Consider the following 115,343-nt stretch of genomic DNA (forward strand, 5'->3'; position numbering starts at 1 on the left):
ATCGTGATCGCTGCCGTCAGCGTCGTCTTGCCATGGTCAACATGGCCGATCGTGCCGATGTTTACGTGCGGCTTGTTTCGCGCAAACTTCTCTTTGGCCATCGGGCCTCTCCTTCATTTCCAACGTCAGTCAGTTATATGAAAGCCCCGCGCAGCGACCGTAAAACGGGAAGCTGCGCGGAGCGGTAGCTTATTAGCCTGCGAGATCCTGAACGATCTTCTGAGCTTCTGCCTTCGGCACTTCTGCGTAGTGGTCGAACACCATGGTGAACTGGGCACGGCCCTGTGACATACCGCGAAGGTTGCCGACATAACCGAACATGTTCACCAGCGGCACGAACGCCCCGATAGCAACTGCGTTACCGCGCGGGTTGGAACCCTGGATCTGACCGCGGCGGGAGTTCAGGTCACCGATAATGTCGCCCATATATTCTTCAGGCGTCACAACCTCGACCTTCATCATTGGCTCCATCAGCTTCGGATCGGCCTTGGTACGCAGCTCACGGAAAGCAGCGCGGGAGGCGATTTCGAAAGCAAGGACGGAGGAGTCAACGTCGTGGTACTTGCCGTCGACGAGAACAGCCTTGAAGTCCGTGACTGGATAACCGGCCAGAAGACCGTTTTCCTTGGCCTGGTTAAGGCCTTTCTCGACGCCAGGAATGTATTCCTTGGGCACGGAACCACCGACGATCGCGCTCTCAAAGATGAAGCCGGAACCCGCTTCGAGGGGTTCGAACTGGATCTTGACCTCAGCGAACTGACCGGAACCGCCAGACTGTTTCTTGTGCGTGTAGTTGATCTCGGTCGGGCGACCGATTGCTTCACGGTAAGCCACCTGCGGCTGACCGATGTTGGCTTCAACCTTGAACTCACGCTTCAGGCGATCGACAAGAATGTCGAGGTGAAGCTCACCCATGCCTTTCATGATCGTCTGGCCCGACTCGATGTCGGTTTCGACGCGGAAAGATGGGTCCTCAGCAGCGAGACGCTGCAGGCCGATGGACATCTTCTCCTGGTCGGCCTTCGATTTCGGCTCAACCGCAATCTCGATCACCGGATCCGGGAAGGTCATCGTCTCGAGGACAACCGGGTCGGACTTGTCGCAAAGCGTATCGCCCGTCGTCGTTTCCTTGAGGCCTGCAAGCGCGATGATGTCGCCAGCATATGCTTCTTCGATCTCTTCACGGTTGTTCGAGTGCATCATCATCATACGACCGACGCGCTCTTGCTTGCCCTTGGTGGAGTTCATCACTGAACCACCCTTATTGAGCTGGCCGGAATAGATGCGAACGAACGTCAGCGAACCAACGAACGGGTCGTTCATGATCTTGAAAGCAAGACCGGAGAACGGCTCATCATCGTCAGCATGACGTGCGATGTTACGAACTTCTTCCTCGTCGCCCGGCTTGAAGCCCATATAGGCTGGAACGTCGAGCGGACCTGGAAGATAGTCGATCACAGCGTTCAGCATGGGCTGCACGCCTTTGTTCTTGAACGCGGAACCGGCAAGCACAGGCACGAACGACATGGAGAGCGTGCCCTTACGGATAAGAACGCGGAGCTCGGCCTCGGTCGGCTCGGTGCCTTCGAGGTAGGCTTCCATCGCAGCTTCGTCTTGCTCGACAGCAAGCTCGACGAGCTCTGCGCGCATCTCTTCGGCTTTCGCCTTCAGTTCGTCGCGGATGTCGCGGACAACCCATGACGCACCAAGGTCTTCACCTTCCCAGACCCATTCCTGCATGGTGATCAGGTCGACGATACCCTCGAGCTCGTTCTCTGCACCAATCGGGAACTGGATCGGAGCCGGCTGCGCACCGGTGCGATCCTTGATCATGTGAACGCAGTTGAAGAAGTCTGCGCCGGTCTTGTCCATCTTGTTGACGAACACGATGCGCGGAACCTTGTAGCGGTCAGCTTGGCGCCAGACGGTTTCGGTCTGCGGCTCAACACCAGCGTTGGCATCGAGCACACAGACTGCGCCGTCGAGCACAGCCAGCGAACGCTCAACTTCGATGGTGAAGTCAACGTGGCCGGGCGTGTCGATGATGTTGAAGCGGAATTTCGCTTCATCAGGCGTGTCACCGTAAATGCCGGTTGGGTTTTTTCCGTCTTCGGTGCGGAACCAGAACGTGGTGGTCGCAGCGGACGTAATCGTGATGCCGCGCTCCTGCTCCTGCTCCATCCAGTCCATCGTGGCCGCGCCATCGTGGACTTCGCCGATCTTGTGCGAACGGCCGGTATAGAAAAGGATACGCTCGGTCGTCGTCGTCTTGCCGGCATCAATGTGGGCCATGATGCCGAAGTTGCGATAGCGCTCCAACGAGTATTCGCGGGCCATGGGATTACCTTTTTGTCTAGTTCCGGGAGGAACGTGTCGAACGTGTTACCAGCGGTAGTGAGAGAAGGCGCGGTTAGCTTCGGCCATGCGGTGGGTATCTTCCCGCTTCTTCACAGCCGTGCCGCGACCTTGCGATGCATCGAGCAGTTCACCTGCAAGGCGCTCACGCATGGTGTTTTCGTTACGCGAGCTGGCTGCAGATGCGAGCCAGCGGATGGCGAGAGCCTGACGGCGCTCAGGACGAACTTCGACCGGCACCTGATAGGTCGCACCACCAACACGGCGCGAGCGAACTTCGACAGCTGGCGAAATAGCTTCAAGCGCAGCGTGGAAAACCTCAACAGGGTCCTTTTTCGCTTTGGTCTCGACCAGATCGAAAGCACCGTAAACGATGCGCTCGGCGGTAGATTTCTTACCGTCCTGCATGATCTGGTTCATGAACTTCGAGATAACGATGTCCTTGAACTTCGGATCAGGAAGAACCTGGCGTTTTTCGGCGCGGTGACGACGTGACATGCTCTATGACCCTTATTTCGGTTTCTTGACGCCGTAATGCGAGCGGCGTTGCTTACGGTTCTTGACGCCCTGCGTATCGAGGACACCGCGGAGAATGTGGTAGCGCACACCCGGAAGGTCTTTGACGCGACCGCCACGGATCAGGACGACAGAGTGCTCCTGCAGATTGTGACCTTCACCCGGGATGTAGCAAAGCGATTCAAAACCCGTGGTAAGACGGACCTTGGCGACCTTACGAAGCGCCGAGTTCGGCTTCTTCGGCGTCGTCGTATACACGCGCGTACAAACGCCGCGACGCTGTGGGTTGCCCTTGAGGGCCGGTGTCTTTGAACGCGCAGGCTTTGGCTTGCGCGGATTGCGGATCAGTTGCTGAATCGTGGGCATGAGGGCCTTTTTGATTACTTTCTAACTTGGCCCCATCGGACCAGTCCAAACCAAGATAGCCCGGCTGGGCCAAAACTGGCCCACCGGACAATCAATTCCGTACTATGCCGACCTGACAGCGCCCTTACGGGCCGCTGGAGGCAATAAAAGCTATTGCCTCAGCCAGCGTTCGGCGCGTGTTAAGACCCTGCAGGCGTCCCGTCAAGTGTTTGGGACGGGACGCGCTGCGATAGGGTCTGTTTCAGCTGCAACTACTCTGCAGCGTCTGGTGCCGGCAGGGCCGCTGCAGCCTGTTCGGCTGCCTGACGGCGCTTCGCCTTGAGCTTCTGGTCACGCTGCCCGGCAATACGACGGAAGTTGCGCATGCCGCCACCCGTACCAGCCGGAATCAAGCGGCCGACGATGACGTTTTCCTTCAGGCCTTCGAGCGTATCGACCTTGCCCTGGAGGGCGGCTTCGGTCAGCACGCGCGTCGTTTCCTGGAAGGATGCCGCCGAGATGAAGCTGCGGGTCTGCAGCGACGCCTTGGTAATACCGAGGAGAACAGGAACACCCGATGCTTCGCGCTGGTCCTGCTTGCGCGACCGGCGAACCGACGCGTTTGCCTCTTCCAGTTCGAGCAGGTCGACATGTTCGCCCTTGAGCAGCGTGGTCGTGCCCGGATCAGTGATCTCGATCTTCTGCAGCATCTGGCGAACGATCACCTCGATGTGCTTGTCGTTAATCGGCACGCCTTGCAGGCGATAGACCTTCTGGACTTCGTCGACGAGGTAGTCAGCCAGAGCAGCAATACCGAGCGAGCCGAGGATATCCTGCGGTGCAGGATTACCATCGACCAGGTATTCACCGCGGCGGATGAAGTCACCGTCCTGGAAGGAGATACGCTTGTTCTTCGGAACGAGGTACTCAACAGGCTCCACGCCCTCTTCTTCAGGGATAATGCCGATCTTGCGCTTGTTCTTGTAGTCACGCAGGTATGACACACGGCCGTCGATATCGGCGATCACCGCATTGTCCTTCGGACGACGTGCCTCGAAAAGTTCGGCAACACGCGGCAGACCACCGGTGATGTCCTTGGTCTTCGCGCCGCCGGTGGAGGTACGTGCAAGGCTGTCGCCGGAACCGACTTCGTCACCGTCATTCACCGAAAGGATCGCGCCTGGCGAAAGCAGGTAGCGGGCCTCGGTGCCATTTGGCAGCGTCTTGGCTTCGCCGTTCGCATCAGTGATGAGGACGGACGGACGAAGCTCATTGCCCTTGCTGCCGCGATAGTCGACGATCACGCGCGACGAGATGCCGGTTGCTTCGTCAGTCTCTTCGCGGGCCGACATGCCGTCGACAACGTCGACAAGCTTGGCGACACCTGAGATTTCCGAAATCAGTGGCTGCGCGAATGGATCCCAATCAGCGAGCTTGTCGCCTGGTTTCACCTTCGCACCGTCCTTGGTGTAGACGCGCGTACCGTAGCCAGGCTTGAAGGTCTGGCGGGTACGACCGTCGCCATCGATGATGGAGACTGACATCTGACGACCGACCACCACGAGGGTCTTGTCGGAACGGGTGACGGTTTCCGCTTCCTCGAAGCTGATCGTGCCTTCAAACGAAGCTTCAACCGAGCTCTCTTCAGCAACCGAAGCAGCGCCGCCGATGTGGAAGGTCCGCATGGTCAGCTGGGTACCCGGCTCGCCAATCGACTGGGCAGCGATAACACCGATGGCCTCACCGCGATTGACGATCGTACCGCGAGCGAGGTCACGGCCGTAACAGGCCACACAGACGCCCGTCTTGGTCTCACAGGTCAGCGGAGAGCGGACCTTGATCTCGTCGACGCCAGCCGCCTCGATGGTCGCAGCGAGCGCTTCGTCCACATAGGTGTTGGCCGGACAGATAAGCTCGCCCGTCTTCGGATTGTTTACATCCCAGCCGGTAGTTCGGCCGAGAATACGCTCCGAGATCGAGACAGTGATGTCTGCGCCTTCCATTACCGGCGCGAGCATGATGCCCTTGTCGGTACCGCAATCATCTTCGTTAACAATGCAATCCTGAGCGACGTCGACCAGACGGCGAGTGAGGTAACCGGAATTGGCGGTCTTCAGCGCTGTATCAGCCAGACCCTTACGGGCACCATGGGTCGAGTTGAAGTATTCAAGGACGGTCAGGCCTTCCTTGAAGTTCGACACGATCGGCGTCTCGATGATTTCACCAGATGGCTTGGCCATCAGACCGCGCATACCAGCCAGCTGCTTCATCTGGTTCTTGGAACCACGTGCGCCGGAATGAGCCATCATGAAGACCGAGTTGGTCTCTTCCTGACGGCCGGTTTCGGCGTTGATCTCAGCTTCACCTGCGGCGTCCATCATCGCGTCAGCGACTTTGTCAGTACAGGTCGACCAGGCATCGACCACCTTGTTGTACTTCTCACCGCGGGTGATGAGGCCTTCAGCGTACTGGCGCTCATACTCCGACACTTGCGCGCGGGTGTCTTCGACCAGCTTGGCCTTGGCAGCCGGAATCTTCATGTCGTCCTTGCCGAACGAGATACCGGCCTTGCAGGCCTCTCGGAAGCCGAGCTCCATGAGCTTGTCACAGAAGATGACCGTCGCCTTCTGACCGCAGTTCCGGTAAACCTCGTCGATCAGTTTGGAGATCGCCTTCTTGGTCATCAGATCGTTGACCAGCTCGGCACGCATACCTTTCATCTTCGGCAACAGGGACGCAATCATGTAGCGGCCCGGCGTGGTGTCGATAATGCGGACTTCTTCTTCGCCCTCTTCATCAACACCTTCGAAGCGTGCCTTGATCTTCGCGTGAAGCGAAAGCTTGCCCGCGTGCAGGGCGTGCTCAATTTCCGCCATATCGGAATAGATGCCCTGAACCGGACGCCCTTCCTTGTCGGTCTTGAACGAACCTGGCTCGTCTTCCTTGTCGAGCGACAGGTAGTAGAGACCAAGAATGATGTCCTGTGAAGGGACGATGATTGGCTTGCCGTTTGCTGGCGACAGAATGTTATTCGTCGACATCATCAGCACACGGCACTCAAGCTGGGCTTCCAGCGAAAGTGGGACGTGAACAGCCATCTGGTCGCCGTCAAAGTCAGCGTTGAACGCCGCGCAGACCAGCGGGTGGAGCTGGATCGCCTTACCTTCGATCAGTTTAGGTTCGAACGCCTGGATACCGAGGCGGTGAAGCGTCGGGGCGCGGTTGAGCATGACCGGGTGCTCACGAATAACCTCTTCGAGGATATCCCAGACTTCCGGCTTTTCTTTCTCAACGAGCTTCTTGGCAGCCTTGACGGTACCAGCGAGGCCCTTTGCGTCGAGGCGTGCATAGATGAACGGCTTGAACAGCTCCAGCGCCATCTTCTTCGGCAGGCCGCATTCATGAAGCTTCATGTTCGGACCAACCACGATGACCGAACGGCCGGAATAGTCGACGCGCTTACCAAGAAGGTTCTGACGGAAGCGACCGTGCTTGCCCTTCAGCATATCGGAGAGCGACTTCAGCGGGCGCTTGTTGGTGCCCGTGATGACACGGCCACGACGACCATTGTCGAACAGCGCATCAACAGATTCCTGAAGCATACGCTTCTCGTTCCGGATGATGATGTCAGGCGCACGAAGCTCCATGAGGCGCTTCAGACGGTTGTTACGGTTGATCACGCGGCGATAGAGATCGTTCAGGTCCGACGTCGCAAAACGGCCACCGTCCAGCGGGACGAGCGGACGCAGATCCGGCGGGATAACCGGCACAATCGTCATGATCATCCATTCCGGCTTCGCACCAGATGCCAGGAATGATTCTACGACCTTCAGACGCTTCGAGTATTTCTTCGTTTTAAGCTCGCTGGTCGACTCTGCGAGGTCGTCGCGCAGCTGGTCGGCAAGAGAGTCCAGATCGAGCGCACGCAGAAGCTCACGAACAGCCTCAGCGCCGATCATGGCCGTGAAGGCATCTTCGCCGTGCTCGTCCTGAGCGTCCATATACTCTTCTTCGGTGAGCAGCTGGTTCGGCTCAAGCGGGGTGAGACCCGGCTCAATGACGACATAGCTCTCGAAGTACAGAACGCGCTCGACGTCTTTCAGCGCCATGTCCAGCAGTGTGGAGATGCGCGAAGGGAGCGACTTCAGAAACCAGATATGCGCGACTGGTGCAGCGAGCTCAATGTGGCCCATGCGCTCGCGGCGAACCTTGGCGAGGGTAACTTCGACGCCACACTTCTCACAGACGATGCCGCGATACTTGATGCGCTTATACTTGCCGCAAAGGCACTCATAGTCCTTGATTGGACCGAAGATACGGGCACAGAACAGGCCTTCGCGCTCTGGCTTGAAGGTCCGGTAGTTGATGGTTTCCGGCTTCTTGATCTCACCGGACGACCAGGACCGGATCTTCTCCGGGCTGGCGATAGAGATCTTGATCGCCTCAAAACTCGGGGCTGGGGCGTTCGCGTTATTGAAGGGGTTTGTAACGTCTTGGCGCATTTAATTCCGCTCCTCGGGAGGGGGGCGGCCAGACCTGATGTCTGGCCTTTAGAAAAACCTAGTCTCTAATCGACACGATTACCATGTGGCGGCCTATTCGGCCGCCACCGGTGAGTCATCATCGTCCTCATTGGCTTCAATCAGTTCGACGTTGAGGCCAAGCGAGCGCATTTCCTTGATGAGAACGTTGAACGATTCCGGGATACCGGCCTCGAATGTGTCATCACCGCGGACGATCGCTTCATACACCTTGGCACGACCCGCCGTGTCATCGGACTTGACGGTGAGCATCTCCTGCAGCGTGTAGGCAGCGCCATACGCTTCCAGGGCCCAGACCTCCATCTCGCCGAAGCGCTGGCCACCGAACTGCGCCTTGCCGCCCAACGGTTGCTGGGTAACGAGCGAGTAAGGGCCGGTCGAACGGGCGTGGATCTTCTCGTCGACCAGATGGTGAAGCTTCAGGAGGTACTTGTAGCCAACCGTGACCTTGCGCTTGAACGCTTCGCCTGTACGGCCGTCGAACAAAGTGACCTGACCGGACGCGTCCAGCCCTGCCCGCTCCAGCATCTTGACGATATCCGCTTCACGCGCACCGTCAAAAACAGGCGTCGCGATTGGAACACCATTGCCGAGGTTCGAAGCCAGCTCGACGATCTCGTTGTCTGACTCGGGCAGTTCCTGCTCTTCGCCATAAACGTGCTGGATCGTCTCGCGCAGCGCCTTGTTATCCTTGTTCTCATTCCACTCATCGAGCGCATTCTGGACAAGGCGGCCAAGACCATTCGAGGCCCAGCCCATATGGGTTTCCAGAATTTGCCCAACGTTCATCCGCGACGGCACGCCGAGCGGGTTGAGAACGATGTCGACAGGCGTGCCATCTTCAGTGAACGGCATGTCTTCGGCCGGGTTGATCTTGGAGATCACACCCTTGTTGCCGTGACGGCCGGCCATCTTGTCGCCTGGCTGCAGCTTGCGCTTCACGGCCAGAAAGACCTTGACGACTTTCATCACGCCCGGAGGCAGGTCGTCGCCCGACTGGACCTTGTCGACCTTGTCGTTGAAGCGGGCTTCCAGTTCACGCAGGGAGTCGTTGAAACGACCCTGAAGGAAGTCGAGCTCACCTTGTGCCTTTTCAGACTTCAGTGCGATTTCCCACCACTGGCTCTCGCGAAGTTCGTCGAGCGCCTCATCGGTGATCTTGCCAGTTTTGAAGCCTTTAGGACCCGCAGCGGCCTCACTTCCGACGAGCAGCTCACGCAGGCGCGCATAGGTGTTGCGCTCCAGGATGTTCTGTTCGTCTTCCTTGTCTTCCTGCAGTTGCTCGATCTGTTCACGCTCAATCTGGAGCGCGCGCTGATCCTTGTCGATACCGTGACGGTTGAAGACGCGGACCTCAACGACCGTGCCCGAGCCGCCCGGAGGCACGCGCAGGGAGGTGTCGCGAACGTCAGATGCCTTCTCACCGAAGATGGCGCGCAGAAGCTTTTCTTCCGGCGTCATCGGGCTTTCGCCCTTTGGCGTGACCTTACCGACGAGGATGTCCCCGGCTTTCACTTCAGCACCAACAGCAACGATACCGGCTTCGTCCAGGTTACGCAGGGCTTCCTCACCGACGTTCGGAATGTCGCGCGTAATCTCTTCCGGGCCAAGCTTGGTATCGCGTGCAGCGATCTCATACTCTTCCAGGTGGATCGAGGTGAAGACGTCGTCTTTCACGATCCGCTCGGAGATCAGGATGGAGTCCTCGAAGTTGTAGCCATTCCACGGCATGAACGCGACGAGCACGTTGCGGCCGAGCGCCAGCTCACCAAGGTCGGTGGATGGGCCATCTGCAATGATGTCGCCAGAACGGACTTCGTCACCCACGCGCACAATCGGGCGCTGGTTGATACAGGAGTTCTGGTTCGAACGGCGGAACTTGGCCAGACGGTAGATGTCGACGCCGGACTTCGCCGAGTCGATGTCTTCGGTCGCGCGCACAACGATACGCGTGCCGTCCACCTGCTCGATCACGCCGGCGCGGCGGGCAACGACGGCTGCGCGACTGTCGCGGGCAACGACTGATTCCATACCGGTACCGACAAACGGAGCTTCCGATTTGACGAGCGGCACAGCCTGACGCTGCATGTTCGAGCCCATCAAGGCGCGGTTGGCGTCGTCGTTTTCGAGGAACGGGATGAGAGCTGCGGCAACCGAAACGACCTGTTTCGGCGACACGTCCATATACTCTACTTCCTCGCGCGGAACGAGCGTTGCTTCGCCGTTGACGCGGGCGTTGACGAACTCATTGTCGAGCTCACCCTTGTCATTCACGGTCGCGTTCGCCTGGGCAATCGCGAAGCGATGCTCTTCCATGGCGGAGAGATAAACGACTTCGGTGGTCAGCTTGCCATTCTCGACCTTGCGGTACGGGCTTTCGATAAAGCCGTACTTGTTGACGCGCGCATGGGTCGCCAGCGAGTTGATCAGACCGATGTTCGGACCTTCTGGGGTCTCAATCGGACAGATACGACCATAGTGGGTCGGGTGAACGTCGCGAACTTCGAAGCCTGCGCGCTCACGAGTGAGACCACCTGGGCCAAGCGCCGAGAGACGGCGCTTGTGGGTGATTTCGGATAGCGGGTTGGTCTGGTCCATGAACTGCGACAGCTGCGAAGAGCCAAAGAATTCACGCACCGAAGCGACAACCGGCTTCGCATTGATAAGGTCGTGCGGCATGACCGTGTCGATATCGACCGAGGACATGCGCTCCTTGATGGCGCGCTCCATGCGGACAAGACCAATGCGGTAGTTGTTTTCCATCAGCTCGCCGACTGAACGGACACGGCGGTTACCGAGATTGTCGATATCGTCGACTTCGCCCTTGCCGTCCTTCAGGTCGAGAATGACCTTCATGACGCCCACAATGTCTTCCCTGCGAAGCGTACGCATGCTGTCTTCAGCCAGCTCGTAATCGTCGAGGGCCATATTGAGGCGCATATTCATCTTCACGCGGCCAACCGCGGAAAGGTCATAGCGCTCGCCATCGAAGAAGAGCTGGTTGAACAGCGCGTCTGCCGCTTCCTGGGTCGGTGGCTCACCAGGGCGCATCACGCGATAGATGTCGGAGAGCGCCTCGAAGCGCGTCTCGTTCTTGTCAGCCTTAAGCGTGTTGCGCAGCCATGGGCCACGGTCAGCGCCGTCAATGTTGAGGATCTCAACTGACTTCTGCCCAAGTTCGCGAAGCTCCGCGACGAGCTCTTCGGTCAGGACGTCGCCGGCCTCACCAAAGATTTCACCAGTTTCCCGGTTGACTATATCGCGGCCAAGGAACTTACCTTCCAGCGCCGTCGATGGGACGAGAAGCTCGTCCGTGCCGCCCTCAACAATCCGTTTGGCAGCCAGTGCCGTAATCTTGCGATCCGCAGGCGCAACAACCTTGCCGGTCTTCGCGTCGACAAGATCGTAGCTTGGCTTCTGTCCCTTCCAGGCCTCCGGGCGGAAGCCCATGATCCAGCCGCTCTTGTCCAGCCGGTAAACCGAACGCGTGTAGAAGAGGTCGATGATTTCGTCTGTGTCGTAGCCTAGCGCATACAGCATCGTGGTCGCCGGCAGCTTGCGCTTGCGGTCGATACGAATGTTCAGAATGTCCTTGGCGTCAAACTCGAAGTCGAGCCAGGAACCGCGATACGGAATGATGCGCGCTGCAAACAGAAGCTTGCCCGACGAATGAGTCTTGCCCCGGTCATGGTCGAAGAACACGCCAGGCGAACGGTGCATCTGCGAGACGATCACGCGCTCGGTACCGTTCACAATGAACGTACCCTTGTCCGTCATCAGCGGGATGTCGCCGAGATAGACTTCCTGCTCCTTGACCTCTTTGATTGATTTAGCGCCTGTGTCCTCGTCAATGTCGAAGACGACCAGCTGCAGCCGCACTTTAAGCGGCGCTGCGTAGGTCATGTCGCGCTGCATGCACTCCTGCATGTCGAACTTCGGCGGCTCGAATTCGTATGAAACGTATTCAAGCGTCGCGCGCTCATTGAAGTCGATGATTGGGAAAACGCTTTTAAAGACACCACCAAGACCGTCATCGGTGCGCTCGGCGAGCGCGGTATGCATCTGCAGGAACTGCTCATATGAGGAGCGCTGCACTTCGATGAGGTTGGGCATGTCGATGGCTTCGGGAATACGACCGAAGGATTTGCGGATACGTTTTTTTTCCGTGAAAGAAAGAGCCATCTTTAGTTCCGTTTCTTGCCGGCCACTCCGTCCTGCAGCATGCAGGTCCGGCGGCGGCTTGCCACCTGAAACGCGAGCACGCGGCGGAACCCGCAAGGGGCTCCGCCGCGCTATTTACTCTACAGAGATAATGCCTCGCGCAGACACCACCCCTTAATTGTAAGCCGCAGCCAGCTTACTTGATTTCAACCTTGGCACCAGCTTCTTCGAACTTCTTCTTGAGCTCTTCTGCTTCGTCCTTGGAAACGCCTTCCTTGATCGGCTTCGGAGCGCCTTCGACGAGCTCCTTGGCTTCTTTCAGGCCAAGACCGGACACGACTTCGCGCACGACCTTAATGACGTTGATTTTCTTGTCGCCGCCATCGGTCAGGATGACGTCAAATTCGGTTTTCTCTTCAGCTGCTGCTGCGTCGCCGCCGCCAGCTGCTGGACCGGCCATAGCAACAGCTGCTGCTGCTTTGATGCCGCGCTCTTCGAGATAGTCGTTGAGCTCTTTTGCTTCGAGGATGGTGAGGCCGAGAAGTTCGTCACCAAGTTTTGCAATATCTGCCATTTGTCTGATCGACTTTCTTGTTCAAATTTAGAGGTGTTCTGGTTTTGCGTTGTCTTAGCTGACGCTATGCCGCTGCCTGCTCGCCGATGACCTTGATCGCTCCAGCAAGACCTTGGCCCGGCGCATTGACGCGCTGGACAATCTGGCTGGCCTGACCTGTCAGGCGGGCAACAATGGTTGCAATCATCTCTTCGCGCGATGGCATCTTGGCGAGGGCTTCGACACCCGCACCGTCCATCACTTCGGCGCCCATGACGCCTCCGACGAGTTTCAGCTTATCATTGTTTTTGGCAAAATCAGCGGTTGCTTTGGCAGGGACCGTTGGGTCTTCTGCGTAGGCAATCGCCACCTGGCCAGTGAAGAGGCCCTGAGCCACATCGCCGCCTTTGCCCTTGAGGGCAATCTTGGCAATCCGGTTCTTGACCACTTTAAGCCGCCCACCCTGCTCTCTGAGCGAGGTACGCAGCTTCGTCAGTTCCGCAACGCTCAAACCGGTATAATGCGTGACAACAACTGCACCGGAATTCTCGAAAACCTCTTCGAGTTCCGCGAGCGCCGCCTGCTTTCCAGCTTTATCCATTACGGTTCTCCAGTTAAGGCGTCCGGCCCATCCGGGCGCCCGGGAATTCGCCTTCAACGGATCACTCCGCATCCAGCGCCTGCCCAGGGCCTGGCGATACCAGACTGGCCGAAACGTGAATTCCGACAGCCTCTAATACTCGCCTCACCCCGTCTATCATGGGATTTCTGAACCCGGAGGGCACGACCCATGGTCTTGGACAGGAAAACGGGAGGCCCCCGATTTAGGTCGGTGGTCTCCCGTCAAGAGGGGTCTGTTAACGTGTAAACATTTCTGCCGCAACCCCCCGCCCGCACAAAAACTCACAACGGTCAAGTAACCGGTATGAGATGAATCTTTGTGGTTCCAGGCAACGAAAAAACGCCCGGACAGCAAAGCCCGGGCGTCTATCTGATTTGCTGCTCTGTCAGGCCTTAGCCGGCAGCGATAGCTTCTGCCGTATCGACACTGACACCCGGGCCCATCGTCGAGGAAAGGGCGATTTTCCGGACATAGGTACCCTTGGCACCCGACGGACGCGCTTTGACCAGTGCATCAACGAAAGCCTTGAAGTTCGTCTCGAGATCGGATTCGGAGAAGCTTGCCTTGCCGATGCCGGCATGAATGATGCCCTGCTTCTCGACGCGGAACTCAACCGAGCCACCCTTTGCGTCAGCAACAGCTTTCGCAACGTTCGGGGTGACCGTGCCAACTTTTGGGTTCGGCATCAGGCCGCGCGGGCCCAGCACCTTACCGAGACGACCAACAACAGCCATCATATCAGGCGTTGCGATGACGCGATCGAAGTCCATCATGCCGCCCTGGATCTGTTCCATCAGATCTTCAGCGCCAACGAAATCCGCACCGGCTTCCTTGGCTTCTTCAGCCTTGGCGTCGCGAGCAAAAACGGCCACGCGAACGTCTTTACCTGTACCGGCAGGCATGGAGACCATGCCCCGGACCATCTGGTCTGCATATTTCGGGTCAACACCCAGATTGACGGCGACTTCGATGGTTTCGTCGAACTTGGAGGTCGCATTGGACTTCACAAGGGAGATGGCTTCAGAAACGCCATACACTTTCTCGATGTCGACTGTGCCGTGAGCGGCGCGATATCTTTTTCCGTGCTTAGCCATGTTCTTATTCCACCACGTTCAGGCCCATCGAGCGCGCAGAGCCTTTGATGATCTCTGTAGCGGCGTCGAGGTCCGTTGCATTGAGATCAACCATTTTGGCTTCGGCGATCTCGCGGCACTGGGCGACCGTCACCTTACCGGCGACGTCTTTGCCCGGCTGTTTGGCACCTGAGTTCGGCTTGCCGATCTTCAGGCCTGCAGCCTTCTTCAGAAGAACGCTCGCAGGCGGCGTCTTCGTGGTGAAGGTAAAGGACTTGTCCTGATAATAGTCGATCACGACCGGGATCGGCAGGCCCTTTTCCATGCTTTCGGTCTTCGCGTTGAAGGCCTTGCAGAACTCCATGATGTTGATGCCGCGCTGACCGAGCGCTGGACCAACTGGTGGAGATGGGTTGGCCGAACCGGCCGGGATCTGGAGCTTGAGCTGCCCCAGCAATTTCTTAGCCATGTCATCCTCTCTGGCTTGTAAAGTGACCGGTGGTCTTTCGATCCGGCCGCCTGGTTTGAGGCCCCGTGGTAACAAGCCCGGTAATGGTCTTTCCCACCGGCACTTCCCACAGGTATTTCGCCCTTTGGCGAGCGAAGCGCGCGGTACACACGAAAAGACCCGGCAGGTCAAGCCCGCCGGGTCAGCTCCACGTTCCGCTTAGAGGGGCTAGTAGCCCTTCTGCTGGATATAGTCACGGATGCGTTGCTGGCGGACATCCGGGTTGGGGTGGGTCGACAGGAAGTCTGCGGTACGGGTGTTATTTGCCTGCTGCATCACTTCCCACAGGCGGATTGCCGCGCGCGGGTCGTATCCGGCCCGCACCATGTAATCGACACCGGCGAGGTCGGCTTCCAGTTCAGCATTACGGCTATACGGCAAGACGACGCCCAAGTTGGCCGCGACGCTGCCCAGCGCGTTCACCTGGTTCGGGTCTACGCCCAAGCCGCTGCTGCCGACTGCCGCAGCACCAATCTGGACCGCTGTCGAAGCTGCCGCCGCACGAGTCGCGCGCTGATTGGCATGCCGGTAGATTGCGTGCGCGACTTCGTGACCGAGAACGGCTGCGAGCTGGTCGTCATTCTCCACCAGATTCAGAAGCCCTGTGTACACTCCAACGCGATTGCCGGGCATAACGAAAGCATTCACTTCTTCAGAGTTGAATACCTGAACATCCCACTGCTCACCCGCCTTTGGCGACGCGGCCGCAATACGGCGCCAGACACTCTGGACCCTGTTGTATTGAGAACCGGAGCTTAGCGTTGGCGTTTGGGCCTGCAATTGCTGCCAGGCCTGAGCGGAGGCTTGCGAGAGCTGCGCATCATCATAGGCCGCAAATTGCTGCTCGCCCGTATACGGGTTCACGCTACAGGCAGCGGCAGCAAGGGTCAGAGACCCGGCAAGCGCCACAAAGAGCTTCCTGTGAAGCTTGTCCTGCGTGCGCGTTCCGCGCGGGTTGGCCTCAGCCTTGGTGTTTACTGCCATCCGGTGTCTCCCATTTGCGTAGATACTAGCCTGAATGGCTAAACTCGCCAATCACCGGTTCGTTCATGCGCCAAGATTATCAGGCCGAAGCGATCAACTGCCTTGCTTGGCTGACCCATCCTTCGCGCCTGGCCTGTCCGTCCAGGCCAAAGCTGCGGTCGACCCATTCAAGATGCTGGTCAGTCCAGCTGGCGATCTGGGCATAATGCCAGATCCCGATTTCGTTGAGTTTAAGTTCTATGGAAGAACTCAGCCCCGAGATTCGCGTGAGGTCATCAGCTTGCCCGTCGGCCGTTTGCTTGGCGGGGGGCTTGATCGGCGTGGGGCGGCTCGGCGGGACAGCCACAGCGGGCGCCTGCTTTCTTGGCTGCGCGGAGTTTGCGAGCGCCGAAAACGGGCTGGTAAAACGAGGGCCACGCGAGGCAAGCCGGTCGGGAGAGCTTTCAGCAAGGCGAGGCGCGGTGGGCTGAACCGGCCGCGCAGGCGCTGAATTTGGTGCAGGTGTCGGCTTCGCAGTTGCCGCGCCTCGCTCTCCAGCAGTCGCGGCAGGTGACGAGGGTGCTGCCGGCCGTGATGAAGGCTGCCCGAGATATGCGAGCCGGCTTTCCAGATACCGGTTGCGCCAACGAAGCCGCGCCATTTCCTCGTCGCGCTCCTCACTGGATTCAATCTGCGCAGAAGTCGCCTTCGCCTCAACGACTGCCCCGCCCCTGCCAGGCGCAGAGAGCGCATCCTGCAGCTTGGCCTGAAGCGCGTCGGCGCGAATGCCGAGATAGTTCGCAAGCCAGGCCTCTTTCGAGGTGCTGTCCGCGCTGGCGTCTTTTGCTTTCGCCGCCGCGAGCTCTTTCGCCAAGTAATGCAGGTGCAGCTCTACATCGTGAATACGTTCTTCGAGGTATTCATTACGGGCGATCAACGCATTACGCATTGACACCTCTTCCTTGGACCTCGCCTGCGGAGCCTGCTCAGCTGGAATCTCCGCCACCTCCGGCGCAGGGGCGCTTAGCGCCCCAACTGGGGGCACCGCTTCAGCCTGCGCTCTTGGTGCAGCTTCCAGCCCGGCCTTAGCTGCGGCCAGCTCAGCCTGAAGCTTTTCAACCTGTGCCTTGAGCGCCGGGTCGGCCCCGGCATCGGCGGTAGCCTTGGCTTCAGCTTTGAACTTTCGTTGGGCCGCAAAAAGACTGTCGAGTTCATCCTTCGTCTGCTGCAACTCGAGCAACGCGATATCGCGATCGACGATGGCTCGCTGTTCAGCCGGAGATTTCTTTAGCCCGCGCAGGATCCAGGCCAGCACGAAACCAAAGACGAGAGCGCCAGCCAGGATAAACCAGACATACTCGTGTACCAAAGCCATCTCGTGGGCTCCCCATGCTCGCAGTGATATTACCACATCGCCAGCTTGCTAATGACGCGTCGCCGCGATGGCCAGAAAGACTGGCTTCACAGGCGGATCGGCATTCCTGTCTTGATTCTGCTACCAGACCGAACCCTGACGCTTGCGTCAATTGTCTTCCACCGCCTGTCACGCTACACGCCGCGAATGTCATCGCTTCCTGAGATCATTTCGAGCACTTCGAACCCGCTCATCAAGACTTTACGAAGCCTTGAGCGAAAGAAGGGCCGCGCCGAGACGGGGCTTTTTCTCGCCGAGGGCGCTCGTCTTGTCGAACAGGGGCTATCTGCTGGATGGGAGCTCGATAGCCTTGTTGTTTCGGCCTCCAGTGCAGAACGTTCCTTCGTACGCGATCTTGTCGCCCGCGCCTCAAAATCCGGCACACGCACCGTACAGGTCACCGACCGTCTTGCTGGTCAGATTGCCCGCAAGGACAATCCGCAAGCGGTCATTGGCGCGTTCAAACAAACCGCTCCAAAGCTTGGCGATCTCAGCGTTCCGAAATCCTCACTCTGGGTGGCCCTGTATGAAGTGCGTGACCCGGGCAATCTCGGCACCATTCTGAGAACGGCTGACTGTGCCGGCATTTCTGGTGTCTTGCTTATCGGCCAATGCTGCGACCCATACAGTGTAGAGGCAGTCAGGGCCTCAATGGGGTCGATCTTCGATATCCCATTTGCACGTAGCAGCTTTGAGGACTTCAACACTTGGCGCACTGGCAAAGGCCTCTCAATGTTTGCCGCCAGCGTGAACGGAACGGTCCGTCACACAGAAGCCGATATGACAGGCCCGAGCATCATCCTGATGGGTAATGAGCAGGCCGGCCTTCCCGATGACGCTGAAGCAAAGTGCGATACGCTCTGCCTCATCCCGATGCGCGGCGGCGCTGACAGTCTCAATCTCGCCCAGGCAACCGCCATCATGACCTATGAAGCCTGGCGCCAGCGGGGGTTTGCATGAAATACGAACAGACGCTCTTCCTCGCAGATAACTGGAAGGACTACGCCCTCCTCGACAGCGGTGACGGCATGAAGCTGGAGCGCTTCGCCAGCCAAACCGTTATCCGCCCGGACCCGCAAGCCTTCTGGCGCCCCAACAAACCCGTCAAAAGCTGGAAGGCTGATGCCTGGTTTGATGCCAAGGCTGGCGACGATGAACGCGGCGAATGGCGACGCCTCAATCCCAAAGCCCCTGACACATGGCCGATGGAGTGGAACGGTATCCGCTTCGAAGCACGCCGTACCCCATTCCGCCACATGGGCGTCTTTCAGGAACACGCCGTCCACTGGGCCTTCGCGCAGGAACAACTCAAGAAGTCTGGCCACCCGGCAAACGTTCTCAACCTGTTTGGCTATACGGGTCTGATGTCTCTCGCCTGCGCGCAGGCGGGCGCTGAGGTCGTCCATCTTGATGCCAGCCCGAAATCGAACGGCTTCGGTAAGGACGCGCAGTCGCTCTCTGATCTTGATGACCGCACGATCCGCTGGATCGCCGACGACGCCATGAAGTTTGTCGCCCGCGAACAGCGGCGTGGCAACCAGTACGACGCGATCATTCTCGACCCACCGAAATTCGGCCGTGGCACGAAGAACGAAACCTGGCGTTTCGAGGAAGACCTGCCCGGCTTGCTGGACGGTGTGGCGAGCCTTCTGGTGAAGAAGCCACTTTTCGTCATCCTCACCGCCTATGCAGTTCGCCTGTCGCATATTGCGTTGGCGCAAGCGCTGGGCGACCGGATGGAGAGTTTGGGCGGGCGGATCGAGATGGGCGAAATGGCTCTACCGGAAGAAAAAACCGGCCGTATGCTGCCGACTTCTATCTGCGCCCGCTGGCGCGCTGACTAGCCTCTACGCGGCTTCGCGTTCCTTGCGCACGCCCAGTTGCTGCTTCACCTTTTCAGCAAGCTGGCGGACATTGAATGGCTTTGCGAGGAAAGTGATTTCCCGGTCGTCGAGCTGTTTGGCAATATTCGGGTCGGCATAGCCGGACACGAAGATTACGCGCGCATCGCCAAGATACTGCTGGGCTTCGCGAATAAGCGTCGGCCCATCCATACCCGGCATGACAACGTCTGAAATGACAAGATCGAAGGCGCCCGGCTCATCTTCAAGGATTTCCAGCGCCTCTTCGCCGTCGCCAGCAGACTCAACCTCATAGCCGCGCGAGATAAGGTGCATGACGGCGATATCGCGCAGACCCTTCTCGTCCTCGACCAGAAGGATGCGGCCACGGCCAGAGATGTCCATCGGGCGCGGCTCTTCGGCCGTCTCCATAGGCGTATCCTCTGCAGGCTGCGGAATATCCTCTTCCTTCAGCGCTGGCAGGTAGATCTGGAAGGTCGTGCCCTCCCCAACCTTGGAGATCGGGCAGATATAGCCTTCCGACTGCTTGATGATGCCGTAAACAGTTGCCAGTCCAAGTCCGGTGCCGACGCCGACATCCTTGGTGGTAAAGAAAGGCTGGAAGATCTTGTTCAGGATGTCCGTCGGAATACCGCATCCTGTATCCGCCACTTCAATCAGCAGGTAGTCGCCATCATCGACATAGGTGAAGCCCTTTTCATGGGCATCTGCGCCGGTCGCCGCAGACGTCCGGATCGTCAGTGAGCCGCCGGAGCGACCGGATAGCAACATAGCGTCACGCGCATTGGTAACCAGATTGATGATCGCCGTTTCAAGCTGGTTTATGTCCGCCTTGATGTAAGGCAGGTTGCGGCCATGGACGGTCTTGAAGTCGATCCGCTCATCGAGGATCTGCTGGAGCAAACGCGAAAACTCCGTCAGGAAGTCGGTTGCGTTGACGATCTCACGCTTGAAGGTTTGCTGGCGCGCATAGGCAAGCAGCATGCGGACGAGGTCCTTCGCCCGAACCGAGAATTCGTAGATGCTTTTGATGTTTTCATACGACGGATCGCCGACAGGGTGCCGGGTCATCAGCTCATCATTATTGAGCATGATGCCGGTCAGAACATTGTTGAAATCATGCGCGACACCGCCAGCGAGCTGGCCAATAGCCTGCATCTTCTCGCCTTGCGCCAGACGGATTTCGAGGTCTTTCTGTTCGGTAATGTCGATGATGTAGGCAACAGACGGGCGGCCTGACGTATCAAGCGAAACGAACACGTTCACGTTTCGCGGCGGCTCTCCCGGAAGCTTCAATCCCACAGGCTTGTCGACGGCTTCAGCGAGCTTGGAAGCAATCTCATCGCCGCCGTCATCAGTTTCTTTCAGAAAGATATCTGCGAATGACGCGCCAGCAACTGACGTATCACTCAGCTCACGAAGAGCCCGGTTGGCATCTACGATCTGCGCACTCTCGACACTGGCGCCTGCCAGCCTGGCAACGCCGAAGGGCGCCTCATTGAAAAGCGGATCAGGTTCAGCAGATGGCGGGCGCACAGCGACAGGCGCGCTAAAGCGACCTTCCCGCTCTGCAGGCGCAAGCTGCGCCGACGTCAGAATCGTGCGTCCCTGCGCGTTAACGCCCTTGCCCGACCAAGAAGTCAGGGCCTGCATGGGCAGCTCGACCCCGTCCCGGCCCCGGATCATGATGCGGGTCTGCGCCGGCATCTTGCTCTTGCGGTCCCGGCCGAGCATGCGAACGAATTCCGGTCGCATGATATCGTCGAGCCGCACATTGCGGGCAGTTTCTGGCAGGCCGATCAGGTCACGCAGCCACTTGTTTGCATAGCTGATGCGGCCATCAGGACGCGCCGCAAAGAAACCCACAGGCGCATCTTCCACATAGAGAGACTTTCCATCCGTCGCGGCAACGTTTAGCGGCGCGGCGCTCACTTCGCGCAGGCGCCACATCACGCGCCCGCGTGGTAGTGGAGCCACCATCGCTTCATACTGCACCGTTTCGGCTTCCTGTCCGACGGCCATGGCCGGCAGGGTCTCGGCGAGCGGCTCACTGGCACGCGCAGCCCGCGACAGACGGAAGACCGGTGCAGCCAGTCCCGGCATTGAGGAAAACAGACGATCAAAGGATACTGGCGCTGCGGTATCCTTGAGGTTGGACAGGATCTTGCGCGATAGCTCGCGATAATGTTCGTTCGCGGCAATCGGCGCGCCGCCTGCATCGGCGATCAATACAGCCTCGTCCAGCGCCTCGACCCAGCCAAAACGCGGTCCAGCTGCCTCCACGGCTTCAGCTGCGGCGCCCCGCTGCGGAAACAGGCCTAGCTTGCGCCCTGCCCCTTTCAGTATCCAGAGAAGAAAAACGATAAAGCCCGCCGCCATGGAGATAAGCAGCATGGGCCCAATCCCACCGACAGCCTCCGGCCATGCGATCGCAACGGATGCGGCAGCGACAGCCGCCAGAAGGCAGCCCCAGAACAGAAGTTGCAACAAATCTACCTGGACACCCTTGGGGCCCGAATCTGCGTCTTGAAACGGCTGTTCAATGCGGTCGTTGTTTGCGGACATAGGGGCATACTCCGGGCGCGCGGAAAACGCGCGCTGATTCGAATCATCGCATGATAGCGTCAAACGCCCACAGTGCACGTAATGTGGGGCGGCAGCTTCATAGGCGCACGCTGCCACGCGAATGGTTAATGTTTTAAAAAGCGACGTTAATCGAAGGTCAGTCTGGGCGCTTAATTGGTGCCCCGACACGCAGAAACAGCGCTTTGGTTCCAGTGATCTGCACCAAACTTTCTCGGGAACGCTCTCTCTACTGCCTCCGTTGGATTGGCAATAGTCACAGCGACATAGGACCCGAAAATGAAACCGCTTTTCCTCTCAGTTATCCTTGCTTCGGCATCGCCAGTCGCGCTTGCACAGGTCGGCGGAGACGGAGCGGCAATCCGCGCCGCGAGCGCTACAGAACAAGCAGCCATGCCCGGTGCCGCCGTTTCGGCGCCGCTGCCAAACGCGATTGAAACCGCTGTGATGAACGATTGGCTCGAGGCTGAACTTGACCAGGACCTGCACAAGAGCGTCAGCGAAGTCGCCCGCCGCGCTTACATTCAGCGTATGTTTCAGCCAGTGTGGACCGAGCAAGGCGCAGAAGGACTGCAGGACGTCACCGACGATCTGTTCAAGCACGGCCTGGCTAGCGATGAAGTTCTCGCATCCGACCTGCAGCGACTGGTCGATCAACGATTTTCGGCAAGTAACGTATCTGAACAGGCGGAAGCAGACCTCGCCCTGACCGCTGCCTGGCTCAGGATTGCGTCCGCAATCAGTGGCGGTCTTGGTGATGAAGGCGAAGCTGTTAAATCGGGTTCGGATTCCGCTCGCATGGCCCTCATTTCCAAGAAGCTACTAGAGGCTGGACAAGGTCATGCGCTGAGCTTTCAGGATTTTGAGTCGGGCTATCCGCAATATGCTGCACTGAAAGGTGCACTCGCCCAGTATCGTGAGATTCGCGATGCAGGTGGATGGCTCGCAATTCCAGAGGGCGAGAGCCTGCAATCTGGCGACAGCGACCCACGCATTCCAGCGATCCGGGAACGCCTCAGCGTAGAAGGTTACATCGACGCATCAGAAGACGATACGGAAAGCATGCTTCTCGCTGACGCGGGCCGCCCAGAAACGGTTTCTCATCTTGATCGCAATTCCGAGGCTGGCGGCGATCGTCGCACCAATCTTTTCCGGAATGCTACAGCAACTAAAAAAGCTGCTGATCCAAGGCTGTACAGCGATGAACTAGCCGAAGCCGTCAAAACTTTCCAGCAGCGCCACGGCATTGAGGTGGACGGAGTTATCGGCCCAAAGACGCTGGCAGCGATGAATGAAAGCGTCGAGTCGAAGATCGCCCGCATCTCCGGCTCCATGGAGCGCTGGCGCGCCCAAGGGACGCCAGAAAAGCGCTATATCTGGGCCAACATTCCGTCTTATACGGTAGAAGGCTGGAATGGCGACACGCGTGAGATCTCCATGAAGTCGGTTGTTGGCATGGCGAGCCGGGCGACACCAACCTTCAACGACGAGGTCGAATATACCGTTGCAAACCCGCGCTGGTACGCCCCCGTCAGCATTGTGGCGAAAGACAAGCTTCCAAAACTACGCCGCGATCCTACCTACGCACAGCGCGCCAACTTCAAGATCTATGACCGCTCTAGCGGCGCCGAGGTCAGTGCCTATTCAGTTGACTGGAGTGACCCATCCTCGGCCCGCAACTATCGCCTGGTACAACAACCCGGGAGCGGCAACGCTCTCGGTGAGTTGAAAATTATCTTTCCGAACCAGTACTCGATTTATCTTCACGGGACGCCAAGCACCCACCTCTTTGACCGGGCAGAGCGGGCATTCAGCTCAGGTTGCATACGCCTTGAGCAGCCCGAAAAGATGGCAAAATGGGTTGCCAGCTATGATAGCGATGACAGCCTTGAACACGTTCGCGATGCCCTCTCGACCACCCGGAACACGCGCATCGACTTTCAGAGCCGAATGCCCATCCATATTACCTATATGACGGTGACCGTGAATGATGATGGCACCGTAAATTTCTGGCGCGATATCTATGACCGCACAGAAGGAATCCGCCAGGTTGAGCGGATGTCCTCGATTGGCCAGACTGCGAACGCGCTAACAAGTACAGCAACAGAGAGGGGCTAGTTCGCATGGTGAACACCTTGCTCGGCACGACAATTCTCAAGGCGATAGCTTTCACCGGTGCGGTTTCGACCGTGCCGGTGTCGCTTGATGGAAAGAATATTCCCCACCCGGTCTGGCATTACATGGCAATGCCATCCGAAACGGTCTCTATGACGGTGCCTGTCGGCATGGCAGCATATCTCGATGGTGATCGGATCGAAGCGGCTGACGCCTTCACGGCACCCGAGGTGCCTGGCACCTATTCCCTGGAATTCCGGAACCTGGATGGTGAAGAGGAATACGAGGTCGCGCTTTTCGTGCTTGAGCCGTCAGACAGAGTTAATGCGGACGGGCGTCTCAATGGTTTTCGACTGGGCGCTTACCCTGAGAAAACGCCTCGAGGCTTCATTCGGCTGGACAAGGGCTACGGCGATATCAACGTCTCGCCCAGTTTTCAGATCGGTCAGTTCCTCTGCCACCAGCAGCCAGGCCATTGGCCAAAATACCTCCTGATTTCAAGTGATAATCTGGAACGGCTTGAAGTACTTCTCGACGCGCTCAACCGCGATGGCATTACCGATTCGGACACCCTCTTTGTGATGAGCGCCTTCAGGTCGCCATTCTACAACACCGCAATTGGTTCGGCGCGGCTGTCACGACATATGTATGGAGACGCAACGGACGTCTATATCGATGTCGCGCCCAGAGATGGTTTGATGGATGACCTCAACCGCGATGGAGCGATCAACAAGGCCGACGCCGACTTTCTCTATGATTACGCGCAGGACCTATTTGCCGACACAAAGGATGTCCCCCGTGGCGGGCTTGGCAGCTATAAAGCAAACGCGGTGCACGGCCCGTTCGTCCATATTGACGGTCGCGGACGTCCGGCCCGGTGGGGACGATGAACCTGATCGGGTTTACGGCGACCTGGCTGTGTCAGGCACACTGCCGGATACGGACAGCAATACTGTTACCTTTACGACCAAGGTCGCCCTCATATGCGACACGACCGTTGCGCCCGCCAGAGAGCAGTTCGACAGGTTGATCTGCAGGCACGCCCAGCAGCAGCGTGTCGCCCTCTTTCAGGGAAGCAAGACGGCTGACCGGCACGCTCAAGCTTGCCATCCGCGCGGTCAGCAGTGCGGTCGCACTCTGAACATCACGAGATGGTTCAGCCGGAACGTTTGCGGCGCGCTCGGCGTCATCAGTGTCTACGGTCCAGAGCGACAGCGCACTCCGCTGCCCCACTGCATCGACATTGAAAGTGAAACGAACGCCTGCATCTCCCGCCATGAGAGACGAGACGTAAGCTGGATTGGTCTCGATACCGACAAGCGACAGGCCCGAACCCAGTAATTGCGCAAATGGCGACATGAATTGCCGGATAAGAGCGCAATCGATGACGCTCAGCTGGCGTGCCGGGGCCGCCGATCCTGCGAGGGAAAGCGCCCCACAAGCATTGGCGATGAGCTGGTCGTTCAGCTGCCCGCTGAGACAGATAATGTGCGTCGCATCGCCATCTTCATTGGCGAACACAGCAAAAGCGTTCGTACCTGTCCGCTCTGCCTGCGCGCCCAGTTTGCCAGCATCTTCGAATGGCGCCGTGTGAGCGAGCGTGACAGCAGCTTTCAGGCCGGCATACTCTCCGAACGCACGCGACAGACGGGCAGCTACCTTGCGGCCTTCGCGCGCCGCCTCATCCGCGTCTTCGCGCGCGTCGAGGTCTCGGGCAAAAGGCTGTGAACTTTCGCCAGCATCGTTGATTTTCGGCAGATCCGGGCGAAGCAGCGCCTGGATTTCTTCTTTGGAGAGGATACCGCGTGCCGTTGGAAGCTTAAAATCATCCGCGGCCGGCAAGATGGGCGGTGGGCTCACATTAGGCACATCGCGCATGACAGCACGTTCACGTCTTTCTGACATGGACCAGTCCTCTTCGGTACGTTCTGTATCGCGCATGGGAACCCCAACTCTCCGGTCTCTCAGACTGGGCCGCGCCGGTTAATGAAGCGTTAGTATTTTCGAGTCCGCCTGCATTGGAATCGACTTCAAGAGCAGTTTTTCGGCCCCAAAGGTTAATTTCCGCAGGCTCGATCATTAACGAACTCCACCCGAAATTAATCTGCCTGAAATGTTGCGGTAATTTTTGATTCGGATTCCCGTGTCATTTTCATTCCTGACGGACCGGCACCGAAAACAAACCGCCGGGCGTTGGGTGATAAAAAACGGCAGGGCCTCAACTGGCCCTGCCGTTTTCAATTCTGAAGTCTGGAAAAGCTCTCAGTCGTCGCGGACCGTCCGCTCCTTGCGCTCATGACGCTCCTGCGCCTCAAGGCTCAGCGTCGCGGTTGGACGCGCTTCGAGGCGGCGCAGGCTGATCGGCTCGCCTGTCTCGTCGCAATAACCGTAGGTGCCTTCGTCAATACGGCGCAGTGCGGCATCGATCTTGGAAATCAGTTTGCGTTGACGGTCACGGGTGCGAAGCTCCAGTGCCTTGTCGCTTTCTGAAGATGCGCGGTCGACAATGTCGGGAAGATTGCTTGAGTCTTCCTGCAGATTGTTGATCGTGGACTTTGTGCCATTCAAAATGTCGGTCTTCCACTGCTCCAGGCGCATACGGAAGAATGCCTGCTGACGAGGGTTCATGAACTCCTCATCGTCGGACGGGATATAGTCATTCAGCTTCGTATCAGCCATGGTCTCATACCTCCCACTGGCGCGGCCTATATAGCGTGTTGCCCCTCTGCGCAATTAGCCATTACATGAGGTTTAAATTACACGCCCACACATGAACACGCCCTGAATTCTGCAAGCCTTGGGCCAGTCTCCTGATTAGCTGCAGGCACTTGCGGACACGGCGAGGGCTGTGCCCTATAGCTTCGGCGCGGTCATGTAGCGGCCGCAACCGAACCAGATTGAACATCAGGTCTTGTATATGGCCCGCTATCACCGGCGCAGGGAATTGGAAGAAAAAGGCAACTGGCGTCATGCGCTGGTATTCAACAGCCTGCTTCTCATTCTCGCCGTTCTTTCAGTCCGCGTTCTGGTGAATGCCTATTCGACGCAAAGCCTTGATGGCAGCCTGGACGCGGAAGCACGCGAGGAAACCCGGCGTGAGATTGATCAGGCCTTCGAGACGATCGTTCCTGACGGCGTTCCTTCGCGCGCCTACTGGGCAGAGCAAATCGCAAACGAACTGGCGCTGCGCGATTTTTCTGCCGCACGCGGCTACCTGTTGGCAGCGCCCGCCATGCTCAGCCGCAATGACCGACGCGCCCTTCTTGCTGCGGTGAACGCGGAGGAGTCAGGCACTGAAGATGAACGCCTGACACGCGCGGGCCTCCTCTTCCTTCCAAATGAGGTACGCGCTGATTATCAGCGCGCCGTGGAACGCCCCGGAATGCTCTACTCGGAACAGGATGAGTCTTCATCACGAACAACCGGGTTCCCCAATCCGGCAACCGGCCAGTCACCGACCGACCTCGCCACCGAAGGTCCCAGCGAAGGGAGGACTGAACAGGTCGAGCCCGAGCCTTCGCTAGACGCCCCCTCTGCTGGCTTTTCCATGATTGGCAGCCGCGCAGACCTCGTCCGACGCTCACAGCAATGGGTGAACGGCGAGACGACCGATACCCTGCAGTTGCGGCTCAGCGCCATCGGCCTCATCGAAGTTGCCAACGGCGAAGCGGAGCCCGCGCTCCTGACGGCCATCTCCGTGCTTCGCGCAGCAGGTCGGGCCGGTCGTCTGGACGACGCCTACACGGTCTATCTGGATGAGCGGGTGGATCTTGCCCTGCCTGAAGAAGAACTACTTGATCAACTTGCGGGTGTTGTGAGCGCCGTCGTGCCGTCCAGCGTCCGGCAGAGCCAGGTGCTCGGTGCCTATGAGGATGCGCTCAACGCCGAAGGTCTGTTGCGCCTCCGCCGCGACCTCGCATCGATCGCACATATCGCTGCAGAAACAACGCCTGCAGGCGCGGTCACGCTCATCGAGCTCGCCAGATCGCCCGAGGATGTCCGCAAGCTGGAAGTCGTTGCGCAGTCCGGCAGCGACCGCGCAGTGGCCCTCGCCAAGGCTATCGGCCCTCGTGTGACCGAACTTGCGCAAATCGGGGTTCGCTGGTCCACATCGCTCGTGCTTCAGATCCTGGGACTTGTCGCCATCTTCGCGGCACTCATCTGGTCGATCGCTGCGGCTTTTCACCGGATGCAAAGTTCCCGCTGGCAGTGACAGTCGCTGGCCGTCGGCGAACGAATGTCAGACTGTGGCGAACGCGCCTTGCAGACCGTCGATTAGCAGCTGAACCGAAAGGGCCGCGAGTATAACGCCGAAGATCCGTGTGATCGCACCAGCCACGCTGTCCCCCATAGCGCGCACCAGAGGGCTCGCAATCAGGAACACGATCAGGCAGAGCAACATGTTAAGGCCGATCGCGGCGAGCACGACAGCCTGCGTCATCCAGTTCGCCGCTTCGGACATGAACAGCATCGCGGTCGCGATCGAACCGGGCCCGGCCAGCATCGGAATGCCGATCGGAAACACGGAGACATCGTCCAGTTTTTCATGCTCTTCGAGATATTCGTCAGCGCGCGATTCGCGCCGCTCGGTCCGCTTCTCGAACACCATATCCAGCGCGATCAGGAACAGAAGCGCACCGCCAGCGGCCCGGAACGCATCAATGGTGATGTGAAGCTGGCGCAGCAGCCAGGCACCAAAGAAAGCAAAACCGAATATGATCAGCGTCGCCACCAGGATGGAACGCCATGCCATGCTGCGACGATAGCGTGCATCGCCCTTCGCTGTCAGAGACGCAAAAACGGGCGCAACGCCCAGTGCATCAATCAGAACGAAAAACGTCACGAAGGACGCGGTGAATACGGAGATAAGATCGCCAGTCATGAGGCGCGCCTTAATCCTCCTATTTCAGTGCGTCCAGTATGTCCTTGACCCGTGCGTGCACGGCAGGCCTGTCATGACGCATGCTTGAAGGCCGTTCAACCGGCTCTCCCGCTGCTATCATCATGATGAGCCGTAGCCCGCGCGCCCGCTGCAACAGCCCGTCAATTTCATCGTCTTCCGCCGCTTCAAGGACGACATTGTTCGCGAGCTGGATTGACACAGGCGCAGACACGGCGCCGCGTTCGAGCGCTTCGATAGCTTCGGCAAGCTCCGTCAGGACAGTGGGTTCGTTGCTGGTCTCGGTCATGATTGCTCGGTTCTCAGGCATATTCGGCCTCATTGAGGTCCGATTTCAGCAGTTTGCGGCAATTGCCAAGCGCCTTGTAGAGATTGCCGGCGGCAACGAGTTGAGCAATGCGCAGAATTTCGTCCCGCTCAGCCTGCGACCGGCTCTGATCCATCCAGTCTGCCAGCGTCGAAACGGCACTATCATAGAGTTTTCCGCTCGTTTCGCCGACGATGTACATCTGCATCAGGCAGAAATAGGTCGCGTCCTGAGGCGTGGAGATATCATCAGGAAACATCACGTCCCGCTCGCGCAGTATCCGTGCTTTCGTTTCAAGCAACATGGTACCGCGGCGCTCTCCATTTCGGATAACAGCCTCGTTGACGACGACAGCCTCGCCCGGTTTCAATGACAGTTTTAGCGGCATTGTGCGCGCGCTCCCCCGAATCCTTACTGGGATATTGCAATTTCTATACAAGTTGTAAGGTTAACACCGACTAAAACGCGATCCCCGGGTGAAAATGCCGCGATTGACGCCAAGATAGGCGCGCTCAACAGGTTGCCCTTCAGAGCGGCGCCCTTATCATCAGCCGGGACAAGTTTTGGGAGAACAGCATGCGTTTTGAAGGCACTGAGAATTACGTCGCAACCGAAGACCTACGCGTCGCAGTGAATGCAGCCATTGCGCTCCAGCGTCCTCTTCTGGTCAAAGGTGAACCCGGTACGGGCAAGACCGTTCTTGCGATCGAAGTTGCCAAGGCGCTCGGCGTGCCGCTCATCGAGTGGCACATCAAATCATCCACCAAGGCCCAGCAAGGCCTGTATGAATACGACGCGGTTTCACGCCTGCGCGACGGCCAGATGGGCGAAGAGCGCGCAAAGGACATCTCAAACTACATCAAGAAGGGTAAGCTCTGGGAGGCTTTCACTTCAGACGAGCGCCCAATCCTGCTGATCGACGAGATCGACAAGGCTGACATCGAATTCCCGAACGATCTCCTGCAGGAACTCGATCGCATGGAGTTCTATGTCTACGAAACCGATGAGACGGTGAAGGCAAAGCAACGCCCACTCGTCATCATCACGTCGAACAATGAGAAAGAGCTTCCGGACGCCTTCCTGCGCCGCTGTTTCTTCCACTTCATCAAATTCCCGGATGAGCAGACGATGAAAGAGATCATCGACGTCCACTATCCTGGCATCAAGCAGAAGCTGGTCGCTGAAGCGCTCACCACCTTCTACTCAATGCGCGAAGTACCGGGCATGAAGAAGAAGCCATCGACCAGCGAACTGCTCGACTGGCTGAAGCTTCTGATGAATGAGGACATCGACCTTGAAACCCTCAAGGAACAGGACCCGGACAAGCTGACACCTCCACTGCACGGCGCTCTCCTCAAGAATGAGCAGGACGTCGCCTTGTTCGAGCGCCTCGCCTTCCTGTCCCGCCGCGAAAGCGGCGGCCGACGCGGCCCTGCAGGCTAGGCTTTCACAGCATGAATAAGGCGTTCGGCATTGCCGTCGCCGCCACGGATCGGGCTGTCAGTCTTTGCGCTGACAGCCCATTTCATATCCGACAGCCAGTCGCAGAATGCTGCCTCGGCGCGCTTAACTGCTGCACCATCGGTGACCAGCCCGCCCTTGCCGACGAACTCACGCCCCACCTCGAATTGCGGCTTGAACAGTGTCACCAGTTCAGCGCCCTGCCCTGCTAGCGAAAGCGATGCCTCAAGCAATTTGGCCAGTGAAATGAAACTTGCATCGCAGACGACGAGAGACGGCGCCTCGCCAACCATGGCCGACGTCAATGACCGTGCATCGGTCGCCTCATAGGAGGTAACACGTGGGTCGCACGCGATCCTCTCGTGCAGCTGGCCGCGCCCCACGTCGACGGCCACCACATGCGCGGCCCCGCGTTGGAGTAGCACGTCTGTAAAGCCCCCTGTCGATGCTCCTACGTCCAGGCAATGGCGGCCTGCTGGATCAACGCCGAAAACGTCCAGCGCATGGGCAAGCTTCAACCCGCCGCGAGACACATATGGATGCGCAGGTTCAGCCTCCAGCCGGTCAGACGGCCCAATCATCTGAGACGTTTTGTTGGCAGGCCGGCCGTTCACCAACACAGTCCCCGCAGCGACAGCGGCCTGCGCCGCTGACCGGCTATCAAAATAGCCCTGGGTCACGAGGGCCTTGTCCAGTCTTTCTGTCGTCATTCTCCGGCCTGCGAAAATGTCTCGGAACGCTCGCACGTGCGGCTCGTTCGCCTAGCGTAATCCAGAATGGAAAGTGAGACTAGAATGTCGAGATTTGAAGGTAAGCGTATTCTTATTACAGGCGGCACGAGCGGCATTGGCCTCGCCACGGCGCTTCGCATTGTTGAAGAAGGCGGCGAAGTCGGCGTAACAGGTCGCAGCCAGGAGCACCTTGATGAGGCAGGAAAGAAGCTTCCCTCCGGCTCGCTCGTTCTACGCAATGATGCATCCAGCGCCGAGGAAGCAAAACAACTCGCTGAAGCGGTTGGCGAAAAGATGGGCAAGCTCGACGGCCTCTATCTGAATGCTGGGTATGGCGCCTTCAAGGAGATCGGGCAGCACGATACCGACTTCTTTGATCAGATGATGAACACAAATGTTCGCGGTCCCTTGCTGCACATGGACCTCCTAAAGGATGATATAAGCGACGGCGGATCGGTTCTGCTGACATCCTCTGTAGCCGCATATCTCGGACAGGCGCCCGGCGCCGTCTACGGTGCGTCAAAGGCATCAATGGCCGTATTCGCCCGGTCGTTCTCCTCAGCACTTGCGCCTCGCCAGATCCGTGTAAATTCGATTGCCCCGGGGCCGATCGAAACCAACTTTTTCGACACCGCTGTCGACGACGAAGCGCAGAAGAAGGAGATGACTGAGCAGATAAAGTCACAGGTCCCGCTCGGCCGGTTCGGCAAGGCCGAAGAAGTTGCCGCTGTTGCGTGTTTCCTTCTTTCCGACGATGCGTCTTACGTCACAGGTTCAGAATATGTCGTCGATGGCGGCATGACAAAGCGCTGATCAAACTATGTTAGGTTCTGCCCACAAAGGAGAATACTCATGAGCCGCTTCCTACCCCTGTCAGCCGCAGCTGCGTCCATTGCGATTGTGTTCGCTTGCACTCAACAAACCTCTGACGCGCAGCAGGACAATGCTTCCACTGATCGCGCCGCAGACACCCAATCCGACATGCCGCCATCCGAGATGGATACCGGTGGAAACGAGTCCCTGCCCTCCATGATGCGCGCCACTGGCGACCTCATGGGCAATGAAGGTAACACAATAGGCAACGTGAACATGATCGAGGGTCCGAATGGCATCGTCATGGAAGTTTCCATTGATCAAGGCGGACTGACGCCGGGCTGGCACGCCATTCATATTCACCAAACTGGTGATTGCAGTGACACAGGTGAGTACACCGCTTCAGGCGGCCACGTCGGAAAGATCGACGGCGGCCACGGCCTGCTGAACCCGGGTGGCCCTGAACCAGGCGACCTGCCAAACCTTTATGCTTTCGAGGATGGTTCCGTGAACTTCGAGACCTTCACCGATCTCGTTACGCTATCGGATGTCATGGACGATGATGGCGGCGCAATCATCATTCATGAGGGCCGCGACGACCATATGAGCCAGCCGATCGGCGGCGCCGGCGGACGCATCGCGTGTGCAGTCGTTCAGTAAGCCAGAGGCCTTACTCACTATCACCAACGCCGCCTCGTTTCGGGGCGGCGTTTTCTTTTGCACCGGAAGGCGCGCCGTTTAGGGGGCGACCTTGCCGCGCAGGGCTTTCTTTTCGCCCGTTTCCTTCTTGGCCTTGATCCGCCGCTCGACCGATCCGCGCGTTGGCCTTGTCGGAATGCGGCGTTTCCGCTTCTTCGCTGCCTTACGGATCATGGAAGTGAGCCGGTCGCGCGCCGCATCCCTGTTTAGCGCCTGAGAGCGGTGTTCGCTCGCATCGACGATGACATCGCCTTCCTTGGTTATCCTGTTCTTCCAGATCTGCCGGAAGCGCGTCTTGATGCGTGCGGGCACTGAAGATGAATCGACATTCCACCGCAGCTGAACAGCGCTCGACACCTTGTTCACATTCTGACCACCCGGCCCGGATGATCGCGTGAACGTTTCCACCAGCTCCCAGTGGGGAACGGTCAGTGCGGCATCGATCTGGAGGTCTTCTTGGCGGGCCATGATGAAGGACTTGTTCAGCTAAGGTTCAAGCTCGGAACCTCATAATTGGTTAACACTTGTATTCAGACCAGAAACAATTTCGGGCAAGGGCCCGGTGAGCGAACTTGCATAAGGAGGCTCCTCATGGCGTTCAGAAAACTACTACTCCACATCGGTGCTGCAGGAGCCCTTGCGCTCGCGGCGTTCACGCCAGTGGCTGTTGCCGACCAGCGCGGTGACCGTGGCCACTATGATCGTGGTGATCGCGGTGATCGCGGTGACCGCTATCATGGCGACCGTCATCGCGGCAATCGTGACTACCATCGTGGCGATCGGCGCGGTGACTATAAACACCGCCGGGATAATCGGCGCGACTATCGTCGTGGACGCGACTATCACCGCAACAATCACAGATACCACAATCGCGGCCGCGTCGTGACGCGCAACTATTATAGTGCGCCGACCTATCACCGCACGCGCCCCCGTGTCGTGTATCACTACAACCGCGGCTACCATCACCCACGCTACACGATCGGTAACCGCTACCACTACGGCTCGAACTCGGTCATTATTCGAGATTATGGCCGCTATGGGCTCTACAGCCCGCCGCGCGGCCATCAGTGGGTTCACCACCGCGGTAGCAATGATGCAGTCCTGACGTCCGTTGCGACGGGCGCCATTGTGGGCCTCGCGATTGGCATCCTCAGCCATTAGGCTGCGTAACAACCGAACGTACAGAGAAAGCCGGCTGCGGGTCGCAGCCGGCTTTTTTCGTGTCCACCCTTTAATTTGTCGCAAATCATGGTCTATTTGGGAGACCGGGCGCGCTCAGCGGTCGGTGTTCTGTATCAACAGCTGAAAGGAGGTGATCCAATGTCGAGTGAGAAACCAGGAACGGCAATTGGGTCCGTCTGTGCTGGTGGCCTTGGAGAGCAGCCTCTCTCTGTGCGCTAGCACTGACCTCGGGTAGGCTTCGCCCTACCAGGATTCATGGGCCAATCCGGCTCACGAAGGCCACCCCTCGAGGGGTGGCCTTTTCGTTTCAGGGTTAGCGCTAGTATCGGCCGCGATTGAGGTCTTCAGTCAGACGAATATCGACAGCCTCTCCAGCAATCCGCTGGCGGTATACCTGTGTATTTTCCAAAACGCGCTGAACATAATTGCGGGTTTCGGAAAAAGGGATGAACTCCACCCAGTCGATCGGGTCGATCTCTCCCCGGCGAGGGTCGCCATAATCCTGCATCCAGCGACGCGGACGCGACGCCCCGGCATTGTAGGCTGCCGCCGTCATGATATAGCTGCCGTTGAATTGGCCAAGCAGCGTATCAAGGTGCGATCCACCCAGCGTCATGTTGTAACCCGGGTCATCGGTCAGCCATGACGTACGGAATGGAAGCCCAATGCGCCGGGCTTCCTCACGGGCAGTCGCTGGCAGGAACTGCATAAGCCCACGCGCATTGGCGTGGGAAACCGCAGACGGGTTCATTTCACTTTCCTGACGCGCCAGCGCATAGATCATCGCGCGCTCGACATTCGGTTCCCGTTGAAGCGGGAAGTTCGGAATCGGAAAGACCGCTTGCGGCGCAATCACGTTCTTGGCGAGCCCTGCCTTGGCGCCGCGAACGCCAACCTCGGGATAGAGATAGTCATTCGCCACTTCGGACAGCAGAACATAATCAGCTTCTGTCTCGAGCGTGTCGTCGATATTGTAAGAGAAACGACGGAAGTCCATTTCCTGTCCGTTTTCAGCGAGCAGGATTGCAGCCTTCACCTGCGGCCGGCTCATGAACGCATTGCGCTCTGCATCCGTTACATCGGCTTCGGTCTTTAGATAGATGCGTTGCAGGCCTGCCTTCTCGGCAGCCAGCTGCCCGTAATAGACATACGGATATTGTGCTGCTCGCTGATAGGCAGCCGCAGCCTCCGGCTGATTACCGAGCGCCTCATAGGTCCGCCCCTGCCAGTACAGCGCCCTCGCCTGGCTGATCGGTGTAGACGTTCCAGCCTCCAACGCCTTGAAATGCGGAAGCGCCATCGAAGGCTGGCTCAGGTGACGGAGCGCCGTCCAGCCCGACACCCAGGCGGCTTCAGCGAAATTAGCGCCCGACTCCATGCCGTGACGCGATCCAAGATCATAGGCGAGCTGGAAATTCCGCTCCTGTAGCGCTTCTCGTATCGGCCAGTGGCGAAGGTTCCAGAGAGCATTCTGCCCGGCCTCTGGCACCTTGGTACCGTCTATTTCCGCAAGCAGCGGCACCCAGTTCTCATCGCGCTGTCCCGCACGTTTACGCCAGTTGGCGCGGTCGAACATCAAACCCGGATGGTTCTGCAGCGACGAAGGCACCGCGTTCACGGCTGCGTCGACACCTGCCGCTCTTGCCTGCAGCCTGATACGCGCTTCGATAAGCAAAGCCCAGTCACCGCCGACTTTCGATTTCAACTGAGAAGCTGCCGTGCGCTGATTGGTCCAGAGCAGGAAGTCCGCGCGCTTGCGATGGTCGTCCTGTGAAAGCTCGCCGCCATACTGGCTGAGGACGCGTTGCGTCAAAGCGCTGTCCAGCGTGTTACCGTGCCAGGCTTCGCGGACGAGACTGATCGCCTTGTCCCTTTGGCCGCTGCGGCGGTACGCTTCCGCAAGGGCGATGCGGCCTTCTCCCGAAGCAGGTCCGCCCATTTCCTCAAACCAGGCGATCTTCTGCAGATCATCGAGAGCCGAATCATTGATGATGCCCTCAGCGCGCACCTGAAGTGTCGTCATGAAAGGCCAATCACTGCGTTGGCGCAGCAGGACGCTCATCTCATCGAAAGACATGCTCTGGTCAGATCGGCCCCGGAACCAGGCGAGAAGATCGCGTACGACAGCATCGCCCGATCTTGCCTGCAGACTGCGAACTGTAGACCAGTCGCCCCGGTCCATTGCTGCAACCGCATCACGGAACAGTCTCGCCTCCGCAGTCGTTACCACACTCGACGCGGGCACCAGGTCTGGCTTAACACTCGGAGAAGATGAGGGAATCGCCACTGCAATCGGTGATGCAGTCGCCAGCATTAGTGCTGCTGTAATCGCTCGGTATGTGGTAACGCCCATTAGGCCCTGCCTGTTTTCTTTTGGCTGTTGAGATGTCAGACACTTTATCGTCCAACTCAGCATATGTGTAACATAAACTTCGCGGCAAAATCACGATGTTCAATGGTTCAATTCCGGCACTAGTCACTCCGTTCCGAAATGGGGAGGTCGACCGGAAAGCGTTTGCCGATCTTGTAGAGCGCCAGATCGAAAATGGCGCAGGCGGACTCGTCCCCTGTGGCACCACTGGCGAATCCGCCACGCTTAGCCACGCGGAGCACCGTGAGGTCGTCAGTCTCTGCATAGAGGTGACTGCGGGACGCGTCCCGGTTATCGCCGGTGCCGGCTCGAACTCTACCCGCGAAGCTATCGGGCTGGTCGAGCATGCCAAGGAAGCTGGCGCCGATGCAGCGCTCTGTGTCTGCCCTTACTACAACCGGCCGGATCAGGCAGGCCTGGAGGCGCATTTCCGCGCCATTGCTGACGCTGTCGCCCTGCCGATCATTCTGTACAACGTGCCAGGGCGAACGGTTTCAGACCTTCAGCCTGAGACCGTGATCCGCCTCGGCAAGCATCCGAACATTGTCGGTATCAAGGATGCGACAGGCGACCTTGCCCGCATCAGCCTTCATTCAGCAGGTCTGCAGGGCGAGCAATTCGTCCAGATTTGCGGTGAAGATCCCGTCACCCTTGGCTACCGAGCCATGGGCGGTACTGGCTGCATATCGGTCACATCCAATGTCGCTCCTGGCGAGATGGCAAAGATGCACAAAGCGATGGACGACGCCGACCTGGAAACGGCACGCGAGATCGAAACCCGCTTCATCGCTCTCCACAAAGCGCTCTTCTGCGCGCCGTCTCCCGGCCCTGCCAAGTTCGCTCTATCGCGCCTTGGCCTGTGCAGCGACGAAATCCGCTTGCCGCTCGTTGCGCCAGACGATGCAGCCCGTCGCAGGATTGAGGCTGCAATGGAGATCGCAGGCCTTATATAGCCTCCCATGTCAAAGAAGAGCCAAATCAAGGGCCGCTCGGACGGCCTCGTAGCGGAAAACCGCCGCGCCCGCTTCGACTACCAGGTCGAAGACACACTGGAGGCTGGCCTGCAATTACAGGGCAGCGAAGTGAAGTCGCTGCGCAATGGCCGTGCGAACATCGCAGAATCCTATGCCGCCGTCGAAGAAGGCGAACTCTGGCTCGTAAACGCAGATTTCCCACCATATGAAGGCGCGAACCAGTTCAATCATGAGCCAAAACGTCGGCGCAAACTCCTCGCCTCGAAACGCGAAATCGCCGAACTTTCTCAGAAAGTTGAGCGCGCGGGCCGTACGATTGTCCCACTGAAGCTTTACTTTAACGAACGGGGCATCGCGAAACTGCTTATCGGTCTCGCAACTGGTAAGAAGGCGCCCGACAAGCGCGAAACCGCCAAGAAACGCGACTGGCAGCGCGAGAAGTCCCGCATTCTGAAAGAAAACTAGGTAAATCCACTGTTTACCGCCTCCCCAACGAAAGTTGGGGCCCATGGCGGTTGGAAAGTCCCCACTGAAACAGAGGACGGCTAGCCCTCCAGTATCCCTGCATACTGCGCCGGATCGACATTCCCGCCAGACAGCACAACACCGACTGACTTGCCTTTGGCTGCGTCTGGCAGGTCGAACAGGGCGCAGGCAAGGGCCGCAGCGCCGCCCGGTTCCACAACGAGTTTCAGGTGGCGGAAGGCCAGCCGCATCGCTTCCTTGATCTGATCGTCACCAACAGCACACCCGCCAGCAAGAAGCCCCCGCCCCAGTTCCCAGGTCAGTTCGCCCGGAGACGGTGTCAGGATCGCATCACAGATCGAACGCGTGCCCGGCGCATTGACCTCGATCCGGTCTGCCGCCAGCGAACGTCGCCAGTCATCGTGCGCGTCTGGCTCGGCGGTCCAGATCGCGGCATCAGGATCGAAGTTGCGGTATCCGAGCGCGAACCCGGTAATGAGCCCGCCGCCACCCGCGCAACAGATAATGTGAGCGAGCGGCGTATTCGCGTCACGCATCTGCTGACCGAATTCGACGCCGGCACTCCCCTGCCCTGCAATAATGTACGGGTCGTCAAAGCTCGGCACGAGCGTCGCACCGCGCTTTTCGGTTTCTTCAGCCGCAATTTCCTCACGGCTTTCGCTGTCGCGGTCGTAAAAGCGAATCTCGGCCCCGTCGCGGCGTACGCCATCAATCTTGATGGCTGGAGCATCTGACGGCATGACGATCAACGCTGGCATGCGGAAATTCCTTGCCGCCCGCGCAACGCCTTGCGCATGGTTGCCCGAAGAGAAGGCGACAACGCCCTTCTTCCGTTCTTCAGGGCTTAGCTGAAGCAGCCTGTTGGTGGCGCCCCTGATCTTGAAGCTTCCGGTCGTCTGCAGATTTTCACATTTGAACCAGAGTTTTGCCCCTGCCATCTCATCCAGCGCATCATTTCGCAGGACAGGCGTGCGAAGCACATGTCCGTGAAGCCGGCGCGCCGCGTCTAGCACGTCCTGACCTGTCGGAGGCGCGTCGGCTTTCATGACCCTAGAGACCTTGTCTGATCGCAGGTCCTGCGGCGACACGCTGGGTCCTGAACCAGTCTACAAAATGCTGCAGGCCTTCCTTAAGACTCACTTTTGGTTCGTACCCGTAATCGGCCTGCATGCGGGATATATCCGCGCACGTTTCCGTGACATCGCCAGGCTGCATCGGCTCCAGTGCCATGCGCGCCTTTTTGCCCGTGACCTCTTCGATCGTCTCGATAAAGTTCAGTAGCTCGACCGGCTGGTTGTGGCCGATATTGTACAGCTTGTGCGCGCGCTCGCCTTCGGCGAACACGGCCCGTCCCGTCGCAATTGCCTTAAGCCCGGCGACCGCGTCAGCGATGTAGGTGAAGTCGCGCTTCATCTTCCCGCCGTTGAAGACACGGATCGTTTCACCGCGAAGGATGCGGTCGGTGAATGACCAGTAGGCCATGTCAGGGCGTCCCCACGGTCCGTAAACGGTAAAGAAGCGCACGCCGATCTGCGGGATGTCATAGAGCTTGGCATAGGCTTGGCTCATCAGCTCATCGGCGCGCTTGGTAGCGGCATAAAGTGATACAGGACGGTCGACATTCGCGTCCTCACGGAACGGCGCAACCGCATCATCGCCGTAGACAGAGCTCGAAGACGCGTAGACCAACATCGGCACCTTCGCAGCCCGGCGGCAGAATTCCAGCATTGCAAGATGCCCGGTCAGATTCGACTGGGCATAGGCGAAGGGGTTCTCGAGCGAATAACGAACGCCCGCCTGCGCGGCCAGATGGATGACCCGGTCGATCGTATCGCGTTCTGGCAACCCGAGCAGATTTTCATGGTCCGAGATATCGAGCTTGCGGAACGAGAAATTCTCATAAGTCTGCAGCTCATGGAGCCGCGCCTGCTTCAGCGCTGGATCATAATAGGCGTTGAGATTGTCGAGCCCGATGACCTCATGGCCGTCGCCCAAAAGCGCTCCGGCAATTCGTGATCCGATAAAACCGGCAACCCCGGTCACAAGAAATTTCATCCACTCACCTCGCGTGAACCGCTATAGCTATTCACCGAAACAAGGGAAAGTCGCAGGCTGCGGTCAGTCGCCCGGCCTTATCAGCCACTGCCATATTTCTTGAGAATCGCCTTTGCGAAGTCCGCCGTTTCCGGATGTTTTAGCGCGTGCGCGACAAATGCCTCGAAATAGCCCGCCTTGGAGCCGCAATCGAATTCCTCGCCCTCGAATTCATAGGCGTGGAATGACTGGGTCTGCATCAACCGGACCATGGCGTCGGTCAGCTGGATCTCACCCCCTGCCCCTTTGCCCTGATCTTCAAGCAGCCCAAAGATTTCAGGTTGCAGGATATAGCGGCCGGTGATCTTAAGATTGGAAGGCGCGTCTTCGCGCGCGGGCTTCTCGACCATGCCCTCCATCTCGATGAGCCGACCGTCCCGCGACTTCGGTGTGATGACCCCATAGGACGAGACCTGCTCCTGAGGCACCGGGTTGACTGCAATAACATTGCCACCAACCTCGTCATACGCGGTTACCATCTGCGCCAGCGCCGACGGCTCGGCGCGAAGGATCACATCGGGCAACAATACCGCAAACGGCTCATCGCCAATAATGTCCTTTGCGCACCACACGGCATGCCCAAGCCCCAGCGGCGCCTGCTGTCGTGTAAAGCTTGCCGCACCAGGTGGCAGCTTCGTGCGCTGCAGATCCTTCAGGATATCGGCTTTTGATGATTTCGAAGCGAGCGTCTGCTCCAGCTCATAGGCCTCGTCGAAATAGTCTTCGATTGCGTGCTTGCCGCGCCCGGTTACGAAAACGAAGTGCTCGATCCCGGCTGCACGCGCTTCATCGACCACGTATTGCAGCACAGGCTGGTCGACGACCGTCAGCAATTCCTTTGGAATGGATTTTGATGCTGGCAGGACGCGGGTTCCATGGCCAGCAACAGGCAGCACGGCTTTTCTGACTCTCATTCGTACTCTTTCGCATTCGACTTCACTTGCCATCATATGGCTCGATCAGCTGATTGCCAGAGGAAGGTCTAGGAAATGGCGTTAAAGACGAAAAAGCCCATAACCATGGTCAGGCCGGAGGCAGTAACGAGCGCTTGGGCGATCTGACGAAGAGTTGATGATCGATGTTCCGGGACCAGGCGATCGTGCAGGTCATCCTGAAGCCGCCTAGCGGGCGATTGCGCCCCCTCATGACGTTCAGAGCATGCCGCTTCCGGCCGCGGATCATCCGCCTCAGCAGGTTTTCCGGTATGGCCATCAGGCTCTCGGACTGTCTTGCGTACTGCGCTCATCTCGCCGCCTTTCAACGGCTCTCATTTCTCATGAGGCGCCTAATGAACCCCTAAAGTCCGCATTGAAATTGAGCGCTTAGCCCGATCAACGGGCAAATTCGCAGAATGACGACGTAAGCTCTATTCGTTCGAAGCGCCTCCTCACCGAAGGGTTGGGGGGGGGGGCGGCGTCAATAGTATTCAATGCAGACACCAGAAGTCGGGATAGCCTTAAAGCGTGTTCACCGTATGCCCGCCATCGACGACGATAGTCGAACCCGTCATATAGCTACCGGCGTCGGAGGCGAGCAGCAGCAGCGCGCCAGCCAGTTCACCATGCTCACCGAAGCGCTTCATCGGGATACGCTTGCGCATCTTGTCGCCCGCCTCGCTGTCCAGGAACTCGTCATTGATATTGGTCTTGTAATAACCGGGCGCGATCGCGTTCACGCGGATGCCATAGCGCGCCCCTTCAAGTGCCATGACACGGGTCATGTGATCGACCGCCGCCTTCGAAGCTGCATAGGCCGAGATGAAATATTGAGGACGCAGCGCGGTGATGGAGGCGATGTTGATGATCGATCCAGGCTTGCCCGCCTCGATCAGCGCATTCGACGCCGCCTTCGCAACGCGCCAGACACCGTCAACATTGGTGTCCATGACGGCGCGCCACTCTTCCTCGGTGATCTTCGTGTACCAGTTGTCCCGCGAAATACCTGAATTATTGACGATAATGTCGGCCGGGCCACCAAACTTCTCTTTAACGGTCGCGAAGGCTGATTCGACGTTTGCCGGATCGGTGACGTCCATCGAAACGGCCAACGCCTCGCCGCCTTGCGATTTGATTTCAGTCGCAAGTGCTTCAAGTTTCTCTATGCGCCGCGCAGCGAGTACGACTCGCGCCCCTGCTTGCGACAGGGCTCTTGCGAAACTTTCACCCAGGCCACCGGACGCACCGGTAACAAGTGCCGTTTTTCCGTTGAGATTAAACAATTCCATGCCTCGCCTTTCGACTAACTATTGCTTTCACGCAAAATTTTTCCGATCACTCGCGACATGAAGCTGACAATTCTGAAAGAAACAAGTCCGGGAGAGACCCGCGTCGCGGCAACTCCGGAATCGGTGAAGAAGCTTGTCGGCCTCGATCACACCGTCACCATTGAATCTGGTGCCGGTTTGGCTGCAGGCTTTCATGACAAGGCTTATTCTGACGAAGGTGCAACGGTCGCAAGTTCGGCTAGCGAGGCGCTGAACGGTGCCGACGTGCTGCTGAAAGTACGCGGCCCCAGCGCAGAGGAAGCGGCAAGCTACCCCGAAGGCCTGACGGTCATCGCACTGATGAACCCTTACGCGATGGGCGACCTTGCCAGTGCCTTTAACGCCAAGAAGCTCAACACGCTCGCCATGGAGTTCACCCCGCGGATCACGCGCGCCCAGTCCATGGATGCGCTTTCGTCCCAGTCGAACCTCGCTGGCTACCGCGCCATGATCGAAGGCGCGACCCTTTATGGTCGCGCGCTTCCGATGATGATGACCGCCGCAGGCACGGTTGCGCCGGCCAAAGTCTTCGTCATGGGTGCAGGCGTTGCAGGCCTCCAGGCCATCGCAACCGCGCGCCGTCTCGGCGGTGTCGTGACAGCGACCGATGTGCGCCCGGCGGCAAAGGAACAGGTCGCCTCGCTCGGCGCGAAATTCATCGCCGTCGAAAACGATGAGTTCAAGGAAGCCGAGACCGCTGGCGGCTATGCCAAGGAAATGTCCGACGACTACAAGCGCCAGCAATCGGAGCTGACCGCGACCCATATCGCCAAGCAGGACATCGTCATCACGACCGCGCTTATCCCCGGCCGTCCAGCGCCAGAGCTGGTCACCGAAGAGATGGTGAAGTCGATGAAGCCCGGCGCTGTTGTCATCGACATGGCGGTCGCCACGGGCGGCAATTGCAAGCTTTCCAAGCCTGACGAGGTCGTCGACATCAATGGCGTGAAAGTGGCCGGTTATTCCAACCTGCCAGCACGCCTGCCGGCCGACACATCCTCGCTCTATGCCAAGAACCTCCTCGCCTTCCTGCCGCTGATTACAGCCGAAGACGGATCACTCAACCTCGAGACCGATGACGAGATCGTCACGGCCATGATCCTCACCAAGGGCGGCGAAACTGTGAATGAAAGACTGAAATCATGATGCGGAGACTTACCGCCAAACGGCGCTCGTCCTTCGACTTCGCTCAGGATGAGCACCTTTCCAATGCACCGGCTCAGATCGCGCTCATGCTGAGCGAAGTCGAAGCACGCGTGCGCTTTCACAAGGAGAGCAATTGATGACCAAATTGATCCCTATCGCTCTCTCGGCGCTCGCGCTGGCTCTGCCAGCCCACGCGGCCGAGATCACGAACCTCAACCCGACGGTCTTCCTCGCCGCGATCTTCGCGCTGGCCTGCTTCGTCGGCTATTATGTCGTCTGGTCGGTGACCCCGGCCCTCCACACCCCGCTCATGGCTGTGACCAATGCGATCTCTTCAGTGATCGTGGTCGGTGCCATCGTGGCGGCGGCCTCTTCTGGCCTGATCAATGGCGGCTGGACCGCCAAGATCCTTGGCGGCGTCGCTGTCGCGCTCGCCAGTGTGAACATTTTCGGTGGCTTCATGGTCACCCAGCGGATGCTCGCCATGTACAAGAAGAAGGGGGAATAAATGGAACAGTTCACCAACACCTGGGCCCCGCTTCTCTATCTCGTCGCGGGCATGCTCTTCATCCTCGCGCTGCGCGGGCTTTCCAGCCCTGCCACGGCGCGCAAAGGCAACCGAAACGGCATTATCGGCATGGGTATCGCCGTTGCCACGACCATCGCCCTCCTCTGGCCACAGCTTGATGCTGTCACATGGGGCATCCTGATCGCAGGTGCCGCAGTCGGCGGCGTGATCGGTGCGATCATTGCCCGCCGCATCCCGATGACGGCGATGCCGCAGCTGGTTGCCGCCTTCCACTCGCTGGTTGGTATGGCTGCCGTCCTCGTGGCCGCAGCCGCGCTCTATGCGCCAGCTGAATTCGGCATCGGCACGGTGGGCAGCATTGCCACTGTCTCGCTGATCGAACTGGCTGTCGGCTCGGCTATCGGCGCGCTGACCTTCACGGGTTCGGTGATCGCCTTCGCCAAGCTCAACGGCAACATGTCCGGCTCGCCGATCCTGTTGCCAGCCCGTCACCTGCTGAACATCGCCCTCGCCGTCGCCATCGTGACGTTGGTCGTCGTGCTGATCATGTCCAGCGGCGGCGCAACCTGGGCGTTCTGGACGCTGACCGTTCTCGCCTTCGTGCTCGGCATCACGCTGATCATCCCGATTGGCGGCGCGGACATGCCGGTCGTCGTCTCCATGCTCAACTCCTATTCGGGTTGGGCTGCGGCGGCGCTGGGCTTCACGCTCGGCAACTTCGCGCTGATCATCACCGGCGCGCTGGTTGGCTCGTCAGGTGCGATCCTGTCCTACATCATGTGCAAGGGCATGAACCGCAGCTTCATCTCCGTCATCCTTGGCGGCTTCGGCGCTGATGATGATGGCGGTGCGTCTGCCGGTGCGCAGGTCGACCGCCCGTTCAAGCAGGGCTCTGCCGACGACGCAGCCTTCATCATGAAGAACGCGTCCAAGGTCATCATCGTGCCAGGCTACGGCATGGCGGTTGCCCAGGCACAGCATGCGCTGAAGGAAATGGCAGAGCTGCTCAAGGAAGAAGGCGTCGAAGTGAAATACGCCATCCACCCCGTCGCTGGCCGGATGCCGGGCCACATGAACGTGCTGCTCGCTGAAGCACAGGTGCCGTATGACGAAGTGTTCGAACTGGAAGACATCAATTCCGAGTTCAACACCTCCGACGTCGCCTTCGTGATCGGTGCGAACGACGTGACCAACCCGGCCGCGAAGACCGACCAGACTTCGCCGATCTACGGCATGCCCATCCTCAACGTTGAGGATGCAGGCACGGTCCTCTTCATCAAGCGCTCAATGGGCTCTGGCTATGCCGGTATCCAGAATGAGCTCTTCTTCAAGGACAACACGATGATGCTGCTGTCCGACGCCAAGAAGATGGTCGAGAACATCGTCAAAGCCCTCTAGGGCCGTCCAAAATCACCAAAACAAAAGCCCGGCCAAACTGGCCGGGCTTATTCTTCTAAGGGTCTAATTCGCGAGGCGATACTCAAAGGGATACTCCAATCTCCTGCCAATCTCTGGGCAAGCTCGACTGCACGAACCCGTCACTTTGTATTGCACATGAGATAACGCTTCCCGCGTAGTTTCATTGAACCGCGGGTCATCACACTCGACGCTGATGTCATCCGCGAAACCATCCTCCCCGACCACGAAAGATGTATCGCATGTTGCCTCGCCAAGTTCGGTCAGTTTCGGATACTCAGGCACAGGCCCATTTTCGATGCCGCAGTCGTGAGTGCTTTGAATGCAAGCTCGATCTGCGTCCGGAACCGATGGGAGGCTTGATTCATATCCCCAGTCTTCTGGCGAAGCCGGATCTTCAATTATCTCCTCACGCCCACTTTCCAGCGAAGAGCGCCTGTTCTCATCGGAACACGCGCAAAGTGTAATGAGCGCCAAGACCGCCAGCAGCTCGGCTCCAATTAAACCACGAAAAGCAATCATTTGTATGTTGTCGTATAAGTACCTGGAAGCGTTCGCTTTCCCATTTCGATAGGGACATCGGCCCCCCAAAGAAAGAGCCGCTTTTGAACTGGCTCTTTCCCCATTCTCGTTCCTTCGGCAGACCTACTCACCAAACATTGCCCGCGCTTCCTCCTCGCCCATCATGGCCTGACGGACTTGTGGAATGTTCGGGCCGCCATAGGAGAGGAATTCGTCATGGAATTCCTTCCAGCCTTCGGTGCCCGTCGCGTCCGGATAGTTCACCGCCACCCAGTCATTACGCAGCTTGCGGATCATCAGCTTGCCCATCGTGTAGTTAAGATAGGCCGGATCATACGTGCCGCGCGCGGCCTGCTGCAGCGCGTTGCCGCGGTCGATATAGCATTCCTTGCGGAACAGCTCGTAGCTGTCATCGACGCTCCAGCCCTGCGTGTGCAGACCAATCGTCGAGAGATAACGGCAATTGCGCAGCAGCGCGTTCGACAGCTGGCCTATCTTTGTCTCCGGGTCGCCATCATGCAGGCCTGCATCCAGCATCATTTCTTCGGTATAGTGCGCCCAGCCCTCAGCGAAGGCATAGCCGACAAACATCTGCCCGAAGACCGAGTCGGAACGGTTTGCGTGCAGGAAATTCAGGAAGTGGCCCGGCCAGACTTCGTGGATCGTCGTGCCGAGCAGGTCCATCTTTCCCGGAATGTATTCGGCGCGCGTCGCCTCGTCCCAGCTCGGGTCCGGTGGCGAGATGTAATAGACCGACGGCATGCCTTCTTCGTAAGGTCCCGGAATGGAGATGTAGGCCGAGTTCTGGCGGCGATAGGGCGGCGATTCCGCGACCAGCGCTTCCTCGGTGCCCGGAATGGAGACGATGTCCTCATCAATCAGGAACTGCTTGAGCGCAGGCAGCGAGTCGCGCGCTTCTTGCACGGGGCCATTCTCTGGCTTGTTTGCCGCCATCTTGGCCATGCAGTCAGCCATGTTCGCGCCCGGGGCGAACACAGCGCAGGCTTCGGCCAGCGCATCCTGATTGGCCTTCAGGTCAACCCGGCCGATAGCCTCCAGCTCCTCAAGCGAGATACCGACGCCTTCGGTCAACGCGATCATGTTAGCGAATTTCTCCGGCCCGAGGGCATAGCCGTCTTCTGTGCCCGGCTCACTCTCGATATAGTCGGCGACAGAACGCATGGCAGCCGCAGCTTCTGCGACCACGGCGTCGTACTCAGCGATCAGCGCTTCATCCTGAACCTCTGCGAAAGCGTCCCGCGCGCCGGTCTCATAATGGTCGGCAAGCCCGTTAAAGCCAGCCGTGCCGAGCTTCACATAGGTCGCCGGCATCGGCAGCTTCAGATTGGCTTTCGCCTGTGCGGCCGCCTCAGGAACGTTCTTCGCGTATTCAATAAACGCTTTCATGCGCGTTTCCGGGTCGGCATAGGGCCGTGCCACATAGACGCTCGGGCCAAGCGGGCCGAGATAGAAGCTCGGGTTCAGATGCGGCTGATCGGCTTCGGTCAGCCAGAATAGTTCGCCCTTCATCGTGTTGATCAGATACTGGCGCTCGAACGCGTCGGCTTCACTCAGACTGCCTTCGTCCATCTCTTGCGCCAGCTCAATGGCGAACTGGCGAAACAGGATCTGCGCTTCGAGGCCCGCATCACTCCAGTCAGGCAGCTGGCCATCAAATTCGTGGCGCCCTTGGCTGACAGCGAAAGTCGGGTTGAGCTCGAAATACCCTTCAAGGAAGCTCTCCATATAGCGGTCCCATGAGAGCCCCTCGGCGTCCAGCTCCGCAAAATCACTCACGCTCCTGAGGATATCTCCCTCGCCAGAAACAGAGGCACTGGCCGTCTCACCCGCCGCACCGGCTTCAGGCGTCGCGCAGCCAGCAAGAACAAGCGTCAACGCAGACGCAGCGAACATCAGGGGCTTCAGTGTCATGGGGGTCTCCTCAATAGGCAGGACCGCCAGTGCGGCGGCCATTCGTCAGTTCGGATTGCGCGGACATCACCACGTCTTCGCCCGTACCGCAAACACGAAAAAGCCCGGCACGCTGGCCGGGCTTTCTCAATTCTTTTCTAGCGCTTGGGGTCCTCCACATCCGGGTCGACCACTGAATAAGCATCTTCCAGCAGGTGCCCGTCCGGCTTTTTCTTCAGCGCCGAATGGCCTTCAATCGTCTCGCTTGATGCATCGTCATGGTCATCATTCGGCACATTCGGAAGGCGTTCATCTTCCATGTCGACGACCAGGTCAGTTTCATGGTCCTGCTGGTCGGCTATAGGTGAGCCTTCCTTATAACCGGCACCTGCCGTGGACTGATCCTCTACATCTTCGCCCTTGCGAAAGCCCTCGCCATAGCCGCGCTGACGTTCAACTTCTTCAACTCTCTGATGGTCGCGCTCACTCATCGCGGGTCTCCTTCGTGATTGTTCACTGAAGGAACGGTCAAGCCGTGAGCGCGGTTCCAATTCCTACCGCGTATGCGCAGGCCCGAAGAGCACAGCATTCACCAGAAGCAGGTTCAGTCCGTCGAGATAGGCCCGCGTCACCGGGCTCTGCGTGAAGGCGATTACCATTCCAGAGCCCTGCTGCTCTGCCATCAGATATGGCTTGTAGGCGAGCTGCGCCCTGTTCTCTTCCCAGAGATAGCCGCTGGCCACCAGCTCATCGGCCGCCGCATAACGGAACACATTTGCACCATCCGCATCATTCAATGGCCGATAGATGGTTGAGCCCTGATAGAGCGCCACCGCCTCCTCATAGCCAGATGAGAGCCAGTGATCGGTATCGGCGATAACATTCGCCAGCACACCCGGCACGCTGTCAGGACGCGCCTTTTGGTTCGCCGTGACGGCGTCATAGTCCGCATCGCTTTCGATCAGCAGGCCAGAAGCAGGCGTCTCCTCATCATCGCTGCGCTTTGCTTCCTCAGCGAGATAGGCCGTCTCAGCGCGCGCAGACAGCAGCTTGTCATCACCGCTGGTCAGCGCCCCTAGCGCACCCTCGAACCCGATCAGAACGCCGCCATTACGGGTAAAGGTGGCGATGGCCGACTTTCCAGCCGAACCAAGCTCACCTTCAAAACCCCGCCCCGCATCTGGCAGGATCAGCACGTCATAGCGGCCAAGATTGGCGCGGGGCAGCGTTCCCACACGGATCGGTGCGACCGGAATACCGAGCTCGCGCTCCAGCACATAGCGCGCCGCGCCAGCATCCGTCGCGCTCGTCCCTTCACCCCAGGCCATGGCGACTTTCGGCATGGTCAGGGCGACGAACTTGTCGCTGCCATAGTTCGGGCCGTCTTCGACCCAGCTCGACTGCAGCGCCACATATTCGGCGCCAATCGCCGTCGCGAGCCCGTTCAGCGTGGTCGCGAGACTGCTCTCATTGGCCGCCAGCGAAAAAACCACGGAGCCACGCGGATATTCGCGGCCATTGACCGTGAACGCCTCGGTTGTCGCCCGCCCCGTCAGGCCTGCATCCAGCGCACCGAGCACCAGCTTTGCCTGCCCCGCATCGCTCCACGGCACGACATAGCCATAGGCCGCACTGGACGCCGTCAGCGCCGTGACCGGATCGTCAGCGCCAACCATGCTCGCATTGGAGACGTTCACCTGCCCGCATGTCCGGCTCGTCACACCTTCCATCAGCGGCATGGACCAGGCGGTCACATCATAAAGCTCATGATTGAGGCCCCGGTCGCGGCGCGATTCCTGCTCGTCGACAAAGTCTTCAGGCAGGCTTGTATCTTCGCTCAGCAGCGTCGTGATCCGCTTGCCGGATGGCTGTGCGCGATCAACGACCAGCGCGCCATCGGAATAGCGTACGCCGCAGGCCTGTGCCCCCGCGGGCAGGCGCTGGACAGTGATGTCCTGCGCGGCCAGCTTGCGCCCAAGCTGCTCTGCCTGCCAGCGGCGGTCGGACAGATCGAACACGAAGTACCGGTCGCTCGCCCCGCGCGCTTCAGAGGCTGCTTCACGCCGGTAAGAAGCGAAATCATTCAGGAACAGCGACTGGTTGTTGGCCACGACTTCAGCCGTCGACAGCGTCGCAACGAAATGCTGCTCGACGCCCTGCTTGTAGGTCAACACATCGCCGGTCGACCGCTCATAGGAGAGCCCGCGCGCCGAGCCTTGCTCATAAGTCATCGCAATCGCACCGCCGAGCGTTGGCCACATGTCGCCATAGCCCGGATAGAAGGCGTCGAAGACCTCACGGGTGAAATAGTCATAGCCCCGCTCATCGAACCAGCGAGCATGATTGCGCCCGATCAGGACCTGCTTTTCCTTCTGGGCCTCAGTAATGTTCGGATTGAACGGGTCTGCGGCCGGCGCGAAGAAATATGTCTCATCGCCGCCCATTTCATGCGCATCGACGACGACCACCGGATGCCATTCCAGCATGCTCGCCACCCGGCCACGGGTCTCGGGCTGGGAGAGCGTGAACCAGTCGCGGTTCATGTCGAAGAGATAGTGATTGAAGCGCCCGCCGGGCCAGGGCTCATCATGTTCGGCCGTATAGCGGTCGGCAAAAGGCTCGATCCCGCGCGCCGCCTCGAACGCATTCGTGAAGCGCGCGCGCCCGTCTGGGTTCTGCATCGGGTCAATCACGACGACCGTATTCGACAGGATCGTATCGACCGTCTGGTCGCCCTCAGCCGCAAGCAGGTGATAGGCGAGCGCAAGGCCCGCATCCGTGCTCGAAATCTCGTTGCCGTGCACGCCGTATGACAGCCAGACCACCGCAGGTGTCTCATTGATCAGAGAGCTGCGCTCGCCGGTCGACAGCTCACCAGAAGCAAGCCGGGCCATGTTCGACTTGATCTCATCAAGGCGCGCCATGTTCTGCGCCGATGAAATCACACCATAGACCAACTCACGGCCTTCCCAGCTTTCCGCATAGCGGGTGACCTTCATCCGCTCAGGCGCCGCTTCAGCCAGCGCGTCCATATAGTCCAGCGCTTCGGTCACCGTGGAAATCTCGTCGCCCGGCGCATGACCCGCGACCTCTTCCAGCGTCGGAATGGCAGGATCCGTCTGCACGTTGAGGAAAGACTGCGCCGCGACCGGCATCGCAATCCAGGCTGCAGCAGACAGCAGCGCGGAGGCTCCAAGAACTCGACCCATTACCCAATACCCCTTCAACTTTCTACAATTCTGGTGCTCAGCTAAATCGACCGCCAGCGAAGGTTTCAAGTCGCGCGCCCGCGAAATCAGGCGGAAGGCTGCGATTGCTCAATTTGTGCCATCGGTGTCGTCTGCGATGACATCGCCGTACAATCAGGTCAGTGTGAGCTGCAATGACGCGCTCGATGAGCATCGGTATATGTGGGGCAGGCATTGGCGGGCTCGCCGCCAGCATCTTGCTGGCGCGCGCGGGACATCGCGTGACGCTGATTGATCGCTTTGATGAGCCAGGGCCTGTCGGGTCCGGCCTTATGCTTCAGGCGACCGGTCTGGCTGTCCTCGCCAAACTCGGCCTGACGCAGGAGATCGAGCAGCTTTCCAGTCCACTGACGCGCCTCTGGGGACTTAGCACGCCGTCTGGGCGCACGGTCCTCGATGTTCGCTTCGAAAAACTGAGGCCCGGACTGGTCGGCCTCGGCATTCAGCGCCCGGCCTTGTTTGGCGTGCTTCACAAGGCGGCGGTCGAAGAAGTCATAGACCTCGTGACCTCCAGAGAGATTACAGGGGCCTGCGCTCACACAGGCGAAATCCAGTTCAGGACCGGCCCGCCCCTGCCGGGCTTCGACCTCATCATCGACGCGATGGGTGTGCGCTCACCTCTGACACGCGCGCCGCGCCGTGAACTCACCTATGGCGCGCTCTGGACGACGCTGGACTGGCCGGACGCCAGCCCGTTCAAGGCTGATGCCCTCGAACAGCGATACCGCGGCGCCCGGCAAATGGCAGGCGTAATGGCATCGGGACGCCGCACACCGAACGGACCTCAAAGCCTCACCTATTTCTGGTCGATCCGCGGTGACAGCGAAGAGGCATGGCGATCAGCGCCCCTTGATGACTGGAAGCGGGACGCCCGCGCGCTCTGGCCCGAGACCGAGATGCTGCTCGACCAGATCACCCACCATGATCAACTGACCTTTGCGCGCTATCGCCACCGCACTCACCGCCGCCCCGTCAGCGGCCCATGCCTGGTTCATATCGGCGACGCGTGGCATGCCGCCTCGCCGCAACTTGGACAGGGCGCCAACATGGCGCTGCTCGACGCCTACGCCTTGTCTCTCGCCCTCGAACGCAGCGCTGACACGCCCGCAGCACTTGCTGCCTACCGCAAACTGCGCACCAGCCATGTCCGCCTCTACCAGCTGATGAGCTGGCTGTTCACGCCGGTCTATCAGGGCGATGGGCGCCTCGCCCCGTTCATCCGCGACTATCTCGCCGCACCGGTCAGCCGCATTCCGCCCGCCCCGAAGGCCCTCGCCGCCATGGTCAGCGGCGCCTTCGGATCACCGCTGAAACGGCTCAGCCTCAGGTCCTGATCTGGACCCGGCACGGCACCCATGCGAAACCCGCCCAAAGAAAGTTGCAAATGCAAAGGCCAGTCATGACCGCCGATCTAGATCATCTCAAAACCATCGAACAGCGCCTGCTCTGGCTCTCTGCCTGGACGGTCCACAACGCCAATAATATCCGCAAGAAGGAAGACGGCGGCATCAAAGTTGGCGGGCATCAGGCCTCCTGCGCCTCAATGGTGCCGATCATGACGGCGCTCTATTTCAACACGCTGAAGCCCGAAGACCGCGTCGCCGTCAAACCGCACGCCTCGCCTGTCTTCCATGCCATGCAATACATGATGGGCAACCAGACGCGCGAGAAGCTCGAAACCTTTCGCGGCTGGGGCGGCGCGCAATCCTATCCAAGCCGCACCAAGGACACCGACGATGTCGACTTCTCGACCGGCTCGGTCGGCCTCGGCGTCGCGGCGACCGCCTTCAACTCTCTGGTACAGGACTATATCGCCGCCAAGAACTGGCTCGGCGACAAGCCCCTCGGCCGTCAGGTCGCGCTCGTCGGCGACGCTGAGCTTGACGAAGGCAATGTCTATGAATGCTTGCAGGAAGGCTGGAAGCACGACCTTCGCAACACCTGGTGGATCATCGATTACAATCGCCAGAGCCTCGACGGCGTCGTCCATGAAGGCCTCTGGGAAAAGATCGACGCCATCTTCAAGGCCTTCGGCTGGCGAACCGTCGTGCTCCGCCACGGCGTCCTTCAGCGCGAAGCCTTCGAGGAGCCGGGCGGCGAAGCCCTGAAGGAATGGATCCAGAACTGCCCGAACATGGATTACTCCGCCCTCACCTACAAAGGCGGGAAAGCCTGGCGCAAGCGGCTGATGAACGACATTGGTGACCGGGGTGAGGTCTCGCAGCTCCTCGACAAGCGCTCTGATGAAGAGCTGGACGCCCTGATGAACAATCTCGGCGGTCAGTGCCTCGCCACCCTCACCGAAGCCTTCGACAACGTCACCGACGACAAGCCGACCGTATTCCTCGCCTACACAATCAAGGGCTGGCAAACCCCGCTCGCCGGTCACAAGGACAATCATGGCGGCTTCATGAACAACCCCCAATTCGCCGACTTCCAGAAACGCATGGGCGTGCCGGAAGGCGAGGAATGGGACAAGTTCGCCACCGTGGACGACGAAGCCTGCCTCCAGAGATTCCTCGATCAAGTCCCCTTCTTCGCAGAGGGCACGCGCCGCTATTCCGCGCCAGAGATCGAATCCCCCGGCCCCGTCTGGCTCGATGACCGTGAGCTCGCGACGCAGGCCGGCTTCGGCAAGATCCTCGACGGCCTTGCCCGCGGCACTTCAGACCTCGCCGACCATATCGTCACCATGTCGCCGGACGTGACCAGCTCGACCAACCTCACCGGCTGGGTCAATCGCCGCTCGCTCTTTGCCCGGCGCGAGGTCTCGGACACCTTCAAGGAACAGTCGATCCCGTCCGCCCAGAAGTGGGAATTCTCCCCGGACGGCCAGCATTTCGAGCTTGGCATCGCAGAGATGAACCTCTTCCTCCTGCTCGGTCAGGCGGGCCTCGCCCATAGCCATTTCGGCCAGCGCCTCATCCCGATCGGCACACTGTACGATCCGTTCATCGCGCGCGGCCTCGATGCGCTCAACTATGCCTGCTATCAGGACGCCCGGTTCATCGTGGCCGGCACCCCATCTGGCATCACGCTTGCCCCGGAAGGCGGCGCCCACCAGTCGGTCGGCACGCAGCTCATCGGCATGAGCCAGGACGGCCTCGTCAGCTTCGAGCCAGCCTTCCTCGATGAGCTTTCCATCATCATGGACTGGAGCTTCGACTACCTGCAGCGCTCCGGCGAGAACGACCCGGACGAGCGCACCTGGCTACGCGATGAGACCGGCGGCTCAGTCTATCTCCGCCTCTCCACCCGCCCCATCGAACAGCTCGGCCCCCGCAACCGCGACAATGCAGAGTTCCGCCGCGGCGTCGTCGACGGCGCCTACTGGCTACGTGAACCCGGCCCAAACTGCGAAGTGGTTATCGCCTATCAGGGCGTCATCGCGCCCGAAGCCATCGAAGCGGCGGGCCGCATCGGCAATGACCGCCGCGACATCGGTGTCCTCGCCGTGACCTCCGCAGACCGGCTCAATTCAGGCTGGACCGCCGCCCGCCGGGCCCGCGCCCGCGGCCACACCAGCGCCGTCAGCCAGATCGAGCGCCTGATGGCAAAAGTCCCGCGCGACGCAACCCTCATCACCGTAACAGACGGCCACCCCGCCACCCTCGCCTGGATCGGCTCCGTCGCCGGCCACATGACCGCCCCCCTCGGCGTCGAACACTTCGGCCAGACCGGCACCATCCCCGACCTCCACAAACACTACCAGATCGATACGGACGCGATCGTGAACGCTGCGAACCATCTCAGTGCGGGGAAGCGGATCAGGTTGGCCGGGGGATAGGCCGCTCTGCCGCTAGGCACAGTTTACGACCCATAAAGAGATACTGTGACAACTGGCACCAATATCGCCCTTGCACTACCTTGTTTTTACAAGGATTGAATATAGAGAAGAAAAAACCGGACCCTCTAAGGATGTATAATTAATAAATAGAGCAGTGTGACAAAGCATGACCGAAGTTATCGATGCGCTAAAATCACTAGGACCAGCTCGTGCAAGCCGCTTAGCCAGATATCTGGCCGACAAGCACAATTGGACCGATGAGAATGCACGGCAACGGCTGTCGCGCGCAAGAGATCCAGTCAAGCGTTACCCAAAGCCTCTGTTTCCCAAAAACGAGCGATTTTTCTACCTAAAAGATCAACGAAACACTGAGCTTTACTGGTCGAATCTCCATCGAGATTTGAGAGAAACCGGTAGTGTTTATGCTTGCGCTACAGACTCTCTTACAGCACGCGGCGGTGTCGTCAGCGTAACTGGCTTTGCCACTATATCCGGTGCCCCCGTATCACTAAAAAAGCAAATTCCTTCTCAAGGCGTCGCAGATGCTCTGGTCGAATTGAGAGTTCTAGATCAGCTCGATGTTCCTGGATTGGGGGATTGTTACGTTTTAAACCCGTATGCAATAGCGTCGCCAATCCCACCGTCGGAAGTGCGAGTACGCCGCCAAGCTGAAGCAATACTGCTGGATGGATTGAGAGAGTGGGCGCGCCGCAACGGCTTCGCAAGCTACGATAAAATTACAATACGCGGCGACGACGCTCCACTAAAGGTAGGGCAGTTTGCGTGGGACTTAACGGGTCCTTGCTATCTGGCACCTATGACAGGAAGAAAAATGCGACACGGCTTCCTTGTCGCAGATGTCTGCTTGTCCACGACTTTTGACGTCGCTGAAATAGCGTATTTTGTTCGTAAAGTTCAAATTTATAGCCGAACAAGTAACAGTGGACCGCTGCTGCCAATTATCATGGCAGACAGCTTCACTGGCGACGCTTTGAAAGCTGGTCATGCGGCAGGGCTGGTGATGGCCACACCACAAAGTTTGTTTGGGCGGCAGATTGCCAATGGGCTCTCCTCGTTGATAGCAACGCTTTCCAATGCTGCGGCTGTAGCAGCAGCAAATCCTCAACAAGTTCTCAACCTACTGGCAAGTTTGTCTGAGATCGAAGGCCGCGCTGGGAACCTACGTGGCGTGCTCTTCGAGCTTTTGTGCGGACATCTGTCCAAGAAAGAAACAGGCGGCTCTATCGACTTGGGAATCAACCACACTCACAAGAAAACGTATGAGAAGGCCGACCTTGATATCGTCTGTGTCCAAGAAGCCGGCATTGTCAGAGTAATTGAATGTAAAGCAAAAAACCCGGGCGGCACGGTAGCCAAGTTTGAGGTCGAAAAATGGCTGGCAAAGCTACCCGTCCATCAGGACTATGTTTCGAACTCGCGACATTTGCGCGAACGTAATCAACAGTATTGCCTATGGACAAGTGGCGAATTTGATGCGGATGCCCTTGTTTTATTGAAGGAAGAACACGCGAAGAGAACTCGCAAACCCATAGCTTGGCGGTCGGGAAAAGACCTTCGTAAGATTGCCGCCGAACTAAAACTGAAAGCGATTGGAGATGCGCTGGATCAGCATTATTTGAAACATCCACTTTCCGACCTTTCTTTTCAATAGGTCCCAGGTGATGCGCGCTGCTTCGGAAATCGAGTTTGAACGCATAAGTTCTTCCGGCACGTTTTCATTCCAACGTCCCACCTTCCCCTCTCCGGCCAAATCGCTAGGCTCGGTGCCAGCACCACGATGAGGCCGCATCAGACGGCCCGCATCAGAGGAAACCGCCTATGCCTGTCCTGTCGCTCTCGCGCATTCTTGCCCATTGGGCGGCCATCCAGCCGGACCGGGTCGCCGTCGATCATGAGGGTGATCAGATCAGCTGGGCAGAGCTTGATGCGCGCACCAACCGGCTGGCGCGGGCCTATGCGGCGCTCGGCGTCACCCAGGACAGTTTCGTCACCATCGCCCTGCCCAACAGCCTGGAATTCTTCGAGGCGTGCTTTGCCGCCTGGAAGCTTGGCGCGACGCCGCAACCTGTCTCTGCCCGCCTGCCAAAGTATGAGCGCGACCAGATCGTCGAGCTCGGCAAGCCCGCCCTCGTGGTTGGCGTCGCAGACGGCGAATACGCGCCGACCCCGTCCATCCCGGCTGGCTACACGCCGGACGCCTCCCTGCCGGACACCGAACTGCCGGAAAAGACCGCCGCCTCCTTCAAGGCGATGACGTCAGGCGGCTCGACCGGCCGGCCAAAGCTCATCGTCTCGAAACTGCCGGCCGAATGGGACACGGAGATGGATTTCCTCGAAATCCGCACGCAGGGCTCAATGCTGATCCCCGGCCCGCTCTACCATAATGGCCCCTTCATGTGGGCCACCATCGCCCTCTTCAAGGGCGCGAGCGTCGCTGTCACCACCCGCTTCGACGCCGAGAAAACGCTGGAGCTGATCGACCGGATGAAGCTCGAAACCGCCTATATGGTGCCGACCATGATGCGCCGTATCTGGGCCCTGCCGGACGAGGTCCGCGCGCGCTATGACGTCTCGAGCCTCAACGCGCTCTGGCACCTTGCCGCCCCTTGCCCTCCCTGGCTGAAGGAGGCCTTCATCGAATGGCTCGGCCCTGAAGTCATCTGGGAGCTTTATGGCGGCACAGAGGGTCAGGGCTCGACCACGATACAGGGCACCGAATGGCTGACGCATAAGGGCAGCGTCGGCAGACCCGTAGAGAGCTGCGAGATGAAGATATTCGGCGAGGATGGCCAGGAAGTCCCGACCGGCGAGGTAGGTGAGGTGTTCCTCCGCCCGCTCGCGGGTCAGGGCAGCTCCTACTATTATCTCGGCGCCGAAGCCAAGGCGATCGACGGCGGCTGGGAAAGCCTCGGCGATATGGGCTGGATGGACGAAGACAGCTATCTTTACCTCACAGACCGCAAGTCAGACATGATCATCGTCGGCGGCGCGAACATCTACCCGGCAGAGGTGGAAGCCGCGCTCGACGCGTTTCCGGGCGTGCGCAGCTCTGCCGTCATCGGCCTGCCGGATGAGGATATGGGCTCACGCCTCCACGCCATCATCGACATGCCTGAAGGCGACCTCGATGAGGCCGCCCTGACCGCGCACCTGAAAGAACGGCTGGTCACCTACAAACAGCCGAAATCCATCGAACTCGTACGCGAACCCTTGCGCGATGACGCCGGCAAAACGAGACGCAAGGCTCTGCGCGAAGCGCGGCTCTAGCAATCTCAGTCGCTCGCTGAAGGCGCGCCCGCTTCTCTTGCTGCGGCCAGCCGTGCCGCGCGCCGTTCAAGGCTGGCGCGAAGGCGCGCATGACGCTCAGGCGTTAGCGGGTAGCTCCAGATGAGCGGTACCGCGAGGCTGTAAAGCGCAATCGGGCCGAGGCAGTAGACCAAACGGAGCGCCAGCACGCCCTCTTCTGCCGACGCGGCCGCCCCCATCGCCTGATAGCCGAGGAGGCCCACAATATTGAGCGCGATGCCGGTGAATATCGCCGCCGCCAGCTTCTCCGACAAACCGATGACCGCGAAGTAGGCACCCGCCCGCCGCCCGCCAGAGCGCGCGCTGTCGACATCGACCACATCGGCAAGCATCGCGAGCGGCAGGAACTGAAGCCCGCCAAATGCAAACCCCTTCATCAGGAAGAGGCAGAAGAAAGCGAAATAGTCGCCATAACCGAGGAACAGGTTTGCCGCGCTCACAAAGCTGACAAACCCCAGAGTGCCTAGGAAGGCGCGGTGCTTGCCAACCTTCCGGCCCATCCAAAGCCAGAACGGGATCGCGGCGATCCCGGCCACGAAATAGAGGAAATAGGCCGCCCCGATTGTCGGGATGCCGACGATGTCGCGAATGAAGAAGAGCGAAACCGCGTTGCGCAGGCTCTCCCCGGCAACCACCAGGAAAGCGATCATCAGGACCCGGCGCATCGGCCCGTTGCGCCACATATGGCGGAAGCCTTCAAGGACGGGCACGCGCTCACGAGCGGCAGGCGGCGGCTCCTTCACCGTCGTGACCACCAGCAGCGTCAGAAGCGGCACCGCGACAATGATCGTAATGGCGAGCCAGTAGAGAACCGGCCTCACAAGCGCAGAGCGGTCGCTCGGCACCCGATTCATGATATCGCCGGAAAACGCGCCGATCATGTCGCGCCACATGGCCCCAAAAACCTCGGCCACGGCGCCGCCATCGGCGAGGATCTCCACCACCATCGGCACGGCAGCGGCAAGCAGCAGACCGCCAAGGACAAAGAACTCCCGCACGGCCGTTACCCGGCTGCGGACATGATAATCGGCAGAGAGCTCTGCCCCCCAGGCCCGGAACGGGATCTGGATCATCGTGGCCGACGCGAAGAAAGCCGTCAGCCAGCAGAGCAGATAGAGAACGCCGGCCCCGTCAGGCGGCACGAACAGGAACCACGCCGACACCATGAGACAAGGCGCCCCGAGCACCATATAGGGCTTGCGACGACCGAACCGCGTGCGCCCCCGGTCGGAAATCTCTCCCATGAGCGGGTCGGTAAAGACGTCGGTAAAGCGCGCCAGCATCAGGAGCGTGCCAACGAGCGCAAGGCTCCCAAGGCTCGCGCCATAGTGGGCGGGCAGCCAGATCGCCAGCGGATAGCCATAGATCGCAAGCGGGATCGCCAGCGAGCCATGCAGATAGATCGCGCGGCGGCTCAGCCCGTCATGTGCTGACGGAGAGTTCGCAGCCGCGATCGGCGCAGCCTCAGGGTCCACAATCGCCATGGCACCGTTTCCTCCCGACGTGTGCCCTTTTTTGTATTGGCAGGCACATCGCTAAGTGCCCACTCGACGGTCTTGCACCGTCCCTGTCAATCCCGATCCGGAAAACCTCGCACGAACGTGATGCTGCTGCGGACTACCTGGCGCGCGAGGGACCGGCTCATGGCGCGGCCTCTGTAGTAACTGGTCCAGCATCAGATCGAGAGGTGTCGCTACTCAGCCGCTTTAACGAGCAGCGTCAGCGTGGTCGTATAGCTGCGCACATCAGTCTCGGCCCCCTCAGGTGAGAGCGCGATGTGCCGGACCATAAGCAGGTGCTCGCCCGGCGCTGACGCGGTAAATGCAAGGCGGCCGCTCTCATCGGTCTTCAAAGCCGTGTCGGGCTCGCCCTCTTCCCGGCTGGAGCCGGGCGAAAAGAGTGTAACGTCATACCCTGCGAGAGGCGCGCCATCGAACAGGACGTCCGCTCCAAATCGCTCACCGACGCGAAGATCCGCAGGGTTCGCGCCCGGCCGGATCGCCAGTCTGCCGATTTCACTCTCCAGAGATGCGTGCGGCCCCTTTCCAAACGCCAGATAAATATCTGACACGGTCGCGGTCTGGGCGGTGAGAACATCCGCCTCCTCTGGCAGCGTTTCCTTGTCCAGACCGTCGCCTCCGAGCAGGAAATATGCGCCATCGATCCGCGCAACTTCGCCCTTCCGGCCGAGCCGTTCGCCGGACGAGAAACGGTAATGCCCGCTTTCCTCCAGCGTCGCTTCAAGGATTGTTCGGTCGGGGCGTTCTGCCAGACGGCCGAATTCTCCCACTTCTCCCTCAGGCGTCACGATCATCCACGCGTCTGAGGTGAGACCAATTTCCGTATGGGGAAAGTCGTCGCTGAACGTCGCATGGAAGAGAATTTTGCCTTCCTCATCCGGACTTTCGGTGATCGGTACGATAAACCCCGCATGGGCGAAGGCAGGGGCGGCAACGAACAGCGTCGCAGCCCCGACGAGAAGCGATCTTATCATCCTTCTTCCCCGACAGCTGACTGGTCTGCCGGGCGAAGCCGGTCAGCGAGCGCGCCGATATCGGGCGTCACGAAACTGCGGATGACAGATCTCGCTTCGGTCACGGCCGACGCGGTATCGCGCTCTCCTGCCTGAACCTCGTTCGCAAGGCCAAGTAGCGGATTATACAGGGCTTCGGTTTCGCCTTTTATGGTGATGGCAAAGCGCGGATACTCGGCTTCAATCTTTGCCCACTCATCACGGACACCGGCCCAGTAGTCTTCGGTCGCCGCCCAGTAGTCTTCGCCCGCGGCCACCTCGAAATCAGAGCTACGGCGATACGTATTCACGCCAATCTCGCGAACGAGGGCCTGCGGCTCTCCGGTCAGGATCAGCTTGGAATTGTCCTGCTCATGCACCCAGCCATCCGGCGTCAGCGTGTGACGGTTGACGGCGTCGACCGCATGATAGTCATCGCGCGTCGTCATATCGCGGCGCGGCAGCGCGCGCCATTCGGCCGGCGGGGTCCACTCGGCAATCCCATCCTCATAGGTCCAGTCGCCCACCGCGCCATATCGCGGCGCGTCATCGACCTGATACACCGTCTGCGACCAGGCGCCTTGGCGCTCACCGGCTGGCACGTCGCGCCACGCCCAGGCATTGCCGCCAATGAAAACCAGGACGCGCTGCGGCTCATACCGCCAGTCCTGGCGCCAGTGCTTCACCACGATGGGGGCATCCTCGGGTCCGACCACAAGAATGTGCTGCAGGCTGATGAAGTCGCCCGTGTCTTCGACAACCCGGACGATCTCATTACCGCCTGACAGTTTGCGGTCCTTCAGCTCATAGCCCTCCACAAAGGGCACGGTCTCGATGAAATCGAATGTTACCTTATAGTCCCCCGCCATCGCCAGAACCGATTGCCGGTCGCGCTCGAAACTGGCTGCCTCTTCTGCCGAAGACACCATTTCTGCGGAGCTGGTCTGCCCGACAGCGGCGCCGCTCGCTGTACAGGACGTCAGTAAGAAAGCTGCGCAGGCGAGCGCGCTGAATGAAGCCGAATTTCGCATAGTCTTATCCCTCTTGGCTGGCCCCGATGAAGGGCCCTAGACCCCTTCTGATAATGATAGTGAGAATCATTTGCAATACTCGAAAGCCTATGCAATGAGAGCGACTGCAAATCATTCTCAAGTAATCATGAGGGGAAATCATGACGTTTACAAGCCACCATAATCTGAGAGCCGGCCTGCTGATGGGCACCGCACTCATCCTGTCGGCCCCTGCCCTCGCGCAGAGCCCGGACGTGCCCGACGACGAGGAACGCCGCGAAGAGACCGTGACCGTCTACGGCACCTCCAACCCCATCCCGGTCTTCGACTATCCCGGTCAGGTCAGCGTCATCACGCGCGATGACCTCGACACCTTCGCGCCCTCTACCGTCTCGGACGCTCTACGCGATGTGCCGGGTCTCGACTTCGCTGGTGGCCCACGCCGGACGGGCGAGCTGCCCAGCATCCGCGGCCTCTCGGGTCAGAATGTCCTCATCCTTGTCGATGGCACGCGCCAGAGCTTTACCTCGGCCCATGATGGCCGCTTCTTTCTCGACCCTGAACTGATCGGGAAGGCCGAAGTCGTGAAAGGCCCCGCCTCCGCACTCTACGGGTCTGGCGCCGTCGGCGGCGTCCTCGCCTTTGAGAGCGTCGATGCGGCAGACTTTCTCGAAGAGGATCAGACCATGGGCGCCCGGGTGCGCCTTGGCTATCAGAGCGTCAACGAAGAGACCCTCGCTACCCTCTCCGGCTTTACCCGCCAGGGCAAGTTCGACGGCGTCGCCAGTATCGGCCTTCGCCAGTCCGGCGACATCGACCTTGGCTCGGGCGCATCGCTGCCGTCCGATGACGACATCGCGACCGGCCTCCTGAAGGGCAGCTACGCGCTGACCGAAGCCCTCAACCTCGAAGCCTCATGGCAGCGGTTCGACAATACGGCCATCGAGCCGAATAACGGACAGGGCACCGCTGGCACCGGCGACACCGTACTCGACCGCGATGTCGAAAAGGACATTGTCACCGACACCTACCGCGCCGCCATCACCTTCAATCCCGCCAGCAATAACTGGATCGACACGACCCTGACGGCCTATCAGACTGACAGCAAGGTCGATGAGTTCGACCAGACTGTCCCGCGCACGATCTCGCGAGATATTGAAACGACGGGCTTCAGCATCCGCAACGCGTCCCGCTTCACGCTTGGCCAGAGCGAGAACACCATCACCATCGGCGCAGACTGGTATGAAGACGAACAGGTCGGCACTGACGATCAAACCGTAACAGGCACGCGGAACGGCGTTCCGGACGGCATGAGCGAGTTTACTGGCGTCTTCGCACAGCTGGAATCCGTCATCGCCACACAGTTCGGTGAACTCCTCATCGTGCCCGGCGTGCGGTTCGATGAGTTCGAAAGCTCATCCTCTGTGTCGGCCGGCCAGAAGAATTCTGACGATGCCGTTTCTCCGCGCTTCGCAGCCAGTTTCGAGCCGGCCGGCGCGACATGGTTCCGGGCATTCGGGTCATACTCGGAAGGCTTCCGTGCACCGTCCGTAAACGAACTTTATCTCGACGGCGTGCACTTCTCGGTGCCGCATCCCATCCTGTTCAACCCTGCCCGCGGCTCATTCGTTTTCGTGAACAACAATTTCATCCCGAACCCGGACCTCGTTCCTGAAAAGACCGAAACGGTAGAGTTCGGCGCAGGGGTCGATTTCCGCGATGTCTGGACCAGCCGCGACCGCCTTCAAGGCAAGCTCAGCTATTTCGAGACGGACGCGCAGGACCTCATCAACCTCTCGGTCGATTTCGCCTACGACCCGACCTGCTTTGCGCCGCCTGCCTTTCAGCCCTGCACAGCTGGCACGACCAATTCGGCCAATGTCGACTCTGCGCAGATCGAAGGCTGGGAGGGCGAACTTCGCTACGACTCAGAGCGCTTCTTCAGCCAGGCGACCCTCTCCATTATCGAAGGGACGGACAATTCCGACGGTTCTGACCTTGGCTCGCTGACGGCAGACAGGCTGGCGCTGAACTTCGGTGTCAAAATGCCGGAGTGGAACAGCCGCATCGGCTCCCGCATCCAGATCGCCGACGATTTCGAACGCCGCGAGGCCGATGGCGCGGGCGGCTTCACCATGGCCGAACAGAGAGACGGCTATGTCGTGGTCGACCTCTATGCCAGCTGGTCGCCCTCCTTCGCCGAGAATGTCCGGCTGGACGTCGGTATCGATAACATCTTCGAGCACGACTATGACCGCGTCTTTGAGGGCGTGTCGGAGCCGGGGCGCAACTTCAAGGCCGCCCTCTCCTGGGAGTTCGGCACCTGACATCGCAGGCGCGCGCACGCCCGCGCCCTGCCATCTGGCGAGCCCCCGGATCGGCCCTTGCCCAATAGCGGCGAGGGCCGTCCGCTCCCGCACCACACACAGTGCACCCCCAGCCCTTTACGCGCCCCTGCCCTCGCCCCATCTTGCCGTTCATGGCTCGTTCCCCCTCTTCAGGCGTCCAGGATGCTGGCGCCACATTCAACTGGTCCGGCGCCGCGCGCGATGCGTCGGGCACGCTGCCATCCGACAACTGGACGCCGCACAGGCCTGACCGGCAGTGGGAGAAGATCGAGGGCGGCAAGCGCTTCAAGGTCGCTTCAGACTATGAGCCCGCCGGCGACCAGCGCACCGCCATCCCCGAACTCGTCGAAGGCATCCAGAACGGCGAGCGCGACCAGGTCCTCCTCGGCGCGACCGGCACCGGCAAGACCTTCACCATGGCCAAGGTCATCGAGGCGGTCCAGCGCCCCGCCCTCATTCTCGCGCCCAACAAGACGCTCGCGGCCCAGCTTTACGGCGAGATGAAGTCCTTCTTCCCCGACAATGCGGTGGAGTATTTCGTCTCCTATTACGACTACTACCAGCCCGAAGCCTACGTCCCCCGCTCGGACCTCTATATCGAGAAGGAATCCTCCATCAACGAGGCGATCGACCGGATGCGCCACTCGGCCACCCGCGCCATCCTGGAGCGTGACGACGTCATCATCGTCGCGTCCGTCTCCTGCATCTACGGCATCGGCTCGGTCGAGACCTATTCCTCGATGACCTTCAAGCTCGAGGAAGGCCAGCAGATCGACCCGCGCGAGGTCGCCGAGAAACTCGTCGCGCTCCAGTACACCCGCAACGACACCGCCTTCCAGCGCGGCAGTTTCCGCCTCAAGGGCGACGTGCTCGACATCTTCCCGGCCCACTATGACGATTGCGCCTGGAAGCTCTCCTTCTTCGGCGACGAGCTGGAAAGCATCGTCGAGTTCGACCCGCTGACCGGCAAGAAGACCGCCGACCTCCCCGCCATCAAGCTCTACGCCAACAGCCACTATGTAACGCCCCGCCCGACGCTCAACGGCGCCATTAGCGGTATCAAGAAAGAGCTGAAGGAAACGCTCGCCCATTTCGAGAAGCACAACAAGCTGCTCGAGGCCCAGCGCATCGAACAGCGCACCACTTATGACATGGAAATGATGGCCGCGACCGGCTCGTGTAACGGCATCGAGAACTATAGCCGCTACCTCACCGGCCGCCTGCCGGGTGAGCCGCCGCCAACCATGTTCGAATACCTGCCGGAAAACGCCCTCGTCTTTGTCGATGAGAGCCACCAGACCGTCCCGCAGATCGGCGCGATGTTCAAGGGCGACTTCAACCGCAAGTCGACGCTCGCCGAATACGGCTTCCGCCTGCCGTCGTGCATCGACAACCGCCCGCTCAAATTCCCCGAATGGGAAGCGATGCGCCCCCAGACCGTCCACGTCTCGGCCACCCCCGGCAAGTGGGAGATGGAGCAGACAGGCGGCATCTTCACCGAACAGATCATCCGCCCCACCGGCCTCATCGATCCGCCAGTGGAAGTGCGCCCCGTCACGGGCACGAAGGACAATGGCAATATCAACCAGGTCGACGACCTCCTCTCAGAGGTGAAAGACGTCGCCGCCAAGGGCTTCCGCTCCCTCGTCACCACGCTGACCAAGAAAATGGCCGAGGACCTCACCGAATACCTGCATGAACAGGGCGTGCGCGTGCGCTACATGCACTCTGACATCGACACAGTGGAGCGGATCGAGATCATCCGTGACCTCCGCCTTGGGGAGTTCGACGTCCTCGTCGGCATCAACCTCCTGCGCGAAGGCCTCGACATCCCTGAGTGCGCCTTTGTCGGCATTCTCGACGCCGACAAGGAAGGGTTCCTGCGCTCGGAAACCTCGCTGGTCCAGACCATTGGCCGCGCCGCCCGTAACTCCGAAGCGCGCGTCGTTCTCTATGCCGACAGGATTACCGGCAGCATGGAACGCGCCATGGAAGAGACCCAGCGGCGCCGCGAGAAACAGATCGCCCATAATGAAGAACACGGCATCACGCCGACCACAATCGTGCGCGCCGTCGCCGACATCCTCGCCGACCTCGGCGAAAAGCCAGGCGGCAAGAGCCAGCAGCTCAAGGGCGGCAAATCCCGCCGCCTGCCAGCGCGCGGCATGGCCGAAGACGCCGTCGCCAAACTCGAACCCGGCTCAGGCCACAACCTCAAATCCGTCATCGCCAGTATCGAGAAACAGATGCGCGAAGCGGCGGCCAATCTGGAGTTCGAAGAGGCGGCGAGGCTCAGGGATGAGCTGAAAGCGCTGCGTGAGGAAGAACTGGGCTTGTAGCCAAGACCAGACCCCTCTGCCCGTCATCCCGGATACCCCGGACTTGATCCGGGGAATCGGGGACCCAGCTGAACCAAACACCACCCAGCCAAACTGGGTCCCGGCTCTCCCTCCGGTTGGCCGGGATGACGCGTTATTGAAACCAGACAGGCTGCGAGGCAAAGCGAAAAGCCGGTCCAGAAAATCGACTTAGGATCCGAATAGCGGGTGATGGAGAGGCTCAAGGAGCTCTGAGAGGATAAGTTGGGCTTCTAGGCAGATGTGGAATCTACGAGCATGTCGGAAAAATTAACTTTGGACACTCCCTCAAAGCAATGCGTCTATATTATCAAGTAGCGGCTTAAAATTCAAAAAGTCGATTGATTTATAACTAGGAACAACAACATTTTTGGCGAACGCCCACTTTCCGTATTCTTTAGAACTCACTCCACCAGGATTATGAGGATTAAAAACTTTTCCGTTTAACTTAGTATTCAATACTGAAAGGGGAAAGAGTTCTTCAATTATAATTGGCGTGGCTGGATTCACCTTTGGAATTGGAACTACGAAAGTGTTACTAAATATCTTGTAGTGCGGCGCTGAACCGTCAACGGCTGAGTGCGAATTGAGGATACTCTTGACGACCGACCACACGCTCTTAGCTGCCGCATCATTGTCGACAAGGATTATCAGCGGATGTTCCGTTGGAGCGACCTCAAAGGTGTTTTGAGCATCCCTCAACGTTTCTAAAAAGTTCTTCAAACCACCAATTCCCCCGGACAGCCCTAGCAATACGTCGGTCGTGGTCGAATAGTTGAAAAAGCGAACTTTCCTTTCGCCCGAACTCGAGATCATTTTTGGATATTGCGGAGCGAGTTTTTGAAGCGCGCATTTTAGATAAACATTATCAGTTTTGCCCTCACAAAGAATTGTCGGCATCTCATTCGCATGTAACATTTCAAATAGAAGTAGATTTCTGTAACGCCGATAGAACTCGGGGGCCTTTTCTTTTGCCTTTTTGAAATCTCTGAATGGCCGAATGTTTCCTTTGGAACTATCAACATACTCGACTGATCGCACTGAGAATTCAAAGCTCATCCGCCCTCGGACCTGAGGCAAAGACAAAGGTACTTTAACTCCATCTGTAGAACTGATTGTGTAGGCTTCGCCGGTTGTGAAAAGTGAATGACACATCGCCCGCGTTCGCTTCCTATATTCACAAGGAACGTTGAGCTTTTCGTTAACTATCAACCCTGTTGCCATTTGTCTGGCACGCTTGCACTGCATTCTCGTCTTCGCAGGATTAACTGCAAATTTGATTAGTTTTAGTTCCCTGCGGAGCGCCCGACCTATTGCCCACGTGCGCTTTAGAGAGAGCAGCTTTCGTTTCGCGATAGCTCGGGGAAAGACACGCACATTTGTGGAGAATGTAATGTCATCCGCGTATCGCGAGTAAGTACACTTATGCTTCCTTGCCAATCTATTCAGTCTCGAGTCGATTATGTTACCCAAGAACTCAGATATTATTGGTGACGTCGGAGCACCTTGCGGTAATGAGTTTTCATAACAACAAATTTGGGCAATCAGCGTAGCTATTTCTGGTCTCAGCCTAAACCGCGAGTCGGAAATAAAAAAACCCCGCACTCGTCCGAAGTTGATGCTTCCGTAGAAATTTTTTAGATCGATATTAAATACGAACTTCTTGCCAATGTGCTTCAGAGCATTCGTATTGATAGACCCTCTAGACTTCACGATACCATGCTGGAGCGCACGGCTTGGATCGAATTTTTCTCGTCTCAAGTCAGCGTGACACTTTGCAAGCAGCACTGCGGTTCGCTTTTGAATGTTCTTGAGCTGCCCATTCGGGGCAGAAATTGTGCGCATTCCACCGGACTTCTTAGGCCGCTCGAACACTGAATAACTCTTACCGGTCGAGCTCACGTACATTACATACGATAACCACTGTGGCTTAACGCCGATCAAGTGAGCAAAATCGCTTAGAGATGTGGCGCTTTTTAAAGCAGAAAGAGATGATTGGCTTGCGGGCACTCTTATGAAACTCCAGGGGAACGTATTATGACGAACCGAAGGGAACGTAGAATCCCGAAGACTCCTTTTGCACTCGTTGCGAAAGCACAACGAAAATGTCTACCCGCAAGCTGTAGTACAGCATAGCCCAGAGGTAGAAAGACTGTCAAATACGTTTTCTCTACATTCCACTTAAAAACTCACCTTACCCACACCAATCCACCTGCCCGCCTTCTTCAAGCGGCTGCGCGAGCCCGTCCCGTGAGAGCAGCCAGCCAATATGGTCGCCGTCGAGATAGACATGGGCGCGCAGACGCCCATAGCGGTCCTGGCCGTCCGGTAGAAACGTCACCTTGCTGCCCGCCTCAAACAGCGCGCGTGCCCGCGCTTCGGTCTTGCGGCCCAGCGCGTCTTCCTCTGGACAGCCCGCCGCGTCGCCCGTCTCCGGACTGTCCCACCCGATGAGGCGGAGCCGCACCCGCTCTTCCCGGCCCGAGCCTGAGAGCCGCCGTAGCTCGAACGTGTCGCCATCGACCGCCAGAAGGTCGCGCACCGACGCGCTAACGCACCGCGCGCCATCCGCCTCGCAGAGATTAGCCGGTTCGTCGAACGTGCGCCCCTCCCCACCACACGCGGCGAGCAGCATCGCACCCACGCTGAAGATCAAATATCTCATTGTCAAAGCCTCTGCCCTCGCCCGCCAATAACGGGGATACGTCCTTGAGCAAAGTCGTAGCAGAAAACCTGCGCACCAAGGCTTGTGCACCAAAGTCATCAATTCTGCCGCACCTCTTGGAGAAGATCGCTCTCGATTTCTATTTGACGTTTAATATTTGGTGCGTTAAACATCTACACAACAAGAAGTGGGGGCAAGTGTTGATGGGGTTGCTTGATAAATTTGCAAATCGGACGAGCTTTGACGCGCCGGAACGTCCATCGCGTGCGGATATCCAAAATGCGGTTGGGATTATTGGCATTTGCGCCGTCGCTTCTGACGGCCACATCGATAAAAACGAAATCGTCGATTTGCAGAACACATGCATCTCGATGCCTCTGTTCGCGGACGTAGTGGCGAACCAAGCTTTGGTTCGCGCTGAAAAGCTCGTTTCGAAGAATTTTGAGGGCGCACTGAGCTACGCGATAGGCGTTTTACGGAATTCGGGCTGGGCAGAAACTGGTTTTACTGTCGCCTGCAACTTGGTTTTTTCTGACGCTCAAATTGATCAAGAAGAAGCCAATTTTGTAGAAATGTTAAAATCGTCGCTGGGCGTTTCCGAAGAGTTCTCAGAGGCAGTCGTTACAACTCTCGCGTCGCTGTATCGGGCGAGCTAATCAAGGAGGCAACGTTGGATAAGCACTCTATCAAAATGAAATTCGTCGAAGGCACGCTTACGTTCATTGGGGCTGTTACAGCACTAAGCGGCGCTCCAGCATCCCAAGTCGAAGTGTACGTCGAGCAAGGCAAAGAAGCTGTTACCATGACCCATAGGGCACGCATTGAGCAGGCCTATCGAGAGGTTTCCAACTGGAATTAAGTGGGTAGTCTTTGCGGCTATGCCGATAGCTGGGTTCAATATCTATTCTGACTTTCCCCATCCCCACAAACCCGCCCCATACTTGCGCCCATGATTGCCGACGGGTTCATCAGGGACAGTTTCAACGCCATGATTGGCGCGCTTGAGTGCGCGGCCGAGCGGGCGGGGCTTATCACGCGCCATGCCCCGGTGACCCGCGCAGCCGCCCGCCGCTTCATGTCGAGGCTGCGCCAGCTGGAAACGCTCCTGCGCCGCCTCCTCGTCCTGATGGCGGCGGAGCTCGACCTAGGTGTGAAACCGCTCATCCCCGCGGAGGCGGGGATCTCGTCCAGCCAAACCGCGCCCTCCGAAACTACCCGCACTGATCCTGAGCGAGCCCGGAGCACGAGCACGCGCACGCACTTCCCCCTCCTCCGCATCCTGCGCCCCTACACTGCTGAAGACGCCACCCGCCTCAGTGCCCTGCCGCGCCGCCCGCACCGGCCCGTCGATGAAACACTGCTGGTGCACCGCTACTGCACCCTCCTGACACACCTCCGGCACCCCGAGCGGCTCGCCCGGCGCATGGCGCGCCACCTTGCAAGGCTGCGCGCCGCCGGAGAGATCCGGCCCATCTGCCAGCCGCAACCTGGCCTGCACCGGCTCTCGGCCGAACTCGGCGCCCTTGCAGCCTGCCTCCCTGCGATGATCGCGGCGGCCCTCTCTGACTGGTACGACACGGGCTAGCGGCGGGAGACATGCAACCTCACCCTGAGCCTGTCGAAGGATGAAGCAGCCGTAGGACTGAGCGTAGTCGAAGGACGCGCCCAAAAGACTGTCCTCTCACCTCGCCCGCCCCCAAAGGCGGGCCGCAAGCACTGGCCTTTCCGGAACCTCCGCCATCGCGCGCGCATTGCAGTCATTGAAGAACGCAAAGGATACGCACGAATGGTTGACCTGCCACAGAAGAACCAGCCCCTCATCGCCGCCGCCGCCCTGCTGGGCACCGGCATCCTCCTAAAAACCTGGAAACCGACGCCGCTCGACCTGCCAAGCCCGAAGAAAAAGCGCCCCCACCTCGACCGGGGTGTGAGCCGCAAGGTCCGCAAGGCGCGCGATGGTTTCGCGAAGTTCGCCCTGCCGTCCAACATGCTGAATTCATTGGGGACTTCTCTTATCACCGTTGGCGGTGGCCTTGCCCTGCTCCGGCTCGTCGATGAGGTTGTCGATGACAATGAGCGCCTGTTCTAGGCAGGTTTTGCGCGGGGGGCCGAGAACCGTTTCGGTGCCCGCGCGTTTGGCTCTCATCTTTTACCGTCTAAGGGCACTGAAACGATGAAACTCAACAAATCCCTGATCGCGCTCGGCCTTCTCCTAGGCTCCATTTCGCTCTCCGGCTGCGTCGCGGCGGCTGTGGGCGCTGCCTATGTGGTGGGCGAGGAACTCAACGAGAATGACGGTGATTTCGATCCGCTGGATGAGATTGTCGACGGCTAGAAATGAGACTGGCCGCGAATTTGCGGCCAGCCTTCCCGATTTAGTACAGCTTGGCCTTTCGTTACCCCCCTGATCCCGGCTAGATACTTGCATGGCAGCAAGCTGCCGCGATCTGGAGGGCAAAGGTAGAAATGTTCGAGCTTGTTGCCCTTCATGAGTGCGATCCGAAACGCGTCGCGCGTTTCATGACGCTCAATCGCGAACGGTTTCGCCCTTATGCGCCAACGCGCAGCGAGCACTATTATACAAACTCGCACTGGCGTGCGGCCTGCAAGCGTTCGAAGATCGAGTGGAAAGAGGGCCGCGCTTATCGCTTTGTGATCATTCACAAAAATGAAGAGGTGATCGGCAAGATTGACCTGGATCACATTCGCCGGGGGCCATTCTCCACGGGCGATTTCGGCTATCTCCTCGACCGGCGCCATGAAGGCCAGTCGATTATGCGCCGGGCGATGGAAGAGGTCCTCTCCATGGTCTTCACTGACTTCAAGCTGAACCGCGTCCAGGCGGCAATCATGCCCCAGAACACGCGCTCCAGCGGCCTCGTAAAACGTCTTGGCTTTCGCGAAATCGGCCTCGCAGAACGCTATCTGAAGCTTGACGGCGAGTGGCGCGATCATCTCCTCTTCGAACTCGTCGCCCGCAAACCTGCCGCAGCATCGGTTGAGACAAAAGCTCCTGAGAAAGAAGCAGAAAAACCGGTCGCGCCGCAGGCTGATGGCGAGCCGGTGGATGCAGAAATCGTGAAGGACACGACGGCCGAGGATGCCCCGCAGGAAGAAACCAAGGAATCAAGCTGAACCGGCTGATTTCATGCGGGAAATTGCACACGCCATCTTAACGCTGCATATTGCAGGATTGGTGGCCCGCCCGGTCTCCTGAGGAAAATTCGGGCCGAAAAAGTTCGCAGACCGAGAGATATGGCTGAACAAGACAACCCAGAACGAGACGAACTACGCCTCTCCAATCCGGTGCCGATGGCATTTGAACGCTCGCCAGCGAGCGAGGTAGAGGCGCTGAACGCCGCCCGTGATGAAGGCAAGGTGTTTGTCTGGACGGCGATCGGTGCGGCCGTCCTCTGGTGGATCGCGGCCTTTGCTGGGGCCTACGCCTTTCTTGGCTCGTCCGGTCTTTCCCAGCTGCCGATTGTCCCGGCTCTTGCAGGCGCGGCGGCTCTCTTTCTCCCGGGGCTTCTTGTATTATTGGCGGGGTTTCTCGCGCGCTCGAATGCGCGGGCATCGGCCGCCAACTCCGTAGTCCTGGAAGCTGCTGCCCGCCTCATCGCGCCGATTGAAACGAGCGGCCGCGAGGCTCAGAATTTCGCTGGCCTCATGAAAACCTCCGCCGGGGAAGTCGACCGGGCCATGGCGCACGCGCTTTCATCCATGAAGGCGATGTCGGGCGAGATTTCCGAGGAGAGGACACGCCTCGAAACAGTGTCTCAAGAAACGGCGAAACAGGCCAAAGGCCTCGCCGAACGCCTCAACGCGGAACGCTCGGCGCTTCAACTGCTGGCCGAGCAGATCGAAAGCCAGAGCAAGCTTATGAGCGAAGCAATTCCTCGCCAGGCTGAGCACATGCGCGCGTCGGCCAAGCAGGCGGCAGAGGATATTGCAGAAGCAGACGCGGGCCTCGAGTCCCGACTTAACGAGCTGCGCGAGGCAGGCGCCACGCTGTCTGACCGTGTTTCCGCTCTCGATGAGATGGCTGTCGCCGCTACTAAACGCAGCGAGTCCCTGATTTTTGCCGTCTCGCGAATGGAAGAAAAGCTCGAACAGTCCCGCCGGATGGTCGATCAGGCGCTGCGGGCGAGTGAGATGGTCGCGGCCAGCGCTTCCACCACAGGTGACCGCATTACCGAAGCTGTTTCCGCTGCAATGGACAATGCCAAGTCGGCTTCCCGCGATATCCAGATGGAAGCGCGCGAAGCTGCTGAAAAAGCCGCCGAGTCGCTCGCCGCTCTGAAACGCGCGGGCGAAGAAGCTGCAGCCGCTGTTCGGGAAGCCCGAAAGGATGCCGACGAACTCGCTCGCCTTCAGGTCTCGTTCGAAAAGCCGAGCCGTGAGGCGCAGGTGACAGAAGCCCCAGAGAGTTTCACCGATCCATATTCCGATGACGACGACGTTTTCGAGACTGACAGGCCTTCCAAATCTGCATCTACCACTTCGCGGAACGAAAGCGACAGCGACCTGTTCGGCGCGGCTGAAAGCCCGACTTCACTGCCTGAAACGGGCGACGGAGAAGAAACGTCAGACACCGCTGACGAACCAATCGACGAAGAATCTTCTGTCGCTCGCAGACGGTGGAAGGACCGGATACCACCCTACCTGAAGCCGGTCGCCGGCACCGAGGCGCGCGCGTCAGACGATGAGACCGCGGACGACAAGACTGAACCCTTCGCGCCAGTTTCCGCGATTGAACGCCGTGAAGACCGCAACGAACCGTCCGACGCCGGGCGCCGTGAACGATGGAGCAGCATCCTTGCTGACGTAGCGCGCGATGAGCGACCGCATCTGCCGCGTGAGGAAAATGCGGAAGAAATGATCCACCGGCTGATGGAGTCAGGCATTCGCCTTACCGATACCTTCCGTCCGCGTGACAAGAAAAAGATCGCGGCAGCTGCACGGAAAGGCGAAGGGGTTCGCCGAAAGTCAGTTGTCGATGCCGCTTCTCGTCAGGTTCAACGCGTCCAGAAGCGTCTCGATAGTGACAGCGACCTGATGATGATGGCCCGTGAGTTCCTCGCAGTGGAGGAAGCCGATGCGCTTAGCGCCTTGGACAAGACGAGCCACTCATCACGCAATGCAAGCGCCCGGCTCTCAGCCTTCCTTCTGATCGATGCTGCCCTAGGTTAGCCGTCATGGCTGTCCGCGCTCCCAAAAATCATGCTGGCCGTTTTCAGGACGCCCAGTCAAAGTCCTCCCTGGAACACGAGATCGCATCTGAGCAGGCCAGCGCCCTTGGCCGATCAGGCAGGCAGGTGGCTATGAGGCTGAAAGCCTACCGCGAAGCGTCGGCATCTGGCGAAGACCACCAAGAAGACCTCCATCAGGCTGTCGAAGCAGTCTATAGTTTCCTGATACAGCGGGAACTTCTAGGTCTTCGAGATCGCAGTGCGATTATCCGCGACTATGATATACCGCGTGAGATTCTCGCTCGCCTCGGCACGTCCGGCAAGCGCCATTGACTGGCGGCAAGCGGATCGCGAAACGCTGTCAGCGTGGAACGAATTGAGAGACGATAGAATGTATTCCTGCGTGCGCACACTTCTGGGCGTGGTCGTTCTCGCTCTGTTGGTCTTGCTTCCCGTTGCGGAGGCGCAACAGACATCAAGCGAGCGCGCGCTTGAAGATATCAGCGAGATCGAAACGCGTCTCGAGGCAATCAATTCCAGACTTGCCGAACTGGCGAGCGATTTCGAGAGCAGTGAAGAGCCAGATGAGCTTGGCGAGCACTTCACCGAAATTTCTGGCCTCAGGGATAGTCTGTCCACGTTGGAAGCGCAGGCGATCGACATTCGGCTGGGGTCACAGGAAGCACTGGATTCGGTTGCCGACCTCATACCGGGCGAGACTGAAGAGGGTGTGGCGGATGCTGCGGGAAGTGCTGCCAATGGCGGTTTTGGCGACAGTTCTCAGACAGCCGCAGCCAGACTGGCAGAAAGTGATCTCTCGGGCGTGACTGCTCCTTTCCGCGAGATCAATTCGCGGGCCAGCATCGCTGCAGCCAATGCAAGATTGGCTGACATTGATGCACGGCGCCTGATGGAGAATATCTCTCAGAGCCGGGAGAGCGTTTTTGTTTCCTCCATTCTGGAGCGCGGCGCCTCGCCTGTTTCACCCGACGTCTGGATGGAAGCGATTGAGCGGACAGACGATGTGTGGAGAGAACTCGGCGCTGAAATCACCGGCTGGCGAGAGCGACAGATTGAACGAGGGACACCCTATCCACTCACCATACTGGTCGGCCTCAGCCTGGTGCTCTTCAGCGGTCTGTTCTGGCTTTATCGCCTGTTCTACAAATGGGAGCTTCGCAAGAACACAGAAGTGCGACCCAGCCGTCAGACGGTCGCGTATGTCGCGATGGGCAGCTTTCTGGCCCGATTTGCCACTGCCGGCGCTGTCGTCCTTATAATTGCCGGCGGCGCCTACCTTCTAGGCATGAACCTCCTCGAAAGCAGTGCGGGACGCCGGGTCGCCTTCGTGACAGTTGCGGTCCTCTGCATGCGGGCACTGGTCTCATCCGTTATGGCCCCGCGAACAACGGCGTTCCGACTGATCGGGGTCGGCGACCAGGCCGCAAAGGCGATCAGCCTGTCTTTCGTTGTCCTCGTCATCGCCTTTGCGATTGAGTCGATCCTTACAGCCACTGGTGCACTGGCGTCGCCGGGCCAGGCCCTCATCGGGGTACGAACTTTCCTGCTGTCGGTCCTGACGGGTAGCTTGCTGATATGGCTGGCGGTGCGGATGCGTGCCCAAACTGAAAAGGGCAAGTCGACCCTTCGCATCGTGATCCGCTGGGTCGTGGTCGCAGTCGCCGTGACCATCATGCTCAGTTCGCTGCTCAGCTATCATGCTTTCGCACGCTATATCGTCGAGCGGCTGATCCTCGTCTCCATCGTTCTGCTCATTGCCATCCTGGTGCGCGAATATTTCCGCGCGGCGGCCCTCAAATTCCTGTCTGGTGTGGTCGAGGAACGCCGCTATCAGTCGGCGCGCGAAGATGATGATGACGAACCGACAGAGATGACTTCCGAGTTCTGGATCAGGCTGAGTGTCGACACGATTGTCGTGCTGCTGCTGCCTCCATTCCTGCTACTGGCGCTCGGGCTCCCAGCAACTGAACTCTGGAATGAAATCCGGTGGCTGCTCGCTGGCTTCGAAGTTGGCGGTCAGCGCATCTCTCTCGGCAGCATCCTGTCTGCAATCATGACCGTGATCGCAATCATGGTGGCGACACGGCTCATCCAGCGCACACTGGAACGACAGATCCTGCCGAAGTCGCAGATCAGCAGTGGTGCCGCAAATTCTCTGGTGACGCTGCTTGGCTATGCAGGCGTCATTATCGCCTTCGTTTCTGCGATCGGCGTCATCGGCTTCGACCTGTCCAGCCTGGCTATTATCGCCGGTGCCCTGTCGGTGGGTATCGGTTTCGGCCTGCAGAGCATTGTCAGCAATTTCGTGGCAGGCCTCATCCTGCTGTTTGAGCGGCCCTTCAAGATTGGGGACTGGATTGTTACGCCTTCCGGAGAAGGCACGGTTCAGAAGATCAATGTCCGCGCCACCGAGGTGCTCACCTTCGATCGCCGGTCGATCATTGTTCCGAACGCCGAGCTGGTGAGCAATTCATTCGGCAACTGGACCCATAAGAGTGCCGTCATGCGGGTCGCAGTGAATGTCGGCGTCAAGTATGGCACCGATACGCGCAAGGTCGAAAAGGCAATGCTGGAGGTTGCGGAGAATATTCAATACGTCCTCAAGGATCCGCCGCCATACGTGGTTATGAAGGGCTTTGGCGACAGCTCACTCGATTTCGAACTCCGCGCCTATATCATCGCCGACAATGTCGTCATCGCCCCGTCGGAAATACGTCATGAGCTGGCAAGCGTCTTCGAACGTGAAGATATCACCATTCCATTCCCCCAGCGCGACATCCATTTTGACTGGCCGGACGCACCAAGGGCGATGCAGGGCGAAAACGCCGATGAAGATGATGATGACGCATCGAAGGAGCGGCCATCACGCCGCAACAGGGCGCGCGCAGCCGACGAAAAGGATGAGACCGAGTAGGTCGGCAGAGGTCGCTAGACCATCCGTTCCTTGGTCGAGGTAAATTGGAGGTCAGGGTTCTTTTCCTGCACATAGCCGACATCCCAGCTATTCTTGCCAAGAAAGACCGGGGCGCCGTCGAGATCCGTGCCGACGCTGCCGCGGTTCTTTTCAATGAAGGCTTCCAGCTTGGCGGGGTCGTCTGACGAGACCCAGCGGGCGACATTGTAGGCGGCCTGCTCGAAGACAACTTCGAGATTGTATTCGGCAGCCACACGCTCTGCCATCACGTCGATCTGAAGCGAGCCGACAGCGCCGACGATCATGTCGGAGCCAAGAACCGGGGTGAACAGCTGTGTCACGCCTTCTTCAGCCAGACTCTCAAGCGCCTTGCGCAAGTGCTTGCTTTTCATCGGATCCTTGGGCCGCGCACGGCGCAGGATTTCAGGCGCGAAGTTCGGAATGCCCTGGAACTTGATCTCGCCGCTTTCCGACAGGCTGTCGCCGACACGAAGCTGGCCATGGTTCGGCACGCCGATGACATCGCCTGCATAGGCGGTCTCTGCGATCTCCCGGTCCTGCGCCAGGAACATGAGCGGGGCGTGGATATTGATCTGTTTGTTCGAGGTCGTCTTGAGGCGCATGCCGCGCTTGAACTCACCTGAACAGAGGCGAAGGAAGGCGACGCGGTCGCGGTGGTTGGGGTCCATGTTCGCCTGAATCTTGAAGACGAAACCGGACACGTACTTGTCGGAGCGCTCCACCGTGATCGACTGGTCCTTCTTTTCGGCTTTCTGGGCGCGCGGACCTGGGGCAAATTCGGCAAGCGTGGACAGAAGCTCATTCACGCCGAAATGGCGAAGGGCCGATCCGAAGACGACCGGTGTCATATGGCCTTCTTCGTAGGCTTTGACGTCAAAGTCCGGCAGCGCCTCGGAGGCGAGTTCTGCGCCCTCTTCCAACTCTTCCATGACCATGGTGTCGAGCGTCCCGCGCGCTTCCTGCATGCCGATGCGCGTTGACGGGCCGACATCATCGCTCTGGTCAGCCGTCTTCTTGCGGAAGGAGACGAAATCGCCCTTGCGAAGGTCCTGCATGCCGGCAAAGCGCTGGCCCGATGCGGCTGGCCAGTAGAGCGGCGAGGTGTCGAGCTGCAGCTTGTCCTGGATCTCGTCGAGCAGTTCTAGCGGGTCGAGGGCCTCACGGTCCATCTTGTTGATGAACGTGATGATCGGGATGTCGCGCATGCGGCAGACTTCGAACAGTTTCAGCGTCTGCGGCTCGATGCCCTTGGCAGCGTCCAGAACCATGACAGCGGAGTCGGCCGCCGTCAGCGTGCGATAGGTGTCTTCGGAGAAGTCTTCGTGGCCCGGCGTATCGAGCAGGTTGAACATGAGGTTGTCATGCTCGAACGTCATCACGGAGGCCGACACCGAGATACCGCGGTCGCGCTCGATCTTCATCCAGTCAGAGCTGGTGCGACGGCGCTCACCGCGCGCGGCGACCTGTCCAGCGAGGCGAATAGCGCCGCCAGCGAGAAGCAGGTTCTCGGTCAGCGTCGTCTTACCGGCGTCCGGGTGCGAAATGATGGCGAATGTCCGCCTGCGGGCGGCTTCTTCTGCGGGGGTCAAGCTCATGGCCCGCCGGATAAAAGGGAATGGCCAGCTTGTCGAGATGGCGCGGCCAGCCATCTACTGCGCCGCTCAAGGCAATTTGACCGCACGCGCATTGCCTAATCGCGCCGGACGCGGCTAGGGTCGGCGCATTCAAACATATGAGGGAATTGAGGGCATGTCAGACCAGACCGCCACCAGCGATCAGAAAGGCTTTCTCGGCTGGGTCGAGAAAACGGGCAACAAATTGCCCGACCCGGTCTTCATCTTCTTCTATCTGATCATCGCGCTGATGATCGTCTCGCAGATCTGTGCGTGGCTCGGCGTTTCTGCGTTTCACCCGAGCCTGACCAATCCCGACGGCACCCCGCAGCTGGAAGAGGCGGCTAGCCTGTTCTCAGCGGAGAATATTCAGCGGCTATGGGTCGAGATGCCGACCACGTTCACGCACTTTCATCCGCTCGGCTATGTGCTTGTCGTGATGCTTGGCGCAGGCGTGGCAGAACGGTCTGGCCTCTTTGGTAGCGCAATCCGGGGCGCGGTGCGCAATGCGCCGAAAGCCATGCTGACCCCGCTGGTCGCGCTGATCGCCATGCTATCGAACCACGCCGCTGACGCTGGTTACGTCGTCATGATCCCGCTGGCGGCGATCATCTTCGCGTCTGCAGGGCGTCATCCACTTGCAGGTATCGCAGCCGCCTTTGCGGGCGTATCAGGCGGTTTCTCCGCGAACATTACGCCGGGCCAGCTCGATGCGCTTCTCTTCGGCATTACCGAAAGCGCCTATGAGGCCAGCAATATCGATGGCGGATGGAGCGTGAACTTCGCCGGTAACTGGTACTTTATCGGCGTGCTTCTGTTCATCTACCTACCTGTCATCTGGCTGGTCACGGACAAGATTATTGAGCCTCGTCTCGGTAAATGGAAGCCTGACGCCGAGAGCGACATGCAAGCTTATAGCGATGAAGACCGCCCGCTTACCGAGGGCGAAAAGAAGGGCCTCGGCCGTGCAGGCCTTGCCATTCTGGGTGTGGTGCTTCTCTGGGTATTCATGACGATCGGGCCGGGCACGCCGCTTCTGGCAGACGGCCCGGGCAATGAAGATGCCGCTTGGTATGTTCAGGCAGGACCGCTTTTCCGATCGCTGGTTGCGGCTTTCCTGATCCTGTTCCTGGCCGCAGGCTGGGCGTACGGCTCATCAGCCGGAACGATCAAGAACCACCGCGACCTCGTCAACATGATGGCGGGCGGCATGAAGGATATGGGCTATTACCTCGTCCTCGCCTTCGCAGCCGCACACTTCGTGGCAATGTTCGGCTGGTCGAACCTCGGCCTGATCTCGGCGGTGCATGGTGCAGACGCGATCAATAATAGCGGCCTGCCGCTCCCGGCAGTGCTGGGCTTGATCGTGCTCTTCTCTGCCGCGCTGAACCTGTTCGTCGGCTCTGCCAGCGCGAAGTGGGCACTGCTCGCACCTGTGTTGGTGCCGATGCTGATGCTGGTCGGGATCAGCCCGGACGGTGCAACGGCGGCCTACCGGGTTGGCGATGGGGCAACGAACATCATCACGCCGCTCATGGTCTACTTCCCGCTGATCCTTGTCTTCGCCCAGCGCTGGCAGAAGAATTTCGGCCTCGGCAGTCTGACGGCGATGATGATCCCGTACTCGATCTGGATGCTCATCACGGGCGTGATCCTCATGATGTTCTGGCTCTTCGTTGGCTTCCCGCTCGGGCCGGGCGCGCCTGCGCAAATCCCGATCCCGGGGACAATCAACTAGACAGCCTGACAGTTCAAAACAGAAGCGCCGCCGGTCTCATCAACTGGCGGCGCTTTTCTTTTGGACGGAAGGTCTGGCGTCAGACGCCGTGGATTTCGCCTGCGGCGGCTTCGGCCTTGATCCATTTGATGAAGGCGCGGACGTCGTCGGACTGGTGACGGCCTTTGGGCCAGACGATCCAGTAGCCAAAATCGATACTGGTCGAACCATCCGCGAAAGGCGCGACGAGACGGCCTGCCGCCATATCGGACGACGCGATGGCACGCTTGGCAAGGACGACGCCGCGCCCGGAGGCTGCGGCCTCAATCGCCATGGAGGACTGGTTGAAGCGCGGGCCCCGCTGGCCATTCACCTGATCAGCGATGCCGCGCGCCGCGAGCCAGCTTGTCCAGTCCGGGCAGGATGGGTCTTGCTCGGTGCTCTCATCATGGATGAGTGTGTGCTTGGCGAGGTCTTCAGGCTTCTTGATCGCGTCAGAGCCTTCCAAGAGACGCGGCGAGCAGACCGGCAGCACGGTCTCATCCATCAGCTTCTCTGATTTGAGGCCATCATAGCTGCCCTGCCCATAGCGGATCGCGAAGTCTGCGTCGGCCGTGGTGAAGTCGGTGATCGACATGTCTGCCGAGATCCAGGCCTCAATGCCCGGATTGGAGATGTGAAACCGGTCGAGGCGCGGGGCCAGCCATTTGGCGGCAAAGCTCGGCGCGCAGGAGACCATGACCCGGCCCTTGCGTGCAGGCTGCTGCATGATCCGACCAGCTTCGGTGATGCGGGAGAAAGCTTCGCGCACCAGCGGCAGGCTCGCCTGCGCGGCATCGGTCAGCAGAACGCTGCGCCCGGTGCGCTTGAATAGAGGTGTACCGGCATATTCCTCCAGCTGGCGGATATGCTGGGAAATGGCGCCCGGCGTAACGTTTAGCTCCTCAGCCGCCTTGCTGAATGACAGACGGCGGGCAGCCGCTTCAAAGGCGCGCAACGCATTTAGCGGGGGCAGACGGTCATTCGGATCGGCCATGGAAATCCTCGCATAGTTTATCTAAACGATGGGATCAGGGGTCTACGCTTGCCGGAGGCGGGTCACAAGCCTCATTTTCCGGTAAGTCCCAGTAACGCCCGGCAATGCGAGTCCAGATGCAACTCTTCCCAGCCTTCTTCCAGATGGATGGCGCCCAGATCGTCATTTTCGGCGATGGCGTGAATGCGGAGCGCAAGGCGCGCCTCGTCGCCAAGACACCAGCACGTATCGCGCTGGTGACCCGTCACCTGCCTGACTGGGCCAAGTCGGTTGAGCAGATCGACCACGTCGAGCCGGAACAAGCCAGCCACGCTCTGGACACGTCACGCTTCGCTATCATCGCCTGTGACGAAGAGACGGAGCTGCAATGGGCCTATGAGCTTGTCCGCGCTTTTGGCGTGCCGGTGAACGTGGTCGACCGCAAGGAGCTTTGCGACTTCACCGTGCCGAGCATTCTAGACCGCGGCCAGGTCGTTGCAGCGTTCGCCACTGGCGGCGCGGCACCAGTCATCGCCAAGGATGTGCGCGCAAAGCTGGAGACGCTGCTGCCTGAGCGGATTGGCATACTCGCCGAGCTGGCAGAGCGCTGGCGCCCGGCTGTGAAGGACGCGATCAGTTCTGAGACGTCCCGCCGTCACTTCTGGGAGCATGTCTTGCGCGGGCCTGTGGCAGAAGCGGTGTACGCCGGTGATGATCAGCGCGCCGAGAAGCTGATGGACATCGCGCTCCTTCGCTTTTCTCATGAGGCAAGCTCGAACGATCCCGGACCCGTCCATATTGTTGGCGCAGGCCCCGGCGACCCGGAGCTTCTCACGCTTAAAGCCTTCCGTCTGATCCAGCAGGCCGACATCGTGTTTCACGACAAGCTCGTTTCGGATGAGATCATGGACATGGTTCGCCGCGACGCTGAACGTGTCCCCGTCGGCAAGTCCAAGGGCGAGCATCTTGTGCCGCAGGACGGCATTCACGAGCTGATGATTGCAGCAGCCCGCGAAGGCAAACGCGTCGTACGCCTAAAGGGCGGCGACCCTTTCATCTTCGGGCGCGGCGGCGAGGAAGTCGAAGCACTCCGAGAAGCCGGCATCGAAGCGACGGTCGTACCGGGTATCTCCTCAGCGCTTGGGTGCGCAGCGAATGCGAACCTGCCACTGACCCACCGCGACCATGCCCAGACGCTGACCTTCGTGACGGGCCATGCCCGCAAGGGCGGCGTGCCGGACCTCGACTGGCAGGGTCTGGCCAAGCCAAACCAGACCGTCGTCGTCTTCATGGGCGTTGGCACATCGACCGTCATCTCGGAAAAGTTGCAGGAAGCTGGCCTTTCGGGTGACACCCCCGTGGCGGTCATCGAGAATGGCACGCGTGCAAACGAGACACGCGGCTTTGGCTCTCTTGAGGCCCTGCCCCGGATCATAGAAACACATGGCATCAAGGGCCCGGCACTGCTGATTATCGGCGAGGTTGCCGGTCTTCCCGCCGAGGCCCAGAACAAATTCATAGCGGAGGCGCTGGCATGACTTCGGTCCGCCCAAAACTGAAACCCGACCAGCCCAAGGCGGTGACCGCCTGGGACACGCTGACAGGCAAAGTCGTCTGGATGGCGGGCGATGGCAGCTGGTCCGACGACCCGCAGCGCATCGGCGTCTTCATCGGCGATGAGGCCGAGGCCCGCCTGAAAGATGCAGAAGCACAGGAAGGCACGGTCACTGACCCGTATTTCATGCAGGTCACTGAAACGGGCGCCGTCGATGGCCGCGAAACGCTGCGCGAAAATATTCGTGCGAACGGCCCGACAGTGCACCCTGAGTTTCAGAAAGCGCCGAAATGATCCGCATCTATGGTGACAGCATTTCTGGCAATTGCCTGAAAGTGAAATGGGTCGCGGAGCGCCTCGGCATCGACCATGAATGGGTCGAGATCAACATCATGAAAGGCGAGACCCGCACGGATACTTTCCTTGCGATCAACCCGTTCGGTCAGGTGCCTGTCATCGAGTTCGACAATGGCCGCGTGCTCGCCCAGTCCAACGCCATCATCTCCTATCTTGCCGATGGCAGCGAGCTTGTGCCGGAAGACGCTTTCGAGCGCGCCAAGGTTCTGGAGTGGATGTTCTGGGAACAGTATTCCCACGAGACGGCGATCGCGGTGCGCCGCTTCCAGAAGCACTATGAAAAGCGCAGCGACGAAGAGATCGACCCACACCTGATGGCAAAGGGCCGGCGCGCACTTGGCCGGATGGAACTTGCCCTGCTCGGCAATGACTGGATCGCTGGCGGAGAGGCGATGACGCTCGCCGATATCTCGCTGCTTGCCTATACCCGCCTCGCCCATGAAGGCGGGTTTGACGTGTCCGAGTTTCCGGCCGTTCACGGCTGGATTGCGCGCTGCGAGCGCGAGCTCGGCCTTCCCCATCTGCATGAGGTTACCGATGTACAGGTATGATGAATTCGACACCCGGATCGTAAAGGAACGGGTCGAGCAGTTTCGTGGACAGGTGGCCCGCCGCCTGTCTGGCGAACTGAAGGAAGATGAGTTCAAGCCGCTGCGGCTTCAGAACGGCGTCTATCTGCAGCTGCACGCCTATATGCTGCGGATCGCTATTCCATACGGCCAGCTCAATCCGCGCCAGATGCGCGCGCTGGCCGAGATCGCCCGCAAATATGACCGTGGCTATGGCCACTTCACGACGCGCCAGAACATCCAGTTCAACTGGGTGGCGCTGAAGGATATTCCCGATGTGCTGGCGGATCTGGCAGATGTCGAGATGCATGCCATCCAGACCTCGGGCAACTGCATCCGCAACGTCACGAGCGACCATTATGCCGGCGCGACGAAGGATGAAGTGATGGACCCGCGCCCATGGTGCGAGATCATCCGCCAATGGTCGACCTTCCACCCGGAATTCGCCTTCCTGCCGCGCAAATTCAAGATCGCCGTGACGGCGGCAGAACATGACCGCGCGGCGATCAAGGTGCACGATATCGGCCTCAACATGCGCCGCAAGGACGGCGAAGTTGGCTTTGAGGTCCATGTCGGCGGCGGCCAGGGGCGCACGCCGCATATTGCCGCCAAGGTCTCTGATTTCGTGCCGGAAAGCGAGCTGCTCGATTATCTGGAAGCCATCATGCGGGTCTATAACCGCTTTGGCCGCCGCGATAACAAGTACAAGGCGCGCATCAAGATCCTCGTCTCCGAGACGGGCGAAGAGGAATTCCGCAAGCTGGTCGAAGATGAGTTCGCGGCGCAGCGGACGGCTGAAAAGATCGCCCTGCCCCAGGAAGAGATCGACCGGATTCACGCCTATTTCGAGCCGCCAAAGCTGGCGGCGAAACCGGCAAATTCCGAAAGCTTCGAAAAGGCGAAGACCGCTGACGCAGGCTTCGCACGCTGGACGCGCGCGAATTTGCACCCGCACAAGGTGGATGGCTATACGACAGTGACCGTCAGCCTGAAGCCGATGGGCGTTGCCGCCGGTGACGCAACGGATGACCAGATGGATGTCATGGCGGACCTCGCCGAGAGTTATGGCCATGACGATATCCGCGTCAGCCATGCGCAGAACGTCGTCCTGCCGCATGTCGCCCTGGATGATGTCTATGAGCTTTATCGCAAGCTCGATGCAGCCGGTCTCGCCACGCCGAATGAAGGGCTCATCTCGGACATGATCGTCTGCCCGGGGCTTGATTACTGCAACCTCGCCAATGCACGCTCTATCCCGGTTGGCATGGCCATACAGGAAGCGTTCAGCGACCCGGACGACCAGGCCGATATCGGCAAGTTCCACATCAATATTTCCGGCTGCATCAATGCGTGTGGTCACCACCATGTCGGCCATGTCGGTATTCTCGGCGTCGACCGGAAAGGCGAGGAATACTACCAGATCACGTTGGGTGGGCGCGCCGATGAGAAAGCGGCGATTGGCCAGATGGCCGGGCCGGGGCTGAAAGCGGACGACGTGCCTGTCGCGCTGAAGCGCCTTGTCGATCGTTACCGCGAACTTCGCTCCAGCAAGGACGAAACCTTCATCGAAACGTTTGAGCGCGAAGGCATGGAGCCTTTCAAGGACGCCATCTACGCGGGCGCGTAGAGAGACGAGGACAACACTTACATGCCACTTATCAAGGACCGCCGCGAAGTCGACGATATCTGGGCCTATGTGCCTGATGAAGCCGACCTCTCCCCCGGTGGATGCATCACGGTTTCACTTGCCCGGTTTCGGAGTGAGACGGAGCTTCTTCTTGCGAGAAATACTGAAATCGGCGTGCGCTTGGAGCCCGCCGACGATCCGCACGAGCTCGAGGAATTTCTCGACCGACTGACGCTGATTGAGATCGATTTCCCCAAATATACCGATGGGCGCGGCTATTCGCAGGCGCAGCTCTTGCGCCGCCGTATGGGCTATGAAGGTGAGCTCCGCGCCGTCGGCCACGTCCTGCGAGATCAGATTCTCTATATGAACCGTTCAGGGTTCGATGCTTTTGAGACCGAGAGGGCCGAATTACCTTCCGTACTAGACGCGCTGGAAGAGTTTTCAGCGGTGTATCAGCCAGCAGCGGATGAGCGTGTACCCGTTTTCCGCCGCCGGCACGGAAAGGATTAAAGGCGCTTTTATGCCATATGCCGATTATCAGACACGTCTGAGACAGCCTGCCGAGGAGCGGCTTGCCCGCCTAAATGGTGAGCTGCGTCACGCGTCCGCGACTACCATCCTGCGCGCCTCGCTGGTGCGTGAGTGGCCGGGCAAGCTGACCTATGTGTCGAGCTTCGGCGCTGAGAGTGCTGTGATGCTGGCGCTTATTGCGGATGTCGATCCAGATTTCCCGGTGGTCTTCCTTGAGACCGGTCTGCATTTCCCGCAGACGCTGGATTACAAGGACACGCTGATCGACCAGCTGGGCCTGACCAATGTTCAGGAGATCAAGCCGAACGAAACCGAGCGCAAGATCATCGATCCGAAGGACCGCCTCTGGCAGTCGGACCCGGACGCCTGTTGTTCACTGCGCAAGGTGCGTCCGCTTGAGCCTGCGCTCGAAGGCTTCGATGCCTGGATTACCGGTCGCAAGCGCTTTCATGGCGGTGCCCGCATGAGCATGCCTGTGTTCGAGCATGCCAATGGGCGCTACAAGGTGAACCCGCTGGCGAGCTGGACGCAGGAAGACGTTGATCGCTTCTTCGTTCATCGGAACCTGCCAAAGCACCCACTGGTCGATCAGGGTTATCCATCGATCGGTTGCTGGCCTTGCACGCGCCCTGCAGAAGACCCGTCTGATATCCGCTCTGGCCGCTGGGCCGGTATGGCGAAGACAGAATGCGGCCTCCACGTCGACAAGTCAGAGCGTCCGCGCGTCTTCTGATCCAGTTCGGATTATTATTGAAATTCGATAATTCGCTTCTTATCTCTCTATTACAGAGATGATAGGGAGATAATGACAAATGACGCTGACGATCGCTGAAGGCCTAGTGCTTCTATCGCTCAAGAATGAGACGGGTGAGAAAAGCGGGCAGTTCGTCGAGTACGGCCTGGCTGGTAGCGCTATTGCAGAACTTATCCTGCGCGGGCGGCTGGTCCTCGATCAGGTGAAACAGAAGAAACTGTCAGTTACCGATGCCGCACCGACGGGAGACGTCTTTCTGGATTCATGCCTGGAGACGCTCGCGAAGCGCGCAGATGGCCGGTCCGTAAAATCGGCTGTCAGCAAGCTTGCCAACAAGTCTAAACTGTTCCGCACGCAGGCGCAGGCGCTTGTCGACAAGGGTGTACTTCGCGCGGACCCGCAATCCTTCCTGTTCTTCAACTGGACACGGTATCCCGAGGCGGAGCCCAAGGCTGAAGCGAAACTGATCCTTCACCTTGAAGCGGTGATGTTCGAGGGCAAGCCACCTGAGGCCGAAGACTGCGTGATCATCGCACTTGGCGATAAAACCGGCCTTCTGAAGAAGAATTTCCCGAACGAAAAGCTGAAGGCTCACAAGGACCGCATCAAGGAGATCGCAAAGGGCGGCATGGCCTCCACTAAAGCGACCATACAGGCGATAGAGGCCGTTCAAGTTGCGCTGGTGGCTTCGATTGCGGCGGCTTCGGCAAGCAGTGCATCCGTGAGCTGAAACGCGCCACCTGCAGCATTAATTGCAGATGGCGGGGAACCTTTTGTGACGCCCTTCAAAGTTCTGCCAAATTCTTTTGGCACCTTGGGAACCATGAAAGCACTTATCCGTTTCTTCTCGTTATCGCTTGCGGCCTTCACCCTCGCCGGAACCGCCGCATTCGCCAAAACGCCGACTGACGCCATGGGCCCTGAGCTCTGGTCTGAAGCCATGGCTGCGCGTTCCGTGCATGCCAACGCGGTGAAGAATGACCGGTACATGGTCGTGATTGACTATCGTCGCCATTCCAGCGAACCGCGCTTCTTCCTGATCGACATGGAATCGATGACGACGGATGAATATCTGGTCTCCCACGGACAAGGCTCCGATAGTGATCATGACGGCATCGCCGACACCTTCTCGAACATTTCAGGCTCGAAGATGACCTCGCTCGGTACCTTCGTCACCGCGGAAACCTATTACGGCAAACACGGTCTGTCGCTGCGCCTTGATGGTCTGGACGACGTCAATTCGCTCGCGCGTGACCGCGCCATCGTCATCCACGGCGCCGACTATGTGTATGGCGGCGGCAAGAAAATTGGCCGCAGCTGGGGTTGCCCGGCGCTTGAGCGTGCCGTGGCAGAAGAGATGATCCCGCGTATCGCGAAAGGCACACTGATCTATACCCGCGGTCCTGAGCTTGACGCCAAGCTATACGCCCAGATTGTCAATCAGGCGGGTTGACCCCATCCAGGCTGCTGCAAGCAAGCGGCAGTCCTGTCCGGCTTCGATTGGGCCATCGGCCAGATCCTGAAGCGTGAGCGGATCGACCGCGCTGACATAATCAAGCTTCGAGAAGCCCGCCGCCAGAATCGTGCCGCGGGCTTCTTTCATGGCATCCTCGACAGGACATCCGATGCGGAGCCGGCAGGCCGCACGGTGAAGCGCAGAGAAGATGGCATTGGCGCGGCGGCGTTCCTCCTCGCTGAGATAGGCATTGCGCGAAGACTGGGCGAGGCCGTCTTCGTCGCGCCAGGTCGTTCCGCCAATAATCTTGATCGCAAAGCCGAGGTCCCGCACCATTCGCTTGATGATCTGAAGCTGCTGGTAGTCCTTCTCACCAAACACCGCGATGTCCGGGTTTACGTGGATGAAGAGCCGCGCCACCACTGTTGCAACGCCATAGAAGAAGTGCGGACGGTAAATCCCATCTAGAAGATCGGACATTTCCTCGACGCGCACATTGGTGAGGGAGCCTTCGGGATACATCTCTTCGACGCTCGGGCAGTAGACGAGATTACAGCCAGCCGCGCTCAAACGAGCGACATCCCCCTCTTCATTGCGCGGATAGCGGTCGAGGTCTTCGCCGGGCGCAAACTGGGTCGGATTGACGAAGATGCTGGCTACGACGAATTCAGCTTTTTCCTTCGCTTTGGTCACGAGCGAGATGTGACCGTCATGCAGGGCCCCCATTGTCGGCACGAATCCGACGCGCTGTCCTGACCTGTGGACCACTGAAATTTCGCGCTGCAGATCCGCGCGAGTCCTGACAATCTTTGCCTGCTGCATGCTCACTTGGAGAAGTTCCCGAATTCTGGTTTCCTCAACGAGGTATTAACCAATTAGGCCGATTTGTTCACTTTATGAGAAAGTCCGACATGTCTCTCTTGCAAACGTTTCTGGCCCGCGCGGCCCTGCCGTTCAAATCAAAAAAACCGCTGGTCAATCTTGGCGAGCGCAGGCCATCCATGAGCACGAGCCACGGCCATGACGACTGGCTGTTTGAAGACGAACGCCCAGTCGTAGGTAATACCGATGTGTTCTCCCGGCTGACCGCATCGCTCTGTCGACTACGCAACTGCCTCGTCGATATCGCAAATGCAGCGCCCATCATCGAAGTCCGCCCATCCCACTACCGGGTGGAGTTCTCCGATCATTGTGGTCTCGAAGACGATGTGATGTTCGACGATGAATTGTTTGATCGTCCAGCCGCTTACCGCCCGGAACGCAGCGAGCCGAACTGGCTGGACAATCTGCTATTTGACCGATCTGCCGGTCTCGCGCCAGCCTGATAGGCTGCGAACCTGGCGACCGTAAAATTTGGGGCAATCTGGAAGGGGCTGTAATGGCTGCTGATGGTTTCGGATCTTTTGGATCCGCGCACGAAGATGGTACGCGCGAGAATAACGCGCCCGTCCGGCCATGCCGGATCGTCACGATTGGCAATGAAAAAGGCGGTGCCGGCAAATCGACGGTCGCGATGCACCTATGTATCGCGCTGCTACGCCAGGGAAAACGAGTTGGCGCGATCGACCTCGATGTGCGCCAGCGTTCGTTCACGCGCTATCTGGAAAACCGCTATCGCTGGATAGAAACGACCAGCTCCCGGCTTCCCATGCCTGACATGATCCGCGTCGACGCAAGCGCTGCAAGAAGCCTGGATGAGGCCGAAACTGAGGAGGCGGAACGCCTTGAAGCGGCGATCAATCGTCTCGCGACCGTGTGCGACGTTATCATCATCGACGCGCCCGGCAGCGACACCTTCCTGTCGCGCCTCGCCCACGAGAAAGCGGACACGCTGATCACGCCGCTGAATGACAGCTTTGTCGACTTCGACCTTCTGGGCGATGTGAACCCGCAGACGCTGCAAGTGCTGCGCCCAAGCTTCTATTCAGAAATGGTCTGGTCCTGCCGCAAGGCGCGCGCCATGGCGGGCAGGCGCCCGGTTGACTGGATCGTCATGCGCAATCGCACATCACCGCTGGAAGCGCGTAACAAGCAGAAAGTCGGCGAAGCAATGGACAATCTGTCGAAGCGGGTCGGCTTCCGCATTGCGCCGGGCCTGTCGGAGCGCGTCATCTATCGCGAGCTGTTTCCTGCAGGTCTCACCCTGCTCGACCTTACAGAAAAGGGATCAAATTTCGCATTCACGATGAGCCACGTCGCCGCCCGTCAGGAGCTTCGCGAACTGGTCCTTATGCTGAAATTGCCTGAACTTGCGGACGCAGATCTTGTCATCTGAGACAGAGCCAGCTGGCAAAACAAAGCCCCGGCCGAACTGATCGGCCGGGGCTTTTTATTGAACTCTACAAAACTTGTGAGGCGATAGCCTAGCGGGGCGCCACGCGCAGCGGGCTGCTCTCATCGCCCTCACCGATCCGGCCCGGCGTGAAGATCTCGCCATTCAGCATCGGCATTGCAGCTGCATTTATATTGTTCGGGCGCTGGATGTTGTTGATAGCGTAGCTGGCGAGCGCCGTGTCCGGCAGGCGGGGCGTTTCAAAGGTACTGAACGCCGCTTCGATCAGATCAGAGACGTGCTGGTTGCGTGATAGCGAGGAAGAACCGCCGAACATGATGGCGATGACCCGGCGTCCATCGCGGCGAGCAGAGGACATGAGGTTGAAGCCGGATGCGCGCGTATAACCTGTCTTGATGCCGTCAACGCCATCGACTGAACGAAGCAGCGCATTATGGTTCGGAAACTTCTGGGAGCCCCACTGAAAGCTGTCGGTGGAGAAGTAGTGATAGTAGCCGGAATGATCCTCGAGCAGACGCTCTGCGAGGATCGCCATATCGCGTGCCGTCGACATCTGTGCCGCGTCGGGCAAACCGGATGCATTGCGGAAGGTCGTGCGAGTCATGCCGAACGAGCGCGCCTTGGCGGTCATCAGGGTGGCGAAGCGGGATTCAGTTGAACCCAGGCGTTCAGCAATGACGACCGCCACGTCATTGGCCGACTTTGTCACAAGCGCGCGGATCGCGTCACGCACTGTAATTGTCGAGCCCGCGCGCAGGCGCAAATTGGATGGCGGCTGCGAAGCGGCTGCGCGCGAGACGGGGAGTTCCTCAGACAGCGTGATTTCGCCAGACTTCAGCGCATCGAATACCATGTAAAGTGTCATCGCCTTGGTGAGGGAGGCCGGATAGCGCAGCGCATCGGCATTCCGCGCATGCAGGACTTCGTGGGTATCAGCATCGACAACGATGGACGCGTACTTTTCTGCCTGCGCAAATTGTGCGGGCATCAAACTTATAGCGAGCACCCCCAGAGTGACACGCGCAAGTCGTCCAATGAAACCGAGCTTCATATGTTCCCTCCGAGAATTGATGCAGTCCCCGTCCAATTCCGGGGAGACCCTAGAATGATAGAAATCAGTTATCCAGCAGTTAACCGCATGACGCGATCTGTTAACTAGCAATTCTCGTACCAGGCGTAATTTTGTGCACCGCACCAAAAGATGTTGCAACTGCGAAGCAGCTGGCATATATAGGATGGCATAGAAGGAGATTTCTTCATGGCTAAAACAGATACCTACTCTTTTGGCACGTTCGATCCGCAGACTTTCGTCAAGGCATTCCCATTTGGCGACATGAGCAAGGACGCGATGTCCGCAGGCACGGAAAGCGCAAAAGCTTCCGTGAAAAGCTTCCAGGACGCCAGCGCCGCCGTTATGCGCCAGGCCCAGGACCGCGTCAGCATGACCGTTGAAACCAGCAAAACGCTGGCCGGCGTGTCTTCGATGGAAGAGGCACTGGAAATCCAGTCCACCTACATGCGCACCGCAGTGAAAGCCCACCTCGATGGCCTCAGCGAACTGGCAGATATCTACAGCTCCGCGATGAAAGACTGCTTTCAGCCTTTCGCCGGATATATGCAGACCGCCACGACCGAGACCAAGCAGGCAGCTTCCAAAGCGAAAGCTTCCTAAAGGTCTGCCTGTTAAACGGGCAATCGATGTATTCGAAGGCCAGCTGCTCCCGCAGCTGGCCTTTTTCGTTTGCGCCGCTGCAACTTGTCCCGTGCACCGGCGCAGTGCGGAACTTATATCCAGATCATGACCAAACTTCTTGCATTCGAAACGCTGGAGCGGCCGGACACGCCGAACACGTTTCTTGTCCTGCCCGCCGGAATGGCGTCTACGGCGCATCCGGACGAGATCTCCCCTGTCTATGACGAACCAGCTGAAGCGCTCTACCAGCGCCTCAAGATGCTGGCGGTGGGTAAGGATCGCTGGACGATTGCAGCACATGGCGACAACGAAATGCAGTTGGAAATCGTGGCCGCGACGAAGTTGCTGAAGTTCAAGGATGATCTCTCGATCCGGGTCGTTTCCGCGAAGGACCGCGCACAAACCGCTGAAATCGCTGTGTACTCGAGATCTCGCCTTGGAAAGTATGACTTCAAGGCCAATCAGAAGCGCGTCCAGACGCTGCTTTCTGAGTTGAAAGGAAATGCGGCAGCTACAGCTTGATCAGTAGAGCAGAACGTATCAGGCTGAAATTGTCAGGAAGCCAACCTATGTCATGATCATGGCCGTAACAGACTACAGACCCAAGCTCGCCGATCCGGAAGACCCGACAGGGCCCGACCGGACCGATGACAGCGATGGAACCGGCGTCGTTACCGAGACGCGGGTAAAGACGAAAAAACCAAGCATGTACCGGGTACTGCTTCTGAATGACGACTACACGCCCATGGAGTTTGTCGTCTTCATCCTGGAGCAGTTCTTCAACAAGAGCCCGGAACAGGCGACTCGGATTATGCTGCATGTACACCAGAAGGGTGTGGGGGTTTGCGGCGTCTATACTTTCGAGGTCGCCGAAACCAAGGTTGCCCAGGTCATGGATCTGGCGCGGCGCAACGAACATCCTCTGCAATGCACGATGGAAAAAGAGGATTAAAGCCAGATGCCCTCACTGACCGACAGTCTAGAAACTGCCCTGGAAAAAGCGCTAAATCTCGCAGGCGAACGTTCGCATGAATATTCGACACTTGAACACCTGCTTCTGGCGCTGACTGAAGATACCGACGCTGTTGAAGTGATGACGGCCTGCAAGGTCGACATTCCACACCTGCGCCAGTCCCTGACCCAATATATTGATGACGAGCTTTCGAGCCTCATCACCGATAGCCCGACGACATCGGTACAGCCGACCGCCGCTTTCCAGCGCGTTGTACAACGTGCGATCCTGCATGTCGAAAGCTCGGGGCGTGACGAGGTGTCTGGCGCGAATGTCCTCATCTCCATCTTCTCCGAGCGCGAGAGCCATGCCGCCTACTTCCTGCAGGAGCAGGACATGACCCGCTATGATGCGGTGAACTTTGTTTCGCACGGCCTCGCGAAATCGCCGGGCATGTCGCGTTCGACGACGCCGCGCGGTTCCGAGGAGACAGAGCAGCAGCAGAAGCCCGGCCCTGCAAAAGAGGCTCTGGAAGCTTACTGCGTGAACCTCAATGAGAAGGCCAAGCAGGGTAAGGTCGACCCGCTTATCGGCCGCGACTTCGAGATCGAACGTTGTATCGAGGTGCTTTGCCGCCGCTCAAAGAACAATCCCGTGCTTGTCGGTGACCCCGGCGTTGGCAAGACCGCCATTGCCGAAGGTCTTGCCAAGAAGATCGTTGACGGCGAAGTGCCGGAGATTCTCGACGATGCCGTCATCTGGGCGCTTGATATGGGCGCACTTCTCGCTGGCACGCGTTACCGGGGCGACTTTGAAGAGCGTCTGAAAGCAGTCATGAAGGAAATCGGCGAACAGGAAAAAGGCATCCTGTTCATCGATGAAATCCATACCGTTATCGGCGCGGGCGCCACATCAGGCGGCGCGATGGACGCGTCAAACCTGCTGAAACCTGCGCTGCAAAGCGGCGAAGTCCGCTGCATGGGGTCGACCACCTTCAAGGAGTACAAGCAGCACTTCGAGAAGGACCGCGCGCTTGCCCGTCGCTTCCGCAAGATCGATGTGGTCGAGCCGTCCGTTCCAGACGCAATCAAGATCCTCACCGGCCTGAAGCCGACCTTCGAGGACTTCCACGGTATTCGTTACACGAATGACGCGATCAAGACGGCGGTCGAGCTCTCTGACCGCTACATCACCGACCGCATGCTGCCGGACAAGGCAATTGACGTGATCGACGAAGCTGGCGCGACTCAGTGGCTCGTTCCTGAGAACCGCCGCCGCAAACAGATCGGTGCCAAGGAGATTGAAGCGGTGATCGCGAAGATCGCCCGCATTCCTCCCAAACAGGTTACAAAGGATGACGCTGTCGCCCTCAAGAACCTGCAGCCGGACCTCAAACGCGTGGTCTATGGTCAGGACGACGCAATCGAGGCGCTATCGTCAGCTATCAAGCTGTCGCGTGCCGGTCTTCGTGAGCCGAACAAGCCCATCGGCTCCTACCTGTTCACCGGTCCAACCGGCGTAGGTAAAACCGAGGTTGCACGCCAGCTCGCTTCTATCATGGGCGTGGAGCTCCTGCGCTTCGACATGTCGGAATATATGGAGCGCCACACTGTCTCCCGCCTGATCGGCGCACCTCCGGGTTATGTCGGCTTTGATCAGGGCGGCCTGCTGACCGACGGCGTCATGCAGCACCCGCACTGCGTCCTGCTGCTGGATGAGATTGAGAAGGCACACCAGGACCTGTTCAACATCCTGCTTCAGGTCATGGACAATGGCTCGCTGACGGATGCGAACGGTCGCAAGGTCGATTTCCGCAATGTCATTCTGATCATGACCACCAATGCCGGTGCGTCTGATGCGGCGAAGAACTCGATCGGCTTTGGCCGGGGTAAGAAGGAAGACGAGCAGGAAGAAGCCCTCAAGCGCCTCTTCACTCCGGAATTCCGCAACCGCCTTGACGCCACCATCGTGTTCGGCGGCCTGACACCTGAGATCATCGAACGGGTGGTCGAGAAGTTTGTGCTTCAGCTCGAAGTGCAGCTTGCTGATCGCAACGTGACGATCGAGCTTTCAGAAGATGCGCGCGACTGGCTTGCTGCGCGTGGCTTCGATGAAGAGTTCGGCGCACGTCCTCTCGCCCGCACGATACAGGAGCATGTGAAGAAGCCGATGGCTGAGGAGCTTCTCTTCGGCAAGCTGGCCAAGGGCGGTGCGGTGAAGATTACCGTCGATGAAAAAGATAATGAGAAGCTCGCCTTCGAATATATCGAGGACAAGGCAAAAAAGTCGAAGAACAAGAAATCCGGCAAACCTGAACAGGTCGATTAAGAACTGTTGGAACTGGAACCGAACTAAAGCCCTCGCTCGCGGAGCGGGGGCTTTTTCGCTTTCTGCGTATAGGCACTTTGGTGACTGGTGCGTGCCCAGCCTACCAGACCATGGCCTCTTTGAGCTTGGCGTGCAGTGATGGGGGAATTTCTTCTGACTTGCCGTCACGCTTTATGTCGGTCGGGGCCTCAGCGGGCTTGAGGTAACGCCATCCCTGAAACGGGCGTTTTAGCGTTGGCTCCACAAGAATGATCTCGGGATCGAGCACAAGCTCGCAGGCCTTGCGGCCATTCCGGTCGGCCATGACGCGGATGTCAGTGATTTTCTGGCGAACCTGGATCAGACCCTTGATCACCCAAAAGATGGAGCCGCCATCGAGCAACTCATCGACTCGCTTGGGCACCATGCGTGTATGATGGACCGGTTGGGGGTAGGAGCGCATCAGGCGCTTCTGCCACGCCTCAAGGTCGCCAATCTCTTCGGCGCCTACGCAGAGTTTGACCATGTTCAGGCTCACGAGACGAATTTAATGCCGCCCGCAACAGAGGCCAGTCCCTCTCTGTAATTCCTGTGGAAAGAGCGCTCTCCGGGAAAACGCCCGCCTAGACCTCTTCCAGCTCCACCAGCATGACGCCTTCGGCGACCTGCTCACCAACGCTGGCGCCAACCGCCTTCACCACGCCGTCACGCGGTGCTTTCAGGCTGTGCTCCATTTTCATGGCTTCCATGACGGCTAGCGTCTGGTCCTTCGTGACCTCATCGCCCGGCTGGACGCGCAGATCGATGACCTTGCCCGGCATTGGCGCGGATACCTTGTCGCCGCCTGCAATCGCCTCGGCTTCGGCCTCATAGTCTGGAATGTCGACGAGGACCGTGTCGCCATCGACGGCGACGGCGAAGCTGTGATCGGTGATGGAGATGGCCGGCATGATGTCCATGGCCGCGTCCCCCTCATCGACGGCAATGTCTGCAATCTCGCCGTCCAGCTTCAGCCGGACTGATCGGCGAGCCGGTGCGTTAAGGCGCCAGCCATCCTTCTGATCAAACGGCGTGTCGCCCGTATCCGTCAGAAGCGCATGCGCCACCAGACGACCTGCCGCTTCGCGGATGTCGGTCTTCGCTTGCGTCAACGCGTCGATTTCTTCCGCGATCCAGTTCACGTGATGCTCGCCGCCGCGGAAGACGGGGTGATCGAGACAGCGCTTCAGGAAGCCGACATTGCTCGGAATGCCCGCAATGATGCTTTCGCCGAGACTTTCAGAAAGCGCATCGATCGCGCTTTCACGGTCCCAGCTTTTCACGATCGCCTTGGCAATCATGGAATCGTAGACCGCTGGCACGGTGTCGCCCGCGCCAAAGCCGCTATCGAGCCTGTAGAGTGTAAGGTCACCGTCGATCGCGTCTGCTGGTGCACCGGCACTGCTCTCGGACAGGCGCTCGACATTACCAAGATTGAACGCATAGAGCCGCCCTGCCCCCGGCCGGAAACTGTCGGCTGGGTCTTCGGCGCAGATACGCGCCTCGATGGCGTGTCCATTTAGTGGGATATCACTTTGTTTCAGGGGAAGTTTCTCACCAGAGGCCACACGCAACTGCCATTCGACCAGATCGGTGCCGGTGATGAGTTCGGTAACAGGGTGCTCGACTTGCAGGCGCGTATTCATCTCGAGAAAGAAGAACGTATCCTTGGCAAGCGGCCGGGTGCCATCGACGATGAACTCCACCGTGCCTGCACCCTGATAGCCAACCGCCTTGGCCAGATCGACGGCCGCGCCTGTCATGGCGGCGCGCACATCCTCTGGCATGCCGGGCGCGGGCGCTTCCTCGACGACTTTCTGACGGCGGCGCTGCAGCGAGCAATCACGCTCATAGAGGTGGACCGCGTCGCCATGGCTGTCGCCGAAGACCTGAACCTCAATATGGCGGGGCTGTTCGACCAGCTTTTCAAGCATCACGCGGCCATCGCCGAATGAGGATTTCGCCTCACGCACGGCGCTTTCAAGCTCGCCTGCGAGATCTGCTTTCTTTGCAACGAGGCGGATGCCGCGCCCACCGCCGCCAGCGACAGCCTTGATCAGGAGTGGATAGCCGATGCGCTCGGCCTCGCCTTCCAGTGCGGCAGCATCCTGCGCCTCGCCGCGATAGCCTGGCAGGACCGGAACGCCAGCCTCTTCTGCAATGCGCTTGGCTTCATCCTTGAGGCCCATGGAACGGATCGTCGCCGCCGTCGGGCCAACCCAGATCAGCCCTGCCTTTGCGACCGCGTCAGCAAAGTCCGCATTCTCTGACAGGAAGCCATAGCCTGGATGGATCGCTTCTGCGCCTGCGGCTTTTGCCGCCTCAATGATGCGGCCCGCCTGAAGGTAGCTCTCTGTCGCCGACGACGCGCCGATGTGGACGGCCTCATCAGCCATGGCGACGTGGCGGGCATAGACGTCTGCGTCAGAATAGACCGCGACGGTGCGCACGCCGAGGCGTTTGCAGGTCTCGATTATCCGGCAGGCAATCTCACCCCGGTTCGCGATCAGCAGGCTTTTCAGCATCTTGTCCTTCCCGGTGCCGGTGGATCAGCGCCACCAGCACGAAACTTATGATCATCAGCAGGTACCAAGAGCCGAATTTTGCCGGAGAAACAAGTTTCCAGACTGACTCCTGCCCCGGATAGGTCCAGGCCCGCGCAAGTGTTCCAATATTTTCGGCAAACCAGATAAAAAGTGCAACCAGGCCAAAGCCGATGACCAGCGGCATGGGTCTATGGTCCCGGTCAGCCCTGAACCAGACCACACACGGACCGTAGACCAAGAGGGTCGCAACGAAAAGCGCGTTGCGAATGTCGATCGTGTAGTGATGGGCGAAAAAGTTCACATAGATCGCGGTAGCCAGGACGCCCTGCAGCCAGAGCGGCGGGAACCTGTCAAAGCGGAAGTCGAAGATACGCCAGACACGGGCGAGATAGCTGCCCACCGCCGCATACATGAAGCCGGAAAAGAGCGGCACACCGCCAATGCGCAGGAAGCTTTCTTCGGGATAGATCCAGCTGCCAGCGCCCGTCTTGAAGACTTCCATCGCCGTGCCAACGATATGGAAAGCGAGGATGACCTTCGCCTCCTCAAGACTTTCGAGGCCCGTGGCGATCAAAGCGATCTGAATTAGGACCGCCGCGACAACGAGGAAATCGTAGCGGCTGATCGGGGCGCCCTCAGGATAGAAAAGGTGCGTCAGGAGGATCAGCGCGAGCAGCAGACCCCCAAAGATACAGGCCCAGCCCTGCTTGATCCCAAAGCTCAGAAACTCGAAGAAGGCAGCGCCGACAGGCCCACGCACGAGCCGCTGCCTGACGTTTTCACGCTGCCCCGAAAGCCAGTCCTGCCATTGCGTCCATGTCCACATGACAGGCTCTTTCGCTGTTAAACCGGGCGACCGGAAGGCAGGTCAAAGGCGATCTGCCCCAAGGGGCGAGGCGATTTCAAGACCCGCCCTGGGACCCGAGCCTACTCTGCCCAGCCGGGTTTGCGCTTTTCGAGGAAGGCGCTGAGGCCCTCCTTGCCCTCATCGCTGACACGGCGGGCGGCAATGCGCTTGGCCGTTTCATGGCTCAGTGACTGGTCGATGGCGACGCCGGCGAAATCCTGTACCAGCCGCTTGCTGTCATGGATCGCGCCGGGCGCGGCCTTGCTCGCAAGGTCAGCCAGGTACTCTTCCATCTCCAGGAGGCCTTCATTTGTTTCGACCACATACTGGACGAGGCCAATGCGCTCGGCGAAGGCAGCATCAAAGCTTTCAGCGGACACGAAGAGGGCTTTTGCCCAGCGCGGACCGATGGCCGAAATCACGAAGGGACTGATCGTTGCCGGGGTCAGACCGAGCCGAACCTCTGAAAAGCGGAACTTGGTATCCTTCATGGCGACGGCCACGTCGCAGGCCGCGACCAGGCCCGCACCGCCTCCCATGACCGCGCCGTGCACCAGTGCCACCGTCATCTGCGGCAGGGCAGCAAGCTTGCGAAGCATCTCTGCCAGCTTGAAAGCGTCTTCCTCATTCTCATGGCGCGAATAGCTGGCTGCCGCCTTCATCCATTCAAGGTCAGCGCCAGCCGAAAAGCTCGGCCCGTTGCCGCGCAGAATGACCATGCGGATGGTCGTCTGCTCTGTAAGCGTCTCGATCGCGTCGGTCAGCTCTTCGATGACGATAGCGTTGAAGGCATTGTGCTTTTCCGGCCGGTTCAGCGTGATGACTGCGATACCGCCCGGGGTCGCATCGAGGGAAATGGTCTCGTAGGCCATGAATTTCTCCTGTGATCTGAAGATGACGTTAGGCCTGACGCGGCCGTTTTGGAATGGGCGTTAGCCGTCCTTTGCAGCCTGTCTGTAATGACTGTCGCGTCGGAGTGCCGGTTTCTCTACAAACCACCAGAGAAGAAAACTTGCGACCAGCGTCAGAAGCGCCGCGAGTACAAAGCCCATGGCAAGTCCTGCGGTCGCGAAGACACCAGCCATGATCAGCCCCTGAAGGATGGGGAAGTGGGTGATGTAGAGACCATAGCTGATATCGCCATAACGCGCGGCGTTGAGAACCGGGCCCGGCGCGAAGGCTGCCCATGCGATCAGGCCCGCGAGCCCTGCCGGGCGCAGTGGCTCCATAACTGGATGCAGTATGGATAACCCGAAGAGCGCCAACCCCATGAGACCAAGGCATCCCCTCTTCTGCTTCGCCTGTTCCCAAACGAGCCAGAGGCCCATTCCGCTCGCGAAGAATGCCATCTGGCCGGGCAGCTGGCGGGCAAGCTCTGGCGCCAGCGCGAGCAGTATCGGCGAGGCACCTGCTGCGGCGAGCGAGGGCTCAAGCAGGAGACGCCACGCTTCACCCGCAACGTAGAGACATACCAGCACCACCCATCGCACTTTGCCGGCCCGGCGCATCAGCCAGCCGATAAACGGGAGGGCGAGGTAGAACATGACCTCTACCTTCAGCGTCCACAGCGCGCCATTGACCGCTTCGAAACGCTGGCCGTCGAAAAGACCGGGAAGATCGGGCGCAAGGAAATTCAGGAAGACAAGATTGGCGGCGAGATAGCGAAGAATTCCACTGAAAGCGCCGGGACCGGCAACGATCAGGCTTACGAGCGCCGGAACCAAGATGATGACAGCATAAGCGGGATATAACCGCCGCACGCGTTTCTCTGCGTAATCGCCGAGCGAGTCCGAGCGCATCAACGACCCGAAGACGAGTGCTCCTGAAACGATGAAAAAGCCCTGGATGGAGATTTCAGCGAGCGCACCAAGCGACGTTTCCAAAAGCGCATCAGGCGCAATCGCGGTCAGCGCCACAGCGTGAAACACGGTCACACCGGCCGCGAAGACAAGTCGTAGAAGGTCGAAACGGTTCGCGGTCAGGGCACCAAACTCCACCTGAATGAACGAGATGATCGGGTGACATGGACCGGGGCTGCGCGCAAGCAAAAGGGGCCTGCACATGCAGGCCCCTTCACTGGTCTCATTGTCAGGACAGGCCCTAGTAGTCGGTGTCCACTTCCATGTCGGAATCATCCGTCATGTCGTCAGCAGCGGCTTCTTCCTTTACGGCCCAGGCTTCCTTGGCCTCTTCGTATTCTTCCTCGCTGACTTCACCGTCGTAATTGGCGTCAATCATTACGAATTTCTCGGTGGCCTCTGCCTCCGTTACGTCGCCATCAGCGGTCTTCCAGCTGACGAACTCCTCCTGAGAGATGGTTCCGCTGGCATCGGTGTCGACGTCGCCAAAGGCGCCGATCTCACCTGCAGAGGCTGCGAGGGCACCTGCGGCTGCGGCACCGGCGAAAACAATTGCAAAGCGTTTCATAACTTACTCCTTTTTTGCGATCTCATTCTGAGATGCGAAAAGAAGACGCCTGACGCGTAAGGGTGGATGCGTTACAAGGCAGTTAGATGTCTATGTGAAAACCGTATCGCAGATGAATGCCATATAAATCAGCGCTCAGGCCCGCTTATTAAGCTTCTGACAGGTCGGCAGACTACATGCGGAACACGCCAAACCCACGTTCACCCATCGGCGCATTCAAGGCTGCGGCCAATGAGAGACCAAGCACGCGGCGCGTGTCGGCAGGGTCGATAATGCCATCGTCCCACAGGCGCGCGGTCGAGTAATACGGGCTGCCCTCGGCCTCATACGCCTCGCGGATCGGCGTCTTGAAGGCTTCCTCATCCGCCGCGTTCCATTCCTCACCGCGCCGCTCCATACCGTCGCGTCGGACCGTTGCCAGAACGGAGGCCGCCTGTTCGCCGCCCATGACGGAGATGCGAGCATTGGGCCACATGAACAGGAAGCGTGGGCTGTAGGCCCGGCCGCACATACCGTAATTGCCTGCGCCGAAGCTGCCGCCCGTCACGACCGTGAATTTCGGGACCGACGCTGTAGCCACGGCCGTCACCATCTTGGCGCCGTCCTTGGCGATACCGCCTGCCTCATACTTGGAGCCCACCATGAAGCCGGTGATATTCTGCAGGAAGACAAGTGGGGTGCGGCGCTGGTCAGCCAGTTCGATGAAGTGCGCCGCCTTCTGTGCGCTTTCAGAAAACAGGATGCCGTTATTGGCGAGGATCGCGACTGGCATGCCATAGATGTGCGCAAAGCCGCAGACGAGTGTGTCGCCGTAAAGCTGTTTGAACTCATGGAATTCAGACCCGTCGACGGTGCGGGCAATCACTTCGCGCGCATCGTAAGGTTCGCGTACATCGCGCGGGACGAGGCCATGGAGCTCTTGCGGATTATAGAGTGGCTCACGCGGGTCAGTGAAGCCAACCGTGTCAGGCTTTGGCTGGTGCAGCGTACGCACGATCGAACGAACGATGGCCAGCGCATGCTCATCGCTTGCCGCATAATGGTCAGCAACGCCCGACTTGCGCGCATGGACGTCTGCGCCGCCAAGGTCTTCAGCAGAGATCTCTTCGCCGGTCGCGGCTTTGACGAGCGGTGGGCCGCCGAGAAAGATTGTACCCTGCTTGCGGACAATGATGGTCTCATCCGACATCGCCGGGACATAGGCGCCGCCCGCCGTGCAAGAGCCCATCACCGAGGCGATCTGCGGAATGCCCTTCGCGCTCATCTGCGCCTGATTGTAGAAGATGCGTCCGAAATGCTCGCGGTCCGGGAAGACTTCAGCCTGGTGCGGCAGGTTCGCGCCGCCGCTATCGACCAGATAGATACAGGGAAGGTGGTTCTGCATCGCAATTTCCTGCGCGCGCAGATGCTTCTTAACCGTCATCGGGAAATAGGCGCCGCCTTTGACCGTTGCATCGTTGCAGACGATCATGCATTCGCGGCCTTCAACGCGTCCGATACCGGTGATGATGCCAGCGCCGGGCGCCTCATCATCATACATGCCATTGGCAGCCAATGCGCCGACCTCAAGGAAAGGGGCACCCGGATCAATGAGGCGCTCGACCCGCTCTCGGGGGAGTAGCTTACCACGTTCTGTATGACGCTGACGCGCGCGCTCAGGACCGCCCAATGCCGCATTTGCGCTCTTATGCCTTAGCTCTTCGAGCAGGGCTTCCATGCCCTGCCTGTTCGACGAGAATTTTTCGCCAGAAGTGTCGAGCGTAGATTTCAGTACGGGCATTGGCCCTCCCGGAGACTGTTTCTTGCAGACCTACCGCCGGTCGCGGGCAATGTCATCCCGCAGCGGTAACCAGACTGACATAAATCCCGGCCTATAACATGCCGCAGAGAGGCCTTTTCATAGCCACTCGCAGGGAACACACTGTGCGGCAGATGAGTCTCGATATTGCGCCAACGCTGAAGTCGATCCCCTTCCTGGGTGATGTGCCCAAACGTGCCTTGAGAGCCGCTGGGCGCGAAGCCAGATGGTTCGCCCTGCCCGCCGGGTGGGAACTGTTCAAGGCTGGCGATATTTCGGAGTCGATCTATTTCGTCCTGTCCGGATCGCTCGGCGCCTTCCGGACAATGCCGGACGGACGCTCGGATTTTCTTGGTCACATACGCGCCGGCGAGCCAGTGGGTGAGATGGCGCTATTTGAAGGCGCCGCCGATATGGATGGCGACGGCCTCGCTGATAACGCCCCGCACACCAGTTCTGTCTACGCCCTGCGCGACTCTGAGATCCTGGAAATCTCCCGTAAGGGTTTCGAGCGGATTACAAAAGCTGATCCGGACATCCTGACGTCGATGATCCAGGTCATGCTGACCCGGCTGCGGGAAGGCCGCAAACCGAACAAGCGTAACGCGCCAAAGGTTTTCGCCCTTGTCGCAACGTCTCCAACGATCGACCTGAAGCTTCGCGCAGAGGCGCTTGAAGCATCCCTTGCCCGCTTCGACATGAAGTGCCGCATCATTGAGGAGACCGAGGGCCGCGACAAGCCCACCGGGTACTTCGATGAGCTGGAAGCCAATAATGACATCGTAATGCTGGTGACTTCGGTCGGCGACTCGTCCTGGTTCCGGCTTTCGACCCGGCAGGCAGACCGCGTCTGGGTGTTTGGCCGTGCCGATGCCCGCCCATCAAAACCGCTCATGCCGTCTCATGATTCACCAGCCAGGGCACTCCAGCTGGTCGATATCATTCTCCTCCATCACAATTCAGAACGACAGGCCTCGCATCCATCCGAGTGGCTGGAAGCGTCCGGCGCCGCGAGACTGTTTCACTGGAAGGGGCTCGACAAGCATAGCTGCGATCGTCTGGCCCGGGTCATGGCAGGTCGCTCAACGGGCATCATACTATCGGGCGGCGGCGCGCGCGCTTATGCTCATATCGGCGTCATTCGCGCCATTCGGGAAGCGGGCATTCCGATCGATTTTGCAGGTGGTGCCTCTATGGGTGCCGTTGTCGGGGCCTGTGTCGCGATGGGCTGGGATGACGACGAAATCGACAGGCGGATCCGCAAGGCTTTCGTAGAGACCAATCCACTCGGCGACTTCAGTCTGCCTGTCATCTCCATGGTAAAGGGTCGACGGGTCAATCGGCGCCTTGAAGAACATTTTGGCGATGTGGATATCAGCGAGCTGCACATCCCTTTCTTTGCCGTGTCGACCAATCTCTCGGATGGTACATACAGGGTCCATCGCAAGGGACAGTTACGCACCGCCTTGCGCGCAACGATCTCCCTGCCGGGAATATTACCGCCCGTGGTCCACAATGGCGAAGTCCTGGTTGATGGGGCTGTGCTGAACAATTTCCCCACTGACGTCATGCGTGAGCTTCACCGCGGCATGGTAATCGGGTCGGATGTCGCCCGGGCACCTGAGGGCCTGAATGCAGACGACTTTGTCAATCCGCCAAATTTCTTCCAATGGGTCTGGAGGCATGGCTTTTCGTCGGCTCCGCCAATTGCTGGCCTGCTGATGCGGTCGGCGACGCTGAACGTGAACCCGAATGCCGGGCGTGATCTGGCCGACATGCTCATCGTGCCTGAACTACGCGATATCGAGTTACGGGACTGGACAGCCTATGACGAAGCTGTCGAGGCTGGATACGAAGCCGCCCGCAAGGCCCTTGCGAGCGGCTCCCTCCACGAATTTTGCTTCGGCTCAAAGCCCGGTGCCAATCATAGCGACCGGAGCGTTGATCTGAAGCCCGTCTAACTGGCGTGAGCGCTAGGCCACCTCGTCCCATTCAGGCGCCCAGCTTGGATCAATCAGGCGATGATTATTCGCCTTGAGCGCCGTAATCCGCCCCATCTCCTCAGCTGACAGTTCGAAGTCATGAACATCATTATTCTGGCGCAGATGCTCTGGCGAAGAAGAGCGGGGGATAGTGATGACACCCGGCTGTTGGGTGAACCAGCGGATCACGACCTGTGCTGGCGTCTTGCCGTGGGCGTCGCCAATTTCTTTCAGGATCTCGCTGTCAAAGACCTGCCCCTGCGCCAGCGGCGAATAGGCAGTGACTGAGGTCCCGATGGCATGGGCTGCTTCGAGCACCGGAGTCTGGTTGATGAATGGGTGGTATTCGACCTGATTGGTCAGGATGGGTGCCTTGGAAAACTTTACCGCCTGCCCAAGCTGATCGACCGTGAAGTTCGACACGCCGATATTCTTCGTCAGCCCCCTGTCGCGGACCTCGTTCAGCGCGCTGAGACTTTCTTCCAGCGGCACATCGTCATTGGGCCAGTGAAGCAGGATCAGGTCGACATAGTCCGTGCCGAGCTTGCTCACGCTCTTTTCGACTGACTTCTGGAGGTCGCCATCCTTGTATTCGGTCATCCAGACCTTGGTGGTCACCCACAAATCTTCCCGCGGCAGCTGGGCATTTGCGATCCCCCGCCCAACGTCTTTTTCGTTCTCGTAGGCCTGCGCGGTGTCGATCATCCGGTAGCCTGCCTCGATGGCCTTGGAGACACACTCCTGCGCGGTCTCGCCTTTGAGCTTCCAGGTCCCGAACCCGATCGCGGGAATATCAACGCCAAAATGTTTGGTGGTCAGGGTCATGACTGTCCTTTCGTGCCTGTTTCAATCGCTTGAAAAAGCAACGAGACGTCGGTGGGCAGGTTCCGCCGGCCGGGGTATCACGACTGGTTGAGACCCAGCTCCCGCTGCAACTTCTTGGTGAGGCCGAGCGACACCAGCCGATAACTCTCGCGCAGATAGTCTTTCAGGGCTTCATCATCGACGGCCTCGTCAGAAAAGCGCTGGATCCACTTCATCCCACGCGAGGCGAGATGCGGCGCGCCCTGGCAGCCCGGCTGTTCTTTCAGGATATCAAAGGCGAGGTCTGAGACCTTGAAGCTACAGCGAAAACCACCGTCCTTGTTTTCACCCGCAATGGCAAAAACCTTCCCCGCGACTTTCCAGACATGACTGCCGCCCCATTGCACCACATGAGTGGTATGCGCGAGCTCACCGCAGAACGCGTTGTAGCTTTCGATATCCAACCGGTTCTCCCCTTTGGGAGAGATACCTGCTCAGCGCGCTTCCAGCAACACAACGGCGAACAGACCTTTGGCGTCCGTCCATTTGCGGGTCAGCTCCCAACCCGCACTTTCCGCCATTTCAGCAAATCGGTCGAGTGCAATCTTGCGGGAGTTTTCCGTGTGGATTGTCTCGCCCTCTTCGAACTTGAAGGTCCGGCCAGCGACCTCGACGCTTTGCGCTTTCAAGCTGCGAAGATGCATCTCGATACGGCTATCGGCGCTGTTCCAGCGAGCTTCGTGCTCGAAGCTGTCCAGATCGAAATTGCCGCCAAGCTCACGGTTGATCCGGCGCAGCAGGTTCAGATTGAAGTCTGCGGTCACACCCTTGGCGTCATCATAGGCGGGCACGAGGATGTCAGGCGATTTCGGCTGGTCGAGGCCGATGATGAAGCATGCACCATCGCCAAGGTCTTCGCGCGTCGTACGCAGGAAACTGTCGATATCCTTGTCCAGCAGGTTGCCCATTGTCGAACCGGGGAAAAAGCCGGCGCGCCGGCCGCCCCCGCTTGGCAAATTGCTTCCCAGATTCGTGTCCATGAAGTCCGCTGCCACCGGATAGACATCCAGATCGCCGTAAACCGACTTCAGCTCGTCAGCGGCGCCTTTTAAATGCTCAGACGAGATATCGACCGGCACGAACGCCTTCGGGCGTTCCAGCGCGTCAAGGAGAATGCGGACTTTCAGCAGGCTACCAGCGCCATACTCCACGATCACGGCATCCGGCCCGATCGCTTCAGCTATAGCTGCGGCCTGCTCATTGAGTATAGTGAGCTCGGTTCGGGTCGGATAATACTCATCAAGCTCTGTAATATCGTCGAAGAGACGAGAGCCGCGCGCATCATAGAGCCAGCGGCTCGGGACCGTTTTCTGGTCGCGTGCAAGGCCTGTCAGAACATCCTGCAGAAATGGGTCAATTCCAGAGCCGTCCATCATGCATTCCTCGCAAGTCTGACGCCGCAGAATTGCCAGCGTTTGTCGGGGTGAAAGAAGTTTCGATACGTCGAACGGATATGGTCTGGCGGGGTTAAGCAGGACCCTCCGCGCAGAACCATCTGGCCGCTCATGAATTTGCCATTGTATTCGCCAACCGCACCTTCAGGGGCTTCAAAGCCCGGATACGGAAGGAAGGAACTCGCTGTCCATTCCCAGACATCGCCGAAAAGGCTGCTAAGACCTTCGCTTGACTGAAGTGCAGGGCTCAGGCGGCCTGTCCCGGCGTCGTTGCCAACAAGATCATGGCCTCTGGCCGCTGTTTCCCATTCCGCTTCGGTTGGCAGGCGCACGCCAGCCCAGCTTGCATAGGCATCGGCTTCATAGAAACTCACATGTGTGACAGGCGCTTCGAGGTCGACCGGCTGGGCACCTCGCAGCGTCATCGTCCACCAGGCGTCGTCCTTGCGGTGCCAGTAGAGCGGCGCCGTCCAGCCATTCGACTGGATGCAGGCCCAGCCATCGGAAAGCCAGTGGCCTGGCGCCTGATAACCGCCATCCTCGATAAACGTCATCCATTCACCATTGGTGACGGCGCGGCCAGCGAGTTCAAAAGGTTCCAGATACTGCTTGTGGCGTGGCCCTTCGCAATCATAGTAAAAGCCATCGCCCTCATGCCCGATCTCGACAAGACCGCCTTCGAAACGGTGCCAGTCGAGCGGCTTCGCGCGCCCCGCCATAAGTCGCGGTTCGGAGGCGCGGTAAGCTGGTTGCAGAGGGTTCTGGCTCAGCAGGTGAAGGATGTCCGTGAGAAACAGCTCCTGATGCTGCTGTTCGTGATGAAGGCCGAGCGTGACGAGCTCCGCGACTTCAGACGACACATCGCCAGATAGAAGTTCCACCATGTTGCGGTCGACGTGCTTCCGGAAGTCCATCACTTCATCAAGCGTCGGGCGCGTCAGCATTCCCCGGCGCGGCCGCGGGTGACGCTCACCAACAGCATCGTAGTAGGAATTGAAAAGGTATTCGAACGTTTCGTCGAACACCCCGTAACCTGAAAGGTGCGGTTTCAGAACGAAACATTCAAAAAACCAGGTTACATGAGCCAGATGCCACTTTGCCGGGCTGGCGTCTTCCATCGACTGAACCGTCGCATCAGCATCAGACAGCGGCTTGGCGAGGTCTCTCGAATAGGCTCGCACACGTTCAAAGGCTGGCAGCAGGCCGGTTTTGGCCTTAGAGGCGCCTTGAGGGCTTGCTGAGAGCATCGCGCGCTCCTTTTGGCTGGCAACTTTTGTCTAACAAACAACTATAGCGCGTGTTCCCGACGACAATGTGTCAGCCGCAAATCGGCGATCCCCCGGTCTCGCCATACATGGTCAGTTCGACCGGACAGCAATAGTGGCTACAGGTTCATCAACCCGTTGTTAAATCTCGGTCCGCCATGGTTACACGAAGGTAATATCCGAACCAATTACACGCCGGGGTGGCTATGCGCTCGAACATTTTCGACAAACTCCCGATACTGGTCTGTGAAGTGGCACCCGTGCGTGATGAGCGCGGCGAAATCATCGATCTGGAATGGATCGATGCGAACGACCTGATGAATGCATCCATTCTGCCTGACGGTGGCAGCATCGTGGGTATGCGGATATTTGAGTTCGATCCGTCCTACCGCGACTCCGAAATGGTCAAAGCCCTTCTGGAATGCCTGGAAACAGGACAGCAGGGCACCCTCGTCACCCAGCAGGGCCGGGCGGCGAAGATGCTCAACAAGATCATGAAGACGAGCCTCATCTCGACGGAACGGGGCGTCCTATGTTGCTCCCACGAGATTACCGACATCGCGCAGCAACGTGATGAGGCCAAGGAGCAGGCCGAATTGCTTCGTCTCGCCTGTGACCGCGCGCTACATGGCATCGCAATAGCCGCGCACGATGGCGCCCTCCTCTATATGAACCCGGTTCTGGAAGCACTTTCGGAGCGGACATTCAACGAAGTCGCGGGCCAGCACATCGATACTCTCATGGGGACAGGACAGGCGCGCCGCAGCAAGGAGCTCCAGCAGAAGCTCTCCAGCGGCGCGGTCATGCAGCATGTTTCAGACGGAGAAATGCTGACACCGTCGGGCAACCGCATCCGCCTTTCCATCGCGCTGAATACCGCCTTTCTTCCCGGCGATACCGACCCGGTCTACATCCTGCACATTCAGGATGTCCGCGAAGAACGCCGGAAAGCGCACGAACTTCGTGACGCGCTGCACCGTGCCGAACAGGCAACGCGCATGAAGTCGGAATTCCTGGCCAATATGAGCCACGAGATCCGCACGCCGCTCAATGGCGTGCTTGGCATGGCCCAGACTCTCGTTCACGGCGACCTGACCAACGTACAGCGCGAACAGGTGTCCATTATTCTGGATTCAGGCCGCGCCCTGATGGTGTTGCTCAATGACATTCTCGATCTTTCAAAGATTGAGGCAGGCAAACTTGAAATAACGCCGGTCGCGAGCGACCTCCGGCACAAGCTGAGCAGCCTGTTCAAATTGCACGAAGCGCTTGCCGAGGAAAAAGGCATCAAGCTGAAGCTCTTCGTGCACCCCGACGTGCCGTCCAGCCTGATTTTCGATCCGGTTCGCCTGCGTCAATGCGTCGGGAATCTCATCTCCAACGCAATCAAGTTCACCGAGCAGGGCGAGGTGATGATCGTCGTGTCGAGTGCTCCCGGTGAGGATGAAGAGACGCAGCGTGTCACGATCCATGTATCTGACACCGGCTGTGGTATTGCCGAAAACAAACTGGACAAGATCTTCGACAGCTTCTCGCAGGAAGACGGTTCGACGACCCGCAAGTTTGGTGGCACCGGCCTTGGCCTGTCGATCACGCGCAAACTAGCCCAGATGATGGGCGGCGATGTTTCCGTGGTCAGCCAACAAGGGCGCGGCTCGGTGTTCACTCTCACTTTCGCGGCGCAGGATGTGTCTACGCCATACAGCCATCTAAACACGAAGACGGTACAGATTCGCGAGCCGCGACCACGCACAAGCCTCTCCGGTTGCCGGGCGCTGGTTGTGGACGACAATGCGATCAATCTTCGCGTCGCGAAGACCTTTCTGGAGCATTATGATGTCGAGGTTACACTGGCGAATGATGGCAATGAGGCGCTCGACAAGCTAAGCCATCAGCCTTTCGACATTGTTCTGATGGACATCCACATGCCGAGCCTGGATGGCGCAGAAGCCTTCCGGCGCCTGCGCATGTCGGCAAGCCCGAACCGGCTCATCCCCGTCCTCGCACTGACGGCGGATTCCATGGCAGGCGACCGTGAGCGTTACCTTGGAATGGGCTTTGACGGTTATGTCTCGAAACCAATTGATGAGCGCTCGCTGATTTCAGCGATGGGCCAGGTGCTCAGCGTCCAGTCCTCAAACGACAGGCTGCAAGCGGCGATCTAGTCGCCGCCGCCTGGTATCAGGCTGTCTCGCCAAAAAGCTCGCGTCCGATGAGCCAGCGACGGATTTCAGACGTCCCTGCCCCGATTTCGTATAGCTTCGCGTCGCGCAGCAGGCGTCCGGTCGGATACTCATTGATGTAGCCATTGCCACCGAGCAGCTGGATCGCGTCGAGCGCGAGCTTCGTTGCCATTTCAGCTGCATAGAGGATCGCGCCAGCTGCATCCTTGCGCGCTGTTTCGCCCCGGTCGCAGGCCTTTGCCACCGTATAGACATAAGCTTTTGCGGCGTTCATCTGGACATACATGTCGGCGAGCTTGCCTTGAACAAGCTGGAACTCGCCAATCGATTGGCCGAACTGCTTACGGTCATGAACGTAAGGGATCACCACGTCCATACAGGCCTGCATGATACCGGTCGGCCCCGCCGCCAGCACAGCGCGCTCATAGTCGAGGCCACTCATCAGGACTTCGACGCCGCCATTGAGCGGGCCCATGATGTTCTCTTCGGGCACTTCGCAGTCTTCGAAGACCAGCTCACCGGTCTCCGACCCGCGCATGCCCAGCTTGTCGAGTTTCTGGGCCACGGAAAAGCCCTTCATGCCGCGCTCAATGATGAAGGCGGTAATGCCACGAGACTTCTTGTCCGGCTCTGTCTTGGCATAGACGATCAGCGTGTCAGCGTCAGGCGAATTGGTGATCCACATCTTCGAGCCGTTGAGGATGTACCGGTCCCCCTTCTTCTCGGCCTTGAGCTTCATCGAGACGACATCGGAGCCTGCGCCGCTCTCGGACATGGCAAGGCCACCAAGATGCTCACCGGTCACGAGTTTCTCGAGATAGCGCTTCTTTTGCTCGTCCGTGCCCCAGCGGCGAAGCTGGTTCACGCAAAGGTTCGAATGCGCCCCGTAAGAAAGGCCCACAGAGGCTGACGCACGGGAAATTTCTTCCATGGCGACGACGTGTTCGAGATAGCCGAGGCCGCTACCGCCCCACTCTTCCTCGACAGTAATGCCGAGGAGGCCAAGCTCACCCATTTTCGGAAGAAGGTGGCGCGGAAAGACGTCAGTGCGGTCAATTTCTGCAGCCAGCGGAGCGACGTGATCAGCGGCAAAACTTTTCACCGTATCGCGGATCATGTCGGCGGTTTCGCCAAGATCGAAGTTCAGCGTGGGATATGTGTTCGGGATCATGGCGTTGATGTAGCCAAGATTGCCCAGATTGCCAATGCGGCGAATGCCCCTTTGTAGGGCCTAGTCTTTCTTCTTCTTGCCCGGGAAGATTGCCTTGAAGCAGTAGTAAGCCATCACGACAAACACCAGACCACCGAGAAGCATGAGGAATGGTGGCAGATAGGCCATCAGCTCCGTTTCGTCCTGGCGTTCCATGCCGAACCAGCCGAACTCGCCGGCGCCACCATAGGTGAACAGGCCGGCCCCAACGAGGGCGAGCACGCCAAACAACAGCGTCTCCAGCGGGCCTTCCTTGGTCTCATCATCGTCTTCGCGGCCTTCAGAAAGCCAGACATCGGACGGGCGAAGATCGTCGATCAGAATACGGCCGAGCTCGTCCTTGTATTCGCCTTCTTCGACGTCATCAGCTTCCTCAACCGTAAGCGGCTCGGAAACGATGTCGAAGTCTTCGGTTTCAAGCGTTTCGGTACGACGCTCGGTTTCCGGCTGCTCGTCCTCTTCGCTTTCGACCGTTTCTTTCTCGTCGCCGGAAACTGCTTCGGCCTCGACGATGTCGGCGTCTTCAATAGAGTCGCGCTCGTCTGCTTCTTCGTTTGCCGCTGGTGCAGCTTCTTCGGTCTCTTCAGGCTTAACTTGCGCCGAAGGCGGTACGATCAGGTCGAACGGAGAGGTTTTCTTTGCCGGAGCTTCTTCAGTTGGCTCTTCTTCGACATCATTCGCAGCGCTGATCGTATAGACTGACTTGTTGTCGTCTTCGGTGTCTTCGGCCGCGACCTCAGGCTCAGCGTCCTGCTCGTCAGGCGAGGCTTCTTCGACCTCCAGGTCACCTTCAGCTTCGCGTTCCGCCGCCGCTGTGCCGGCGAGCGCAGAAACGGCAGCGCGAATATCGTCGACGCTTTTCTCATCATCTTCACGCGCACCGTCGAGATCAGTCTTGAGCTCTGCCGCTTCACCATCGCCTTGGTCTTCCTCTTCACCAAGGATACGGGTCAGGCGGTCTTTAACATGACGGGCGGCAGCTTCAGTGGAGATTTCTTCGTCGATCTGGTCGTTGGCCGGGTTGCCCGGCACCTGGAACGCCATCTGCACCTGTTTGCGATAGCGGTCAGTTTCTTCGATATCGACAAGTGGACGGAAATGGCTGCTGGAGGCGTGCGGAACCGGACCATCAATCTTGAGGAACAGCGCCTTCTCGTCGGCGCGGCGGCGAACAAGTGGATCTACGACCATGTCACGCTGGCCGACGCGGGCCTTGCGCCAGCTCTCCATCGCCCAGGCGGCCTTGAGCTTGTTTCCTGCATTGATGCTGGCCAGAACGTCAGAACTTTCGAACTGCACAAGCCCGATGTTGAATGCAAACGAAACAAGGGCGTCGAATTCATTTTGCGACACCGGCACGAGCAGCAGCTGGTTAAGCGCTTCCTCGATTGGCGGCAGGTCAAACTCAGACAGGATGGCCTTGGCTTCAGTTTCCGTAATTTTCAGTCCTTCACGCGCTGCCTTGGTGTGGCCATAGCCAATCACCCAGCGCCCGTCCGGCAGTTTGCGGGACTCTGGACGAAACCCCTCATAGGCCATGATGAGCTTGAGACCCGCGTCTGATGTACGAAGTTCTGACACAGTAAATTGCTCCAAACCGATACAATGCATTCTGACACTGCAAGTCGCAGGCCGGGCGACCTGACGCAGCTGCCTTAAACCAGGATCAGGGTCGCGAGGCCGAGGAAACTGAAGAATGCCATAATATCTGTAAGTGTCAGTACGAAGACCGATGAGGCAACTGCAGGATCCGCGCCTGCGCGCTTTAGGGTCAGAGGCACAACGATGCCCGAAAAGCCTGCCCAGATGAATGTGGCAAACATCGCGACGGAAATCGTCAGGCTGAGTTCGGGGCTCCTGAACCAGGCGAAGGCGATGATGCCCACGCCGATCGCAAAGATCACGCCATTTGCAAGTCCGGTCAGTGTCTCGCGCAGGATCGCCCGGCGACCGGCATCGCCTTCCATCTCGCGCTCGGCGATAGCGCGCACGGCCACAGCAAGCCCTTGGCTGCCAGCATTGCCGCCGAGCGCCGCAACCACCGGCATCAGGATGGCCAGCTGCACCACCTGATCAAGCACGCCTTCAAAGATCGCGATAATGGCCGAAGCAATGAAAGCGGTTACCAGGTTCACCGCCAGCCAGGGTGCGCGCGACTTGACCGAGTCCAGCACTGTGTCCGAGCCGTCGGCCGCGTTCACCCCGGACAGAGCAAGAAGGTCTTCGGTATTTTCTTCCTGAATAACATCGACGACGTCATCGACGGTGAGCATGCCAATCAGGCGGCCATTGTCATCGGTGACCGGGGCCGAAGCGAGCGAGTACTTCTGGAACTGGTAGGCGGCTTCTTCCTGGTCCATCTCGACCCGGATGTCGGACTCCACCTCTTCCATGATGTCACTGAGGTTTACGTCCCGCGGCGTGCGTAGCAGCGTCGCAAGTGGCACCTGGCCTTTGAGCTTGTGCGCCGGGTCGATGACATAAACTTCGAAGAATTCAGCCGGCAGGTCATCGGCATGTTCGCGCGCATGGTCGATCGTATGTCCCACGGTCCAGAACTCAGGCGCCGCGAAATATTCGCGCTGCATGAGTCGGCCAGCGGTCTCTTCCTCATAGGCAAAGCCCTGCTCGAGCGAGGCTCGGTCTTCGGGCGCAAGCTCATCAAGGATGCGTTCGCGCCGGGCTTCCTCAAGGTCTTCGAGGATGGTCGTGACGTCGTCTGAATCAAGCTCGCCAAGCACCGCCGCCACAGCGTCATCTGGCAGGACCTCAACAGCCTCTTCGCGGTACTCGTCGCGCAGTTCGATAATGATGCTGGTCGGCAGCTGGCCGCCGAGAAGATCGACACAGGCAGCGAAATCGTCGCCGGACAACTGTTCGAGAAGGTCAGCAGCATCTGCCGGGTGTAGCCGCCCCAAAAGGCGGGCAAGCCATCGCGTATCCCGCTCCCAGACGGCGTCACGCACATCCTGAACATAGTCGAGATGCGCCTCGCGGCCGGGATCGTCAGATGAATCTGTCTGGCTGTTTTGCGGCAGATCGGACAAGGGACCCCTCCATCGTTCCGGACGGCTAGGCGCCCGAGCTGCCTGACTTCCCCAGGGATGGTGCGGTCGAGAGGACTCGAACCTCCACGGATTGCTCCACAGCGACCTCAACGCTGCGCGTCTACCAGTTCCGCCACGACCGCACTGGATCCCTACGGGAAGTCCGCGCGGTATAAGTGCGCAAAGAAGCTTTGTGAAGCCCTGCTTGCACCTCTATATGCGCGAAATGACAGATTTTCCCGCAGTTGAATGGGCCGTCAGTGAAAAGCCGGTCAGTTATGATGCCGCTATTGCCTTCATGGAGCGCCGCGTGAGGGCAATCCGCGACGAAGGCGCGCCAGAACTTGTCTGGCTGCTTGAGCATCCCCCGCTCTACACCGCCGGAACAAGCGCCAAGCCGCATGACCTCAAGGACGCGAATCGCTTCCCCGTCCACGAGACCAGCCGCGGCGGACAGTACACTTATCACGGTCCTGGTCAGCGG

At 59.1% G+C, this 115,343-nt stretch carries 100 protein-coding genes and 1 tRNA gene (1 of these 101 running past the window's edge); 47 read left to right on the forward strand and 54 right to left on the reverse strand.

The genetic code is table 11. The annotated features are described in order from the left end of the window. From O4G74_RS09285 to O4G74_RS09340, 12 genes are all read right to left on the reverse strand, one after another. The coding region (locus O4G74_RS09285) for a GTP-binding protein (protein ID WP_269402830.1) at window positions 1-101 on the reverse strand (101 nt) is incomplete at its 3' end. Window positions 102-192: 91 nt separating this feature from the next. After that, on the reverse strand, window positions 193-2,337 hold the full coding sequence (gene fusA / locus O4G74_RS09290; RefSeq protein WP_269402332.1) for an elongation factor G: 2,145 nt from the start codon (window positions 2,335-2,337) through the stop codon (window positions 193-195). Between the two features lie 45 nt (window positions 2,338-2,382). Then, window positions 2,383-2,853: a 30S ribosomal protein S7 gene (rpsG, locus tag O4G74_RS09295; RefSeq protein ID WP_269402333.1), complete on the reverse strand. Its 471-nt coding sequence runs from the start codon at window positions 2,851-2,853 to the stop codon at window positions 2,383-2,385. 12 nt (window positions 2,854-2,865) lie between these two features. Further along, window positions 2,866-3,237: a 30S ribosomal protein S12 gene (rpsL, locus tag O4G74_RS09300; RefSeq protein ID WP_018146782.1), complete on the reverse strand. Its 372-nt coding sequence runs from the start codon at window positions 3,235-3,237 to the stop codon at window positions 2,866-2,868. A 251-nt stretch (window positions 3,238-3,488) separates the two neighbouring features. Further along, on the reverse strand, window positions 3,489-7,718 hold the full coding sequence (gene rpoC, locus O4G74_RS09305; RefSeq protein ID WP_269402334.1) for a DNA-directed RNA polymerase subunit beta': 4,230 nt from the start codon (window positions 7,716-7,718) through the stop codon (window positions 3,489-3,491). A gap of 93 nt (window positions 7,719-7,811) precedes the next feature. Beyond that, window positions 7,812-11,939: a DNA-directed RNA polymerase subunit beta gene (gene rpoB, locus O4G74_RS09310; protein WP_269402335.1), complete on the reverse strand. Its 4,128-nt coding sequence runs from the start codon at window positions 11,937-11,939 to the stop codon at window positions 7,812-7,814. Window positions 11,940-12,114: 175 nt separating this feature from the next. Continuing rightward, complete coding sequence (gene rplL / locus O4G74_RS09315; RefSeq protein ID WP_119378410.1) at window positions 12,115-12,492, reverse strand: 50S ribosomal protein L7/L12; 378 nt, start codon at window positions 12,490-12,492, stop codon at window positions 12,115-12,117. Window positions 12,493-12,556: 64 nt separating this feature from the next. After that, window positions 12,557-13,072: a 50S ribosomal protein L10 gene (gene rplJ, locus O4G74_RS09320; RefSeq protein WP_269402336.1), complete on the reverse strand. Its 516-nt coding sequence runs from the start codon at window positions 13,070-13,072 to the stop codon at window positions 12,557-12,559. 413 nt (window positions 13,073-13,485) lie between these two features. Then, window positions 13,486-14,187, reverse strand: coding sequence for a 50S ribosomal protein L1 (gene rplA, locus O4G74_RS09325; RefSeq protein WP_269402337.1), 702 nt, complete (start codon window positions 14,185-14,187; stop codon window positions 13,486-13,488). A 4-nt stretch (window positions 14,188-14,191) separates the two neighbouring features. Continuing rightward, entirely contained in the window at window positions 14,192-14,635 is a 444-nt protein-coding gene (gene rplK / locus O4G74_RS09330) for a 50S ribosomal protein L11 (protein WP_119378407.1), read from the reverse strand. 207 nt (window positions 14,636-14,842) lie between these two features. Beyond that, window positions 14,843-15,658: a M48 family metallopeptidase gene (locus tag O4G74_RS09335; protein ID WP_269402338.1), complete on the reverse strand. Its 816-nt coding sequence runs from the start codon at window positions 15,656-15,658 to the stop codon at window positions 14,843-14,845. 79 nt (window positions 15,659-15,737) lie between these two features. After that, window positions 15,738-17,012 carry a hypothetical protein gene (locus tag O4G74_RS09340; protein WP_269402339.1) on the reverse strand — a complete coding sequence of 425 codons (1,275 nt, stop codon included), beginning with the start codon at window positions 17,010-17,012 and terminating at the stop codon, window positions 15,738-15,740. 51 nt (window positions 17,013-17,063) lie between these two features. Here O4G74_RS09340 and O4G74_RS09345 point away from each other — a divergent pair, with 51 nt between their 5' ends. Together O4G74_RS09345 and O4G74_RS09350 are read left to right on the forward strand one after the other, a co-directional pair. Next, window positions 17,064-18,011, forward strand: coding sequence for a TrmH family RNA methyltransferase (locus tag O4G74_RS09345; protein WP_269402340.1), 948 nt, complete (start codon window positions 17,064-17,066; stop codon window positions 18,009-18,011). Continuing rightward, complete coding sequence (locus tag O4G74_RS09350; protein ID WP_269402341.1) at window positions 18,008-18,895, forward strand: class I SAM-dependent methyltransferase; 888 nt, start codon at window positions 18,008-18,010, stop codon at window positions 18,893-18,895. The genes O4G74_RS09345 and O4G74_RS09350 overlap by 4 nt, the downstream gene beginning before the upstream one ends. A 3-nt stretch (window positions 18,896-18,898) precedes the next feature. Here O4G74_RS09350 and O4G74_RS09355 read toward each other — a convergent pair whose 3' ends face one another. After that, window positions 18,899-21,400 (reverse strand): ATP-binding protein, encoded by a 2,502-nt coding sequence (locus O4G74_RS09355; protein WP_269402342.1) that lies wholly within the window; start codon window positions 21,398-21,400, stop codon window positions 18,899-18,901. 375 nt (window positions 21,401-21,775) lie between these two features. Here O4G74_RS09355 and O4G74_RS09360 point away from each other — a divergent pair, with 375 nt between their 5' ends. Both O4G74_RS09360 and O4G74_RS09365 read left to right on the forward strand, forming a co-directional pair. Then, window positions 21,776-23,614 (forward strand): L,D-transpeptidase family protein, encoded by a 1,839-nt coding sequence (locus O4G74_RS09360; RefSeq protein WP_269402343.1) that lies wholly within the window; start codon window positions 21,776-21,778, stop codon window positions 23,612-23,614. Window positions 23,615-23,619: 5 nt separating this feature from the next. Further along, on the forward strand, window positions 23,620-24,501 hold the full coding sequence (locus O4G74_RS09365) for a D-Ala-D-Ala carboxypeptidase family metallohydrolase (protein ID WP_269402344.1): 882 nt from the start codon (window positions 23,620-23,622) through the stop codon (window positions 24,499-24,501). A 31-nt stretch (window positions 24,502-24,532) separates the two neighbouring features. Here the strand turns inward: O4G74_RS09365 and O4G74_RS09370 are convergent, their stop codons facing one another. Then, window positions 24,533-25,552, reverse strand: a complete 1,020-nt coding sequence (locus tag O4G74_RS09370) for a flagellar motor switch protein FliM (protein WP_269402345.1) — start codon at window positions 25,550-25,552, stop codon at window positions 24,533-24,535. Between the two features lie 321 nt (window positions 25,553-25,873). Continuing rightward, the gene (dksA, locus tag O4G74_RS09375; protein WP_269402346.1) at window positions 25,874-26,290 is read right to left on the reverse strand and encodes an RNA polymerase-binding protein DksA; all 417 of its coding nucleotides are present in this window, start codon (window positions 26,288-26,290) and stop codon (window positions 25,874-25,876) included. Window positions 26,291-26,528: 238 nt separating this feature from the next. Here dksA and O4G74_RS09380 point away from each other — a divergent pair, with 238 nt between their 5' ends. Continuing rightward, window positions 26,529-27,824 (forward strand): hypothetical protein, encoded by a 1,296-nt coding sequence (locus O4G74_RS09380; RefSeq protein ID WP_269402347.1) that lies wholly within the window; start codon window positions 26,529-26,531, stop codon window positions 27,822-27,824. 27 nt (window positions 27,825-27,851) lie between these two features. Here the strand turns inward: O4G74_RS09380 and O4G74_RS09385 are convergent, their stop codons facing one another. From O4G74_RS09385 to O4G74_RS09395, 3 genes are read right to left on the reverse strand one after another with little or no spacing between them, the layout of a single operon-like run. Beyond that, the gene (locus O4G74_RS09385) at window positions 27,852-28,493 is read right to left on the reverse strand and encodes a MarC family protein (protein ID WP_269402348.1); all 642 of its coding nucleotides are present in this window, start codon (window positions 28,491-28,493) and stop codon (window positions 27,852-27,854) included. Between the two features lie 19 nt (window positions 28,494-28,512). Next, window positions 28,513-28,821, reverse strand: coding sequence for a hypothetical protein (locus O4G74_RS09390; protein ID WP_269402835.1), 309 nt, complete (start codon window positions 28,819-28,821; stop codon window positions 28,513-28,515). Next, on the reverse strand, window positions 28,814-29,206 hold the full coding sequence (locus O4G74_RS09395) for a flagellar biosynthesis repressor FlbT (protein ID WP_269402349.1): 393 nt from the start codon (window positions 29,204-29,206) through the stop codon (window positions 28,814-28,816). Before O4G74_RS09395 ends, O4G74_RS09390 begins: the two co-directional genes overlap by 8 nt. Before the next feature lie 188 nt (window positions 29,207-29,394). Between O4G74_RS09395 and O4G74_RS09400 the strand changes: the two genes are divergently transcribed. After that, complete coding sequence (locus tag O4G74_RS09400) at window positions 29,395-30,261, forward strand: AAA family ATPase (RefSeq protein WP_119378394.1); 867 nt, start codon at window positions 29,395-29,397, stop codon at window positions 30,259-30,261. On the opposite strand, the gene O4G74_RS09405 is transcribed toward O4G74_RS09400, so the two are convergent. Continuing rightward, a complete protein-coding gene (locus O4G74_RS09405; protein WP_269402350.1) occupies window positions 30,258-30,989 on the reverse strand; it encodes a TlyA family RNA methyltransferase in 732 nt (243 codons plus the stop codon). The two genes, O4G74_RS09400 and O4G74_RS09405, sit on opposite strands and share 4 nt — an antisense overlap. Window positions 30,990-31,073: 84 nt before the next feature. Here O4G74_RS09405 and O4G74_RS09410 point away from each other — a divergent pair, with 84 nt between their 5' ends. Next, complete coding sequence (locus tag O4G74_RS09410; protein WP_269402351.1) at window positions 31,074-31,823, forward strand: SDR family oxidoreductase; 750 nt, start codon at window positions 31,074-31,076, stop codon at window positions 31,821-31,823. A 39-nt stretch (window positions 31,824-31,862) separates the two neighbouring features. Continuing rightward, a complete protein-coding gene (locus tag O4G74_RS09415) occupies window positions 31,863-32,483 on the forward strand; it encodes a superoxide dismutase family protein (protein WP_269402352.1) in 621 nt (206 codons plus the stop codon). A gap of 78 nt (window positions 32,484-32,561) precedes the next feature. On the opposite strand, the gene arfB is transcribed toward O4G74_RS09415, so the two are convergent. Beyond that, window positions 32,562-32,990 (reverse strand): alternative ribosome rescue aminoacyl-tRNA hydrolase ArfB, encoded by a 429-nt coding sequence (gene arfB, locus O4G74_RS09420; protein ID WP_269402353.1) that lies wholly within the window; start codon window positions 32,988-32,990, stop codon window positions 32,562-32,564. A 123-nt stretch (window positions 32,991-33,113) separates the two neighbouring features. On the opposite strand from arfB, the gene O4G74_RS09425 reads away from it, so the two are divergent. After that, window positions 33,114-33,683, forward strand: a complete 570-nt coding sequence (locus O4G74_RS09425) for an RcnB family protein (protein WP_269402354.1) — start codon at window positions 33,114-33,116, stop codon at window positions 33,681-33,683. A 340-nt stretch (window positions 33,684-34,023) separates the two neighbouring features. On the opposite strand, the gene O4G74_RS09430 is transcribed toward O4G74_RS09425, so the two are convergent. Continuing rightward, the gene (locus O4G74_RS09430; RefSeq protein ID WP_269402355.1) at window positions 34,024-35,934 is read right to left on the reverse strand and encodes a lytic transglycosylase domain-containing protein; all 1,911 of its coding nucleotides are present in this window, start codon (window positions 35,932-35,934) and stop codon (window positions 34,024-34,026) included. 218 nt (window positions 35,935-36,152) lie between these two features. Between O4G74_RS09430 and dapA the strand changes: the two genes are divergently transcribed. Both dapA and smpB read left to right on the forward strand, forming a co-directional pair. Further along, a complete protein-coding gene (gene dapA / locus O4G74_RS09435) occupies window positions 36,153-37,028 on the forward strand; it encodes a 4-hydroxy-tetrahydrodipicolinate synthase (protein WP_269402356.1) in 876 nt (291 codons plus the stop codon). A 6-nt stretch (window positions 37,029-37,034) separates the two neighbouring features. Then, window positions 37,035-37,514 carry an SsrA-binding protein SmpB gene (gene smpB / locus O4G74_RS09440; RefSeq protein WP_269402357.1) on the forward strand — a complete coding sequence of 160 codons (480 nt, stop codon included), beginning with the start codon at window positions 37,035-37,037 and terminating at the stop codon, window positions 37,512-37,514. Window positions 37,515-37,594: 80 nt separating this feature from the next. On the opposite strand, the gene O4G74_RS09445 is transcribed toward smpB, so the two are convergent. From O4G74_RS09445 to O4G74_RS09465, 5 genes are all read right to left on the reverse strand, one after another. Then, complete coding sequence (locus O4G74_RS09445; protein WP_269402358.1) at window positions 37,595-38,581, reverse strand: threonine ammonia-lyase; 987 nt, start codon at window positions 38,579-38,581, stop codon at window positions 37,595-37,597. Window positions 38,582-38,585: 4 nt separating this feature from the next. Beyond that, window positions 38,586-39,590: a GDP-mannose 4,6-dehydratase gene (locus O4G74_RS09450; protein ID WP_269402359.1), complete on the reverse strand. Its 1,005-nt coding sequence runs from the start codon at window positions 39,588-39,590 to the stop codon at window positions 38,586-38,588. Window positions 39,591-39,670: 80 nt separating this feature from the next. Continuing rightward, window positions 39,671-40,543, reverse strand: a complete 873-nt coding sequence (gene galU / locus O4G74_RS09455; protein WP_269402360.1) for a UTP--glucose-1-phosphate uridylyltransferase GalU — start codon at window positions 40,541-40,543, stop codon at window positions 39,671-39,673. Between the two features lie 68 nt (window positions 40,544-40,611). Then, entirely contained in the window at window positions 40,612-40,875 is a 264-nt protein-coding gene (locus tag O4G74_RS09460) for a hypothetical protein (RefSeq protein ID WP_269402361.1), read from the reverse strand. 210 nt (window positions 40,876-41,085) lie between these two features. Continuing rightward, the gene (locus tag O4G74_RS09465) at window positions 41,086-41,853 is read right to left on the reverse strand and encodes an SDR family NAD(P)-dependent oxidoreductase (RefSeq protein ID WP_269402362.1); all 768 of its coding nucleotides are present in this window, start codon (window positions 41,851-41,853) and stop codon (window positions 41,086-41,088) included. Between the two features lie 57 nt (window positions 41,854-41,910). On the opposite strand from O4G74_RS09465, the gene O4G74_RS09470 reads away from it, so the two are divergent. From O4G74_RS09470 to O4G74_RS09485, 4 genes are read left to right on the forward strand one after another with little or no spacing between them, the layout of a single operon-like run. Beyond that, window positions 41,911-43,038 carry a Re/Si-specific NAD(P)(+) transhydrogenase subunit alpha gene (locus O4G74_RS09470; protein WP_269402363.1) on the forward strand — a complete coding sequence of 376 codons (1,128 nt, stop codon included), beginning with the start codon at window positions 41,911-41,913 and terminating at the stop codon, window positions 43,036-43,038. After that, window positions 43,035-43,175 carry a hypothetical protein gene (locus O4G74_RS09475; RefSeq protein ID WP_018146745.1) on the forward strand — a complete coding sequence of 47 codons (141 nt, stop codon included), beginning with the start codon at window positions 43,035-43,037 and terminating at the stop codon, window positions 43,173-43,175. The genes O4G74_RS09470 and O4G74_RS09475 overlap by 4 nt, the downstream gene beginning before the upstream one ends. Continuing rightward, a complete protein-coding gene (locus tag O4G74_RS09480; RefSeq protein WP_269402364.1) occupies window positions 43,175-43,546 on the forward strand; it encodes a proton-translocating transhydrogenase family protein in 372 nt (123 codons plus the stop codon). The genes O4G74_RS09475 and O4G74_RS09480 overlap by 1 nt, the downstream gene beginning before the upstream one ends. Further along, window positions 43,547-44,965 carry an NAD(P)(+) transhydrogenase (Re/Si-specific) subunit beta gene (locus tag O4G74_RS09485; protein WP_269402365.1) on the forward strand — a complete coding sequence of 473 codons (1,419 nt, stop codon included), beginning with the start codon at window positions 43,547-43,549 and terminating at the stop codon, window positions 44,963-44,965. It abuts the gene before it with no gap. A 63-nt stretch (window positions 44,966-45,028) separates the two neighbouring features. Here O4G74_RS09485 and O4G74_RS09490 read toward each other — a convergent pair whose 3' ends face one another. From O4G74_RS09490 to O4G74_RS09505, 4 genes are all read right to left on the reverse strand, one after another. Beyond that, window positions 45,029-45,505 (reverse strand): hypothetical protein, encoded by a 477-nt coding sequence (locus O4G74_RS09490; protein WP_269402366.1) that lies wholly within the window; start codon window positions 45,503-45,505, stop codon window positions 45,029-45,031. 123 nt (window positions 45,506-45,628) lie between these two features. Further along, window positions 45,629-47,437: a DUF885 domain-containing protein gene (locus tag O4G74_RS09495; protein WP_269402367.1), complete on the reverse strand. Its 1,809-nt coding sequence runs from the start codon at window positions 47,435-47,437 to the stop codon at window positions 45,629-45,631. 137 nt (window positions 47,438-47,574) lie between these two features. Further along, a complete protein-coding gene (locus O4G74_RS09500) occupies window positions 47,575-47,907 on the reverse strand; it encodes a hypothetical protein (RefSeq protein WP_269402368.1) in 333 nt (110 codons plus the stop codon). A gap of 63 nt (window positions 47,908-47,970) precedes the next feature. Next, window positions 47,971-50,625 carry a M14 family metallopeptidase gene (locus O4G74_RS09505; protein WP_269402369.1) on the reverse strand — a complete coding sequence of 885 codons (2,655 nt, stop codon included), beginning with the start codon at window positions 50,623-50,625 and terminating at the stop codon, window positions 47,971-47,973. Between the two features lie 185 nt (window positions 50,626-50,810). Here O4G74_RS09505 and O4G74_RS09510 point away from each other — a divergent pair, with 185 nt between their 5' ends. The 4 genes from O4G74_RS09510 to O4G74_RS09525 all read left to right on the forward strand — a co-directional run bounded on the left by O4G74_RS09510 (window position 50,811) and on the right by O4G74_RS09525 (window position 57,739). Further along, window positions 50,811-51,998: an FAD-dependent oxidoreductase gene (locus O4G74_RS09510; RefSeq protein WP_269402370.1), complete on the forward strand. Its 1,188-nt coding sequence runs from the start codon at window positions 50,811-50,813 to the stop codon at window positions 51,996-51,998. A 65-nt stretch (window positions 51,999-52,063) separates the two neighbouring features. Beyond that, complete coding sequence (locus tag O4G74_RS09515; RefSeq protein ID WP_269402371.1) at window positions 52,064-54,451, forward strand: transketolase; 2,388 nt, start codon at window positions 52,064-52,066, stop codon at window positions 54,449-54,451. Window positions 54,452-54,617: 166 nt separating this feature from the next. After that, window positions 54,618-56,123 carry a hypothetical protein gene (locus O4G74_RS09520; RefSeq protein ID WP_269402372.1) on the forward strand — a complete coding sequence of 502 codons (1,506 nt, stop codon included), beginning with the start codon at window positions 54,618-54,620 and terminating at the stop codon, window positions 56,121-56,123. Window positions 56,124-56,290: 167 nt separating this feature from the next. After that, the gene (locus O4G74_RS09525; protein WP_269402373.1) at window positions 56,291-57,739 is read left to right on the forward strand and encodes an AMP-binding protein; all 1,449 of its coding nucleotides are present in this window, start codon (window positions 56,291-56,293) and stop codon (window positions 57,737-57,739) included. Window positions 57,740-57,744: 5 nt separating this feature from the next. On the opposite strand, the gene O4G74_RS09530 is transcribed toward O4G74_RS09525, so the two are convergent. The 3 genes from O4G74_RS09530 to O4G74_RS09540 form a co-directional block, all read right to left on the reverse strand. After that, complete coding sequence (locus O4G74_RS09530) at window positions 57,745-59,262, reverse strand: MFS transporter (RefSeq protein WP_269402374.1); 1,518 nt, start codon at window positions 59,260-59,262, stop codon at window positions 57,745-57,747. Between the two features lie 209 nt (window positions 59,263-59,471). After that, window positions 59,472-60,272 carry a DUF4198 domain-containing protein gene (locus tag O4G74_RS09535; RefSeq protein WP_269402375.1) on the reverse strand — a complete coding sequence of 267 codons (801 nt, stop codon included), beginning with the start codon at window positions 60,270-60,272 and terminating at the stop codon, window positions 59,472-59,474. Further along, window positions 60,269-61,321 (reverse strand): DUF6607 family protein, encoded by a 1,053-nt coding sequence (locus tag O4G74_RS09540; RefSeq protein WP_269402376.1) that lies wholly within the window; start codon window positions 61,319-61,321, stop codon window positions 60,269-60,271. Before O4G74_RS09540 ends, O4G74_RS09535 begins: the two co-directional genes overlap by 4 nt. 140 nt (window positions 61,322-61,461) lie before the next feature. On the opposite strand from O4G74_RS09540, the gene O4G74_RS09545 reads away from it, so the two are divergent. Further along, entirely contained in the window at window positions 61,462-63,627 is a 2,166-nt protein-coding gene (locus O4G74_RS09545; protein ID WP_269402377.1) for a TonB-dependent hemoglobin/transferrin/lactoferrin family receptor, read from the forward strand. Between the two features lie 152 nt (window positions 63,628-63,779). Beyond that, window positions 63,780-65,987 (forward strand): excinuclease ABC subunit UvrB, encoded by a 2,208-nt coding sequence (uvrB, locus tag O4G74_RS09550; RefSeq protein WP_269402378.1) that lies wholly within the window; start codon window positions 63,780-63,782, stop codon window positions 65,985-65,987. Between the two features lie 306 nt (window positions 65,988-66,293). On the opposite strand, the gene O4G74_RS09555 is transcribed toward uvrB, so the two are convergent. Both O4G74_RS09555 and O4G74_RS09560 read right to left on the reverse strand, forming a co-directional pair. Beyond that, window positions 66,294-68,015 (reverse strand): retron Ec67 family RNA-directed DNA polymerase/endonuclease, encoded by a 1,722-nt coding sequence (locus O4G74_RS09555; RefSeq protein ID WP_269402379.1) that lies wholly within the window; start codon window positions 68,013-68,015, stop codon window positions 66,294-66,296. 184 nt (window positions 68,016-68,199) lie between these two features. Beyond that, complete coding sequence (locus tag O4G74_RS09560) at window positions 68,200-68,670, reverse strand: thermonuclease family protein (protein ID WP_269402380.1); 471 nt, start codon at window positions 68,668-68,670, stop codon at window positions 68,200-68,202. A 44-nt stretch (window positions 68,671-68,714) separates the two neighbouring features. Here O4G74_RS09560 and O4G74_RS09565 point away from each other — a divergent pair, with 44 nt between their 5' ends. From O4G74_RS09565 to O4G74_RS09600, 8 genes are all read left to right on the forward strand, one after another. Further along, window positions 68,715-69,326, forward strand: coding sequence for a hypothetical protein (locus tag O4G74_RS09565; RefSeq protein WP_269402381.1), 612 nt, complete (start codon window positions 68,715-68,717; stop codon window positions 69,324-69,326). A 293-nt stretch (window positions 69,327-69,619) separates the two neighbouring features. Then, window positions 69,620-70,255, forward strand: a complete 636-nt coding sequence (locus tag O4G74_RS09570) for a hypothetical protein (protein WP_269402382.1) — start codon at window positions 69,620-69,622, stop codon at window positions 70,253-70,255. A 201-nt stretch (window positions 70,256-70,456) separates the two neighbouring features. Then, the gene (locus O4G74_RS09575; protein WP_269402383.1) at window positions 70,457-70,759 is read left to right on the forward strand and encodes a hypothetical protein; all 303 of its coding nucleotides are present in this window, start codon (window positions 70,457-70,459) and stop codon (window positions 70,757-70,759) included. A gap of 84 nt (window positions 70,760-70,843) precedes the next feature. After that, a complete protein-coding gene (locus O4G74_RS09580; RefSeq protein WP_269402384.1) occupies window positions 70,844-71,005 on the forward strand; it encodes a hypothetical protein in 162 nt (53 codons plus the stop codon). A 131-nt stretch (window positions 71,006-71,136) separates the two neighbouring features. After that, the gene (locus tag O4G74_RS09585) at window positions 71,137-71,805 is read left to right on the forward strand and encodes a GNAT family N-acetyltransferase (RefSeq protein WP_269402385.1); all 669 of its coding nucleotides are present in this window, start codon (window positions 71,137-71,139) and stop codon (window positions 71,803-71,805) included. A 120-nt stretch (window positions 71,806-71,925) separates the two neighbouring features. Further along, complete coding sequence (locus O4G74_RS09590; protein WP_269402386.1) at window positions 71,926-73,860, forward strand: hypothetical protein; 1,935 nt, start codon at window positions 71,926-71,928, stop codon at window positions 73,858-73,860. Between the two features lie 5 nt (window positions 73,861-73,865). After that, entirely contained in the window at window positions 73,866-74,192 is a 327-nt protein-coding gene (locus tag O4G74_RS09595; protein ID WP_269402387.1) for a DUF6665 family protein, read from the forward strand. Next, complete coding sequence (locus O4G74_RS09600; RefSeq protein ID WP_269402388.1) at window positions 74,149-76,794, forward strand: DUF3772 domain-containing protein; 2,646 nt, start codon at window positions 74,149-74,151, stop codon at window positions 76,792-76,794. Before O4G74_RS09595 ends, O4G74_RS09600 begins: the two co-directional genes overlap by 44 nt. Before the next feature lie 14 nt (window positions 76,795-76,808). Here the strand turns inward: O4G74_RS09600 and O4G74_RS09605 are convergent, their stop codons facing one another. After that, window positions 76,809-78,410 (reverse strand): peptide chain release factor 3, encoded by a 1,602-nt coding sequence (locus tag O4G74_RS09605; RefSeq protein WP_269402389.1) that lies wholly within the window; start codon window positions 78,408-78,410, stop codon window positions 76,809-76,811. Between the two features lie 154 nt (window positions 78,411-78,564). Here O4G74_RS09605 and O4G74_RS09610 point away from each other — a divergent pair, with 154 nt between their 5' ends. After that, entirely contained in the window at window positions 78,565-80,166 is a 1,602-nt protein-coding gene (locus O4G74_RS09610) for an AbgT family transporter (RefSeq protein ID WP_269402390.1), read from the forward strand. Between the two features lie 79 nt (window positions 80,167-80,245). Here the strand turns inward: O4G74_RS09610 and gcvA are convergent, their stop codons facing one another. Next, the gene (gcvA, locus tag O4G74_RS09615) at window positions 80,246-81,181 is read right to left on the reverse strand and encodes a transcriptional regulator GcvA (RefSeq protein ID WP_269402391.1); all 936 of its coding nucleotides are present in this window, start codon (window positions 81,179-81,181) and stop codon (window positions 80,246-80,248) included. Between the two features lie 116 nt (window positions 81,182-81,297). On the opposite strand from gcvA, the gene cysG reads away from it, so the two are divergent. From cysG to O4G74_RS09655, 8 genes are all read left to right on the forward strand, one after another. Beyond that, window positions 81,298-82,698, forward strand: coding sequence for a siroheme synthase CysG (cysG, locus tag O4G74_RS09620; RefSeq protein ID WP_269402392.1), 1,401 nt, complete (start codon window positions 81,298-81,300; stop codon window positions 82,696-82,698). Beyond that, window positions 82,695-83,009, forward strand: a complete 315-nt coding sequence (locus tag O4G74_RS09625; protein WP_269402393.1) for a DUF2849 domain-containing protein — start codon at window positions 82,695-82,697, stop codon at window positions 83,007-83,009. The genes cysG and O4G74_RS09625 overlap by 4 nt, the downstream gene beginning before the upstream one ends. Further along, window positions 83,006-83,623, forward strand: coding sequence for a glutathione S-transferase family protein (locus O4G74_RS09630; RefSeq protein ID WP_269402394.1), 618 nt, complete (start codon window positions 83,006-83,008; stop codon window positions 83,621-83,623). Before O4G74_RS09625 ends, O4G74_RS09630 begins: the two co-directional genes overlap by 4 nt. Then, window positions 83,610-85,268: a nitrite/sulfite reductase gene (locus O4G74_RS09635; protein ID WP_269402395.1), complete on the forward strand. Its 1,659-nt coding sequence runs from the start codon at window positions 83,610-83,612 to the stop codon at window positions 85,266-85,268. The genes O4G74_RS09630 and O4G74_RS09635 overlap by 14 nt, the downstream gene beginning before the upstream one ends. A gap of 21 nt (window positions 85,269-85,289) precedes the next feature. Then, window positions 85,290-85,781: a DUF934 domain-containing protein gene (locus O4G74_RS09640; RefSeq protein ID WP_269402396.1), complete on the forward strand. Its 492-nt coding sequence runs from the start codon at window positions 85,290-85,292 to the stop codon at window positions 85,779-85,781. A gap of 10 nt (window positions 85,782-85,791) precedes the next feature. Beyond that, the gene (locus O4G74_RS09645) at window positions 85,792-86,535 is read left to right on the forward strand and encodes a phosphoadenylyl-sulfate reductase (RefSeq protein ID WP_269402397.1); all 744 of its coding nucleotides are present in this window, start codon (window positions 85,792-85,794) and stop codon (window positions 86,533-86,535) included. Window positions 86,536-86,614: 79 nt separating this feature from the next. Further along, window positions 86,615-87,286 carry a GOLPH3/VPS74 family protein gene (locus tag O4G74_RS09650; protein ID WP_269402398.1) on the forward strand — a complete coding sequence of 224 codons (672 nt, stop codon included), beginning with the start codon at window positions 86,615-86,617 and terminating at the stop codon, window positions 87,284-87,286. 93 nt (window positions 87,287-87,379) lie between these two features. After that, window positions 87,380-88,009, forward strand: a complete 630-nt coding sequence (locus O4G74_RS09655; RefSeq protein WP_269402399.1) for a murein L,D-transpeptidase catalytic domain family protein — start codon at window positions 87,380-87,382, stop codon at window positions 88,007-88,009. Here the strand turns inward: O4G74_RS09655 and panC are convergent. Next, window positions 87,977-88,834, reverse strand: coding sequence for a pantoate--beta-alanine ligase (gene panC, locus O4G74_RS09660; protein ID WP_419715382.1), 858 nt, complete (start codon window positions 88,832-88,834; stop codon window positions 87,977-87,979). The genes O4G74_RS09655 and panC overlap by 33 nt on opposite strands. A gap of 89 nt (window positions 88,835-88,923) precedes the next feature. Here panC and O4G74_RS09665 point away from each other — a divergent pair, with 89 nt between their 5' ends. After that, window positions 88,924-89,337 carry a hypothetical protein gene (locus O4G74_RS09665; RefSeq protein ID WP_269402401.1) on the forward strand — a complete coding sequence of 138 codons (414 nt, stop codon included), beginning with the start codon at window positions 88,924-88,926 and terminating at the stop codon, window positions 89,335-89,337. A 53-nt stretch (window positions 89,338-89,390) separates the two neighbouring features. Then, entirely contained in the window at window positions 89,391-90,287 is an 897-nt protein-coding gene (locus O4G74_RS09670; protein WP_269402402.1) for a division plane positioning ATPase MipZ, read from the forward strand. Between the two features lie 88 nt (window positions 90,288-90,375). Here O4G74_RS09670 and O4G74_RS09675 read toward each other — a convergent pair whose 3' ends face one another. Next, a complete protein-coding gene (locus O4G74_RS09675; RefSeq protein WP_269402403.1) occupies window positions 90,376-91,293 on the reverse strand; it encodes a D-alanyl-D-alanine carboxypeptidase family protein in 918 nt (305 codons plus the stop codon). Between the two features lie 270 nt (window positions 91,294-91,563). Between O4G74_RS09675 and O4G74_RS09680 the strand changes: the two genes are divergently transcribed. The 4 genes from O4G74_RS09680 to clpA all read left to right on the forward strand — a co-directional run bounded on the left by O4G74_RS09680 (window position 91,564) and on the right by clpA (window position 95,278). Then, window positions 91,564-91,977, forward strand: coding sequence for a phasin family protein (locus O4G74_RS09680; protein ID WP_269402404.1), 414 nt, complete (start codon window positions 91,564-91,566; stop codon window positions 91,975-91,977). 126 nt (window positions 91,978-92,103) lie between these two features. Further along, window positions 92,104-92,520 carry a DUF1499 domain-containing protein gene (locus tag O4G74_RS09685; protein ID WP_269402405.1) on the forward strand — a complete coding sequence of 139 codons (417 nt, stop codon included), beginning with the start codon at window positions 92,104-92,106 and terminating at the stop codon, window positions 92,518-92,520. Window positions 92,521-92,578: 58 nt separating this feature from the next. After that, on the forward strand, window positions 92,579-92,950 hold the full coding sequence (clpS, locus tag O4G74_RS09690; RefSeq protein ID WP_119378434.1) for an ATP-dependent Clp protease adapter ClpS: 372 nt from the start codon (window positions 92,579-92,581) through the stop codon (window positions 92,948-92,950). A gap of 6 nt (window positions 92,951-92,956) precedes the next feature. Then, window positions 92,957-95,278, forward strand: coding sequence for an ATP-dependent Clp protease ATP-binding subunit ClpA (gene clpA, locus O4G74_RS09695; protein WP_269402406.1), 2,322 nt, complete (start codon window positions 92,957-92,959; stop codon window positions 95,276-95,278). Window positions 95,279-95,378: 100 nt separating this feature from the next. Here clpA and O4G74_RS09700 read toward each other — a convergent pair whose 3' ends face one another. From O4G74_RS09700 to O4G74_RS09730, 7 genes are all read right to left on the reverse strand, one after another. Continuing rightward, window positions 95,379-95,783 (reverse strand): DUF1489 family protein, encoded by a 405-nt coding sequence (locus tag O4G74_RS09700; RefSeq protein WP_269402407.1) that lies wholly within the window; start codon window positions 95,781-95,783, stop codon window positions 95,379-95,381. Window positions 95,784-95,880: 97 nt separating this feature from the next. After that, entirely contained in the window at window positions 95,881-97,821 is a 1,941-nt protein-coding gene (locus O4G74_RS09705) for a biotin carboxylase N-terminal domain-containing protein (protein WP_269402408.1), read from the reverse strand. Continuing rightward, on the reverse strand, window positions 97,787-98,668 hold the full coding sequence (locus tag O4G74_RS09710) for a DUF817 domain-containing protein (RefSeq protein ID WP_269402409.1): 882 nt from the start codon (window positions 98,666-98,668) through the stop codon (window positions 97,787-97,789). The genes O4G74_RS09705 and O4G74_RS09710 overlap by 35 nt, the downstream gene beginning before the upstream one ends. Before the next feature lie 101 nt (window positions 98,669-98,769). Then, window positions 98,770-99,561, reverse strand: coding sequence for an enoyl-CoA hydratase-related protein (locus tag O4G74_RS09715; RefSeq protein ID WP_269402410.1), 792 nt, complete (start codon window positions 99,559-99,561; stop codon window positions 98,770-98,772). 60 nt (window positions 99,562-99,621) lie between these two features. Further along, complete coding sequence (locus O4G74_RS09720; protein ID WP_269402411.1) at window positions 99,622-100,752, reverse strand: acyltransferase family protein; 1,131 nt, start codon at window positions 100,750-100,752, stop codon at window positions 99,622-99,624. Between the two features lie 37 nt (window positions 100,753-100,789). Continuing rightward, a complete protein-coding gene (locus O4G74_RS09725; protein ID WP_269402412.1) occupies window positions 100,790-101,116 on the reverse strand; it encodes a hypothetical protein in 327 nt (108 codons plus the stop codon). A gap of 172 nt (window positions 101,117-101,288) precedes the next feature. Further along, window positions 101,289-102,896 carry a carboxyl transferase domain-containing protein gene (locus tag O4G74_RS09730; RefSeq protein WP_269402413.1) on the reverse strand — a complete coding sequence of 536 codons (1,608 nt, stop codon included), beginning with the start codon at window positions 102,894-102,896 and terminating at the stop codon, window positions 101,289-101,291. A 152-nt stretch (window positions 102,897-103,048) separates the two neighbouring features. Between O4G74_RS09730 and O4G74_RS09735 the strand changes: the two genes are divergently transcribed. Continuing rightward, window positions 103,049-104,875 (forward strand): patatin-like phospholipase family protein, encoded by a 1,827-nt coding sequence (locus O4G74_RS09735; RefSeq protein ID WP_269402414.1) that lies wholly within the window; start codon window positions 103,049-103,051, stop codon window positions 104,873-104,875. Between the two features lie 12 nt (window positions 104,876-104,887). Here the strand turns inward: O4G74_RS09735 and O4G74_RS09740 are convergent, their stop codons facing one another. The 4 genes from O4G74_RS09740 to egtB form a co-directional block, all read right to left on the reverse strand. Then, on the reverse strand, window positions 104,888-105,721 hold the full coding sequence (locus O4G74_RS09740; protein WP_269402415.1) for an aldo/keto reductase: 834 nt from the start codon (window positions 105,719-105,721) through the stop codon (window positions 104,888-104,890). 77 nt (window positions 105,722-105,798) lie between these two features. Then, window positions 105,799-106,164 carry an MmcQ/YjbR family DNA-binding protein gene (locus O4G74_RS09745; RefSeq protein WP_269402416.1) on the reverse strand — a complete coding sequence of 122 codons (366 nt, stop codon included), beginning with the start codon at window positions 106,162-106,164 and terminating at the stop codon, window positions 105,799-105,801. Window positions 106,165-106,194: 30 nt separating this feature from the next. Beyond that, window positions 106,195-107,136 carry an L-histidine N(alpha)-methyltransferase gene (egtD, locus tag O4G74_RS09750; protein WP_269402417.1) on the reverse strand — a complete coding sequence of 314 codons (942 nt, stop codon included), beginning with the start codon at window positions 107,134-107,136 and terminating at the stop codon, window positions 106,195-106,197. After that, complete coding sequence (gene egtB / locus O4G74_RS09755) at window positions 107,133-108,401, reverse strand: ergothioneine biosynthesis protein EgtB (protein ID WP_269402418.1); 1,269 nt, start codon at window positions 108,399-108,401, stop codon at window positions 107,133-107,135. Before egtB ends, egtD begins: the two co-directional genes overlap by 4 nt. Before the next feature lie 224 nt (window positions 108,402-108,625). Between egtB and O4G74_RS09760 the strand changes: the two genes are divergently transcribed. After that, window positions 108,626-110,584, forward strand: a complete 1,959-nt coding sequence (locus O4G74_RS09760) for a PAS domain-containing hybrid sensor histidine kinase/response regulator (RefSeq protein WP_269402419.1) — start codon at window positions 108,626-108,628, stop codon at window positions 110,582-110,584. 16 nt (window positions 110,585-110,600) lie between these two features. Here the strand turns inward: O4G74_RS09760 and O4G74_RS09765 are convergent, their stop codons facing one another. From O4G74_RS09765 to O4G74_RS09780, 4 genes are all read right to left on the reverse strand, one after another. Further along, window positions 110,601-111,773, reverse strand: coding sequence for an isovaleryl-CoA dehydrogenase (locus tag O4G74_RS09765; protein WP_269402420.1), 1,173 nt, complete (start codon window positions 111,771-111,773; stop codon window positions 110,601-110,603). 60 nt (window positions 111,774-111,833) lie between these two features. Continuing rightward, window positions 111,834-113,393, reverse strand: coding sequence for a lysozyme (locus O4G74_RS09770; protein ID WP_269402421.1), 1,560 nt, complete (start codon window positions 113,391-113,393; stop codon window positions 111,834-111,836). A 74-nt stretch (window positions 113,394-113,467) separates the two neighbouring features. Beyond that, window positions 113,468-114,859: a magnesium transporter gene (gene mgtE, locus O4G74_RS09775; RefSeq protein WP_269402422.1), complete on the reverse strand. Its 1,392-nt coding sequence runs from the start codon at window positions 114,857-114,859 to the stop codon at window positions 113,468-113,470. A gap of 58 nt (window positions 114,860-114,917) precedes the next feature. Continuing rightward, a tRNA-Leu gene (locus O4G74_RS09780) sits at window positions 114,918-115,002 on the reverse strand. Between the two features lie 83 nt (window positions 115,003-115,085). Between O4G74_RS09780 and lipB the strand changes: the two genes are divergently transcribed. Next, on the forward strand, window positions 115,086-115,343 hold the 5' portion of the coding sequence (gene lipB / locus O4G74_RS09785) for a lipoyl(octanoyl) transferase LipB (RefSeq protein WP_269402423.1). It continues 444 nt past the right edge of the window; the window shows 258 of its 702 coding nt (coding positions 1-258); it begins with the start codon at window positions 115,086-115,088; its stop codon lies beyond the right edge, outside the window.

This window comes from Henriciella marina (genome assembly GCF_027213945.1).
Classification (GTDB): Bacteria; Pseudomonadota; Alphaproteobacteria; order Caulobacterales; family Hyphomonadaceae; genus Henriciella; species Henriciella marina_A.

What these genes read in the sequence shown, in the direction of transcription:
- egtB (WP_269402418.1), bottom strand. Translation starts at nt 108,401, where the DNA reads ATGCTCTCAGCAAGCCCTCAAGGCGCCTCTAAGGCCAAAACCGGCCTG.
- rpoB (WP_269402335.1), bottom strand. Translation starts at nt 11,939, where the DNA reads ATGGCTCTTTCTTTCACGGAAAAAAAACGTATCCGCAAATCCTTCGGT.
- O4G74_RS09540 (WP_269402376.1), bottom strand. Translation starts at nt 61,321, where the DNA reads ATGCGAAATTCGGCTTCATTCAGCGCGCTCGCCTGCGCAGCTTTCTTA.
- O4G74_RS09475 (WP_018146745.1), top strand. Translation starts at nt 43,035, where the DNA reads ATGATGCGGAGACTTACCGCCAAACGGCGCTCGTCCTTCGACTTCGCT.
- O4G74_RS09605 (WP_269402389.1), bottom strand. Translation starts at nt 78,410, where the DNA reads ATGAGCTTGACCCCCGCAGAAGAAGCCGCCCGCAGGCGGACATTCGCC.
- O4G74_RS09715 (WP_269402410.1), bottom strand. Translation starts at nt 99,561, where the DNA reads ATGGCCTACGAGACCATTTCCCTCGATGCGACCCCGGGCGGTATCGCA.
- rplA (WP_269402337.1), bottom strand. Translation starts at nt 14,187, where the DNA reads ATGGCTAAGCACGGAAAAAGATATCGCGCCGCTCACGGCACAGTCGAC.
- O4G74_RS09515 (WP_269402371.1), top strand. Translation starts at nt 52,064, where the DNA reads ATGACCGCCGATCTAGATCATCTCAAAACCATCGAACAGCGCCTGCTC.
- O4G74_RS09485 (WP_269402365.1), top strand. Translation starts at nt 43,547, where the DNA reads ATGGAACAGTTCACCAACACCTGGGCCCCGCTTCTCTATCTCGTCGCG.
- O4G74_RS09510 (WP_269402370.1), top strand. Translation starts at nt 50,811, where the DNA reads ATGAGCATCGGTATATGTGGGGCAGGCATTGGCGGGCTCGCCGCCAGC.
- O4G74_RS09680 (WP_269402404.1), top strand. Translation starts at nt 91,564, where the DNA reads ATGGCTAAAACAGATACCTACTCTTTTGGCACGTTCGATCCGCAGACT.
- panC (WP_419715382.1), bottom strand. Translation starts at nt 88,834, where the DNA reads ATGCAGCAGGCAAAGATTGTCAGGACTCGCGCGGATCTGCAGCGCGAA.
- O4G74_RS09670 (WP_269402402.1), top strand. Translation starts at nt 89,391, where the DNA reads ATGGCTGCTGATGGTTTCGGATCTTTTGGATCCGCGCACGAAGATGGT.
- clpA (WP_269402406.1), top strand. Translation starts at nt 92,957, where the DNA reads ATGCCCTCACTGACCGACAGTCTAGAAACTGCCCTGGAAAAAGCGCTA.
- O4G74_RS09590 (WP_269402386.1), top strand. Translation starts at nt 71,926, where the DNA reads ATGGCTGAACAAGACAACCCAGAACGAGACGAACTACGCCTCTCCAAT.
- O4G74_RS09410 (WP_269402351.1), top strand. Translation starts at nt 31,074, where the DNA reads ATGTCGAGATTTGAAGGTAAGCGTATTCTTATTACAGGCGGCACGAGC.
- O4G74_RS09340 (WP_269402339.1), bottom strand. Translation starts at nt 17,012, where the DNA reads ATGGCTTTGGTACACGAGTATGTCTGGTTTATCCTGGCTGGCGCTCTC.
- O4G74_RS09705 (WP_269402408.1), bottom strand. Translation starts at nt 97,821, where the DNA reads ATGCTGAAAAGCCTGCTGATCGCGAACCGGGGTGAGATTGCCTGCCGG.
- O4G74_RS09520 (WP_269402372.1), top strand. Translation starts at nt 54,618, where the DNA reads ATGACCGAAGTTATCGATGCGCTAAAATCACTAGGACCAGCTCGTGCA.
- galU (WP_269402360.1), bottom strand. Translation starts at nt 40,543, where the DNA reads ATGAGAGTCAGAAAAGCCGTGCTGCCTGTTGCTGGCCATGGAACCCGC.
- O4G74_RS09720 (WP_269402411.1), bottom strand. Translation starts at nt 100,752, where the DNA reads ATGTGCAGGCCCCTTTTGCTTGCGCGCAGCCCCGGTCCATGTCACCCG.
- dapA (WP_269402356.1), top strand. Translation starts at nt 36,153, where the DNA reads ATGTTCAATGGTTCAATTCCGGCACTAGTCACTCCGTTCCGAAATGGG.
- O4G74_RS09405 (WP_269402350.1), bottom strand. Translation starts at nt 30,989, where the DNA reads ATGACGACAGAAAGACTGGACAAGGCCCTCGTGACCCAGGGCTATTTT.
- O4G74_RS09495 (WP_269402367.1), bottom strand. Translation starts at nt 47,437, where the DNA reads ATGACACTGAAGCCCCTGATGTTCGCTGCGTCTGCGTTGACGCTTGTT.
- O4G74_RS09350 (WP_269402341.1), top strand. Translation starts at nt 18,008, where the DNA reads ATGAAATACGAACAGACGCTCTTCCTCGCAGATAACTGGAAGGACTAC.
- O4G74_RS09500 (WP_269402368.1), bottom strand. Translation starts at nt 47,907, where the DNA reads ATGAGTGAGCGCGACCATCAGAGAGTTGAAGAAGTTGAACGTCAGCGC.
- gcvA (WP_269402391.1), bottom strand. Translation starts at nt 81,181, where the DNA reads ATGGCCGATCCGAATGACCGTCTGCCCCCGCTAAATGCGTTGCGCGCC.
- O4G74_RS09335 (WP_269402338.1), bottom strand. Translation starts at nt 15,658, where the DNA reads ATGGCAGTAAACACCAAGGCTGAGGCCAACCCGCGCGGAACGCGCACG.
- O4G74_RS09365 (WP_269402344.1), top strand. Translation starts at nt 23,620, where the DNA reads ATGGTGAACACCTTGCTCGGCACGACAATTCTCAAGGCGATAGCTTTC.
- rplK (WP_119378407.1), bottom strand. Translation starts at nt 14,635, where the DNA reads ATGGCTAAGAAATTGCTGGGGCAGCTCAAGCTCCAGATCCCGGCCGGT.
- O4G74_RS09480 (WP_269402364.1), top strand. Translation starts at nt 43,175, where the DNA reads ATGACCAAATTGATCCCTATCGCTCTCTCGGCGCTCGCGCTGGCTCTG.
- O4G74_RS09700 (WP_269402407.1), bottom strand. Translation starts at nt 95,783, where the DNA reads ATGGTCAAACTCTGCGTAGGCGCCGAAGAGATTGGCGACCTTGAGGCG.
- rplJ (WP_269402336.1), bottom strand. Translation starts at nt 13,072, where the DNA reads ATGGATAAAGCTGGAAAGCAGGCGGCGCTCGCGGAACTCGAAGAGGTT.
- O4G74_RS09460 (WP_269402361.1), bottom strand. Translation starts at nt 40,875, where the DNA reads ATGAGCGCAGTACGCAAGACAGTCCGAGAGCCTGATGGCCATACCGGA.
- O4G74_RS09675 (WP_269402403.1), bottom strand. Translation starts at nt 91,293, where the DNA reads ATGCCCGCACAATTTGCGCAGGCAGAAAAGTACGCGTCCATCGTTGTC.
- O4G74_RS09490 (WP_269402366.1), bottom strand. Translation starts at nt 45,505, where the DNA reads ATGATTGCTTTTCGTGGTTTAATTGGAGCCGAGCTGCTGGCGGTCTTG.
- rpsL (WP_018146782.1), bottom strand. Translation starts at nt 3,237, where the DNA reads ATGCCCACGATTCAGCAACTGATCCGCAATCCGCGCAAGCCAAAGCCT.
- O4G74_RS09530 (WP_269402374.1), bottom strand. Translation starts at nt 59,262, where the DNA reads ATGGCGATTGTGGACCCTGAGGCTGCGCCGATCGCGGCTGCGAACTCT.
- O4G74_RS09505 (WP_269402369.1), bottom strand. Translation starts at nt 50,625, where the DNA reads ATGGGTCGAGTTCTTGGAGCCTCCGCGCTGCTGTCTGCTGCAGCCTGG.
- O4G74_RS09635 (WP_269402395.1), top strand. Translation starts at nt 83,610, where the DNA reads ATGTACAGGTATGATGAATTCGACACCCGGATCGTAAAGGAACGGGTC.
- O4G74_RS09400 (WP_119378394.1), top strand. Translation starts at nt 29,395, where the DNA reads ATGCGTTTTGAAGGCACTGAGAATTACGTCGCAACCGAAGACCTACGC.
- O4G74_RS09625 (WP_269402393.1), top strand. Translation starts at nt 82,695, where the DNA reads ATGACTTCGGTCCGCCCAAAACTGAAACCCGACCAGCCCAAGGCGGTG.
- O4G74_RS09395 (WP_269402349.1), bottom strand. Translation starts at nt 29,206, where the DNA reads ATGCCGCTAAAACTGTCATTGAAACCGGGCGAGGCTGTCGTCGTCAAC.
- O4G74_RS09730 (WP_269402413.1), bottom strand. Translation starts at nt 102,896, where the DNA reads ATGCCCGTACTGAAATCTACGCTCGACACTTCTGGCGAAAAATTCTCG.
- O4G74_RS09545 (WP_269402377.1), top strand. Translation starts at nt 61,462, where the DNA reads ATGACGTTTACAAGCCACCATAATCTGAGAGCCGGCCTGCTGATGGGC.
- O4G74_RS09610 (WP_269402390.1), top strand. Translation starts at nt 78,565, where the DNA reads ATGTCAGACCAGACCGCCACCAGCGATCAGAAAGGCTTTCTCGGCTGG.
- O4G74_RS09585 (WP_269402385.1), top strand. Translation starts at nt 71,137, where the DNA reads ATGTTCGAGCTTGTTGCCCTTCATGAGTGCGATCCGAAACGCGTCGCG.
- rpoC (WP_269402334.1), bottom strand. Translation starts at nt 7,718, where the DNA reads ATGCGCCAAGACGTTACAAACCCCTTCAATAACGCGAACGCCCCAGCC.
- O4G74_RS09385 (WP_269402348.1), bottom strand. Translation starts at nt 28,493, where the DNA reads ATGACTGGCGATCTTATCTCCGTATTCACCGCGTCCTTCGTGACGTTT.
- O4G74_RS09535 (WP_269402375.1), bottom strand. Translation starts at nt 60,272, where the DNA reads ATGATAAGATCGCTTCTCGTCGGGGCTGCGACGCTGTTCGTTGCCGCC.
- O4G74_RS09630 (WP_269402394.1), top strand. Translation starts at nt 83,006, where the DNA reads ATGATCCGCATCTATGGTGACAGCATTTCTGGCAATTGCCTGAAAGTG.
- O4G74_RS09685 (WP_269402405.1), top strand. Translation starts at nt 92,104, where the DNA reads ATGACCAAACTTCTTGCATTCGAAACGCTGGAGCGGCCGGACACGCCG.
- O4G74_RS09415 (WP_269402352.1), top strand. Translation starts at nt 31,863, where the DNA reads ATGAGCCGCTTCCTACCCCTGTCAGCCGCAGCTGCGTCCATTGCGATT.
- O4G74_RS09445 (WP_269402358.1), bottom strand. Translation starts at nt 38,581, where the DNA reads ATGAAAGCCGACGCGCCTCCGACAGGTCAGGACGTGCTAGACGCGGCG.
- O4G74_RS09645 (WP_269402397.1), top strand. Translation starts at nt 85,792, where the DNA reads ATGCCATATGCCGATTATCAGACACGTCTGAGACAGCCTGCCGAGGAG.
- rplL (WP_119378410.1), bottom strand. Translation starts at nt 12,492, where the DNA reads ATGGCAGATATTGCAAAACTTGGTGACGAACTTCTCGGCCTCACCATC.
- O4G74_RS09575 (WP_269402383.1), top strand. Translation starts at nt 70,457, where the DNA reads ATGGTTGACCTGCCACAGAAGAACCAGCCCCTCATCGCCGCCGCCGCC.
- O4G74_RS09450 (WP_269402359.1), bottom strand. Translation starts at nt 39,590, where the DNA reads ATGAAATTTCTTGTGACCGGGGTTGCCGGTTTTATCGGATCACGAATT.
- O4G74_RS09735 (WP_269402414.1), top strand. Translation starts at nt 103,049, where the DNA reads ATGAGTCTCGATATTGCGCCAACGCTGAAGTCGATCCCCTTCCTGGGT.
- smpB (WP_269402357.1), top strand. Translation starts at nt 37,035, where the DNA reads ATGTCAAAGAAGAGCCAAATCAAGGGCCGCTCGGACGGCCTCGTAGCG.
- O4G74_RS09360 (WP_269402343.1), top strand. Translation starts at nt 21,776, where the DNA reads ATGAAACCGCTTTTCCTCTCAGTTATCCTTGCTTCGGCATCGCCAGTC.
- uvrB (WP_269402378.1), top strand. Translation starts at nt 63,780, where the DNA reads ATGGCTCGTTCCCCCTCTTCAGGCGTCCAGGATGCTGGCGCCACATTC.
- O4G74_RS09370 (WP_269402345.1), bottom strand. Translation starts at nt 25,552, where the DNA reads ATGCGCGATACAGAACGTACCGAAGAGGACTGGTCCATGTCAGAAAGA.
- O4G74_RS09725 (WP_269402412.1), bottom strand. Translation starts at nt 101,116, where the DNA reads ATGAAACGCTTTGCAATTGTTTTCGCCGGTGCCGCAGCCGCAGGTGCC.
- O4G74_RS09760 (WP_269402419.1), top strand. Translation starts at nt 108,626, where the DNA reads ATGCGCTCGAACATTTTCGACAAACTCCCGATACTGGTCTGTGAAGTG.
- egtD (WP_269402417.1), bottom strand. Translation starts at nt 107,136, where the DNA reads ATGATGGACGGCTCTGGAATTGACCCATTTCTGCAGGATGTTCTGACA.
- O4G74_RS09425 (WP_269402354.1), top strand. Translation starts at nt 33,114, where the DNA reads ATGGCGTTCAGAAAACTACTACTCCACATCGGTGCTGCAGGAGCCCTT.
- O4G74_RS09470 (WP_269402363.1), top strand. Translation starts at nt 41,911, where the DNA reads ATGAAGCTGACAATTCTGAAAGAAACAAGTCCGGGAGAGACCCGCGTC.
- O4G74_RS09650 (WP_269402398.1), top strand. Translation starts at nt 86,615, where the DNA reads ATGACGCTGACGATCGCTGAAGGCCTAGTGCTTCTATCGCTCAAGAAT.
- O4G74_RS09570 (WP_269402382.1), top strand. Translation starts at nt 69,620, where the DNA reads ATGATTGCCGACGGGTTCATCAGGGACAGTTTCAACGCCATGATTGGC.
- O4G74_RS09595 (WP_269402387.1), top strand. Translation starts at nt 73,866, where the DNA reads ATGGCTGTCCGCGCTCCCAAAAATCATGCTGGCCGTTTTCAGGACGCC.
- O4G74_RS09740 (WP_269402415.1), bottom strand. Translation starts at nt 105,721, where the DNA reads ATGACCCTGACCACCAAACATTTTGGCGTTGATATTCCCGCGATCGGG.
- cysG (WP_269402392.1), top strand. Translation starts at nt 81,298, where the DNA reads ATGCAACTCTTCCCAGCCTTCTTCCAGATGGATGGCGCCCAGATCGTC.
- O4G74_RS09525 (WP_269402373.1), top strand. Translation starts at nt 56,291, where the DNA reads ATGCCTGTCCTGTCGCTCTCGCGCATTCTTGCCCATTGGGCGGCCATC.
- O4G74_RS09390 (WP_269402835.1), bottom strand. Translation starts at nt 28,821, where the DNA reads ATGCCTGAGAACCGAGCAATCATGACCGAGACCAGCAACGAACCCACT.
- O4G74_RS09345 (WP_269402340.1), top strand. Translation starts at nt 17,064, where the DNA reads ATGACGCGTCGCCGCGATGGCCAGAAAGACTGGCTTCACAGGCGGATC.
- O4G74_RS09465 (WP_269402362.1), bottom strand. Translation starts at nt 41,853, where the DNA reads ATGGAATTGTTTAATCTCAACGGAAAAACGGCACTTGTTACCGGTGCG.
- O4G74_RS09655 (WP_269402399.1), top strand. Translation starts at nt 87,380, where the DNA reads ATGAAAGCACTTATCCGTTTCTTCTCGTTATCGCTTGCGGCCTTCACC.
- O4G74_RS09560 (WP_269402380.1), bottom strand. Translation starts at nt 68,670, where the DNA reads ATGAGATATTTGATCTTCAGCGTGGGTGCGATGCTGCTCGCCGCGTGT.
- rpsG (WP_269402333.1), bottom strand. Translation starts at nt 2,853, where the DNA reads ATGTCACGTCGTCACCGCGCCGAAAAACGCCAGGTTCTTCCTGATCCG.
- dksA (WP_269402346.1), bottom strand. Translation starts at nt 26,290, where the DNA reads ATGGCTGATACGAAGCTGAATGACTATATCCCGTCCGACGATGAGGAG.
- fusA (WP_269402332.1), bottom strand. Translation starts at nt 2,337, where the DNA reads ATGGCCCGCGAATACTCGTTGGAGCGCTATCGCAACTTCGGCATCATG.
- O4G74_RS09640 (WP_269402396.1), top strand. Translation starts at nt 85,290, where the DNA reads ATGCCACTTATCAAGGACCGCCGCGAAGTCGACGATATCTGGGCCTAT.
- O4G74_RS09580 (WP_269402384.1), top strand. Translation starts at nt 70,844, where the DNA reads ATGAAACTCAACAAATCCCTGATCGCGCTCGGCCTTCTCCTAGGCTCC.
- O4G74_RS09380 (WP_269402347.1), top strand. Translation starts at nt 26,529, where the DNA reads ATGGCCCGCTATCACCGGCGCAGGGAATTGGAAGAAAAAGGCAACTGG.
- arfB (WP_269402353.1), bottom strand. Translation starts at nt 32,990, where the DNA reads ATGGCCCGCCAAGAAGACCTCCAGATCGATGCCGCACTGACCGTTCCC.
- O4G74_RS09665 (WP_269402401.1), top strand. Translation starts at nt 88,924, where the DNA reads ATGTCTCTCTTGCAAACGTTTCTGGCCCGCGCGGCCCTGCCGTTCAAA.
- O4G74_RS09765 (WP_269402420.1), bottom strand. Translation starts at nt 111,773, where the DNA reads ATGATCCCGAACACATATCCCACGCTGAACTTCGATCTTGGCGAAACC.
- O4G74_RS09710 (WP_269402409.1), bottom strand. Translation starts at nt 98,668, where the DNA reads ATGTGGACATGGACGCAATGGCAGGACTGGCTTTCGGGGCAGCGTGAA.
- clpS (WP_119378434.1), top strand. Translation starts at nt 92,579, where the DNA reads ATGGCCGTAACAGACTACAGACCCAAGCTCGCCGATCCGGAAGACCCG.